This window comes from Achromobacter sp. RTa, assembly GCF_000757485.1.
GTDB lineage: Bacteria > Pseudomonadota > Gammaproteobacteria > Burkholderiales > Burkholderiaceae_B > Achromobacter.
In genome coordinates this window covers 56,236-168,727 of the sequence record NZ_JPYO01000027.1, presented here as the reverse complement: position 1 = coordinate 168,727, position 112,492 = coordinate 56,236, and the positions used below count along the sequence as shown (strand labels likewise).

At 66.2% G+C, this 112,492-nt stretch carries 105 protein-coding genes (2 of these 105 running past the window's edge); 68 read left to right on the top strand and 37 right to left on the bottom strand.

Features of this window, described 5'->3' with window-relative positions; all coding sequences use genetic code 11:
- The 15 genes from JL37_RS08870 to JL37_RS08800 all read left to right on the top strand — a co-directional run.
- Positions 1-268, top strand: the 3' portion of a protein-coding gene (locus tag JL37_RS08870) for an NADH-quinone oxidoreductase subunit B family protein (protein ID WP_006217960.1). The gene continues 209 nt to the left of window position 1, outside the view; 268 of the gene's 477 nt are visible here — the last part of the coding sequence; the start codon falls outside the window, past its left edge; its stop codon occupies positions 266-268.
- A 75-nt stretch (positions 269-343) separates the two neighbouring features.
- Entirely contained in the window at positions 344-970 is a 627-nt protein-coding gene (locus tag JL37_RS08865; RefSeq protein WP_043543416.1) for an NADH-quinone oxidoreductase subunit C, read from the top strand.
- A gap of 3 nt (positions 971-973) precedes the next feature.
- Positions 974-2,230, top strand: a complete 1,257-nt coding sequence (locus JL37_RS08860) for an NADH-quinone oxidoreductase subunit D (RefSeq protein ID WP_043543415.1) — start codon at positions 974-976, stop codon at positions 2,228-2,230.
- Between the two features lie 47 nt (positions 2,231-2,277).
- Positions 2,278-2,772: an NADH-quinone oxidoreductase subunit NuoE gene (gene nuoE, locus JL37_RS08855; protein WP_043543414.1), complete on the top strand. Its 495-nt coding sequence runs from the start codon at positions 2,278-2,280 to the stop codon at positions 2,770-2,772.
- Positions 2,769-4,136 (top strand): NADH-quinone oxidoreductase subunit NuoF, encoded by a 1,368-nt coding sequence (gene nuoF, locus JL37_RS08850; RefSeq protein WP_043543413.1) that lies wholly within the window; start codon positions 2,769-2,771, stop codon positions 4,134-4,136. The genes nuoE and nuoF overlap by 4 nt, the downstream gene beginning before the upstream one ends.
- Positions 4,137-4,151: 15 nt before the next feature.
- Positions 4,152-6,479: an NADH-quinone oxidoreductase subunit NuoG gene (gene nuoG / locus JL37_RS08845; RefSeq protein WP_043543412.1), complete on the top strand. Its 2,328-nt coding sequence runs from the start codon at positions 4,152-4,154 to the stop codon at positions 6,477-6,479.
- Complete coding sequence (gene nuoH / locus JL37_RS08840; protein WP_043543410.1) at positions 6,479-7,552, top strand: NADH-quinone oxidoreductase subunit NuoH; 1,074 nt, start codon at positions 6,479-6,481, stop codon at positions 7,550-7,552. The genes nuoG and nuoH overlap by 1 nt, the downstream gene beginning before the upstream one ends.
- A gap of 21 nt (positions 7,553-7,573) precedes the next feature.
- Entirely contained in the window at positions 7,574-8,062 is a 489-nt protein-coding gene (nuoI, locus tag JL37_RS08835) for an NADH-quinone oxidoreductase subunit NuoI (protein ID WP_043543405.1), read from the top strand.
- 17 nt (positions 8,063-8,079) lie between these two features.
- Complete coding sequence (locus JL37_RS08830) at positions 8,080-8,718, top strand: NADH-quinone oxidoreductase subunit J (RefSeq protein ID WP_043543403.1); 639 nt, start codon at positions 8,080-8,082, stop codon at positions 8,716-8,718.
- A complete protein-coding gene (nuoK, locus tag JL37_RS08825) occupies positions 8,715-9,023 on the top strand; it encodes an NADH-quinone oxidoreductase subunit NuoK (RefSeq protein WP_025137065.1) in 309 nt (102 codons plus the stop codon). Before JL37_RS08830 ends, nuoK begins: the two co-directional genes overlap by 4 nt.
- A gap of 17 nt (positions 9,024-9,040) precedes the next feature.
- Complete coding sequence (gene nuoL / locus JL37_RS08820) at positions 9,041-11,056, top strand: NADH-quinone oxidoreductase subunit L (protein WP_043543401.1); 2,016 nt, start codon at positions 9,041-9,043, stop codon at positions 11,054-11,056.
- Positions 11,053-12,555 carry an NADH-quinone oxidoreductase subunit M gene (locus JL37_RS08815; protein WP_043543398.1) on the top strand — a complete coding sequence of 501 codons (1,503 nt, stop codon included), beginning with the start codon at positions 11,053-11,055 and terminating at the stop codon, positions 12,553-12,555. Before nuoL ends, JL37_RS08815 begins: the two co-directional genes overlap by 4 nt.
- A 9-nt stretch (positions 12,556-12,564) precedes the next feature.
- Positions 12,565-14,049, top strand: a complete 1,485-nt coding sequence (gene nuoN / locus JL37_RS08810; protein WP_043543397.1) for an NADH-quinone oxidoreductase subunit NuoN — start codon at positions 12,565-12,567, stop codon at positions 14,047-14,049.
- A gap of 15 nt (positions 14,050-14,064) precedes the next feature.
- On the top strand, positions 14,065-14,394 hold the full coding sequence (locus tag JL37_RS08805) for a DUF2818 family protein (protein ID WP_043543396.1): 330 nt from the start codon (positions 14,065-14,067) through the stop codon (positions 14,392-14,394).
- A 426-nt stretch (positions 14,395-14,820) separates the two neighbouring features.
- Complete coding sequence (locus JL37_RS08800) at positions 14,821-17,061, top strand: TonB-dependent siderophore receptor (RefSeq protein ID WP_043543395.1); 2,241 nt, start codon at positions 14,821-14,823, stop codon at positions 17,059-17,061.
- Between the two features lie 540 nt (positions 17,062-17,601).
- Here JL37_RS08800 and serB read toward each other — a convergent pair.
- A complete protein-coding gene (gene serB / locus JL37_RS08795; protein ID WP_043543394.1) occupies positions 17,602-18,459 on the bottom strand; it encodes a phosphoserine phosphatase SerB in 858 nt (285 codons plus the stop codon).
- A gap of 23 nt (positions 18,460-18,482) precedes the next feature.
- On the bottom strand, positions 18,483-21,965 hold the full coding sequence (gene mfd / locus JL37_RS08790; protein ID WP_197064586.1) for a transcription-repair coupling factor: 3,483 nt from the start codon (positions 21,963-21,965) through the stop codon (positions 18,483-18,485).
- Between the two features lie 29 nt (positions 21,966-21,994).
- On the opposite strand from mfd, the gene ispD reads away from it, so the two are divergent.
- Together ispD and ispF are read left to right on the top strand one after the other, a co-directional pair.
- Positions 21,995-22,678 (top strand): 2-C-methyl-D-erythritol 4-phosphate cytidylyltransferase, encoded by a 684-nt coding sequence (gene ispD, locus JL37_RS08785; RefSeq protein WP_043543391.1) that lies wholly within the window; start codon positions 21,995-21,997, stop codon positions 22,676-22,678.
- On the top strand, positions 22,675-23,163 hold the full coding sequence (ispF, locus tag JL37_RS08780; RefSeq protein ID WP_043543389.1) for a 2-C-methyl-D-erythritol 2,4-cyclodiphosphate synthase: 489 nt from the start codon (positions 22,675-22,677) through the stop codon (positions 23,161-23,163). Before ispD ends, ispF begins: the two co-directional genes overlap by 4 nt.
- A gap of 102 nt (positions 23,164-23,265) precedes the next feature.
- Here ispF and JL37_RS08775 read toward each other — a convergent pair whose 3' ends face one another.
- The 4 genes from JL37_RS08775 to ompR form a co-directional block, all read right to left on the bottom strand.
- A complete protein-coding gene (locus tag JL37_RS08775) occupies positions 23,266-23,787 on the bottom strand; it encodes a carboxymuconolactone decarboxylase family protein (RefSeq protein WP_043543388.1) in 522 nt (173 codons plus the stop codon).
- 75 nt (positions 23,788-23,862) lie between these two features.
- Positions 23,863-24,411, bottom strand: a complete 549-nt coding sequence (locus JL37_RS08770) for a peroxiredoxin (protein ID WP_006389231.1) — start codon at positions 24,409-24,411, stop codon at positions 23,863-23,865.
- A gap of 56 nt (positions 24,412-24,467) precedes the next feature.
- Positions 24,468-25,892, bottom strand: coding sequence for an ATP-binding protein (locus JL37_RS08765; protein WP_156124267.1), 1,425 nt, complete (start codon positions 25,890-25,892; stop codon positions 24,468-24,470).
- Positions 25,893-25,896: 4 nt separating this feature from the next.
- Positions 25,897-26,631: a two-component system response regulator OmpR gene (ompR, locus tag JL37_RS08760; RefSeq protein ID WP_003813882.1), complete on the bottom strand. Its 735-nt coding sequence runs from the start codon at positions 26,629-26,631 to the stop codon at positions 25,897-25,899.
- A 131-nt stretch (positions 26,632-26,762) separates the two neighbouring features.
- Here ompR and JL37_RS08755 point away from each other — a divergent pair, with 131 nt between their 5' ends.
- Both JL37_RS08755 and JL37_RS08750 read left to right on the top strand, forming a co-directional pair.
- On the top strand, positions 26,763-28,019 hold the full coding sequence (locus JL37_RS08755; protein WP_043543386.1) for a bifunctional tRNA (adenosine(37)-N6)-threonylcarbamoyltransferase complex dimerization subunit type 1 TsaB/ribosomal protein alanine acetyltransferase RimI: 1,257 nt from the start codon (positions 26,763-26,765) through the stop codon (positions 28,017-28,019).
- The gene (locus JL37_RS08750) at positions 28,019-28,951 is read left to right on the top strand and encodes a uracil-DNA glycosylase (RefSeq protein ID WP_043543836.1); all 933 of its coding nucleotides are present in this window, start codon (positions 28,019-28,021) and stop codon (positions 28,949-28,951) included. Before JL37_RS08755 ends, JL37_RS08750 begins: the two co-directional genes overlap by 1 nt.
- Positions 28,952-29,012: 61 nt before the next feature.
- Here the strand turns inward: JL37_RS08750 and lplT are convergent, their stop codons facing one another.
- On the bottom strand, positions 29,013-30,326 hold the full coding sequence (gene lplT / locus JL37_RS08745) for a lysophospholipid transporter LplT (protein ID WP_043543384.1): 1,314 nt from the start codon (positions 30,324-30,326) through the stop codon (positions 29,013-29,015).
- Between the two features lie 266 nt (positions 30,327-30,592).
- Between lplT and smc the strand changes: the two genes are divergently transcribed.
- From smc to ligA, 3 genes are all read left to right on the top strand, one after another.
- On the top strand, positions 30,593-34,126 hold the full coding sequence (smc, locus tag JL37_RS08740; protein WP_043543382.1) for a chromosome segregation protein SMC: 3,534 nt from the start codon (positions 30,593-30,595) through the stop codon (positions 34,124-34,126).
- 46 nt (positions 34,127-34,172) lie between these two features.
- The gene (locus JL37_RS08735) at positions 34,173-35,252 is read left to right on the top strand and encodes a cell division protein ZipA C-terminal FtsZ-binding domain-containing protein (RefSeq protein WP_043543381.1); all 1,080 of its coding nucleotides are present in this window, start codon (positions 34,173-34,175) and stop codon (positions 35,250-35,252) included.
- Between the two features lie 150 nt (positions 35,253-35,402).
- Positions 35,403-37,508, top strand: a complete 2,106-nt coding sequence (ligA, locus tag JL37_RS08730) for an NAD-dependent DNA ligase LigA (RefSeq protein ID WP_043543380.1) — start codon at positions 35,403-35,405, stop codon at positions 37,506-37,508.
- An 82-nt stretch (positions 37,509-37,590) separates the two neighbouring features.
- Here the strand turns inward: ligA and JL37_RS08725 are convergent, their stop codons facing one another.
- From JL37_RS08725 to msrB, 4 genes are read right to left on the bottom strand one after another with little or no spacing between them, the layout of a single operon-like run.
- Positions 37,591-38,367, bottom strand: a complete 777-nt coding sequence (locus tag JL37_RS08725) for a peptidylprolyl isomerase (protein WP_043543379.1) — start codon at positions 38,365-38,367, stop codon at positions 37,591-37,593.
- 17 nt (positions 38,368-38,384) lie between these two features.
- A complete protein-coding gene (locus JL37_RS08720; RefSeq protein ID WP_043543378.1) occupies positions 38,385-38,654 on the bottom strand; it encodes a BolA family transcriptional regulator in 270 nt (89 codons plus the stop codon).
- A gap of 58 nt (positions 38,655-38,712) precedes the next feature.
- Entirely contained in the window at positions 38,713-39,294 is a 582-nt protein-coding gene (locus JL37_RS08715; RefSeq protein WP_043543377.1) for a septation protein A, read from the bottom strand.
- The gene (gene msrB, locus JL37_RS08710) at positions 39,295-39,693 is read right to left on the bottom strand and encodes a peptide-methionine (R)-S-oxide reductase MsrB (protein WP_043543375.1); all 399 of its coding nucleotides are present in this window, start codon (positions 39,691-39,693) and stop codon (positions 39,295-39,297) included.
- Positions 39,694-39,745: 52 nt separating this feature from the next.
- Here msrB and JL37_RS08705 point away from each other — a divergent pair, with 52 nt between their 5' ends.
- The 7 genes from JL37_RS08705 to JL37_RS08675 all read left to right on the top strand — a co-directional run bounded on the left by JL37_RS08705 (position 39,746) and on the right by JL37_RS08675 (position 46,818).
- On the top strand, positions 39,746-40,423 hold the full coding sequence (locus JL37_RS08705; protein WP_043543374.1) for an energy-coupling factor ABC transporter ATP-binding protein: 678 nt from the start codon (positions 39,746-39,748) through the stop codon (positions 40,421-40,423).
- Positions 40,420-41,016 (top strand): energy-coupling factor transporter transmembrane protein EcfT, encoded by a 597-nt coding sequence (locus tag JL37_RS08700; protein ID WP_043543373.1) that lies wholly within the window; start codon positions 40,420-40,422, stop codon positions 41,014-41,016. Before JL37_RS08705 ends, JL37_RS08700 begins: the two co-directional genes overlap by 4 nt.
- Positions 41,017-41,045: 29 nt before the next feature.
- Positions 41,046-41,600, top strand: coding sequence for a biotin transporter BioY (locus tag JL37_RS08695; RefSeq protein WP_043543372.1), 555 nt, complete (start codon positions 41,046-41,048; stop codon positions 41,598-41,600).
- A gap of 242 nt (positions 41,601-41,842) precedes the next feature.
- On the top strand, positions 41,843-43,006 hold the full coding sequence (locus JL37_RS08690; protein ID WP_043543370.1) for an ABC transporter substrate-binding protein: 1,164 nt from the start codon (positions 41,843-41,845) through the stop codon (positions 43,004-43,006).
- A gap of 163 nt (positions 43,007-43,169) precedes the next feature.
- The gene (locus JL37_RS08685) at positions 43,170-44,207 is read left to right on the top strand and encodes a branched-chain amino acid ABC transporter permease (protein ID WP_043543369.1); all 1,038 of its coding nucleotides are present in this window, start codon (positions 43,170-43,172) and stop codon (positions 44,205-44,207) included.
- 5 nt (positions 44,208-44,212) lie between these two features.
- Positions 44,213-46,048, top strand: a complete 1,836-nt coding sequence (locus JL37_RS08680) for an ATP-binding cassette domain-containing protein (RefSeq protein WP_052096996.1) — start codon at positions 44,213-44,215, stop codon at positions 46,046-46,048.
- Positions 46,048-46,818 carry an ABC transporter ATP-binding protein gene (locus tag JL37_RS08675; protein ID WP_043543367.1) on the top strand — a complete coding sequence of 257 codons (771 nt, stop codon included), beginning with the start codon at positions 46,048-46,050 and terminating at the stop codon, positions 46,816-46,818. Before JL37_RS08680 ends, JL37_RS08675 begins: the two co-directional genes overlap by 1 nt.
- Positions 46,819-46,876: 58 nt before the next feature.
- On the opposite strand, the gene JL37_RS08670 is transcribed toward JL37_RS08675, so the two are convergent.
- The 4 genes from JL37_RS08670 to JL37_RS08655 form a co-directional block, all read right to left on the bottom strand.
- Positions 46,877-49,024 carry a phosphocholine-specific phospholipase C gene (locus JL37_RS08670; RefSeq protein ID WP_043543366.1) on the bottom strand — a complete coding sequence of 716 codons (2,148 nt, stop codon included), beginning with the start codon at positions 49,022-49,024 and terminating at the stop codon, positions 46,877-46,879.
- A 38-nt stretch (positions 49,025-49,062) separates the two neighbouring features.
- Positions 49,063-49,779: an IclR family transcriptional regulator gene (locus JL37_RS08665; RefSeq protein ID WP_043543364.1), complete on the bottom strand. Its 717-nt coding sequence runs from the start codon at positions 49,777-49,779 to the stop codon at positions 49,063-49,065.
- Between the two features lie 33 nt (positions 49,780-49,812).
- A complete protein-coding gene (locus JL37_RS08660; protein ID WP_043543363.1) occupies positions 49,813-50,694 on the bottom strand; it encodes an NAD(P)-dependent oxidoreductase in 882 nt (293 codons plus the stop codon).
- Positions 50,695-50,764: 70 nt separating this feature from the next.
- Positions 50,765-52,219 (bottom strand): aldehyde dehydrogenase, encoded by a 1,455-nt coding sequence (locus JL37_RS08655; protein WP_052096994.1) that lies wholly within the window; start codon positions 52,217-52,219, stop codon positions 50,765-50,767.
- 166 nt (positions 52,220-52,385) lie between these two features.
- Here JL37_RS08655 and JL37_RS08650 point away from each other — a divergent pair, with 166 nt between their 5' ends.
- The 9 genes from JL37_RS08650 (at position 52,386) to JL37_RS08610 (ending at position 60,113) form a co-directional block, all read left to right on the top strand.
- Positions 52,386-53,354: a tripartite tricarboxylate transporter substrate binding protein gene (locus JL37_RS08650; RefSeq protein ID WP_043543362.1), complete on the top strand. Its 969-nt coding sequence runs from the start codon at positions 52,386-52,388 to the stop codon at positions 53,352-53,354.
- A gap of 144 nt (positions 53,355-53,498) precedes the next feature.
- Positions 53,499-53,894 (top strand): hypothetical protein, encoded by a 396-nt coding sequence (locus JL37_RS08645; protein ID WP_043543361.1) that lies wholly within the window; start codon positions 53,499-53,501, stop codon positions 53,892-53,894.
- Entirely contained in the window at positions 53,891-54,739 is an 849-nt protein-coding gene (locus JL37_RS08640; RefSeq protein WP_043543360.1) for an alpha/beta fold hydrolase, read from the top strand. Before JL37_RS08645 ends, JL37_RS08640 begins: the two co-directional genes overlap by 4 nt.
- Before the next feature lie 51 nt (positions 54,740-54,790).
- A complete protein-coding gene (locus tag JL37_RS08635) occupies positions 54,791-55,954 on the top strand; it encodes an ABC transporter substrate-binding protein (RefSeq protein ID WP_052096992.1) in 1,164 nt (387 codons plus the stop codon).
- Between the two features lie 17 nt (positions 55,955-55,971).
- Positions 55,972-56,841, top strand: a complete 870-nt coding sequence (locus JL37_RS08630; RefSeq protein WP_043543359.1) for a branched-chain amino acid ABC transporter permease — start codon at positions 55,972-55,974, stop codon at positions 56,839-56,841.
- Positions 56,842-56,844: 3 nt separating this feature from the next.
- Positions 56,845-57,819: a branched-chain amino acid ABC transporter permease gene (locus tag JL37_RS08625; protein ID WP_043543358.1), complete on the top strand. Its 975-nt coding sequence runs from the start codon at positions 56,845-56,847 to the stop codon at positions 57,817-57,819.
- Positions 57,816-58,598: an ABC transporter ATP-binding protein gene (locus tag JL37_RS08620; protein ID WP_043543357.1), complete on the top strand. Its 783-nt coding sequence runs from the start codon at positions 57,816-57,818 to the stop codon at positions 58,596-58,598. Before JL37_RS08625 ends, JL37_RS08620 begins: the two co-directional genes overlap by 4 nt.
- Positions 58,585-59,298, top strand: a complete 714-nt coding sequence (locus JL37_RS08615; protein WP_043543356.1) for an ABC transporter ATP-binding protein — start codon at positions 58,585-58,587, stop codon at positions 59,296-59,298. The genes JL37_RS08620 and JL37_RS08615 overlap by 14 nt, the downstream gene beginning before the upstream one ends.
- A gap of 65 nt (positions 59,299-59,363) precedes the next feature.
- A complete protein-coding gene (locus tag JL37_RS08610; RefSeq protein ID WP_052096990.1) occupies positions 59,364-60,113 on the top strand; it encodes an N-acyl homoserine lactonase family protein in 750 nt (249 codons plus the stop codon).
- Positions 60,114-60,136: 23 nt separating this feature from the next.
- Here JL37_RS08610 and JL37_RS08605 read toward each other — a convergent pair whose 3' ends face one another.
- The 12 genes from JL37_RS08605 to fdxA form a co-directional block, all read right to left on the bottom strand.
- Positions 60,137-60,982: a branched-chain amino acid aminotransferase gene (locus tag JL37_RS08605; protein WP_043543354.1), complete on the bottom strand. Its 846-nt coding sequence runs from the start codon at positions 60,980-60,982 to the stop codon at positions 60,137-60,139.
- A 92-nt stretch (positions 60,983-61,074) separates the two neighbouring features.
- Positions 61,075-62,100, bottom strand: a complete 1,026-nt coding sequence (locus tag JL37_RS08600) for an ABC transporter substrate-binding protein (RefSeq protein ID WP_043543352.1) — start codon at positions 62,098-62,100, stop codon at positions 61,075-61,077.
- 113 nt (positions 62,101-62,213) lie between these two features.
- Positions 62,214-63,197: a branched-chain amino acid ABC transporter permease gene (locus JL37_RS08595; RefSeq protein WP_043543351.1), complete on the bottom strand. Its 984-nt coding sequence runs from the start codon at positions 63,195-63,197 to the stop codon at positions 62,214-62,216.
- Complete coding sequence (locus JL37_RS08590) at positions 63,194-64,081, bottom strand: branched-chain amino acid ABC transporter permease (RefSeq protein WP_043543349.1); 888 nt, start codon at positions 64,079-64,081, stop codon at positions 63,194-63,196. The genes JL37_RS08595 and JL37_RS08590 overlap by 4 nt, the downstream gene beginning before the upstream one ends.
- A 92-nt stretch (positions 64,082-64,173) precedes the next feature.
- A complete protein-coding gene (locus tag JL37_RS08585) occupies positions 64,174-65,388 on the bottom strand; it encodes an ABC transporter substrate-binding protein (protein ID WP_043543348.1) in 1,215 nt (404 codons plus the stop codon).
- A 59-nt stretch (positions 65,389-65,447) separates the two neighbouring features.
- The gene (locus tag JL37_RS08580) at positions 65,448-66,158 is read right to left on the bottom strand and encodes an ABC transporter ATP-binding protein (protein WP_043543347.1); all 711 of its coding nucleotides are present in this window, start codon (positions 66,156-66,158) and stop codon (positions 65,448-65,450) included.
- A complete protein-coding gene (locus JL37_RS08575) occupies positions 66,155-66,928 on the bottom strand; it encodes an ABC transporter ATP-binding protein (RefSeq protein ID WP_043543345.1) in 774 nt (257 codons plus the stop codon). The genes JL37_RS08580 and JL37_RS08575 overlap by 4 nt, the downstream gene beginning before the upstream one ends.
- Positions 66,929-67,278: 350 nt before the next feature.
- Positions 67,279-67,914: an endonuclease III gene (gene nth, locus JL37_RS08570; RefSeq protein WP_043543343.1), complete on the bottom strand. Its 636-nt coding sequence runs from the start codon at positions 67,912-67,914 to the stop codon at positions 67,279-67,281.
- Positions 67,911-68,555, bottom strand: a complete 645-nt coding sequence (gene rsxB, locus JL37_RS08565) for an electron transport complex subunit RsxB (RefSeq protein ID WP_043543342.1) — start codon at positions 68,553-68,555, stop codon at positions 67,911-67,913. The genes nth and rsxB overlap by 4 nt, the downstream gene beginning before the upstream one ends.
- Before the next feature lie 247 nt (positions 68,556-68,802).
- The gene (locus JL37_RS08560) at positions 68,803-70,029 is read right to left on the bottom strand and encodes a polyhydroxyalkanoate depolymerase (RefSeq protein WP_043543341.1); all 1,227 of its coding nucleotides are present in this window, start codon (positions 70,027-70,029) and stop codon (positions 68,803-68,805) included.
- A gap of 213 nt (positions 70,030-70,242) precedes the next feature.
- Positions 70,243-71,043, bottom strand: coding sequence for a ferredoxin--NADP reductase (locus tag JL37_RS08555; protein WP_043543339.1), 801 nt, complete (start codon positions 71,041-71,043; stop codon positions 70,243-70,245).
- Positions 71,044-71,092: 49 nt separating this feature from the next.
- Complete coding sequence (gene fdxA / locus JL37_RS08550; RefSeq protein WP_043543338.1) at positions 71,093-71,416, bottom strand: ferredoxin FdxA; 324 nt, start codon at positions 71,414-71,416, stop codon at positions 71,093-71,095.
- Positions 71,417-71,571: 155 nt separating this feature from the next.
- Here fdxA and pncB point away from each other — a divergent pair, with 155 nt between their 5' ends.
- Complete coding sequence (pncB, locus tag JL37_RS08545; RefSeq protein ID WP_043543336.1) at positions 71,572-72,747, top strand: nicotinate phosphoribosyltransferase; 1,176 nt, start codon at positions 71,572-71,574, stop codon at positions 72,745-72,747.
- Between the two features lie 71 nt (positions 72,748-72,818).
- A complete protein-coding gene (locus tag JL37_RS08540; RefSeq protein WP_043543334.1) occupies positions 72,819-73,169 on the top strand; it encodes a RidA family protein in 351 nt (116 codons plus the stop codon).
- Positions 73,170-73,469: 300 nt separating this feature from the next.
- Here the strand turns inward: JL37_RS08540 and JL37_RS08535 are convergent, their stop codons facing one another.
- Positions 73,470-73,979, bottom strand: a complete 510-nt coding sequence (locus tag JL37_RS08535; protein ID WP_043543333.1) for a flavodoxin — start codon at positions 73,977-73,979, stop codon at positions 73,470-73,472.
- Complete coding sequence (locus JL37_RS08530; RefSeq protein WP_043543330.1) at positions 73,976-74,809, bottom strand: zinc-dependent peptidase; 834 nt, start codon at positions 74,807-74,809, stop codon at positions 73,976-73,978. Before JL37_RS08530 ends, JL37_RS08535 begins: the two co-directional genes overlap by 4 nt.
- A gap of 142 nt (positions 74,810-74,951) precedes the next feature.
- Between JL37_RS08530 and JL37_RS08525 the strand changes: the two genes are divergently transcribed.
- Positions 74,952-77,216 carry a bifunctional (p)ppGpp synthetase/guanosine-3',5'-bis(diphosphate) 3'-pyrophosphohydrolase gene (locus JL37_RS08525; RefSeq protein ID WP_043543329.1) on the top strand — a complete coding sequence of 755 codons (2,265 nt, stop codon included), beginning with the start codon at positions 74,952-74,954 and terminating at the stop codon, positions 77,214-77,216.
- Between the two features lie 40 nt (positions 77,217-77,256).
- On the opposite strand, the gene JL37_RS08520 is transcribed toward JL37_RS08525, so the two are convergent.
- A complete protein-coding gene (locus JL37_RS08520) occupies positions 77,257-78,570 on the bottom strand; it encodes an MFS transporter (RefSeq protein WP_043543831.1) in 1,314 nt (437 codons plus the stop codon).
- A 135-nt stretch (positions 78,571-78,705) separates the two neighbouring features.
- Here JL37_RS08520 and argE point away from each other — a divergent pair, with 135 nt between their 5' ends.
- The 5 genes from argE (at position 78,706) to JL37_RS08495 (ending at position 83,791) form a co-directional block, all read left to right on the top strand.
- Positions 78,706-79,857, top strand: a complete 1,152-nt coding sequence (gene argE, locus JL37_RS08515) for an acetylornithine deacetylase (RefSeq protein WP_043543328.1) — start codon at positions 78,706-78,708, stop codon at positions 79,855-79,857.
- A gap of 136 nt (positions 79,858-79,993) precedes the next feature.
- Entirely contained in the window at positions 79,994-81,193 is a 1,200-nt protein-coding gene (gene trpB, locus JL37_RS08510) for a tryptophan synthase subunit beta (RefSeq protein ID WP_043543829.1), read from the top strand.
- A gap of 10 nt (positions 81,194-81,203) precedes the next feature.
- Positions 81,204-82,067 (top strand): tryptophan synthase subunit alpha, encoded by an 864-nt coding sequence (gene trpA / locus JL37_RS08505; protein ID WP_043543327.1) that lies wholly within the window; start codon positions 81,204-81,206, stop codon positions 82,065-82,067.
- Positions 82,068-82,102: 35 nt separating this feature from the next.
- Complete coding sequence (gene accD / locus JL37_RS08500) at positions 82,103-82,978, top strand: acetyl-CoA carboxylase, carboxyltransferase subunit beta (protein WP_043543325.1); 876 nt, start codon at positions 82,103-82,105, stop codon at positions 82,976-82,978.
- Between the two features lie 264 nt (positions 82,979-83,242).
- Positions 83,243-83,791, top strand: coding sequence for an acyloxyacyl hydrolase (locus tag JL37_RS08495; protein WP_043543324.1), 549 nt, complete (start codon positions 83,243-83,245; stop codon positions 83,789-83,791).
- A gap of 157 nt (positions 83,792-83,948) precedes the next feature.
- Here JL37_RS08495 and JL37_RS08490 read toward each other — a convergent pair whose 3' ends face one another.
- Positions 83,949-86,996: an Rne/Rng family ribonuclease gene (locus tag JL37_RS08490; RefSeq protein WP_043543323.1), complete on the bottom strand. Its 3,048-nt coding sequence runs from the start codon at positions 86,994-86,996 to the stop codon at positions 83,949-83,951.
- A 528-nt stretch (positions 86,997-87,524) separates the two neighbouring features.
- Between JL37_RS08490 and JL37_RS08485 the strand changes: the two genes are divergently transcribed.
- The 4 genes from JL37_RS08485 (at position 87,525) to msrQ (ending at position 90,919) form a co-directional block, all read left to right on the top strand.
- Entirely contained in the window at positions 87,525-88,487 is a 963-nt protein-coding gene (locus JL37_RS08485) for an RluA family pseudouridine synthase (protein ID WP_231570317.1), read from the top strand.
- Position 88,488: 1 nt separating this feature from the next.
- Complete coding sequence (locus tag JL37_RS08480; RefSeq protein WP_043543321.1) at positions 88,489-89,157, top strand: HAD family hydrolase; 669 nt, start codon at positions 88,489-88,491, stop codon at positions 89,155-89,157.
- Positions 89,158-89,310: 153 nt separating this feature from the next.
- A complete protein-coding gene (gene msrP, locus JL37_RS08475; RefSeq protein WP_043543320.1) occupies positions 89,311-90,273 on the top strand; it encodes a protein-methionine-sulfoxide reductase catalytic subunit MsrP in 963 nt (320 codons plus the stop codon).
- A gap of 7 nt (positions 90,274-90,280) precedes the next feature.
- Positions 90,281-90,919, top strand: a complete 639-nt coding sequence (msrQ, locus tag JL37_RS08470) for a protein-methionine-sulfoxide reductase heme-binding subunit MsrQ (RefSeq protein ID WP_043543319.1) — start codon at positions 90,281-90,283, stop codon at positions 90,917-90,919.
- Positions 90,920-90,930: 11 nt separating this feature from the next.
- Here the strand turns inward: msrQ and JL37_RS08465 are convergent, their stop codons facing one another.
- From JL37_RS08465 to JL37_RS08455, 3 genes are read right to left on the bottom strand one after another with little or no spacing between them, the layout of a single operon-like run.
- Positions 90,931-91,716, bottom strand: a complete 786-nt coding sequence (locus tag JL37_RS08465) for an N-acetylmuramoyl-L-alanine amidase (protein WP_043543318.1) — start codon at positions 91,714-91,716, stop codon at positions 90,931-90,933.
- Positions 91,717-91,719: 3 nt separating this feature from the next.
- Positions 91,720-92,430, bottom strand: a complete 711-nt coding sequence (locus tag JL37_RS08460; RefSeq protein WP_043543317.1) for an SAM-dependent methyltransferase — start codon at positions 92,428-92,430, stop codon at positions 91,720-91,722.
- Between the two features lie 59 nt (positions 92,431-92,489).
- Positions 92,490-93,092: a Maf-like protein gene (locus JL37_RS08455; protein ID WP_043543316.1), complete on the bottom strand. Its 603-nt coding sequence runs from the start codon at positions 93,090-93,092 to the stop codon at positions 92,490-92,492.
- Between the two features lie 72 nt (positions 93,093-93,164).
- On the opposite strand from JL37_RS08455, the gene JL37_RS08450 reads away from it, so the two are divergent.
- The 18 genes from JL37_RS08450 to JL37_RS08360 all read left to right on the top strand — a co-directional run bounded on the left by JL37_RS08450 (position 93,165) and on the right by JL37_RS08360 (position 110,160).
- Positions 93,165-93,857 carry a DUF177 domain-containing protein gene (locus JL37_RS08450; RefSeq protein WP_081955007.1) on the top strand — a complete coding sequence of 231 codons (693 nt, stop codon included), beginning with the start codon at positions 93,165-93,167 and terminating at the stop codon, positions 93,855-93,857.
- A 52-nt stretch (positions 93,858-93,909) separates the two neighbouring features.
- Complete coding sequence (rpmF, locus tag JL37_RS08445) at positions 93,910-94,092, top strand: 50S ribosomal protein L32 (protein WP_043543314.1); 183 nt, start codon at positions 93,910-93,912, stop codon at positions 94,090-94,092.
- Between the two features lie 59 nt (positions 94,093-94,151).
- Positions 94,152-95,219 carry a phosphate acyltransferase PlsX gene (plsX, locus tag JL37_RS08440; protein WP_043543313.1) on the top strand — a complete coding sequence of 356 codons (1,068 nt, stop codon included), beginning with the start codon at positions 94,152-94,154 and terminating at the stop codon, positions 95,217-95,219.
- Positions 95,219-96,205: a beta-ketoacyl-ACP synthase III gene (locus JL37_RS08435; protein ID WP_043543312.1), complete on the top strand. Its 987-nt coding sequence runs from the start codon at positions 95,219-95,221 to the stop codon at positions 96,203-96,205. Before plsX ends, JL37_RS08435 begins: the two co-directional genes overlap by 1 nt.
- 96 nt (positions 96,206-96,301) lie before the next feature.
- Positions 96,302-97,237, top strand: coding sequence for an ACP S-malonyltransferase (gene fabD, locus JL37_RS08430; protein ID WP_043543311.1), 936 nt, complete (start codon positions 96,302-96,304; stop codon positions 97,235-97,237).
- 5 nt (positions 97,238-97,242) lie between these two features.
- A complete protein-coding gene (gene fabG / locus JL37_RS08425; protein ID WP_043543310.1) occupies positions 97,243-97,995 on the top strand; it encodes a 3-oxoacyl-ACP reductase FabG in 753 nt (250 codons plus the stop codon).
- 213 nt (positions 97,996-98,208) lie between these two features.
- Entirely contained in the window at positions 98,209-98,448 is a 240-nt protein-coding gene (gene acpP / locus JL37_RS08420; RefSeq protein WP_003813816.1) for an acyl carrier protein, read from the top strand.
- 192 nt (positions 98,449-98,640) lie between these two features.
- Positions 98,641-99,870 carry a beta-ketoacyl-ACP synthase II gene (fabF, locus tag JL37_RS08415; RefSeq protein WP_043543308.1) on the top strand — a complete coding sequence of 410 codons (1,230 nt, stop codon included), beginning with the start codon at positions 98,641-98,643 and terminating at the stop codon, positions 99,868-99,870.
- Positions 99,871-100,359: 489 nt separating this feature from the next.
- On the top strand, positions 100,360-100,959 hold the full coding sequence (gene rpoE, locus JL37_RS08405; protein ID WP_043543305.1) for an RNA polymerase sigma factor RpoE: 600 nt from the start codon (positions 100,360-100,362) through the stop codon (positions 100,957-100,959).
- Positions 100,960-100,971: 12 nt separating this feature from the next.
- The gene (locus JL37_RS08400; protein ID WP_043543304.1) at positions 100,972-101,484 is read left to right on the top strand and encodes a sigma-E factor negative regulatory protein; all 513 of its coding nucleotides are present in this window, start codon (positions 100,972-100,974) and stop codon (positions 101,482-101,484) included.
- Positions 101,484-102,548, top strand: coding sequence for a MucB/RseB C-terminal domain-containing protein (locus JL37_RS08395; protein WP_043543303.1), 1,065 nt, complete (start codon positions 101,484-101,486; stop codon positions 102,546-102,548). Before JL37_RS08400 ends, JL37_RS08395 begins: the two co-directional genes overlap by 1 nt.
- Positions 102,549-102,587: 39 nt before the next feature.
- On the top strand, positions 102,588-104,066 hold the full coding sequence (locus JL37_RS08390; RefSeq protein WP_043543302.1) for a DegQ family serine endoprotease: 1,479 nt from the start codon (positions 102,588-102,590) through the stop codon (positions 104,064-104,066).
- 233 nt (positions 104,067-104,299) lie between these two features.
- A complete protein-coding gene (gene lepA / locus JL37_RS08385) occupies positions 104,300-106,093 on the top strand; it encodes a translation elongation factor 4 (RefSeq protein ID WP_043543301.1) in 1,794 nt (597 codons plus the stop codon).
- Between the two features lie 24 nt (positions 106,094-106,117).
- The gene (gene lepB, locus JL37_RS08380; protein WP_043543300.1) at positions 106,118-107,002 is read left to right on the top strand and encodes a signal peptidase I; all 885 of its coding nucleotides are present in this window, start codon (positions 106,118-106,120) and stop codon (positions 107,000-107,002) included.
- Between the two features lie 2 nt (positions 107,003-107,004).
- Positions 107,005-107,766, top strand: coding sequence for a ribonuclease III (gene rnc / locus JL37_RS08375; RefSeq protein WP_043543299.1), 762 nt, complete (start codon positions 107,005-107,007; stop codon positions 107,764-107,766).
- A complete protein-coding gene (gene era / locus JL37_RS08370) occupies positions 107,763-108,653 on the top strand; it encodes a GTPase Era (protein WP_043543297.1) in 891 nt (296 codons plus the stop codon). Before rnc ends, era begins: the two co-directional genes overlap by 4 nt.
- Entirely contained in the window at positions 108,646-109,233 is a 588-nt protein-coding gene (gene recO / locus JL37_RS08365; RefSeq protein ID WP_043543295.1) for a DNA repair protein RecO, read from the top strand. The genes era and recO overlap by 8 nt, the downstream gene beginning before the upstream one ends.
- Positions 109,234-109,251: 18 nt before the next feature.
- The gene (locus JL37_RS08360; RefSeq protein ID WP_043543293.1) at positions 109,252-110,160 is read left to right on the top strand and encodes a LysR family transcriptional regulator; all 909 of its coding nucleotides are present in this window, start codon (positions 109,252-109,254) and stop codon (positions 110,158-110,160) included.
- Here JL37_RS08360 and JL37_RS08355 read toward each other — a convergent pair.
- The 3 genes in view from JL37_RS08355 to JL37_RS08345 are tightly spaced (at most 31 nt apart) and all read right to left on the bottom strand, a layout consistent with a single transcriptional unit that may run on beyond the window.
- The gene (locus tag JL37_RS08355) at positions 110,157-111,254 is read right to left on the bottom strand and encodes a pyridoxal-phosphate dependent enzyme (RefSeq protein ID WP_043543292.1); all 1,098 of its coding nucleotides are present in this window, start codon (positions 111,252-111,254) and stop codon (positions 110,157-110,159) included. The two genes, JL37_RS08360 and JL37_RS08355, sit on opposite strands and share 4 nt — an antisense overlap.
- A 6-nt stretch (positions 111,255-111,260) precedes the next feature.
- Positions 111,261-112,241: a succinylglutamate desuccinylase/aspartoacylase family protein gene (locus tag JL37_RS08350; protein ID WP_043543290.1), complete on the bottom strand. Its 981-nt coding sequence runs from the start codon at positions 112,239-112,241 to the stop codon at positions 111,261-111,263.
- A gap of 31 nt (positions 112,242-112,272) precedes the next feature.
- Positions 112,273-112,492: the 3' end of a tripartite tricarboxylate transporter substrate binding protein gene (locus tag JL37_RS08345; protein ID WP_043543288.1), read on the bottom strand. The gene runs 749 nt beyond the window's last position; 220 of the gene's 969 nt are visible here — the last part of the coding sequence; the start codon falls outside the window, past its right edge; its stop codon occupies positions 112,273-112,275.

The following is a 112,492-nucleotide window of genomic DNA, read 5'->3' as shown; positions in this document are numbered from 1 at the left end:
CGTCGCCGGCACGCTGTGCAACAAGATGGCGCCGGCGCTGCGCAAGGTCTACGACCAGATGCCCGAGCCGCGCTGGGTTGTGTCCATGGGCTCCTGTGCCAACGGCGGCGGCTACTACCACTACTCGTATTCGGTGGTCCGCGGCTGCGATCGCATCGTACCGGTAGACGTCTACGTGCCGGGCTGCCCGCCCACGGCCGAGGCGCTGGTCTACGGCTTGCTGCAAATGCAGAACAAGATCCGTCTGACCAACACGATTGCGCGCTGACCCTTCGCCCCGCCCGCGGCGTACTCCGCCGCCGGCCCAGCGAAACCAGCGTATCGGTTCACCTAAGCGTACAAGATGATGACCAGGCTCGAAATCCTGAAAAACAATTTGCAGACCACCCTCGGCGCGGATATTGCGCTGACCGAGGCGCTGGGCGAGCTGACGCTCGAAGTGCCCGCGCAACAGTGGTTCTCGGTCTGCAACAAGCTGCGCACCGAAGCCGGCCTGCGCTTTGAAACCTGTATCGACCTCTGCGGCGTCGACTACCTGACGTGGGGCAACGGCACCCGCCAGATGCCCGAGGAAACGAACGCCAGGATCCACCGCGCGCGTTTCGCCGTGGTCGTGCACCTGCTCTCCATCGAGAACAACTGGCGCCTGCGCGTGCGTACCTGGGCCGACGACGACGAGTTCCCCGTGGTTGCCTCGCTGATGGAATGCTGGCCCGCCGTGGGTTGGTTCGAGCGCGAAGCCTTCGACCTGTACGGCATCGTCTTCGAAGGCCACCCGGACCTGCGCCGCATCCTGACCGACTACGGCTTCATCGGCCACCCGTTCCGCAAGGACTTCCCGTTGTCCGGCACCGTCGAAATGCGCTACGACCCCGAACAACGCCGCGTCATCTACCAGCCGGTCACGATCGATCCGCGCGAGATCACCCCCCGCGTGGTCCGCGAAGACTCCTACGGCTTGGGGCGTTAAATCATGGCAGAAATCAAGAACTACACGCTCAACTTCGGTCCCCAGCACCCGGCCGCGCACGGTGTGCTGCGCCTGGTGCTCGAGCTCGACGGCGAAGTGATCCAACGCGCCGACCCGCACATCGGCCTCCTGCACCGCGCCACGGAAAAGCTGGCCGAGCACAAGACCTACATCCAGGCGCTGCCCTACATGGACCGCCTGGACTACGTGTCCATGATGTGCAACGAGCACGCCTACGTCATGGCCATCGAGAAGCTGCTGGGCGTCGAAGCCCCGCTGCGCGCGCAGTACATCCGCGTGATGTTCGACGAGATCACCCGTCTGCTGAACCACCTGATGTCGCTGGGTTCGCACGCGCTGGACGTGGGCGCCATGGCGGTGTTCCTGTACGCCTTCCGCGAGCGCGAAGACCTGATGGACTGCTACGAGGCGGTTTCGGGCGCGCGCATGCACGCGGCCTACTACCGTCCGGGCGGCGTCTACCGCGACCTGCCTGATTCGATGCCGCAATACGGCGCCACCAGCAAGTACCGCGGCGACAAGGAAGTGCGCGCCATGAACGACGCGCGTTCGGGTTCGCTGCTGGACTTCATCGAAGACTTCACCAACCGCTTCCCCGGCTGCGTGGACGAGTACGAAACGCTGCTGACCGACAACCGGATCTGGAAGCAGCGCCTGGTGGGCATCGGCGTGGTCGATCCCGAGCGCGCGAAGGCGCTGGGCTTCACCGGCCCGATGCTGCGCGGCTCCGGCGTGGCCTGGGACCTGCGCAAGATGCAGCCCTACGAAGTCTACGACCTGCTCGATTTCGACATCCCCGTTGGTGTCAACGGCGATTGCTATGACCGCTACCTGGTCCGTGTCGCCGAAATGCGTGAAAGCAACCGCATCATCCGCCAGTGCGTGGAGTGGCTGCGCAACAACCCGGGCCCGGTCATGATCGAGAACCACAAGATCGCCCCGCCCAAGCGCACCGCCATGAAGACCAACATGGAAGAGCTGATCCATCACTTCAAGCTCTTCACCGAAGGCTTCCACGTTCCTCCCGGTGAAGCGTACGCCTCGGTGGAACACCCCAAGGGCGAATTCGGCATCTACGCGGTGTCCGACGGCGCCAACAAGCCTTACCGCCTGAAGATTCGGGCGCCCGGTTTTGTCCACCTGCAATCGCTGGATGAAATGTCGCGCGGTCACATGATCGCCGACGCCGTCACCATCATTGGCACGCAGGACATCGTTTTCGGCGAGATCGATCGCTGATCCGCCCAGACAGTCACGAGCACGCCCGCATAACCCGGATTCAAACTATGCTGCTTTCCGAACAGGCCTACCAGAAAATCGACCGAGAACTCGCGAAGTTCCCGGCCGACCAGCGGCAGTCCGCCATCATGGCCTCGCTTGCCATCGCGCAAGAAGAGAAGGGCTGGTTGGCTACCGAAATCATCGAAGATGTGGCCAACTACATCGGCGTTCCGCCCATCGCGGTCCAGGAAGTCGCCACTTTCTACAACATGTTCGACGTCAAGCCCGTCGGCAAGAACAAGATCGCCGTCTGCACGAACTTGCCCTGTGCCTTGCGCGACGGCGAGCGCGCCGGCGACTACCTCAAGCGCAAGCTGGGGGTCGATTACCGCGAAACCACCGCCGACGGCCAGTTCACCCTGGTGGAAGGCGAGTGCATGGGCGCTTGCGGCGATTCGCCCGTGCTGATCGTGAACAACAAGCATATGTGCGTGCGCATGACCGAAGAAAAGCTGGACGCGCTGGTCGCGGCCCTCAAGGCGCAAGGAGAGTCGGCATGAACGCGCCCGACCTGTACAAGCAGTTCGCGCAGGGGCTTGATCCCAACCCGCTGAACGATCTCTCCAATTCGATGTGCCTGCATGGCCGGCACATCCAGCCGCAGATCATGGCCGACGTCGACGGCGCCAACTGGCGCCTGGCCGACTACGTCAAGCGCGGCGGCTACGAAGCCCTGAAGAAGATCCTGACCACCGGCATGAAGCCGGAAGACGTGATCGCCGAAGTCAAGGCGTCGGGCCTGCGCGGCCGCGGCGGCGCGGGCTTCCCGACCGGCCTGAAGTGGAGCTTCATGCCGCGCGCCTTCCCCGGCCAGAAATACCTGGTCTGCAATTCCGACGAAGGCGAGCCGGGCACGTTCAAGGACCGCGACATCCTGCGCTTCAATCCGCACATCGTGATTGAAGGCATGGCGATCGCGGCCTACGCCATGGGCATCAGCGCCGGCTACAACTACATCCACGGCGAAATCTTCGAAGTCTACGAGCGCTTCGAGGAAGCGCTGGAAGAGGCGCGCGCCGCCGGCTTCCTGGGCGACAAGATCCTGGGTTCGGACTTCAGCTTCCAGCTGCACGCGTTCCATGGCTATGGCGCGTACATCTGCGGCGAGGAAACCGCGCTGCTGGAATCGCTGGAAGGCAAGAAGGGCCAGCCGCGCTTCAAGCCGCCGTTCCCGGCCAGCTTCGGCCTGTACGGCAAGCCCACCACGATCAACAACACCGAAACGTTCGCGGCGGTGCCGTGGATCATCCGCAACAGCGGCCAGGCCTATCTGGAAGTCGGCAAGCCGAACAACGGCGGCACAAAGCTGTTCTCGATCACCGGCGACGTCGAGCGCCCCGGCAACTACGAGATCCCGCTGGGCACCCCGTTCTCGACCCTGCTGGAACTGGCGGGCGGCATGCGCGGCGGCAAGAAGCTCAAGGCGGTCATTCCCGGCGGCTCCAGCGCCCCGGTGCTACCGGCCGACATCATGATGGAAACGACGATGGACTATGACTCCATCGCCAAGGCGGGCTCCATGCTGGGCTCCGGCGCCGTGATCGTCATGGACGAGACGCGCTGCATGGTGAAGTCGCTCTTGCGCCTGTCGTATTTCTATTTCGAGGAAAGCTGCGGCCAGTGCACGCCGTGCCGCGAAGGCACCGGCTGGCTCTACCGCATGGTGCATCGCATCGAGAACGGCCAGGGCCGCCCGGAGGACCTGGATCTGCTCGACAACGTGGCGGGCAACATCATGGGCCGCACCATCTGCGCCCTGGGTGATGCCGCCGCCATGCCCGTCCGTGGCTTCCTCAAGCATTTTCGCGACGAATTCGCGCACCACATCGAGCACAAGTCTTGTGTGGTCCCGCAATATCTGTAGGTCTCAGGAACAGCAATGGTTGAACTAACCGTCGACGGCAACAAGGTCGAAGTGCCCGAAGGCAGCATGGTCATGCATGCCGCCCAGAAAGTCGGGCTTTACGTGCCGCATTTCTGCTACCACAAGAAACTGTCCATCGCGGCCAACTGCCGCATGTGCCTGGTTGAAGTGGAAAAGGCGCCCAAGGCGCTGCCCGCCTGCGCCACGCCCGTGACCAATGGCATGGTCGTCCACACCTGCTCCGAGAAGGCGCGCGCCGCCCAGAAGTCGGTGATGGAATTCTTGCTCATCAATCACCCGCTCGACTGCCCGATCTGCGATCAGGGCGGCGAATGCCAGCTGCAGGACCTGGCGGTGGGCTACGGCGGCTCCTCCTCTCGCTACCAAGAGGAAAAGCGCGTGGTCTTCCACAAGGACCTGGGTCCGCTGGTTTCCGCCGAGGAAATGAGCCGCTGCATCCACTGCACCCGCTGCGTGCGCTTCGGCCAGGAAATCGCCGGCGTCATGGAACTGGGCATGCTGGGCCGTGGCGAACACTCCGAGATCACGACCTTCGTCGGCCGCTCGATCGAGTCCGAACTGTCGGGCAACATGATCGATATCTGTCCGGTGGGCGCGCTGACCTCCAAGCCCTTCCGCTACAGCGCGCGTACCTGGGAACTGGCCCGTCGCCGTTCGGTCAGTCCGCACGACAGCCTGGGCGCCAACCTGGTGGTCCAGGTCAAGGGCGACCGCGTCATGCGCGTGGTGCCGTTCGAAGACGAAGCCGTCAACGAATGCTGGATCAGCGACCGCGACCGTTTCTCGTACGAAGGCCTGAACAGCGAAGACCGCCTGTCCGCCCCGATGATCAAGGGCACCGACGGCAAGTGGCAGGAAGCCTCCTGGGCCGACGCGCTGCAAGCCGTGGCCCAGGGCCTGTCCCGTGTCCGCGACAGCTTCGGCGCCGGCCAGATCGGCGCGCTGGCGTCCGAATACGCCACCACCGAGGAATATGCGCTGCTGGGCCGCCTGGTCCGCTCGCTGGGTTCCGAGAACATCGATTTCCGCCTGCGCCAGACGGATCCGTCCTTCGACGCCGCCCTGACCGGCGCGCCGTGGCTGGGCATGCCGATCGCCGAGCTCGACAACCTGGACCGCGTCCTGGTCGTGGGTTCGTTCCTGCGCAAGGATCATCCCCTGATGGCGCAACGCCTGCGCCAGGCCGCCAAGCGCGGCACGCAGATCCTGATGGTCGACAGCGCAGCGGACGATCCCCTGATGCCCGTGGCCGCTCGCATCACCGTGGCTCCGTCCGAACTGGCGCGCGCGCTGGCCGAAGTGGCCGTCGCGCTGGCCCAGGCCAAGGAACAGGCCGTGCCGGCCGAGTTCGCTTCGGTCGTCCCGGGCGATAACGCCAAGAAGATTGCGGCCAGCCTGGTTTCCGGCGCCAACACCGCCGTGCTGATGGGCAACCTGGCCGTGGCCAGCGCCCAGGCCTCGACCCTGGCCGCCAACGGCCGCGCCGTGGCCGACCTGGCCGGCGGCAAGTTCGGCTTCCTGACCTCCGGCGGCAACACCGTCGGCGGTTACCTGGCCGGCGCCATCCCGGGCAAGGGCGGCAAGAATGCCGCCGCCATGCTCGCCGAGCCGCTGAAGGCCTACGTGGTCCTGCACGCCGAGCCCCTGCTGGATGCCGACAACGGCCAGCAGGCCATCGCCGCGCTGCGCGGCGCGCAATTCGCCGTGGCCCTGACGCCTTACCGTTCGGCCGCGGCCGAGTGGGCCGACGTCATGCTGCCGGTGTCGCCGTTCACCGAGACCTCGGGCACCTTCGTGAACGCGCAAGGCCTGGCCCAGAGCTTCAAGGGCACGGTTGCGCCGTTCGGCCAGACCCGTCCGGCCTGGAAGGTCCTGCGCGTGCTGGGCAACGTCCTGCACCTGGCCGGCTTCGACGACGAAACCTCCGAGTCCGTGCGCGATGCAGCGCTGGCCGGCGGCGTCGAAAACCGCCTGTCCAACGACATCAAGGCTCCTCTGGGCCTGGGCCAAGCCGGCACCGGCCTGGAGCGCGTCGCCGACGTGCCGATCTACCGCACCGACGCCATGGTCCGCCGCTCGGAACCGCTGCAAGCGGCTCCGGCCTCGAAGAAACCGGCTGCCGCCATGAACGGCCGCACGCTCACCAGCCTGGGCCTGACGGCGGGCGTCAAGGTGCGCGTGACGGGCGGGCAGGGCGCCGTCGAACTCGAAACCGTGCAGGATGACGCCGTGGCCGATCGCGCCGTGCGCATTTCGGCAGCCTTTGAAAACACCGCAGCCCTGGGTGGCGCATTCGGTCAAATCAGCGTGGAGCGTGCCTGATGGAATGGCTTAATGTTCTTGAGAGCCAGGGTACGGCATTGCTGGGCCCGACGGTCTGGATGGTCCTCTGGACCCTCATCAAGATTGTGATCATCGCCGTGCCCATCATCCTGTGCGTGGCTTACCTGACGTACTGGGAACGCAAGATGATCGGCGCCATGCACGTGCGCATGGGTCCGAACCGCGTCGGTTTCAAGGGGCTGCTGCAGCCTTTCGCGGACGTGTTCAAGCTGCTGACCAAGGAAGTGGTGGTCCCGTCGCAGGCCAACAAGGTGCTGTTCGTCGTGGCCCCGGTGGTCACGCTGATGCCGGCCCTGGCCGCCTGGGCGGTCGTGCCCTTCGGCCCGGACGTGGTCCTGGCCAACGTCAACGCCGGCCTGCTGTACATCATGGCCATCACGTCGATCGGCGTGTACGGCGTGATCGTCGCTGGCTGGGCGTCCAACTCCAAGTACGCCTTCCTGGGCGCGCTGCGGGCGTCGGCACAGATGCTGTCCTACGAACTGGCCATCGGCTTCGTGCTCGTGACGGTGCTGCTGGTCTCCGGCAGCCTGAACATGTCCGAGATCGTGCATGTCCAGAACCGCGGCTGGTTCGCCGACAAGGGCCTGACGTTCCTCTCCTGGAACTGGCTGCCGCTCTTGCCGCTGTTCGTCATCTACGTGATCTCGGCCGTGGCCGAAACCAACCGCCACCCGTTCGACGTGGTCGAAGGCGAATCCGAAATCGTCGCCGGCCACATGGTCGAATACTCGGGCATGGCGTTCGCGCTGTTCTTCCTGGGCGAATACGCCAACATGATCCTGCTGTCCTGCATGGCTTCGATCATGTTCCTGGGCGGCTGGGCGTCCCCGATCGACATCGCGCCGCTGACCTGGATTCCGGGTTGGATCTGGCTGGGTCTCAAGACGTTCGTCGTGGTCTCGTTGTTCGTGTGGTTCCGCGCGTCGTTCCCGCGCTACCGCTATGACCAGATCATGCGCTTGGGTTGGAAAATCTTCATCCCGCTGACCGGCGTTTGGCTGGTCGTGGTGGCGATCTGGATGCAGACGCCCTGGAACATTTGGCGCTAAGCCGCCAGGCAGAGGCAGGATATGGAAGCGATCAAGGATTTCTTCGGCAGCCTGATGCTGACCGAGTTGCTCAAGGGCATGCGCCTGACGGGCAAGTATTTCTTCAAGCGCAAGGTCACCTTGCGCTACCCCCAGGAAAAGACGCCCGCGTCGGCGCGTTTCCGTGGCCTGCACGCGCTGCGCCGCTACCCCAACGGGGAAGAGCGCTGCATTGCGTGCAAGCTGTGCGAAGCGGTGTGCCCGGCATTGGCGATCACCATCGAGTCGGACCAGCGCGACGACGGCACCCGCCGCACCACGCGCTACGACATCGACCTCACCAAGTGCATTTTCTGCGGCTTCTGTGAGGAAAGCTGCCCCGTGGACTCCATCGTGGAAACGCATATCCACGAATACCACGGCGAAAAGCGCGGCGACCTGTATTTCACCAAAGACATGCTGCTCGCCGTGGGCGACCGCTACGAAGCCGAAATCGCCCAGCGCCGGGCTGAAGACGCTCCCTACCGTTGAAGCCCAGGGTCTGATCCATGACTTTTACCACTGTCCTGTTTTACATACTGGCCGCCGTGCTGGTGATCGCGGCATTCCGCGTGATCACCGCGCGCAGTCCGGTCACCGCCGTCCTGCACCTGATCCTGGCATTCGCCAATGCGGCCATGCTGTGGATGCTGCTCGGCGCCGAGTTCCTCGCGCTGCTGCTCGTGCTGGTGTACGTGGGCGCCGTGATGGTGCTCTTCCTCTTCGTGGTCATGATGCTCGACATCCGCATGGATACGCTGCGCCAGGGCATGAAGACCTACCTGCCGCTGGGCCTGGTGATCGGCCTGGTCATGGTGCTGGAAATGGCCTTCGTGCTGGGTTCGACCTGGTACGGCGCGGGCCCGCAGGCTCCGGTCGCCGGCGACTACAACAATGCCCGCGCGCTGGGCGAAGCCATGTACACCCAGTACATCTACGCCGTTGAAGTGGGCGCCGCGCTGCTGCTGGTCGGCATGGTCGCCGCCATTGCGCTGACCCTGCGCCGCCGCCGCGACGTCAAGTACAACGACCCGGTCGCCGCCGTGCGCGTGCGTGCCAAGGACCGTTTCCGCCTGGTGAGCATGACCGCCCAGAGCGAGCGCGCCCAGTCGCAGATCGGTGCCTCGTCCCATGGAGAACAAAAATGACGCTGACGCTGGCCCATTACCTGATTCTGGGGGCGATCCTGTTCGCCATCGGGATCTTCGGCATCTTCCTGAACCGCCGCAACCTGATCATTCTCCTGATGTCCATCGAGCTCGTGCTCCTGGCCGTCAACATGAACTTCGTGGCGTTTTCCAGCTGGTTCGGCGACACCGCCGGCCAGGTGTTCGTGTTCTTCATCCTGACCGTGGCCGCCGCCGAAGCGGCGATCGGCCTGGCCATCCTGGTGCTGCTGTTCCGCAACCTGAACACGATCAACGTCGATGATCTCGATCGCCTGAAGGGCTGACGGGGTATTGGAAGAAAATGTCTAGCTCACCCAATCTCTACTTGCTCATCGCGCTGGCACCGCTGGCCGGAGCGATTCTCGCGGGCCTTTTCGGCACCGGGTTCCTGGGCCGTCCGATCGGCCGCCGCGCCTCGCACATGATCACCATCCTGGGCGTGCTCATCTCCACCATCGGTTCGGTGGTGGTGCTGAACGACGTGCTCAACGGCCTGCGCTTCGACGGCGCGGTCTACACCTGGAGCCTGATCGGCCAGACCAAGCTGGAAATCGGCTTCCTGATCGATCCGCTGTCGGCCATGATGATGGTCGTGGTCACGTCCGTGTCGCTGATGGTGCACATCTACACCATCGGCTACATGGCCGACGATCCCGGCTACCAGCGCTTCTTCTCGTACATCTCGCTGTTCACGTTCTCCATGCTGATGCTGGTGATGTCGAACAACATGGTGCAGCTGTTCTTCGGCTGGGAAGCGGTGGGCCTGGTGTCGTACCTGCTGATCGGCTTCTGGTACACGCGTCCCACGGCGATCTTTGCCAACATGAAGGCGTTCCTGATCAACCGCGTCGGCGACTTCGGTTTCGTGCTGGGCATCGGCCTGCTGTTCGCCTATGCCGGCACCATGCACTACGGCGAAGTCTTCGCACAGGCCGACAAGCTGGCCGCCCTGACGCTGCCCGGTTCCGACTGGATGCTGCTGACGGTCGCCTGCATCTGCCTGTTCATCGGCGCCATGGGCAAATCGGCCCAGGTTCCGCTGCACGCCTGGCTGCCCGACTCGATGGAAGGCCCGACCCCGATCTCCGCGCTGATCCACGCCGCCACCATGGTGACGGCCGGCATCTTCATGGTCGCGCGCTTCTCGCCGCTGTTCGAGCTGTCCAACACCGCGTTGTCGTTCATCATCGTGATCGGCGCCATCGGCGCGCTGTTCCTGGGCATCCTGGGCATCATCCAGAACGACATCAAGCGCGTGGTCGCGTACTCCACGCTGTCGCAGCTGGGCTACATGACCGTCGCGCTCGGCGCTTCGGCCTACTCGGTGGCGATCTTCCACCTGATGACCCACGCCTTCTTCAAGGCGCTGCTGTTCCTGGGCGCGGGCTCGGTCATCATCGGCATGCACCACGACCAGGACATCCGCAACATGGGCGGCCTGCGCAAGTACATGCCCATCACCTGGATCACCTTCCTGCTGGGCACGCTGGCGCTTGTCGGCACGCCGTTCTTCTCGGGCTTCTACTCGAAGGAACACATCATCGAGGCTGCCGGCGCCGCGAACGTCTGGGGCGCGAACTTCGCGTACTACGCCACCCTGATCGGCGTGTTCGTGACCTCGCTGTACTCGTTCCGCGTGTACTTCCTGGTCTTCCACGGCAAGGAACGCTTCGACACCAGCGACCACGGCCATGGCCATGACGCTCACGGCCACGACGACCACGGCCATCATGGCGGCAAGCCGCATGAGTCGCCCTGGGTGGTCACGCTGCCGCTGGTGCTTCTGGCTATCCCGTCGGTCCTCATCGGCGCCTGGGTGGTCGATCCGATGCTGTTCGGCAAGTTCTTCGACGGCGCCATCAAGGTCCTGCCGCAGCATCCCGCTATGCACGAGCTGCATGAAGAGTGGCACGGCTGGGTGGCCTTCGGCCTGCACGCCTTCCAGACTGTTCCGTTCTGGCTGGTCGTGGCCGGCGCGGTCATCGCCTGGTACTGCTACCTGATCAACCCCAAGGTTCCGGCCAAGATCCAGTCCAGCCTGTCGGGCATCAACAAGGTGCTCGAGAACAAGTACTACGTGGATTGGGTCAACGAGCAGATCATCGCCCGCGGCATGCGCTGCCTGGGCCGTGGCCTGTGGCAGACCGGTGACCGCGGCATCATCGACGGCCTGCTGATCAACGGCAGCGCCCGTGTGGTGGGCTGGGTGGCAGCGGTCAGCCGCCACCTGCAGTCCGGCTTCATCTATCACTACGCGTTCGCGATGATCATCGGCATCATGGCGCTGGTGACTTTCTTTGTGCTGATTCCCCAATGATGGCAAGCGAGATGGCATCCAACACTTTCCCCTGGCTCACGCTTGCGATCTTTGTCCCGATCGTATTCGGCCTGCTGGTGCTGGCGGTGGGCCGTGACGACCGTCCCGGTCTGACCCGCGGCCTGTCGCTGATCGGCGCTATCGCCGGTTTCCTGGTCACGATTCCGCTGTACACGGGTTTCGACTCCACCACGGCCGCCATGCAGTTCGTGGAGAAGGCCTCCTGGATCGAGGCGTTCAACGTCAACTACCACCTCGGTATCGACGGCATCTCGATGTGGTTCGTGCTCCTGACCGCCTTCATCACGATCATCGTGGTGCTGGCGGGCTGGGAAGTCATCACCAGCCGCGTCGCCCAGTACATGGCAGCCTTCCTGATCCTGTCGGGTCTTATGGTGGGCGTGTTCTGCGCGCTGGACGGCATGCTGTTCTACGTGTTCTTCGAAGCCACGCTGATCCCGATGTACATCATCATCGGCGTCTGGGGCGGCCCGAACCGCGTGTATGCAGCGTTCAAGTTCTTCCTGTACACCCTGATGGGCTCGCTGCTGACGCTGGTCGCGTTCATCTACCTGTGGAACGCGTCGGGCGGTTCGTTCGACATCCTGACCTGGCAGCAGACCAAGCTGGGCTACACCCCGCAGATCCTGATCTTCGTGGCCCTGTTGGCGGCGTTCGCCGTGAAGGTCCCGATGTGGCCGGTCCATACGTGGTTGCCGGATGCCCACGTCGAGGCGCCCACGGGCGGCTCCATCGTGCTGGCCGCGATCATGCTGAAGCTGGGCGCCTATGGCTTCCTGCGCTTCTCGCTGCCGATCGCCCCCGACGCTTCGCACAGCCTGGCCGGACTGATGATCACGCTGTCGCTGATCGCCGTGATCTACATCGGCCTGGTCGCGATCGTCCAGGACGACATGAAGAAGCTGGTGGCCTATTCGTCGGTGGCCCACATGGGCTTCGTCACCCTGGGCTTCTTCATCTTCAACACGGCCGGCGTCGAAGGCGCCATCGTCCAGATGATCTCCCACGGTTTCGTGTCGGGCGCCATGTTCATGTGTATCGGCGTGCTCTATGACCGCATGCACTCGCGTCGCATCGCCGACTACGGCGGCGTGGTCAACGTGATGCCGCGCTTCGCCACGTTCTTCATCCTGTTCTCGATGGCCAACAGCGGCCTGCCGGCCACCAGCGGTTTCGTCGGCGAGTTCATGGTGATCATGGGCGCGGTCGAGCATAATTTCTGGATCGGCCTGCTGGCGGCCACCGCCCTGATCCTGGGTGCTTCGTATTCGTTGTGGATGGTCAAGCGCGTGGTCCTGGGCGACGTCGCCAATGACCACGTCCGCGAGCTGACCGATATCAACCGCCGCGAATTCGTGATTCTTGGCGCGATGGCGATCGCCGTGCTGTACATGGGGATCTATCCCAAGCCCTTTACCGACGTGATGCACGTTTCGGTGGAGGCCCTGCTGCAACACGTTGCCGTCTCGAAACTGTAAGACAAGACAATGATGCAATCCCAAATCGATTTCGCCCTGGCGACGCCGGAAATCCTCTTGCTGGTTTTCGGCCTGGCTATCCTGCTCGTCGACGCGGTCAGCAATCACCCCGAGCGCAAGCCGACGTTCCTGCTGACCATGCTCACATTGGGCGTGCTGACCGTCGTGTCGGCGCTGCAATGGAAGAACGGCGTCACGGGTTCGACCTTCAATGGCCTGTACGTCGCCGACGAGCTGTCGCACCTGCTGAAGATCGCGTCCTACATCGCCGTCGCCGCGACCCTGGTGTACGGCCGCGTCTACGCCCAGGTGCGCGACATGCTCAAGGGCGGCGAGCTCTATGTGCTGACGCTGTTCGCCCTGCTGGGCCAGATGGTGATGATTTCCTCCGGAAACCTGATCTCCATCTACCTGGGCCTGGAACTGATGTCGCTGGCGCTCTACGCGCTGATCGCGCTGCGCCGCGACAACGTCGTGGCCACCGAAGCCGCCATGAAGTACTTCGTGCTGGGCGCGCTGGCCTCGGGGTTCCTGCTGTACGGCATGTCCATGGTCTACGGCGCCACCGGCCATCTGGACCTGGCCGAAGTCGCCAAGGTCATCGCCGCGGGCAAGGCCGAGAAGCTGGCCCTGGTGTTCGGCATCGTGTTCCTGGTTTCCGGCCTGGCGTTCAAGCTCGGCGCCGTGCCGTTCCACATGTGGGTTCCGGACGTCTACCAGGGTTCGCCCACCGCCGTGACCCTGATCCTGGGCGCCGCGCCCAAGCTGGCCGCCTTCGCCATCACGCTGCGCCTGCTGGTTGACGGCCTGCACGGCCTGGCTGCCGACTGGCAGCCGATGCTGATGATCCTGGCGGTGCTGTCGCTGGCGATCGGCAACCTGACCGCCATCGCGCAGACCAACTTCAAGCGCATGCTGGCCTATTCGACCATCTCGCACATGGGCTTCGTGCTGCTGGGCCTGATGTCGGGTTCGGTCGCGGGCAAGCCTGAACTGTCGTCCGCCGCCTACGGCGCTTCGCTGTTCTACATGCTGACCTATGTGCTGACCACGCTGGCGAGCTTCGGCATCGTGCTGCTGCTGTCGCGCCAGGGTTTCGAGTGCGAGCAGATCGACGACCTGAAGGGCCTGAACCGCCGCAGCCCGTGGCACGCCGCCATCGTGCTGCTGCTGATGTTCTCGCTGGCCGGTATTCCGCCGCTGGTGGGCTTCTACGCCAAGCTGGCCGTGCTGCAAGCCCTGGTCAGCGCGGGCCACGTGACGCTGGCGGTGATCGCGGTGCTGTTCTCGCTGATCGGCGCGTTCTACTACCTGCGCGTGGTCAAGGTCGTGTACTTCGACGAACCGGCGGCAGACGCCGCGCCGATGGTGGCCACTAGCGGCCAGCGAGGCATCCTGTCGATCAACGGCGCCCTGATCCTGGTGCTGGGCTTGCTGCCCGGCGGCCTGATGGCGCTGTGCGTGCAAGCCATCCGCAGCTCGCTGAGCCTGTAAGCGGAAAACGGGGCCATGAACCAGACCCTGGCGGTATGGCTGCTGATCGCGCTGGCCCTGGTCAGCGCGAATCTGCCGTTCCTGACCGAGCGGGTTTTCGCGGTCATGCCCTGGAAGCGGGGCGGGGCGCCGGCTGTCAAGCCGTTCTGGGTCCGCCTGCTCGAGGTGCTGGTGTTCTACGCAATCGTGGGCGCGCTGGGCTTCGCATTCGAGTCCGCGCTGGGCAACCGGTTTTCCCAGACCTGGGAGTTCTACGCGATTACGCTGAGCCTGTACCTGGTGCTGGCCTATCCCGGGTTCGTGTACCGGTATCTGTTCAAGCGGCATCCGCGCCTGCGGACCTGAGCCGTATCCGTCCCCGAAGAAAACGCCCTGTGGGGCGTTTTTTTTTGCGGATAGGCAAGTGCACCGGCCCGGCGGGCGGCGCCGCCTGAGGCCGTTCCTGCACGGCCCGTGCCGGCTCCCTCGGGCTGCGGGAGCCCGGCGGGGAGGGCAGCGGATCCTCGCATTCCGGGCGCGGCTTCGGGCTGCAGCGCTTTACCGAAACGATCGAAGAGTTCAGATTCTCGTCAGAATATAAAGAGCGTTAAAGGGTCCGACCCCAACAGCCCGCGAGCGGTGTGCAAGCCGCTAAATCCCGGGCCAGGTGTTGTTTTTTGATCTTTTGGATGGGTTTGGATACTTCGTTCAGGTTTCATTCAGCGACCGGGTTCAGAATCGCAAACGTTAAAAAAACAAGAATCGTTGCTATTCACAATTGGAGAAGCTGGTTTGAAGCCCCAAGATTCGTATTCGCTGAATACGCTCACTACCTCGCTGGCCGCCGCCATCGCAGTTCCCGCCCTGTTCATCAGCCCTTGCGCCGCCGCCCAGTCCGCGGATGGGGTGACGCAGCTTGCGCCCGTGCGCGTGGAAGGCGAGGGGTCTTCCTACCAGACGACGACCGTGCCGTCGCCGAAGATGACCGCGCCCCTGCTGGATACCCCGCGCACCGTGCAGGTGGTGCCCAAGCAGGTGATCCAGGATCAGTCGGCCTCCACGCTGCAGGACGTGCTGCGCAATTCGCCGGGCATTACCTTCGGCGCGGGCGAAGGCGGCCGCCCGGGTGGCGACCTGCCCATCATCCGCGGCCAGAACTCCGCGGGCAGCATCTTCCTGGACGGCATCCGCGATTCCAGCACGCAGGTGCGCGACACCTTCAACCTGGAAGAGGTGGAAATCATCAAGGGTCCGGACTCCGTGTATTCGGGCCGGGGCGGGGCGGGCGGCAGCATCAACATGATCAGCAAAACGCCCAAGACCACGGACTTCACGGAAGGCACCATCCAGGTCGGCACGGACAATAACTACCGCGCAACGATCGATAGCAACTGGCGCCTGGACGAAAAGGCGGCCTTCCGCCTGAACGTGATGGGCAACAAGGGCGACGTGCCGGGCCGCGACAGCGCTGTGGATTTCGAGCGTTGGGGCGTCGCGCCTTCGCTGACGCTGGGCGTGGGTACGCCGACGCGCATCACGCTGAGCTATTACCACTACCAAGACGACAGCATGCCCGACTACTCCATTCCGTATGACCCGAAGACGGGCCAGCCGGTGACGGAGACCATGGGCGTGAGCCGCAAGAGTTTCTACGGCCTGACCGGCCGCGACTTCATGAAGACGCGCGACGACGTCGCCACGGTCGACTTCCAGCACGACTTTTCCGACAAGCTGCAGTTGCGCAACGTCTTGCGCTATGGCCGCGGCACGACCGACTTCGCCGCGACGAACCCCGACGACAGCAAGGGCAACGTCCCCAACGGCCTGGTGTACCGCGCGCTCAAATCGGGCTATTACGTCACCAAGAGCTTCGCCAACCAGACGGACCTGACCGGGGAATTCGAGACGGGCAGCCTGAAGCACTCGTTCGACCTGGGCTTCGAGTACAGCAACATCAAGCAGGACAAGGACGGCTACACCCAGTCGGGCGTGCCGACCAGCACGACTTGCACGACCGTTTCGGCCATGTGCGCTTCGCTGTGGGATCCCGATCCGGGCACGGACTATCCCGGCCATCTGCAGCGCAACGGCAACCCCGCGCGCTACAACACCGACACCGTCGCGCTCTACGGTTTCGATACGATCAAGTTCAACGAGCAGTGGCAAGCCAGCCTGGGCCTGCGCTGGGACAACTACCGCACCAGCGGCAGCAACATTGCGAAGGGCCGCAACGATCCGGCAGGCACGCCGGCTTTCTACAGCACCAGCCGCGAAGACAATCTCTTCAACTACCAGGTCGGCGTGGCGTACAAGCCCATGCCCAACGGCACGATCTACGCCACCTATGGCACGTCGTCGACGCCGTCGGCCGTCGCCGCCAGCGCGGTCAGCGATGCCGCGTCGATGACGAGCCAGTCGCTCGAGCCGGAAAAGAGCCGCACGGTCGAAGTGGGCACGAAATGGCAGGTGTTCGATGACCGCCTGACGCTGTCGGCGGCCGCGTTCCAGGACATCCGCAAGAACACCAGCGTGGCGGTGTCGGCCACCGAGACCGAGCAGGTCGGCGAGGCCAAGGTGCGCGGCATCGAACTGGGCTTCTCGGGCAGCATCACGCCCAAGTGGAACGTGTTCGGCGGCTACACCTTCATGGACAGCGAGATGACCAAGGGCGCGTTCAACAGCGGCGCCGTGGGCCAGGACCTGCCCAACACGCCGCGCAACGCCTTCAGCCTGTGGACCACCTACAAGGTGCTGCCGAAGCTGACGGTCGGCGGCGGCGCCTACTACGTGGACAAGGTGTACGGCAATTCGGATTCGTCGAAGAACACCGACGGCACGCCCAAGGCGCGCTGGGTGCCCTCGTACTGGCGCTTCGACGCCATGGCGGCCTACGAGTTCAACGAACACGTGTCGGCCCAGCTGAACGTGATGAACATCTTCGACGAGACCTACTACACCAAGGCCTATGCGGCGCACTATGCCGCGCTGGGCACGGGCCGCGCCGCGCTGCTGTCGCTGCGCATGCGCTACTGATCCCGACAGCGGGAACGGAAAAAACCAGCCAGGAATTTCCTGGTTGGTTTTTTTTTGGCGGTGAAGATGGGTTGCGCGCGTTGGGTGTTGTGATTCTTGTGCGGACTGTCGCGCGCTGCACCCATCCTACGGGGGGGCGGTGATGATGGGTTGCGCGCGTTGGGTGTTGTGGTTCTTGCGCGGGCTGCCGCGCGCTGCACCCATCCTACGGGGTGCGGTGATGATGGGTTGCGCGCGTTGGGTGTTGTGGTTCTTGTGCGGACTGTCGCGCGCTGCACCCATCCTACGGGGGGCGGTGATGATGGGTTGCGCGCGTTGGGTGTTGTCGTTCTTGCGCGGGCTGTCGCGCGCTGCACCCATCCTACGGAATGGTGAGGCGGGCAAACGACGTAGGATGGGTGTAGCGCGCCTTGACCGCCGCCAATGCGCCGGCGCTCAACGCGCGCAACCCATCGCCCGCGCAACGCATCTCCCGGGGCGGGCAGCGCCGGTCCAAGCCGCTCAGCTTTCGGACCAGTTCAGCACGCCGCTCCCCGTCTATCAGCTTTCGAACCAGTTCAGCACGCCGTCCAGGCCGGACACGTTGAGCGCGTAACGGGTCTGTTGGCGCACCAGCGGCTTTGCGTGGTAGGCCACGGGGAAGCCCGCGGCGCCCAGCATCTTCAGGTCGTTGGCGCCGTCGCCCATCGCGATGATCTGTTCCCGGGCCGCGCCGTGCCGGCGGGCGAAATCCCGCAGGTGCGCCTCCTTGGCGTCGGCGTCCAGGATGTCTCCCAACACCTTGCCCGTCAGCACGCCGTTGGAAATCTCCAGGGTGTTGGCATGCGCGCTGTCCAGGTTCAGCCGTTCGCGCAGGCGCTCCGTGAAGAAGGTGAAGCCCCCGGAGACCAGGAGCACCTTGATGCCGGCAGCCTGGGCCGTGGAGATCAGGCGCTCGGCGCCCGGGTTCAGGCGCAGCTTTTCCGCGTACACCTGTTCCAGCGCATCGGCCGGCGCGCCTTCGAGCAGGGCGACGCGGCGGCGCAGGCTTTCCGAGAAGTCCTTGATTTCGCCGCGCATCGCGGCCTCGGTGATCTCGGACACCTTGTCCTTCACGCCGACCACGCCCGCGATCTCGTCGATGCACTCGATGTTGATCAGCGTGGAGTCCATGTCCATGGCCAGCACCTTGCAGCTCGAAAGCTTCAGGCCCGCGGGCAGGAACGCGGCGTCGACGTCATGGCGTTCGGCCCAGTCCACGACCTCGGCGCGGGTTTCGTCGTCGTGCTGCACGTCGAGCAGGCGGGCGGCGGTGGCGCTGATGCGGGCGATGCCCTGCGCCTGGGCCAGGGCCGCCAGCTGTTCAGCATGCTCGACGCTCAAGGCGGGGGATTGGACGACAAGGTGATGGGTAGTCATAGAAATTCGAGTGTAGGGTGCGGTTACTTCAAGGCGCGCAATACGGCGCGCACGGCGTCGGCGCGGGCCGGAACCTGCGGGGCCTTGATCTCAACCCGCAATTTATCCTGTCCCGCCAGTTTGATGTGGCGCTGGCGCTGGACGAGTTCGATGATCCTGGCGGGATCCACCGAGGTCTTGGCGCCGAACTGCAGCAGCGCCTGCGTTTCGCTGGCGTCGATCTTGACGATGCCCAGCGGCTGCGCCGCCAGGCGCAGGCGGTGCGTGGCGAGCAGCGTCTGGGCGGCTTCCGGCAGCTTCCCGAAACGGTCGATCAGCTCTTCCTGGATGCGGATCAGGTCGTCCTCGTCGGCGGCATGCGCCAGGCGCTTGTAGATGCCCAGGCGGGCGTGCACGTCGGCGCAATAGTCCGAGGGCAGCAACGCCGGCGCATGCAGGTTGACCTCGCAAGCCAAGTTGAAGGGGGCGTCGAGGTCGGGCTCTTCGCCGGCGCGCAGCGCCCGGACGGCCTCGTTGAGCATCTCGTTGTACATCGAGAAACCCACTTCCTGGATGTTGCCCGACTGCGAGTCTCCCAGCACCTCGCCGGTGCCCCGGATTTCGAGGTCGTGCATCGCGAGGTAGAAGCCGGATCCCAGTTCTTCCATCGCCTGGATCGCCTCAAGGCGCTTCTTGGCGTTGTTGGTGATCGCGTCTTCGCCGGGGGTCAGCAGGTAGGCGTAGGCCTGGTGGTGCGACCGGCCGACGCGTCCGCGCAGCTGATGCAGCTGGGCCAGGCCGAAGCGGTCCGCCCGGTGGATCACGATGGTGTTGGCGCTGGGAACGTCGATGCCGGTTTCGATGATGGTGGTGCACAGCAGCACGTTGTAGCGCTGCTGGTAGAAGCCTTTCATCACCTGTTCCAGCTCGCGCTCGGGCATCTGGCCGTGGGCCACGGCGATGCGGGCCTCGGGCACCAGTTCCTCGAGGCGGGCGCGGCGATTGTGGATGGTCTCGACCTCGTTGTGCAGGAAATAGCACTGGCCGCCGCGCTTGAGTTCGCGCAGCAGGGCTTCGCGCAGGGTGCTGCCATCTTCGCGCCGGACGAAGGTCTTGATGGCCAGGCGCTTCTGCGGCGCGGTGGCGATGACGGAGAAGTCGCGGATGCCCTCCAGCGACATGCCCAGGGTGCGGGGAATCGGCGTGGCGGTCAGTGTCAGCACGTCGACCTCGGCGCGCAGCGCCTTCAGCGCTTCTTTCTGGCGCACCCCGAAACGATGCTCTTCGTCGATGATGACCAGGCCCAGACGTTTGAACTTGACGTCCTTGGACAGGATCTTGTGGGTGCCGATGACGATGTCGACGCGGCCGTCGTTGATGCCCTCGATGGCGGCCGACACTTCCTTGGCCGAGCGGAAACGCGACAGTTCCACCACGCGCACCGGCCAGTCGGCGAAGCGGTCGGAGAAGGTCTGCGCGTGCTGCTCGGCCAGCAGCGTGGTGGGGCAGAGCAGGGCGACCTGCTTGCCGTTGGCCACCGCCAGGAAGGCGGCTCGCAGGGCGACCTCGGTCTTGCCGAAACCCACGTCGCCGCAGACCAGGCGGTCCATGGGGCGGCCGGAGGTCATGTCGGCTATCACGGCCTCGATGGCGGCGGCCTGGTCGGCCGTTTCCTCGAAGCCGAAGCCCTCGGCGAACGCCTGGTAGTCATTCAGCGGCAGATTGAAGGCATAACCTTCGCGCGCGGCGCGCTGGGCATACAGCGCCAGCAGTTCCGCAGCCGTGTCGCGCACCTGCTTGGCGGCCTTGCGGCGGGCCTTGTCCCATTGGCCCGAGCCCAGCTGGTGCAGGGGCGCGGCTTCCGGATCGGCGCCGCTGTAGCGGGCGATTACGTGCAGCTGGGATACCGGCACGTAGAGCGTGCTGCCGCTGGCGTATTCGAGATGCAGGAACTCCATCTCGCCTTCGCCCATGTCCATGTTGACCAGGCCGTGGTAGCGGCCGATGCCGTGCTGCGCGTGGACGACGGGATCGCCGGCGCGCAGCTCGGACAGGTCGCGCACCATGGCTTCGACGTTGCTGGCGCGCTCCTGGTCGCGTTTGCCGCGGCGGCCGGTCGTCGCGAGGCCTGGGTACAGATCGTTCTCGGTCAGGAAGACCAGTTCGGCCTGAGGCAGCTGGAAGCCGGTGGACAGAGGCGCGGCAACGATGCCGAAATGCGCGTCCGAGGCCAGGAAGGTTTCGATGGCGTCCGGCTGCGCGTCGGGCGTGATGCCGAATTCATTCAGCATCTGCACCAGCGTCTCGCGCCGGCCCGCGGAATCCGCGCACAGCAGCACGCGCGTCTGGCTCGTCTGCACCAGCGCGCGGAGCTTGGCGATGGGGTCGTCGGACCGCCGGGCCACGCTGACGTCGGGCGCGGCCCGGAAGTCGGGATGCGGCTGCCCGGCGGCCAGCGACAGGCGACGGAAGGCCTTCAGGTGGGAATGGAGCGCCTCGCTGTCCAGGAACAGCGCGGACGGCGGCAGCACCGGACGCTCGCGGTCGCTTTTCAGGAAGCCGTAGCGGCTGGCGGTGTCCTGGTTGAAGCGCTGGATCGCATCGTCGATGTCGCCCACGGTGACGGTGACCGTGCCTTCCGTCAGGTAGTCGAAGAGGGTGGCCGTTTCTTCGAAGAAGAGGGGCAGGTAGTACTCGACCCCCGCGAACGGGATGCCGTTGCCGATGTCCTTGTAGGGCAGGGCGCGCGACGGGTCGCCTTCGAAGACTTCTCGGAAGCGGGCGCGGAAACGGGTGCGCGAGTCCTCGTCCATGGGGAACTCGCGGCCGGGCAGCAGTTGCACTTCGCGCACCGGGTACAGGCTGCGCTGCGTATCCACGTCGAAACTACGGATGGTCTCGATTTCGTCGTCGAACAGGTCCAGGCGGTAGGGCACGACCGAACCCATGGGGAACAGGTCTATCAGCCCGCCGCGCAGGCAGAATTCACCCGGCGCGGTCACCTGGGTGACGTGGTTGTAATTGGCCAGCGTCAGCTGGGCGCGCAGCGCCGCCTCGTTCAGCTTGTCCTTTTGCCTGAAGGAAAAGGTGTAGGCCGCCAGGAACGAGGGCGGCGCCAGCCGGTAGAGCGCCGTCGTGACCGGCACAGTCAGCACGTCCACCGATTTCGTCATCAGCGAATGCAGCGTGTGCAGGCGTTCAGAAATCAGGTCCTGGTGCGGCGAGAACGCGTCGTAGGGCAGCGTTTCCCAGTCGGGGAGCTGGCGCACGCGCAGGTGGGGGGCGAACAGCTGGATCTCCTCCGCCAGGCGCTGGGCTTCGAGCGGCTCGGCCGTAAGGATGACCAGGGGAGCGGAGGCCTGGCGCGCCAGGTCCGCCAGCAGCCAGGCGTCGCCCGAGCCCGGAGGCCGCGGCTGCGCATAGCGCGCACCGGGTTTGAGCGCGGACAGGGTGGGGGCCGTCGCGGGGACGGAGGGCGCGGCTGTGGCGGGGAGAGTTGGGGCAGGCATCAGGCTGGCAGCAGGCATCAAGCGGAAGATTATAAAATCACCGCACCATGTCTGCCTCCATCATTGCGATCGTGCCCGCAGCGGGCGTCGGCGCCCGCGCCAGCCGGCCCGGGCACGAGACCGTTCCCAAACAATATCGTCCCCTGTCCGGAGAGCCCATGCTGCGCCACGCGGTACGGGCGCTGCTGGCCGATGAAAGGGTGTCCCAGGTGCGCGTGGCGGTGACCCCGGGCGATGGCTGGGTGGACGCGGCGCTGGCGGGGCTGCCCCGCACGGTGTGGCGGGCCTGCGGCGGCGCGACGCGCGCCGATACCGTGGCTGGCGCGCTGGCGGACAGCGGCGCCACTGACGATACCTGGGTGCTGGTGCACGACGCCGCGCGCCCCGGCCTGCCCGCAGATGCCCTGGGCCGTCTCATCGACGCCTGCCTGGCGGATCCCGTGGGCGGCCTGCTGGCCCTGCCGGTGGCCGATACCGTCAAGTCGGGCCATGGGCGCGTCGAGCGCACGCTCGACCGCAATGGCTTGTGGCAGGCCCAGACCCCGCAGATGTTCCGGGCCGGCGTGCTGCGCGATGCGCTGACGGCGGCCTCCGTAAGCGGCGTTACCGTCACCGACGAGGCGTCGGCCATCGAGGCGGCCGGCTATGCGCCGCTGCTCGTGTCCGGCGCCATGCGCAACTTCAAGGTGACGTGGCCGGATGATTTCGAACTGATGGAAAAATGGCTATGAGCATTCCCTTTCGCGTCGGACAGGGCTTCGATGTGCACGCGCTGGTCGAGGGCCGGCCGCTGATCATCGGCGGTGTCACGATCCCCCATACGCACGGCCTGCTGGGCCACTCCGATGCGGACGTGCTGCTGCACGCGATCACCGACGCCCTGCTGGGCGCCGCGGGCCTGGGCGATATCGGGCGCCATTTCCCGGACACGGACCCGGCCTTCAAAGGGGCCGACAGCCGCGTGCTGCTGCGCGAGGCGATGGCCCGCGTGCGCAAGGCCGGCTGGACGCCGGTCAACATCGACGCCACCCTGCATGCACAGGCGCCCAAGATCGGCCCGCACGCGCCGGCCATGGTGAAGAACATCGCCGCGGACACGGGCCTGGCCGAGACCGAGGTCAACGTCAAGGCGAAGACGAACGAAGGCCTGGGATACCTGGGAAGAAAGGAAGGGATAGCGGCGACGGTGGTCGTGCTGTTGGCGAAGGCTGGATAGGGGAGGTAAATACGGGCGGTGTCAGACACCAAAGGTGTCAGACACACGCGGAAAGAGAATACGGGCGGTGTCAGACACCGAAGGTGTCAGACACACGCAGTATTAGGCTTTGCCCTGGGCGGCCAGCGCCAGCGCGGCGGCATTGACGACCGCGGCGATGCGGCCGGCGTCGCGCAGCTGTTCGGTCGACAGGCCGTCGTTCTTCAGGTTCTCGTAGTGAGAGGCCACGCAGAAGTGGCATTTGCCGATGATGGACGCCACCAGCGCGAACAGTTCGAAGCGCTTCTTTTCCACGCCGCCGTGGGTAGCGTAGGCGTTCATGCGCAGTTGCGCGGGCAGGCTCTTCAGCTGGGGGTCGCCGGTCATTTCCACGTAGGGATACCAGGTGTTGTTCATGCCCATGAGGGCCGAGGCGGTCAATGCGGCGTTGGCGTCGGCTTCCGACAGGCCGCTCTTGAAGGCTTCGACCAGCGCCGGGCTGCGCGCGGCGTAGGCGGCGGACAGGGCGGCGCCCACCGCGTCTTCGGGTGCCAGCGTGGAGCGGGCGATCACGGCGTCCAGATTCAGGCGGATGTCCTTGGCCCAATCCGGCAGCTGTTCCTTAATGGTCGTAAGAAATTCCATAGTTTTTACCTATAATCTAGAGCAGTTAAAGCCCAGCGCGGGACCTGCTGGGCAGATCCCTGGCCGGGCTGGAAATTACAGCGTGGCGCCGCCAACCGTACGGTTGCACGGGCACAGCTCGTCGGTTTGCAGGCCGTCGAGCAGACGCAGGACTTCTTCCGGGTTACGGCCGACGTTCAGGTTGTTCACCGAAACGTGCTGGATCGTGTTGTCCGGGTCGACGATGAAGGTGGCGCGCAGGGCCACGCCAGCGCCCTTTTCACGGACGCCCAGTTGGTCGATCAGGGCGCCGGTGGTGTCGCCGAACTGGTAGTGACCCAGCTTGTTCAGGTCCGGGTGCTCACGGCGCCAGGCCAGCTTGACGAATTCGTTGTCGCTCGAACCGCCCAGCAGGACTGCGTCGCGGTCTTCGAAATCCTTGGCCAGCTTGTTGAAGCCGACGATTTCGGTCGGGCAAACAAACGTGAAGTCTTTCGGGTAGAAGTAGATCACCTTCCACTTGCCGGGGAACGAGCTTTCGGTGATGTCTTCAAACGCCGACACGCCATTTTCTTCGTGCTGGTTGAAGCCGGGCTTGACGCCGGTGACCTTGAAGGGCTCGAGTTTGTCGCCAACAGTTTTCATGTTTACTCCCAGTTGTTGGTGGAATTAAGGCTGTGCCTCAAACCATAAATTCTACGCTATGGATTATCGTTGTCTAATTGATAATTCCTAAACTTGGCTTTGGGCAGCTCTATCCTGGCGGTCAGCCCGCCTCCTTCGCGGGGAAGCATGCGCAGGGAACCGCCCACGTGCTTGAGGAGCCGCTCGACGATCGCCAGGCCCAGGCCCGCGCCGCTGACGCCGGTGCGGGCGGCTTCGCCGCGGGAGAAGGGCCGCAGCAGGCGGTCGACATCCTCGGGGGCGATGCCCGGGCCGCGATCGGACACCTCGATCGCGATCATGGCGCCGTCAGCTTGCAATGTCATGACCAGATGGGCCATTCCATCGGACGAGCGGCCATAGCGGCGGGCGTTCTCGATCAGGTTGCTGACGATGCGCTTGAGGTCCAGCGCCGTGATGCGGGCGCGCAGGCCGGGCTCCAGCGACGCTTCCAGCTCGCCGCCCAGCGACGCGGTATGGCTGCGTTCGCGTTCGTAGAGCTCGGCCAGCACGGCGGAAATATCCGTGGCCAGCTGCGGCAGCGTGCCGGCCGGACGCGCGTACTCCATCAATTGGCCGATACTGTGGTCGATCTGGCCCAGGTCTTCGTCGATGGCCTGGCGGGCGTCTTCGGAAACGCCGCTCAGTTCGATCTCGAGCCGCATGCGAGCGAGCGGCGTGCGCAGGTCGTGCGAGATCCCCGCCAGCATCAGCTCGCGGTCCGCCTCTGCCTGCCTCAGGTCCTTGGCCATCCGGTTGAACGAGGCGTTCAGGTCGCGGATCTCGAGCGGGCCCTGTTCGGGCAGGGCGGCGGGCGTCTCGCCGCGCGATAGCACCTGCGCCGCCCGGGCCAGCCGCGATAGCGGCCGGTTGACGAAGCCCACGCTGACCGCGGCCCCCACCAGGGATAGCAGCAATGCCGTTGCGCCCCAGCCCAGCCATTCGATCCCGCCGGTCAACCCTATCTGCTCCCGTTCGAACACGAGCCAGTACAGGTCCTTTTCTATCTGGAAGCTGACCCAGAAGCCGGGCACCTGGTTCACGCCCCAGGCGATCTGCGTCTCCGGGCCGAAGCGCGTGCGGATGTGCTGGGCAACGCGTTGCCAGTAGTCGTCGTCGGGAAGGGCCTCGGCGAAGTCGGTGACTTCGCGCGGGTAGACCTGGATGCCTTCGTTGGTGGCCAGGTCCAGCAGGAGCTTGCTGCGTTCGTCGTTATGGGAATAGATCAGCGCGGTGCGCGTGATATTGACGGCCGTGATCACCCGCTGCGCCATTTGATTGGCGCGCGGTCCCAGCTCCATGCTGAAGAAAACTTGTAGCCACGCGCCCAGGCTGACGAGCATCAGCGCGGCGAGCAACAGGAACGTGCGGCCGAACAAGCCGAGCCGCAATCGAGATGTCAGGTTCCTGAAGGTTCTGCGCAAGCGGGGCACGAGGCTGCGCTCCTGCCCGGGGCGGGCCAGCCGGTCAGCTGCCACCATCCGGCACGAACACGTACCCCAGGCCCCAGACGGTCTGGATGAATACGGGCTTGGACGGATTGGGCTCGATCAGCTTGCGCAAACGCGAGATCTGGACGTCGAGGCTGCGATCGAAGGCCTCGTATTCGCGGCCGCGCGCCAGTTCCATGAGCTTGTCGCGCGAGAGCGGGATCTTCGGGTGGCGCGCAAACACCTTGAGCACCGAGAATTCGCCCGTGGTGATGGGTACCTGTTCGCCGTTGCGCGTGAGCGTGCGGGTGGACAGGTTCAGCACGTAGGGGCCGAAGGCGATGGATTCGTTCTCCTGGCTGGGGGCGCCGGGGTGTTCCTCGGTGCCGCGGCGGCGCAGGATGGCGTTGATCCGCGCCAGCAGTTCCCGGGGGTTGAACGGCTTGGACAGGTAGTCGTCCGCGCCCATCTCCAGGCCGACGATGCGGTCGATTTCTTCCGCCTTGGCCGTCAGCATGATGATGGGAGTATTGTCATGGCCACCGCGCAGCCGGCGGCAGATGGACAGGCCATCTTCGCCGGGCAGCATCAGATCCAGCACGAGCAGGTCGAAATGCTCGCGTTGCCAGAGTTTGCCCATCTCTTTCGCGTCTTCGGCGACGAAAACGTTGAATCCCTGCTCGGACAGATACCGGCGCAGCAGATCGCGCAAGCGCGGATCATCGTCGACGACGAGGATTTTTCGGGTGGGGGTGGTGTTTTGCGTATTCATGGCCGGAAATGTAACAGTGACAAGAACCAGCGGCTAGTGGGCGTTCACAAGATATTACACATTGCGATCCATCGTTGAAATCCCCCTTACAACCGGGGGCGGAGCCTCGGTATTTCGTACAATCTGCATCTATGGAACTAAACCTGCTGGCCTTGGAAACTTCTTCGTCCCGTTGCGGCGTGGCTCTCTTGCGCGCGGCCGGCGGCCGGCTGGAGGTCAGCGTCAGGGAACACGAGGGCTCCCAGGAGCACGCGGAACGGCTTTTGCCCATGGCCAACGAGCTGCTGGCGGCCTCCGGGCTGACGCCAGGCTCCCTGCATGCGGTGGCCTTCGGCCAGGGGCCGGGCGGCTTCACGGGCCTGCGGGTGGCTTGCGGGGTAGCTCAGGGCATGGGCCTCGGGCTGGGCATTCCTGTATTGCCCATTGTCTCTCATCAGGCGGTCGCCGCCCAGGTGCAAGCCTCGCCCGAGGACGCGATAGTCGTGGCGCTGGACGCCCGCATGAATGAAGTCTATCTGGCGGTCTACCGCCAGACGGGCATGGCCGAAGGCGAAATCGCCTGGGAAACGCTGCAGCCGCCGATGCTGATCGCGGCGGCCGAAGTCGTGCCCTGGGCCGCGCATCACCTGCAGGGCTGGTCGGCCGGCGCGGGCCGGCCGCTTGGGGTGTTGCTGGCGGGCGATGCGTGGGATGCGTACGCCGCGGAAATGGCCTATCCCGGGCAATGGCGCCGCGCCGCGGGCGCGCAGCGGCCGGAAGCGGCCAGCGTCGCCCGCCTTGCGCGGCAAGGCTGGCTGCGCGGCGAGGCTCTGGCTCCCGAGCTGGCCGCGCCGCTCTATGTGCGGGACAAGGTGGCTTTCACCACGGCCGAGCGCATGCTCGGGCAGGGCGGCAATCCCAAGGCCCAGCCGTCGCTGGCGCCCTCGGTTCCGCAGCCGATGACTGATGCGGACCTGGACGAGGTGGTGGCGCTGGAGGCGCACGTGCAGTCCTTCCCCTGGACCCGCGGCAATTTCGCCGATGCCCTGGCGGCCGGCTACGGCGCCTGGGTATTGCGGCGCGACGGCAAGCTGGCGGGGTTCTGTATCGTCATGTTCGCCCCGGACGTGGCCCATCTGCTGGTGATCGCCGTGGCCAGAAAGCTGCACCGCCAGGGGCTGGGCGGCATCCTGCTCGACTGGTGCGAACAGCAGGCGCGCGAGCGCGGCCTGGAGGGCGTGCTGCTGGAAGTGCGCCCGTCCAACGCGTCGGCCATCAGTTTCTATAAGCGGCACGGCTACCTGCAGATCGGCGTGCGCCGCGGCTACTATCCCGCCGAAAAGGGCGGCCGGGAAGATGCGCTGGTCATGCAGAAGCGCTTTGCCGCCGCAACCGGAGAGGCTGCATGATGACGCCCGTCTCCACGCCTGCGCCGGCCGCTCCCCGGGTCAATCCTCTCCAGAGGATCTGGCTGCGCGAGATCGGGATGGAACGGCTGTGGCTGCGGCCGGCGCCGGCGGCAAGCCGCCCGGCCGCCGAGCCGCAAGTCCCTGTTTCAAAACCTGTTTTTCCGGTATCCGCGCCCGCGGCCGAAGCGCCGGCCGTCGAGGTTGCGGCCCGGCCCGCCGCGCCTGCGACGCCTGCCGCGGAACCCGTGCCGGGCCGCCCGGGCATTCCCGCTTCCATCCTGAACCGCAAGGGCCCGCCGCCGCCGCCTCCCCCCAAGGTGGTGGCCGAAGCGGAGGCGCCCGCGCCGATCCCGGTGGCCGAGGCCATCAGGAATTCCACCCTGGACGAGATGCGCGAGCAGGTCGTGTCGTGCGAGGCTTGCGGCCTGTGCAAGGGCCGCCGCAATGCGGTGTTCGGCCATGGCGGCCAGCCGACGCGCTGGCTGGTGGTGGGCGAGGCTCCCGGCGAGCAAGAGGACCGGCAGGGCCAGCCTTTCGTGGGCCGGTCCGGCCAGTTGCTGGACGCCATGCTGTCGGCCGTGTCCATGAGCCGCGAGCGCGATGTTTTCATTACCAACGTCATCAAGTGCCGGCCGCCGGGCAACCGCAACCCCAAGCCCGAGGAGATCGCGGCCTGCAGCCCGTACCTGATGCGGCAGATCGCCCTGCTCAAGCCGGAGCGGATCCTGGTCCTGGGCCGTTTTGCCGCCCAGACGCTGCTGGGCACCGACGCCACGATCGGCAGCCTGCGCGGCCGCATCCATCAATTGAAGACGGACGAGGGCGTGCAGATTCCGGTGGTGGTCAGCTATCACCCGGCCTATCTGCTGCGCAGCCCCGGCGAAAAGGCGCGCGCCTGGCAGGACCTGAAGCTGGCGGCCCGCATGGGCTGAGTTTCCTCCTGACGAAAAAAAACCGGGCGCCAGCCCGGTTTTTCTTTGGAAGATCAATTGCTTAGTGCGAGGAGTCCAGCGCGCGGCCGTGGCCTTCCTGGCCGATTTGCTCATGAAGCTCGGGGTTGGCCTGCAGGTTGCGCTTGCTCCAGCGCATGAAGACCACCATCAGCACGGCGACCACGGTGCCGAAGATCACGATGATCACATTGATCGGCAGCTGCAGCCACAGCAGCAGCGTGTACATGGCCACCATCAGCAGGATGTTGAGCTGTTCGTTGAAGTTCTGCACGGCGATGGAGTGGCCGGCCGACAGCAGGACGTGGCCGCGGTGCTGCAGAAGGGCGTTCATGGGAACCACGAAGAAACCCGCCAGGCCGCCCGTGATCAGCAGCAGCAGGTAGACGCTCCAAGGCGAATAGACCAGCGGCATCAGCAGCACGACCAGGCCCATGGCCGCGCCGACCGGAAGGACGGAGAGCGCGCGGCGCAGCGGGATACGGCCCGCCAGGATGGAACCGACCACCGTGCCCAGCGCGGCCACGCCCATCAGCATCGAGGCCTTGTCCAGCTGGTACCCCAGGTGGCTGCGGCCCCACTCGATGACGATCAGCTGCAGCGTGGCGCCCGCGCCCCAGAAGAGCGTGGTGACGGCCAGCGAGATCTGGCCCAGCTTGTCCTTCCAGAGCACACGGACATAGCCCCAGAAGGTGCGGACGAGGCGCACGGGATTTTTCTGTTGCGGGGGGTAACGCACGTGGGTGTGCGGAATCATCAGGTTGCACAGCGCCGCCAGCAGATAGACGAACGCGATGACCAGGATCGCGGCCTCGGCCGGCGTGTGGACCAGTTTGCCGATGAACGAATGGCTGAGCAGGGCGGCGGAAACGGACGACGAAATCAGCACGCCGCCCAACACGGTGCCCAGGATGATGGAGAAGACCGTGAGGCCCTCGATCCAGCTATTGCCCTTGACCAGCATGGCCGGAGGCAGCATTTCGGTCACGATGCCGTACTTGGCGGGGGAGTAGGCCGCGGCGCCGATGCCCACGATGCCGTAGGCCATGCAGACCAGGTAGGTTTGGTATTGCTCGGGGATGCCGATGTTGGCGTAGGAGAACATCAGCATGCAGCCGCCGACCTTCAGCGCGTTGGTCGAGAACATCACGCGCCCCTTGGGGAAGGAGTCGGCCAGCGCTCCGACGAAGGCGGCCAGCACGACATAGGCCAGCGCGAACGACCATTTCATCATGGGGGCCAACCAGTCGGGGCCGTGCAGTTCCTGTATCAAGGCGATGGCTGCGATGAACAGCGCATTGTCCGCCAATGACGAGAAGGCCTGCGCGGCCATGACCAGATAGAAACCACGTTTCAAGAATGTCCCCGTTCTTCGGCCGGAGCCCGGCCAGTCCGCGTGAAAATTTATGTGTCGTGCCAAAAAGTGTCAGGGAGTATAGCCGGAGCCCAAACGGCGGCCATTGAGCGTTTGCCCGCGGGTTGACGCTTGCTAACGTTTGGGGGCGGACCGGCTGCGGTATCATACGAGCCATATGAGAGCCGGCCCTCGATGGGCCGGTTTGCAATCTGCGCGGCAGGTCCGTTAACGCCTTTCGTTCAACCCACCCCGTCGTCCATCGTACTGTGCGTCTTACTCAGCTCAAACTCGCCGGCTTCAAGTCCTTCGTCGATCCCACCGTGATTCCCGTGCCCAGCCAACTGGTGGGCGTGGTGGGTCCCAATGGCTGCGGAAAGTCGAACATCATCGACGCCGTGCGCTGGGTCCTGGGCGAAGCCAAGGCCTCGGAACTGCGCGGCGAGTCCATGCAGGACGTCATTTTCAACGGTTCCGGCAATCGCAAGCCTGCCGCCCGGGCCTCGGTCGAAATGGTGTTCGACAACAGCGAGGGGCGCGCCGCCGGCCAATGGAGCAGCTACGCGGAAATCGCCGTGCGCCGCGTCCTGACCCGCGACGGCACCAGCAGCTACTTCGTCAATAACCAGCAGGTCCGCCGCCGCGACATCCACGACATCTTCCTGGGCACCGGCCTGGGCGCCCGGGGCTACGCCATCATCGGGCAGGGCATGATCAACCGCCTGATCGAGGCGCGCCCGGAAGAGCTGCGGGTATTCCTCGAGGAAGCGGCCGGCGTGTCGCGCTATAAGGAACGGCGCCGGGAAACCGAGAACCGCCTGTCCGACACCCGCGAAAACCTTACCCGGGTCGAAGACATCCTGCGCGAACTGAACACCCAGCTCGAAAAGCTGGAGGCGCAGGCCGAGGTGGCCACGCGCTACCGCGAGCTCCAGGCGGACGGCGAAAAGAAGCAGCACGCGCTGTGGTTCCTGAAGGAAACCGGGGCGCGCGAAGAGCGGGCCAAGAAGGCCCAGGAAATGGCGCAGGCCCAGAACGAGCTGGAAGCCGCCATCGCCGGCCTGCGGGCGGGCGAAGCGGCGCTGGAATCCCGGCGCCAGGCCCACTATGCCGCCAGCGACGCCGCCCATACGGCCCAGGGCGCGCTGTACGAAGCCAACGCCCAGGTGAGCCGCCTGGAAGCCGAAATTCGCCACGTGGTGGACTCCCGCAACCGCCTGCAGGCGCGCCGCGAACAGCTGCAGCAGCAGATCGGTGAATGGACCGCCCAGCGGGAGCACTGCACCGAGCAGATCGCCCAGGCCGAGGAAGACCTGGCGACCGGCGCCGCCCGCACCGAAGAGGCGCGCGCCAAGGCCGAAGACGCCCAGGCCGCCTTGCCGGCGGTGGAGCAGCGCGTGCGCGAAGCCGCCTCCGGGCGCGACGAGATGCGCGCCGCCCTGGCCCGCGTGGAACAGAACCTGGCCCTGGTCGCGCAGACGCAGCGCGACGCGGACCGCCAGATGCAGGCCCTGGAGCAGCGCCGCGAGCGCCTGCAGCAGGAACTGCGCGAATTGCACAGCCCCGATCCGGTCCGCCTCGAGCAACTGGCCGGCGACCGCGTGGCGGGCGAAGACCAGCTCGAGGAAGCCCAGGAAGAACTCGCCACGCTGGAGGGCCGCGTGCCGGAAGCGGATGCCGAGCGCAGCCGCGCCCAGGCCGCCGCCCAGACCGACGCGCAGAACCTTGCGCGCCTGGAAGCCCGCCTGTCCGCGCTGGTGAAGCTGCAGGAAGACGTGCAGAAGCAGGGGGCGCTGGAGCCCTGGCTCGCCAAGCATGAACTTACCGGGCTGACCCGGCTGTGGCAGAAGCTGCACGTCGAGCCAGGCTGGGAAACCGCCCTGGAAGCCGCCATGCGCGAACGCATGGCCTCCATGGAAGTGCGCAGCCTGGACTGGGCCCGCGCCTTCGCCGAAGACGCGCCGCCCGCCCGCTTGGCTTTCTACCAGCTGCCGGCCGCCGCGCCCACGCCTCCGGCCCCGGCCGGGCTGACCCCGCTGGCCAGCTTGTTGCGCATCACCGATCCGGACCTGCGCACGCTGCTCAATGAATGGCTGGACGGCGTTTATACCGCCACCGACCTGACCGAGGCCCTGTCCATGCGCGCCAGCCTGCCCGCCGGCAGCGCCTGCGTGGTCAAGGCCGGGCATTTGGTGGATGCGCACAGCGTGCGCTTCTACGCGCCCGATTCCGAGCAGGCCGGGCTGCTGGCCCGCCAGCAGGAAATCGAGAACCTGCAGCGCGAGATCAAGGCCCAGCAACTGATCGCCGACCAGGCGCGCGCCGCGGTGGCCCGAGCCGAGGCCGCCTGGCAGCAGGTGTCCCAGGCCATCGCCCCGGCGCGCCAGCGCGTGGCGGAAGTCACGCGCCGGGTGCACGACATCCAGCTGGAACACTCGCGCCTGCAGCAGCAGGCCGAACAGTCGGGCGAGCGCGCTTCCCGCCTGCGGCAGGACCTGGAGGAAATCAAGGTCCAGGAAGAAGACTTGCGCGCCACTCGCGAGGAGGCCGAGGCCCGCTTCGAGGCGCTGGACGAAGAGCTGGCCGAACACCAGTCCCGCTTCGCCGACGCCGAGATCGACGGCGAGACGCTCGCCGCCCAGGCCGAGGCCGCCCGCGCCGGGTTGCGCGAACTGGAGCGCGCCGCCCAGGAAGCCGAATTCGCCGAACGCAGTATCCAGGTCCGGATCACCGATCTGCAGCGCAACCAGCAATTGGCCGCCGACCAGAGCCAGCGCGCCAGCGTCGAACTGGAGCAATTGCAGGAGGACCTGGCCGAGCTGGACGCGTCGGCTTCCCAGGCCGGCTTGCAGGACGCCCTGGAGGTGCGCGCCGAGCGCGAGGAAGCGCTGTCGCGCGCGCGCCAGGAAATGGACAATCTGGCGGCCTTGCTGCGCGGCGCCGACGAAGACCGCCTGCAGCAGGAACAGACGCTGGAGCCGCGGCGCGCCCGCATCATGGAATTGCAGTTGCAGGAGCAGGCCGCACGCCTGGCCGAAGAGCAATTCACGGAACAGCTGAACGCGCGCGAGGTTGACCGGGAGGCCCTGGCGCAGGAACTGGCCAACCAGTCCGATGAATGGCGCCGGGCAAGCTGGCTGCAATCGGAAGTGGGCCGAATTTCGCGCCAGATCGAATCCCTGGGCTCGGTCAACCTGGCCGCGCTGGACGAGCTGAACAGTTCGCGCGAGCGCAAGGGCTTCCTGGATTCGCAGCACCAGGACCTGATGACCGCCATCGAGACCCTCGAAGACGCGATCCGCAAGATCGACCGGGAAACGCGCGAGCTGCTCCAGGAGACCTTCAACGTGGTGAACGGCCACTTTGGCGAGCTCTTCCCCAAGCTGTTCGGCGGCGGGGAGGCCCGGCTGAGCATGACGGGCGAGGAAATTCTCGACGCCGGCGTGCAGGTCATGGCCCAACCGCCCGGCAAGCGCAACAGCACCATCCACCTGCTGTCGGGCGGCGAAAAGGCGCTGACGGCGACCGCGCTGGTGTTCGCGCTGTTCAAGCTCAACCCCGCCCCGTTCTGCTTGCTGGACGAGGTGGACGCGCCGCTGGACGACGCCAATACGGAACGCTACGCCAATCTGGTCGCCAACATGAGCGAGCAGACCCAGTTCCTGTTCATCTCGCACAACAAGATCGCGATGCAGATGGCCAAGCAATTGGTCGGTGTAACCATGCAAGAGCAAGGGGTTTCGCGTATCGTTGCGGTAGACATAGATTCGGCCGTGCAGATGATGGCCTCCGAAGCGGCATAAACCAATATTCAGAAGGGCGCCGGGCGTTTCGGCGCGGGATTGACACATGAGTGATTTGCAGATCGGGCTGATTGCCCTCGGCGTCCTGCTGATACTGCTGGTGCTGGGATTCAACTGGTGGCAGGACCGCCGCGTCCGGCGCAAGATGCAGACCCATTTCCCAGCGTCCGAGCAGGATCCTCTGCTGGGGGCGGGCGCAGTTGCCGGCGCCGCCAGCGCCGGTTCGGGTCCGGCGCCGCGCCGCGAGCCCGGCATGGTCGGCGACGCCCCGCGCGCGCCAGCCGGCCAGGCGGCCCCGGTCGATCCGGGCACGGATGCCGACGATGCCGCCGAGCCCGATCCCGCTTGCGAAGTGGTCATCGAGATCAACTTCGCCGAACCCGTGCGCGGCGCCGAGCTGCTGCCCTATATGCAGAGCCTGCGTCACGTGGGCCGCAAGCCCATGCGCGTGTTCGCCGAAACCGACCAGCGCCGCCACCGCGCCCACATCCACGCGGACGAGTCCTACGCCTCGATGCAACTGGCGGTGCTGCTTGCCAACCGCAGCGGCCCGCTGACCGCTATCGAATGGTCGCAGGCCTGGGCCCGGGCCCAGGATATGGCCGAGCGTTTCGACGCCACCATCGAAGGGCCGGATCAGCAGGCCGTGCTTGAGCAGGGCGCCCGCCTGGACGACACCTGCGCCGCCCTGGACACCCAGGTCGGCCTGACCCTGTTGCTGGGCACGGCCCAGCCCGCCGCCGAAGTGCTGGGCATTGCGCGCGATACCGGCTTCGTCCCCGATGGCAACCGCCTGGCCTGGCCGGCGGATAACGGCGTCGCCCGCTTCACGCTGGCCCGCGCCGATGGCGCGGCGTTCGATGCCGGCATGGGCGGAATCGAACGGCTTTACCTGTTGCTCGACGTGCCGTGCAGCCCCGCGGACAGCCGCGCCTTCGGCCGCATGGTCGACGTGGGCCGCGACCTGGCCGCCCGCCTGCGCGCGGAACTGGTCGACGATCAGGGCAAGCCGCTGGCCGACGGCTCTGAAACGGTTATCGACGAACGGCTGCAGGTGCTGTTCGGCCAGCTGGAGCAGGCAGGCCTGCCCGCCGGCAGCGAGCGCGCTCAACGGGTGTTCGCCTGATGGGGGTTCCCCCCGCAGCGCCGCGCGTCTCCGCCAAGGGGGCGCCGCGGCGGACCGGCAAGGCCGGCTCTGCGCGGCCCCGCGTCCACTCCCAAGCATTGCGCTTGAGTCGTGAGGTCCGGGCGGTCCGCGGTGTTATGGATAACTGATATGAAAGGCACTTCCGGCGGTGAAAGCGCGGCCCAGGCCGCGGCGCGCTTGCGCGCTGAAATCGAACAGCACAACGTCCGCTACTACGTCTACGACGATCCTTCCGTCTCGGATGCGGAGTACGACGCCCTGATGCGGGAGCTGCAGGCCCTGGAGGCCGAGCACCCGGAACTCGTGACGCCCGAATCGCCCACGCAGCGGGTCGGCGCGGCGCCCGTGTCGGCCTTCGGCGCGGTGCGCCACGCGGTGCCCATGCTTTCGCTGGGCAATGCCTTCGACGAGGAAGACGTGGTTGCCTTCGACCGCCGCGTGACCGACACGCTGCGCGGCGCTGGCCTGCTCGGCCCGGCGCAGCAGGCGGATTATTTCTGCGAACTCAAGCTGGACGGCCTGGCCATCAGCCTGCGCTACGAGGACGGCCGCCTGGTGCAGGCCGCCACGCGCGGAGACGGCCAGACCGGCGAAGACGTCACCTCCAATATCCGCACCATCAAGGCGATCCCACTGCAGCTCAACGGGGCCGCGCCGAAGGTGCTGGAGGTGCGGGGCGAGGTGCTGATGAACCGCGCCGACTTCGAAAAACTGAACCAGGCCCAGGCCAAGCGCGACGAAAAGGTGTTCGTCAATCCGCGCAATGCGGCCGCCGGCAGCCTGCGCCAGCTGGATCCGCGCATTACCGCCAAGCGGCCGTTGCGGTTTTTCGCCTATGGCTGGGGCGAGGTCCACGGCTTGCCGGGCTCGCAGGGCGGGCTGTTTGCGGAGGCCTCGGCGGGCGCGGCCGAAGCCTCGCAACTGCCGGAGAAATCCCATGGCGCCATGCTGGACTGGCTGGCCTCGCTGGGCCTGCCGGTCAACGTAAGGCACAACCACCGGGCCACGGGCGCCGAAGGCCTTATGGCCTTCTACGTCAAGGTCGGCGCGATGCGCGCAGAATTGCCCTATGACATCGACGGCGTGGTCTACAAGGTGGATTCGCTGCCGGCCCAGAAAGTGCTGGGCTTCGTGGCGCGCGCGCCGCGCTTTGCCCTGGCGCACAAGTTTGCCGCCGAAGAGGCCACCACCACGCTGCTGGACATCGAGGTGCAAGTCGGCCGCACCGGCGCCATCACCCCCGTGGCTCGCCTGAAGCCGGTGTTCGTCGGGGGCGTGACCGTCACCAATGCCACGCTGCACAACGAGGATGAGATCCGCCGCAAGGATGTGCGCATCGGCGATACGGTAATCGTGCGCCGCGCGGGCGACGTGATTCCCGAGGTATTGGGGCCTGTGCTGGAAAAACGGCCCGACGACGCCCGGGAGTTCGTCATGCCCACCGCGTGTCCGGTGTGCGGTTCCGCCATCGAGCGCCTGGAAGGCGAGACCATCGCGCGCTGCACGGGCGGCCTGTTCTGCGGCGCCCAGCGCAAGCAGACGCTCTGGCACGCGGCCAGCCGCAAGGCGCTGGACATTGAAGGCCTGGGCGAGAAACTCGTGGATCAACTGGTCGACAGCGGCCGCGTCAAGACGCTGGCCGATCTGTACAGCCTGCGTCCGCTCGAACTGGTGGGGCTGGACCGCATGGGCCAGAAGTCTGCCGACAATCTGGTGGCGGCCATCGAAAAGGCGCGCACGCCGGGGCTGGCCCGCCTGCTGTTCGCCTTGGGCATCCGCCATGTGGGCGAAACCACCGCGCGCGACGTGGCGCGCCATTTCGGCAGTATCGAAGCCATCATGGACGCCGACGAAGACATGTTGTCGTCCGTGCCCGACGTGGGGCCGGTGGTGGCCGCGTCCATTCGCCACTTTTTCGCCGAACAGCACAATCGCGACGTGATCGGGCAGTTGAAGGAGCAGGGCGTGAGTCCGGTGCCCGAAGCGGCCCCGCAAGGCACCACCCTGGCGGGCAAGACCTTCGTGCTGACGGGCACCTTGCCCAACTGGACGCGCGAAGAAGCCTCCATGCACATCCAGGCGGCCGGCGGCAAGGTCAGCGGCTCGGTATCCAAGAAGACGGCCTACCTGGTGGCGGGCGAGGACGCCGGGAGCAAGCTCACCAAGGCCCAGGAACTGGGCGTGGCGGTGCTGGACGAGGATGGGCTGAAGGCCTTGCTGGGAATGGCCGGCTGAGGCCGGTTCTCCCGGAAAACATTCCTTCCCCCCCAAAAAAAACTGCCCGCGATGCGGGCAGTTTTCGTTTGAGCGGCAAGGCTTACTGGATCTTGGCCTTTTCGCGCAGTTCCTTCTGGTAGTCGGCCAGGGTTTGCTGGCGCAGCATTTCTTCCAGTTGCGTGCGCACCTGGTCGAGCGGCGGGAATTCCACCGGACGGGTGTCGTCGACCATGATGATGTGCCAGCCGAACTGGGTTTGCACCGGCTTGTCGACCAGCTCGCCCTTCTTCAGCTGCGTCACGGCCTGCGCGAACGGCTGGACGTAGTTGGTCGGGGGCGCCCAACCCAGGTCGCCGCCCTTTTCGGCGCTGCCGGGGTCCTTCGAGTTCTTCTTGGCCAGGTCGTTGAACTTGCTCTTGTTGCTCTTGATCTGGGCCAGCAGGTCATTGGCCGTCTTCTCGTCTTCGACGAGGATGTGACGAACCTTGTATTCCATCTTGCCGGCCTGTTCCTTCTTGATCTTCTCGTATTCCGCCGTGACCTTGGCGTCCGAGACGGGGTGCTTGGCCAGGTAGTCGGCCATCAGGGCGCGGACCAGGATGCCTTGGCGGGCCAGTTCGATTTCGGTCTGGACGTCGGCCTGCTTGGCGATGCCGCTGGCTTCGGCGGCCTGCACGAAGATCTGGCGGTTGATCATTTCCTGCTTGACCTGTTCGCGCAATTGCGGCGAATCGGTGGCGCCCTGGCTCACCAGCAGCTTGACGAATTGATCCAGGCTCTTCTGCGGGATGGCCTTGCCGTTGACGGTGGCCACGTTCTGGGCAAAAGCCGGCACGGCGATGACGCAGGCCGCAGCCAGCATGACGATGCGTTTCATGAATATCCTTTTACTTTCTATTTGGGAGCCTGGGCGTCAAGCGCAAGCGCATGAATCGGATAGGGGATCAAATCTTGCAAATGATGATACACCAGCCGATGCCGCGCGACGGGGGAGAGCCCGGCAAAGCAAGACGCAACGATGATCACGCGATAGTGGCCGGCGCCGTTTTTACTGCCTTCGTGCCCGGCGTGCAAATGCGAGTCGTCCAGGATGTCCAGGCTGACGGGTTCCAGGACGGCGAGCCGTTCCCGGATCAGGGAGATTCGGTCGGTGGTGTCTGACATGGCGGTCGATATGAAAGTTCCGGCGCGCTGGCGCCGGACGGAAGAGGGAGGGGGAGGCTCAGGGCTTGCCGGGCGGGGTGTCGGAGCCAGAGGGCGTCTGCTCCTCGGCCTGGATGTGCTTGCCCAGCCACAGCGACTGCCCGATCACGAAGACCACCATCAGGCCCATCAGGCCGAAGGCCTTGAAGCTGACCCATTGCGACTCGGTGAAGTGGCCGGAAAACGCCACGTAGAGATTGAGGGCGCCCGCGATCAGGAAAAATGCGGCCCATACCAGGTTCAGCCGTTCCCAGGCGGCATCCGGCAGCTGGATCTGCTTTTCCATCAGGCGGCGGATCAGGTTGCGGCCGAACAGCAGGCGCGCGAAGACCAGCGCGCCGCCGAACAGCCAGTACAGCACCGTGGGCTTCCATTTGATGAAGACGTCGCTGTGCAGCCAGATCGTCGCGCCGCCGAACACCAGGATGACCGTGAGGTTGATCCAGTGCATGGCCTCGGTGGCGCGGCCCGTGGCCTTCAGCCAGATGATCTGCGCGACGGCCGCGGCCATGGCGACGCCCGTGGCGATGAAAATGTCCGTGTACCGATAGGCGATGAAGAAAAGGAACAGCGGAAACAGGTCGAACAGAAACTTCTTCATTCAGTCTTCTACGGGTTCAAACGTCATCGACAGGGAGTTGATGCAGTAGCGCAGGCCGGTGGGCTCGGGGCCGTCGGGGAAGACGTGGCCCAGGTGCGAGTCGCAGACGTTGCACAGCACTTCGGTGCGGACCATGCCGTGGCTGGTATCCCGCTCTTCGCGAACGTTGTCCGGGTCCAGCGGCTGGAAATAGCTGGGCCAGCCGCAGCCGGCGTCGAACTTGGTGTCGGAGGCGAACAGCGCCGTGCCACAGCCCACGCAGCGGTAGATGCCATGCGAGAACGTATCCCAGTAGCGCCCGGTGAATGCGCGTTCCGTACCCTTTTCTCGGGCGACGACGTATTCTTCGGGGGAAAGCTGGGCGCGCCATTCGGCGTCGGATTTGCGTACTTTGTCCATATGAGCTCTTGGAGTCCCGATGCCCGAAATGGTTCGGGCATAATCCCGCCCCATGTTAATCGAGTTTGACCAGGCGGTTGTATCGACGCCCCAGGCGGAAGTGTTGCGCGGGGTGAGCGCGACGCTGGCCGAGCGCCGCGTCGGCATCGTCGGCCCCAATGGCGCCGGCAAGAGCACGCTGGCGCGCCTGGTCAACGGGCTGGTGCTGCCTTCCTCGGGCAGCGTGCGGGTGGGCGGGCTGGATACCCGGCAAGACCTGAAGGCGGTGCGCCGTCAGGTCGGCTTCGTTTTCCAGAACCCCGAGAACCAGATCGTATTTCCCATTGTGCGCGAAGACCTGGCGTTCGGCCTGAAGCACCTGGCGCCGGACCGACGGCAGCGCGAGGCCCGCATCGAGGCGCAGCTGGGCAGCCTGGGGGTAGGGCATCTGGCCGACCGGACCAGCCATACCCTGTCGGGCGGCGAGCGCCAGCTGGTGGCGCTGGCGGCGGTGCTGGTCATGGAACCCGCGCTCATCGTGTTCGACGAGCCTACCACCCAGCTGGACCTGCGCAACCGCAACCGGGTGCGCGATGCCATCGCCGGGCTGCCCCACGACGCCATCGTCGTCAGCCACGACCTGGAACTGCTGGAGGACTTCGACCGGGTGCTCGTCGTGCGGGACGGCAATATCGCGGCGGACGATGCCCCGGGCGCCGCCCTGCGCTGGTACCGGGAGCACTGCGCATGATGGAGCCCCTGTATGTGCCGGGCGGCACGCCGCTGCACCGTCTGCCGGCCTGGCTGAAACTGCTGGCGCTGATGGCGGCGGGGGCGGGGCTCTTCCTGCTGCGCGACCCGCGCTGGCTGGCGCTGGCCTTCCTGGCCGCCAGTGTCCTGGTCTGGTCCACGGGCGTGGCCGCGGCTGCCGTCTGGAGGCAGTTGCGAGGGCTGGCCTGGGTGCTGCTGGCCGTGGGCGCCTTCACCGCCTGGTTCCAGGGCGGGATGGCGGCGCTGGCCGTGCTGCTGCGCGTGGGAGCCCTGGTGGGGCTGGCGCTGGCCGTCACCCTGGCCACCCGCACTTCCGACTTGATCGCGGTCTGCGAAAAGGCGTTGATGCCTCTGCAGCGCGCCGGGCTGGTCGATGCCGGCAAGGTGGCGCTGGCGCTGGCCCTGGCCCTGCGTTTCGTGCCCGAGATCTGGCGCAACTTCCAGGAAATCCGCGAGGCGCAGGCCGCCCGCGGGCTGGGCGCCAATCCTGTGGCGCTCATCGTGCCATTGATCGTGCTGACCCTGAAAAGGGCCCAGGAAGTCGCCGAAGCCATCGACGCGCGCAGCGCCTGAACACCATCCACCTGCAAGGGGAAAATCCCATGAAATCCAGCAACACCGTGCTGATCGCGTTGTTCGCGGCGCTGATCGTCGTCCTGAGCCTGATCCCGCCCATCCCGCTGCCCGCCATTCCGGTGCCCATCACGCTGCAGACCCTGGGGGCCATGCTGGCGGGCGCCATGCTGGGGCCCGCGCGGGGCGCGCTGGCCTGCCTGCTGTATCTGGCGCTGGCTGCCATCGGCCTGCCCGTGCTGCCGGGCGGGAGGGGCGGCCTGGGCGCGTTTCTCGGCCCGACGGGCGGCTTCCTCGTAGGCTTGGTGGCCGGCGCCTTCGTGACGGGCTGGCTGGCCCGCCGGCTGGCCGCCAGGGCCGCGGGTGCGGCGCAGGTCGCGGGCTACGTGGCCGCGTGCGTCATCGGCGGCATCGCCGTGGTGTACGCCTTCGGCGTGCCCTGGCTGGCCACGGTCGCGAAGATGGATCTTGCGAAGGCCGCGCTGGCGGTGGCCGTGTTCGTGCCTGGCGATCTGATCAAGGCGGTGGTCGCCGCCTGGGTGGCGTCCAGGGTGGAACGCGTGTGGCCGATGCTGGGGCGCTGAGGCGGACGCTTCGGGCCAAGGGAATCCCCCAACTGACGCGCGGTGGTCTTTTCTAGTACAAGTTCGCCATTAACGAATGCGTTTGCTGAAACGTGTTTCTGTAGCACATCAGGGATTTACCGGAGTTGCGCGTAGTCATCTGATACTGTTTTAACCCTATAATATTTTTTTCTGTATAACTTTAACTAGGCTCGCCCTAGCCTCTATCGAGGCGCCTCTGAGCCACCACAGGAGACAAAAATATGCGCAAGCACTTCGGCTTGTCCGCGGCGGCTGCCGCTGTTGCCCTGACCCTGCCGCTTCTGGCAAGCGCGCAGGTCAAGGTCGGCGTGACGGTGGCCAGCACCGGCCCCGCCGCGTCGCTGGGTATCCCCGAGCGCAACACCGTGGCTCTCCTGCCCAAGGAAGTGGCCGGCCAGAAGATCGAGTGGATCGTCCTGGACGACGCCACCGATACCACGCAAGCCGTCAAGAACTCGCGCAAGCTGGCTTCCGACGACAAGGTCGACGTCCTGATCGGCACCTCGGTCACGCCGGGCTCGCTGGCGATGGTCGACGTGGCCGCGGAAGCCAAGGTCCCCATGATCAGCGTGGCCGCCAGCGCCAAGATCGTCGAACCCGTCGACGACAAGCGCCGCTGGGTCTTCAAGACCCCGCAGAACGACGCGCTGATGGCGGGCGCCCTGGCTGACGCCATGGCCAAGTCCAAGGTCAAGACCCTGGGCTTCATCGGCTTTGCCGACGCCTACGGCGACGGCTGGCTCGACGTGATGCAGAAGGCCGCCAAGGCCAAGGGCATCGAGATCGTCGCGGTCGAAAAATACAGCCGCACCGACACCAGCGTCACCGGCCAGGTGCTCAAGCTGGTCGGCGCGAAGCCCGACGCCATCCTGATCGCCGGCGCCGGCACGCCCTCGGCCCTGCCGCAGAAGGAACTGAAGGCCCGCAACTACGGCGGCACCATCTACCAGACGCACGGCGCCGCCAACAACGACGTCCTGCGCGTCTGCGGCAAGGATTGCGACGGCATGCTCCTGCCGGCCGGCCCGCTGCTGGTCGCGGCACAGCTCCCGGACAGCAACCCGGTCAAGAAGTCGGCCCTGGCCTACGTGGAAGCCTACGAAAAGGTCAACGGCGCGGGCTCCACCAACACGTTTGGCGGCCATATGTGGGACGCCGGCCAGCTGGTCGTGGCCGCGCTGCCGGTGGCCCTGAAGTCGGGCGCCAAGCCGGGCACGCCGGAATTCCGCGCCGCCATGCGCGACGCCCTGGAAGGCGTGAAGGATCTCGCCGCCTCGCAAGGCGTGTTCAATATGTCGCCGACCGACCACGCCGGCTTTGACGAACGCTCGCGCGTCATCGTCAAGGTGGAAGGCGGCAAGTGGGTCTACCAGCCCAATCTGTAAATCCACCGGATCGCCCGATCCACGGGTGCACAATGCGGCGGCGCCGGCAAGGCGCGCGTCCGCGGCACCCGGGCAATGCTTCGCACCGGCCTCTCCGGCCGGTGTGTCGTATCAGTGCCCCGGACGCGGCCGGGGCACCAAGAAACCACAAGGTAGTTGTTAGATGGATTCCTCAATTGCGCTGATCCTGCTGCAAGACGGTGTCGTCAACGGTGCCATCTATGCCCTCCTGGGCATGGCTCTGGTGCTGGTATTCGCCGTCACGCGCGTCATTTTCATTCCCCAGGGCGAGTTCGTGGCGTTCGGCGCCCTGACCTTGGCCATGCTGGTGGATGGCAAGGTGCCCGGCACCGCCTACCTCCTGCCGCTGCTGGGCGTCGTGTGCCTGGCGCTTGAATTGCTGCGCGCGCTGCGCGCCCGCAGCGCCGCCGGCCTGCCCAAGGCCCTGGTGACCTGCGTGGCCCTGCCGCTGGCGCTGCTCTGGCTTACCATCACCTATACCGCGCCCGGCAATTCGCTGTGGCTGAACATGCTCTTGACGCTGTTGCTGGTGATCCCGATGGGCCCGATGGTCTATCGCATCGTCTATCAGCCGCTGGCCGAGGCCACCGTGCTGGTCCTGCTGATCGTTTCCGTGGCGGTGCACTTCGCGCTGACCGGCCTGGCCCTGGTGTTCTTTGGGGCCGAAGGCTGGCGCACGCCGGCGTTCGTCAGCGGGCAAGTCGACCTGGGCTTCACCACCTGGTCCGCGCAAAGCCTGTTCGTGGTCGCCACCTGCGCCATCCTGATCGTGGCCCTGTGGCTGTTCTTCGGCAAGACGCTCTACGGCCGCGCGCTGCGCGCCACGGCGGTCAACCGCCGCGGCGCGCGCCTGGTGGGCATCAGCACCACTATGTCCGGCAGCCTGACCTTCACGCTGGCGGTCGCCATCGGCGCCATGTCCGGCATGCTGATCGCGCCCATCACCACCGTCTACTACGACACCGGCTTCCTGATCGGCCTGAAGGGCTTCGTGGGCGCCATCATCGGCGGCCTGGCGAGCTACCCCGTGGCGGCCGCGGGCTCGCTGCTGGTGGGCGTGCTGGAAGCGTTCTCGTCCTTCTGGGCCAGCGCGTACAAGGAAGTCATCGTCTTCACACTGATTATCCCGGTTCTGGTCTGGCGTTCGTTCAGCACCCATCACGTGGACGAAGAGGAATAAACGTCATGAACCGCATTCTGCTTGCCGTCTTCATCGTCGTCCTGGCGGGCCTGCCGATGCTGTCGGCCACGCCCGAGTTCTGGGTGACGCAACTCAACTACATCGGGCTGGCCAGCCTGGTCGTGCTCGGGCTGGTGCTGCTGACCGGCGTGGGCGGCCTGACCTCGTTCGGCCAGGCGGCATTCGTGGGCCTGGGCGCCTACACCACCGCCTACCTGACCACGCAGTACGACGTGTCGCCCTGGCTGGCCCTGCCGGCCGGCCTGGTCCTGACCGCCGTGGTGGCCTACCTGCTGGGCGCCATCACGCTGCGTCTGTCGGGCCACTACCTGCCGCTGGGCACCATCGCGTGGGGCTTGTCGCTGTATTTCCTGTTCGGCAATATCGATTGGCTGGGCAAGCACGACGGCATCGCCGGCATCGAGCCCATCAGCATCTTTGGCATTTCCCTGGCCAGCGGCCGCCACATCTACTACCTGATCTGGGTATTCGTGCTGCTGGCGCTGTGGGCGACTCGCAACCTGCTGAACTCGCGTCCCGGCCGCGCCATCCGCGCGCTCAAGAGCGGAGCCGGCATGGCCGAGTCCATGGGCGTGAACACGGCTGCCTACAAGATCGTGATCTTCGTCTGGGCGGCGTTGCTGGCCTGCGTGTCGGGCTGGCTGTACGCGCACATGCAGCGCGCCGTCAGCCCCAGCCCCTTCGGCATCAATTACGGCATCGAATACCTGTTCATGGCCGTGGTGGGCGGAGCGGGCTACGTCTGGGGCGCATTGCTGGGCTCCAGCGTCATCCTGGTGCTGAAAGACCAGTTGCAGAACCTCCTGCCCAAGCTGCTGGATACCAATGCCAACTTCGAGATGATCGTCTTCGGCGTGTTGCTGATCCTGATGCTGCAATACGCCCGCAACGGCCTGTGGCCCATCCTGGCCGGCTGGTGGGAGAGCATGACGGGCGCCGATGGTTCGCGCCGCAACCTGGCGCCGCCCGCGCAAGCGCCGGCGCTGCCGACGCGCGCGCGTCCGCAAGCCGGGCAGGTGGTGCTGGAAGTCGACGCCATCCGCAAGGAATTCGGCGGCCTGGTCGCCGTCAACGACATCTCCTTCAAGGTGAGTTCCGGCGAAATCATGGGCCTGATCGGCCCGAACGGCGCCGGCAAGAGCACCACCTTCAACCTGATCAGCGGCGTGCTGCCGGTCACGCGGGGCAAGGTCACCTTCATGGGAGAGCGCATCGACAACCGCTCGGCGCGCGAGATCGCCAAGCTGGGCGTCGGCCGCACCTTCCAGCACGTGCAATTGCTGCCCAGCATGACGGTGCTGGAGAACGTGGCGCTGGGCGCGCACCTGCGCTCCGACGTCGGCGTCCTGGCGGGCGCCCTGCATTCGGACCGGGCCCGCGAAGCGCAATTGCTGCACGAGGCCGCCGAACAGCTCAAGCGCGTGGGCCTGGGCGAATACCTGTACGAGCAGGCGGGCAACCTGGCGCTGGGCCAGCAGCGCATCCTCGAAATCGCGCGCGCGCTGGCCGCCGACCCGGTGCTGCTGTTGCTGGACGAACCGGCCGCCGGCCTGCGCTACAAGGAAAAGCAAGACCTGGCCCGCGTGCTGGAGCAACTGCGCGCCGAGGGTATGAGCATTCTGCTCGTCGAACACGATATGGATTTTGTGATGCGCCTGACCAACCACCTGGTGGTGATGGATTTCGGCACCAAGCTCGCGGAAGGCGTGCCGGCCGATGTGCAAAAGAACCCGGCGGTGCTGGAAGCCTATCTGGGCGGCATCGACGACGACCTGCCCGAAGCGGACCAGGCCAAGCCCGTGTCGGCAGGAGGCGTGTGATGAGCGCGACGCAACCCCCCGTTCTTGAAGTCAGCAAGCTGTCGGCCCGCTACGGCAAGGTCGGCGCGCTGGTGGGCGCCACGCTCACCGTCCCCGCCGGCAGCATCGTCACGGTGATCGGCGCCAACGGCGCCGGCAAATCCACCATGCTGAACGCGATCATGGGCTCCTTGCCCCATACCGGCCATGCGGCGGGCGCCGTGCAGTACGCCGGCGCCGACGTGTCGGGCTGGCAGGTGGAGCGCCGCGTCGCGGCCGGCGTGTCGCTGGTGCCCGAACGCCGCGAGCTGTTCGGCACCATGTCGGTGGAAGACAATCTGCTGCTGGGCGGCTTCCGCCGCTACCGCGCCCGCGAAAGCGGCTGGCGTGACACGCTGAACGAAGTGTTCGATCTGTTCCCGCGCCTGCGCGAGCGGCGCGGCCAGCAGGCCGGCACGCTCTCCGGAGGCGAGCGCCAGATGCTGGCCGTCGGCCGCGCGCTGATGGCCAAGCCCAACCTGCTGATGCTGGACGAGCCCAGCCTGGGGCTGGCTCCGCGCATCGTGCGCGAGATCTTCCACATCATCGCCCGCCTGCGCGAAACCGGCGTGGCGATCCTGCTGGTCGAGCAGAACGCGCGCGCGGCGCTGCAAGTGGCGGACTACGGCTATGTGCTGGAAACCGGCGAGGTCATCCTGCATGGCCCGGCGCGCGAACTGGCCGGCGATCCGAAGGTCATCGAAAGCTACCTGGGCCTGGGCAAGGGCGGCGAACAAGCCGAGCAGGCCTGAGGTGTCGCGGACGCTGTCGCGGCGTCCCCGGCGGCGCTTCCTTCAAGCGCGGGCCCGTTCAGGCCCGCGCAGTCCATTCCATGATCGTTTCCTGTCCCATCGCGGGATCGGAGGTGGACGGCCTGCCGGTTTCCACCCGGCCCGCGAACCGGCGCAGGAAAGCGGGATCCTCTGCCACGGTCACCCCGAAGTCATACCAGCCGCCATTGTCGTCCAGCGGCCAGGCGAAGCCGGCCTCGAGGCCGGCTTCGAGGGTCTGGGTCGCCGCCGGCCGCCCGTAGGCCTGGTCTTCGATCGTGAACGTACAGGCCTGCGCGCCGCCATTGCGGACGGACAGGTGCAATAGCGCGCCGCTGGCGTCATGGCGGGCATGGACCTCCAGGCCATGTTGCGCGCGCGCGTTCAGGCGGCCTGCGCAATGGCGGTGAAAGCCGTTGGGGCCCAGCATCCAAAGATCGTAACGGCCTGCGTCCTCGCGGGCGTCCCAGGCCCCTGACAGCTGCTTGCCCGCTTCCACCGTATAACGGCGAGGCCCGCGCTCGAGATGCAGCCGGTCATAGACATGCAGCACCGCGCCGGCGGCGCCGGCGTTGTCGAAATGCAGGGTGACGCTCTGGCCGGAGGCAGTGGCGTTCGCGTGCAGCGCGTAGGGCAGGGCCCGCGACGGCCGCGTGCCGGCCCCCTGCCGCGCGGCGTCCGGCCTGGCGGGCGCGGGCGGAGTGACCGTGCCGGGCAGGGCGGCAGCCCGTGCGGCGGCGCGCGCCGTGGGCGGCAGGCCGCGCAGCATGTCTTCGTCGTTGGGCGTGGCGAAGTTGAAAATCGAGGTCAGGTCGCCGCAGACCGCCCGGCGCCACGGTGAAATGTTGGGCTCGGCCACGCCGAAGCGCCGCTCGATGAAGCGCAGCACCGACGTGTGGTCGAAGACTTCCGAATTGACCCAGCCGCCACGAGTCCAGGGCGACAGCACGTACATGGGCACGCGCGGCCCCAGCCCGTAGACGCCATGCCGGTGCGCCGGGGTATCGTCCTTTTCGGCGCCGGTGACGATCTCGTGGTATTCACCGGCCGTATCGACGGTGGAGGCGCCGGCCAGCGCGCCGGAGGCATCGCGCGAAGGCGGCGCGGGCGGCGGCATATGATCGAAGAACCCGTCGTTCTCGTCGAACATCAGCAGCAGGACCGTCTTGCTCCATACCTCGGGGTTGGCGGTCAGCGCGTCCAGCACGCGAGCGGTGTAGTCCGCGCCCTGCGCGGGGCTGGAGGGGCTGGGATGCTCGGAGCCTGCCTTGGTGGCGCAGATCCAGGACACCTGAGGCAGCTTGCCGTCCAGCACGTCCTGGCGCAGCAGATCCAGGCCGCGCGTGGTCAGAGCCTTTTCCTTCAGCGCGGCCAGCGAGCCGGGCACGCCGCGGTAGGCGTCGCGGTAGGCCTTGAAGCCCGCCGTGGGATTGAGCGAATAGTTGTCCGCCATGTCCTGGTAGATGCGCCAGCTGACGCCGGCAGCTTCCAGCCGTTCCGGGAACGTGATCCAGGTGTAGCCGCCCGCCGGGTCGCCGCCCGACAGCTTGTTGTAAAGGTTGCCCAGCGCGGGGCCGTTGCCCCGGCCCAGGCCGTCATTGGTGCCGGTCCACAGGAACAGCCGGTTGGTGTTGGTGCCGCCGGTGAACGAGCAGTGATAGGCGTCGCATACGGTGAAGGCGCGGGCCATGGCGTACTGGAAGGGCATGTCGCCTTCCGTGAAGTAGGCCATGGAATGGTTCTTCTTGGCTGCGGGCCACCTGCCCATGCGGCCCGCGTCCCAGGCCGCCTGCGCGTTCGACCAGGTATGCGGCGTGCTGGCGATGCGCATGTATTCCGCCACCTTGCGGGTATCCGCGTGGAAGGGCAGGACGGTGCGCGGCCCTTCGCCGGCTTGGTCGTTGTATTGCGCCCAGACCGTCCGGCGCGCGCGCTCGGGGCTGTCTGGCACAGGGATGGGGAAGCGGTCGCCGAAGCCGCGCACCCCCGCCAGCCCGCCGAAATAATGGTCGAACGAGCGGTTCTCCTGCATGAAGATCACGATGTGCTCCACATCGCGGATCGTGCCCGTGCGGCGGGCTGCCGGAATCGCGAAAGCGCGGCGCAGCGGCGCCGGCAGCATGGCCAGGGCGCTGCCCGCGGCGGCGAGCGTAGCGCTGTTTCGGAGGAAGTCGCGGCGGGTGGGCATGGATTTCCTCCGAGTGGATTGGGGCGGTTTGCGGCAGCCTACCTGCCGGATGGCCAGCGGCCGCCCAGCGCCTGCGTGGCCGAAGCGGCGGCCTCCTGCGCCAGCTTCGACATTTTCTTCACGGCGGCGGGGGAGAAGCGCTCTTTGGGTCCGGACAGGGAAATCGCGCCGCAGATGTCATCGTCGGGGCCGAACACCGGGCTGGCCACGGCCGCGCAATTGGGGTCGCGCTCGCCCATGGAAGTCAGGACCAGGCCGGCCTGGGCGGGGGCCTGCCCATCGACCAGATAGGCGGTGATCAGCTTGCCCGCGGCGCCCTTGTCCAGCGGCAGCAGGTCGCCCACGCGAATGCGGTCCAGCGTGGAATGATGGGAGTCCACGCGCAGCAGGCACACGCGCGATTGCGCGTCGTGGTAGACGTGGAACGACGCGCTTTCCGTTCCCTTGTCCACCAGCCCCTGCAGCAGGGGAAGAATGGTTTCGGTCAAACGGTAGGTGGCTTCATAGGCCCGGCCCAATTGATGGGCATACGGGCCCAGCGCGTAGCGCCCGTCGGCGCGGCGCACCACCAGGGCGGCTTTTTCCAGCGATGCGATAAGCCGCAAGAGCGTGCTCTTGTAAAACCCCGTGGCCCGGGAAAGGTCGGCAAGCGTGATGGGATCGGTGCGTTGCGCGATGGCCCCGATGATTGCCAGGGCGCGTTCGACGGCGGCGACGCCGTCGGTGGAATTGTCCTGAGTGGGGGTACGGCTCATTGGAATGATAAGGGGTGATTTTGCGGGGGTTCCCTACTCCGCGTCGATCACCCGGCTGATGACCGGGAAATAACGGTTGCCATGTCCCTGGGCCAGCGCCGCATCGAACCAGACATCCACGTTGCGGGCGCCAAGCGCTTGCACGCCGGTCTGTTCCGCCAGGGCCAATGCATAGCGCAGGTCTTTGCGGGCGTAGTCCACCGGGAAGGCTTTTTCGGGAAAATTCCCAGGCAGAATAGCCTTTAAGCCGTGGTTGCGCAACGCGAAGCTATCGGCCGATCCGCGGGTGAACGTCTCCAGCACGACCTGCGGATCCACTCCGGAACGGCGCGCGATGGCGCGGGCCTCGGACAGGGCCACCACCGTTTCGAACAGCACCATGTTGTTCAGGATCTTCACCACCTGGCCGCTGCCGACGGGGCCGCAATGGGTGATTTCGTTGGCAAACGTGGAGACCAGAGGCTTGACCGCCTCGAAGCTCCTTTCCTCGCCGCCGATCATGACGGACAGGGTGCCGGCTTCCGCCGCGGCGCGGGTGCGGGCCACGGGCGCGTCGATGAAGGTCGCGCCCTTGACCTCGAACTCGCGCGCCAGTTCGCGGGTCACGTCCACCGGCGACGTGCTCAGGTCCACGATCAACTGGCCCGCGCGCGCATTCGCCAGCAGGCCGTCGGCGGCGCGCGACAGCTGGGCGACGATTTCTCCGGACGGCAGCGACAGGAACACCACTTCGCACTGCTGCATGATCTGCGCGCTTGTCGCCGCCGTTACGCCATGCGGCGCAAGCCGCTGCAAGGGAGCGGAGTCGGTGTCGCAACCCAGCACCGGCAATCCGCCTTTGACGGCGAGGTTGCGGCAGATCGGTTCGCCCATGACGCCCAGGCCGATGAAGCCGGCGCGTTGAAATTCAGCCATTTAAGTAGTCTCCGAGAGGAAGATGGGGGCCGCAGCCGCGGCCGGGAATGGAATAGGGCGGCCGCCGCGGCTACATGCCGAAGTAGACGCCTTTGGATTGCTGGTAGAGCCGCAGTCCGTTCACGCCTTTCTCGCGGCCGATTCCGCTTTGTTTGAAACCGCCGAAGGGGGTGGAGATCGACAGCTGCTTGTAGGTGTTGATCCACACGCTGCCCGCTTCGAGGCGTCCCGCCACGCGCCAGGCGCGGCGGTAGTCGGCGGTCCAGATGCCGGAGGCCAGCCCGTAGGCGCTGTCGTTCGCCTGTTCGATCAGATCTTCCTCATCGTCGAACGTCAGCGCGCACAGCACCGGCCCGAAGATTTCCTCGCGCACGGCTTGCGCATCGCGCGAGAGCCCGCCCAGCACGGTGGGCCGGTAGAACGCGCCCGCCGACAGCCCGGCGCCGTCGGGCCGTTCGCCGCCGGTCAGCACCTGCGCGCCTTCGCGCCGGGCGGATTCCACCATGCTCTCGATCTTGCCGCGATGGGCGAAAGACGCGATCGGTCCCATCTGCGCGCCCTCCGCGTCGGGCAGGTCGACTTTCAGCTGGCCCGCGCGGGCCACCAGTTTCGCGATGAACGATTCGGCGATGCCGCGTTGCACGTAGAGTCGCGAACCGGCCACGCACGATTGACCGCTGCCTTCGAAAATGCCGCCGATTACGCCTTCGATGGCTGCGTCCTGGTCCGCGTCCGCGAACACGATGTGCGGCGACTTTCCGCCCAGCTCCAGGGCGACCGGCATGAGCTTTTCCGCGGCGGCATGCGCGATGGCGCGGCCGCTGCCGGTCCCGCCGGTGAACGACACCATGCGCACGCCCGGGTGCTCGACGAGGCGGCGGCCCACCGTCGATCCGAGCCCGGTAAGAACGTTGAGTATGCCGGGGGGCAGGCCTGCCTCGAGCGCGATGCGGCCCAGCACCAGGGCGGGGGACGACGTGACTTCGGAAGGCTTGAGGATCACGGCATTGCCCGCGGCCAGGGCGGGCGCGACCTTCTGCGCCTCCATCGTAAGCGGCGAATTCCATGGCGTGATGGCGACGACCACGCCATACGGTTCGTAGCGCGTCATCGAAAGATAGTTGCCGCGCGGGGGCGTCACTTCCGCTTCCAGCGTTTCGCAGACGCCGGCGTAGTAGCGGAAGGTGGCGGCGGCGCTGGCGACCTGGGCCTTGCACTCCGCCCACACCTTGCCGTTTTCGATCATCTGCAAGCGCGCCAGAACGGACGCATTGGCGTCCATGCCGTCCGCGATGCGGCGCAGGATAGCCGCGCGCTGGTGCGGCAGCATGTTGCGCCAGGCCGGTTGGCGCTGGGCCTGCCACGCCGCCTCGACGGCCTGGTCCACCTGGGCGTCGGACGCCGCGCTGATGAGGTAGTTGCGCGCACCGGTGGCGGGGTTGATGGATTCGAACGCGTTGGCGTCCTGCGCGATCCATTGCCCGCCTATCAGCATGGATTTCAGGGTGTCCGGTGTGTCGGCCATGATGCTTTGCTCCTCTCTTGGTGGCGTTTCCCGGACGGATCGCGGATTCCCGGAAAACACCTGGTCATTGACATGTCTGGTTTGAAAAAATATAAAATAGAATGAGCGTTCTGTCTACAGGAACGATAAAAGCAGGTCCAAACCGAACACAAGAGGAGACATTCCGATGCGATGCAATTGGTTGCGCGCCCTGGCTTGCGCCGCGGTGCTGTTATCCGGAGCGGCACAGGCCGGCCGGTATCCCGAAAAGCCGGTGACGATGATCGTGCCCTATCCGGCCGGTGGCGCCACCGACGTGGTGGCGCGCGCCGTGGCCGAGAAATTGACGCAGTCATGGGGGCAGACGGTGATCGTCGAAAACCGCGCCGGCGCGGGAACGACGATCGGGGCAAGCGCGGTGGCGCGCGCGCAGGGCGACGGCTACACGCTGTTCATGACCACGTCGGCGCACACCATCAGCGGCCACCTCTACACCAAGCTCAACTACGACCCCGTCAAGGATTTTGCGCCCATCTCGCTGGTCACCAAGGTGCCGCTGGTGCTGGTCGTCAATCCATCGATTCCCGCCAAGAATCTGCAGGAGTTCCTGGCCTATCTGAAGAAGGACGGCGCGGCGGTCAACTTCGCTTCGCCCGGCAACGGCACGGCCCAGCACCTGAGCGGCGAGCTGTTCAAGATCGCCACGCAGTCCGCCATTACCCACGTGCCGTACCGCGGCGACGCGCCGGCCTTTACCGATCTGGCCGGCGGCCAGGTGCAGATGATGCTGGCGACGATCACATCGGCGCTGCCCCTGATCCAGTCCGGCAAGCTGCGCGCGCTCGCCGTCGCCAATGGCAAGCGTGTGCAGGCGCTGCGGGATGTGCCCACGTTCGCCGAAGCCGGCATGCCCGGCTTTGAGGCGGCAACCTGGTTCGGGCTGCTGGCGCCGTCGTCGCTGCCGCCGGAGCGGGCGCGGCGCATCTACGAGGATGTCTCGAAGATCGTGGCCACGCCGGACATGCAGGCGCGGATCGAAGGGCTGGGAGGAGAGGTCGTCAACAGCACGCCCGAGGCCTTCGCCACCTTCATGGCGCAAGAGCAGGAGAAGTGGGGGAAGGCCGTCAAGGCTTCGGGCGCCGTCGCGGCGCAATGACCAAGACCGGCCCGTAGTTCTAGCGCCTATATGCCAGATCCTTGACGCGCCGTGTTGACACGGAAAGTTTTCGATCGATAGAATGTTCTTTCAGAAAGAATTATCGTTCTGCTGAAAAGAACAATCAAAAATAGGGAGACAAAAATGGAAGTCCCATCCCTTCCCGGCACGGAGGACCGCGGCGCGCAACTGGCCGCGCGTTTCCGCCGCCTGGCGCCGTCGTTTTCCCGAGCCAGGGGCGTCCACCTGGACATGCTGGTGCGGTTCGGCGAGCATCCCGTGCTGGTGCGCATCCGGGACGGGCGCGTGGATTCGGCGGAAACGCCGTCCACGCCGCTTCCGTCCTGCGATTTTTCGCTACGCGCCTCGGAGGAAGCCTGGTCGCGGTTCTGGCAGGCCGTGCCGGCCGCCGGCTGGCACGATATCTTCGCGCTCGGCAAGCGGCGGGAACTCTCCATCGACGGCAATCTTCAGCCGCTGATGGCGCACCTGCAATTCATCAAGGATCTGTTGGCGGTGGGCCGGGAGGCGCAAGCATGACGGCCGCCCTGGAACCCATCGTCGGGCGCTACGTGTCGTTCGATATCGCCGGCAGGACCTGCCGCGTCTATTTCGAAGAGGCCGGCAGCGGCATTCCGCTGGTCTGCCTGCACACCGCGGGCGCTGACAGCAGGCAGTACCGGCACATGATGTGCGACCCCGACATCACGTCGCGGTACCGCGTCATCGCCTTCGATCTGCCCTGGCACGGCAAGTCCTACCCTCCGGAAGGCTGGCAGGACGAGGAATACCGCTTGTCGACCGAGCGCTACGTCGAGACCATCCTGGCCTTCTGCGACGCCCTGGCCCTGGACCGTCCGGCGCTGATCGGCTGCTCGATCGGAGGGCGCATCGTGCTGCAGCTCGCGCATCAGCACGGCGCGCGCTTCCGGGCCCTGATCGGCGTGGAAGCGGCCGATTTCCAGGAGCCCTGGTACGACACAAGCTGGCTGCATCGCGGCGACGTGCACGGAGGCGAGGTCTGCGCCGCCCTGGTCTCGGGCCTCGTCGCGCCGCAATCACCGGCCGCGCACCGCTACGAGACGCTGTGGCAGTACATGCAGGGCGGGCCTGGCGTGTTCCGCGGCGATTTGTACTTCTATCGCGTGGACGGCGATCTGCGCGGCCGCCTGGATGGCATCCGCGCGGAACAGTGCCCGCTGTACCTGCTGACGGGCGAATACGACTTTTCCTGCACCCCCGAAGACACATTGAGGACGGCTGCCGGCATCCCCGGCGCGCAGGTCACGATCATGCGCGAATTGGGTCATTTCCCGATGAGCGAGAACCCGCGGCAGTTCCGCGGCTATGTGCTGCCGGTCCTGGACGCCATCGCCCGCCTATAGGGCGGTCACAACAGACGGGCAGCCATTGCCCGCGTACCCACAGGAGACATCATGCGTTATCCGATCATTCTGGCCGGCCTCCTGGCCACGGCCGCCCTGCCCACGGCCCAGGCGCAGGAAACCTTGAAGCTGGGCGCGCTGGTCACCCTGTCCGGCGCCGGAGCCGCCTGGGGGCAGGGCATGAAGAACGCCGCTGAAGTGGCGGCCGACCAGGTCAACGAGGCCGGCGGGCTGGACGTCGGCGGCAAGAAGTACCGCGTCCAGGTCGTCGCCTACGACGACAAGTATCAGGCCAACGAGGCGGTCACGGTCGCCAACCGCCTGGTGTTCGAGGACAAGGTCCGGTACATCATCGGGCCGGTCGGTTCCGCGCCGGTGCTGGCCATTCAGCCCATGACCGAAAAGAACAAGGTCATCCTGCTGACGCTCGGATTCACCGCCAAGGCGCTGTCGGCCGAAAAGCCCTATACGTTCCGCCCCAACGTGACCACCGCCGAGGTCTCGCAGCCGCAGATCGACTGGCTTGTGAAGGCGCAGGGCTTGAAGAAGGTGGGGGCGCTGTTCCCCAACGACGAGACCGGCCAGCAGATTGCGCTGGACCTGGAAGCCGCCTACAAGAAGGCGGGCGCCGCGCTGTCGACGAAGGAATTCTTCGAGCGCGATCGCGTGGACTTCGTGCCCCTTCTGACCCGCATGATGGCGCGCGGCATCGACGCGATCGAACTGGACGGAAACTCGCCCACCACGGCGGGCCTGATCGTCAAACAGGCGCGCGAACTCGGATTCGAAGGGCGCATTGTCCGCACCGGCGGACCGGCGACGCAGGAGATCGTGAACGTGGCCGGGAAGCAGGCGACCGAAGGCATGTTCGTCCATACGCCGATCGACCCGGACCTGCCCGCGACCAAGGCCTACGCCGAGCGGTATGCGGCCAAGTACAAGCATTCGATGAACGGATTCAGCCCGGCGTTCTACGACGGCACGCTCATGCTGTTCGAGGCGATGCGGCGCGCCGGCACCGTCGACGATACCGAGCGCGTGCGCGCCGAGATGGAGAAGCTCGACGGTTTCGAGGGATCGATGGGCAAGCTCAGCTGGACTGGCCGCGCCATGTACGGCATCGATCATCAGCTCAATGCGCCGTTCTACGTGGCCGAGGTCAAGGACGGCCGCGAGGTGATCCGCGCGCGCTGCACCGTCGAGGGGTGCCGCTGAGGCGGCGAGGGGGCGACGTGGATTGGAGCATTCTGACAGCGCAGGCCACGATCAACGGCTTGATCGTGGGCCTGTTGTACCTGCTGATGGCGGTGGGGTTCACGCTGGTCTTCGGCGTGATGAGGATGGTGAACTTCGCGCATGGCGAGTTCTACATGCTCGGGGCCTTCGGCGCCTATTTCCTGACGACCCAGGCCGGCCTGTCCTTTCTGCCGGCGGTGGCCTTGACCTTCGCGCTGGCCGTGGCCGGCGGCGCCGTCCTGGAATGGGGAGTGCTCAAGCCATTCCGGCGGGACGAACTCAACGGAATGATCGCGACCATCGGTCTGGCGATGATCCTGCAGAACGTCGCCCTGATGTTCTTCGGCCCCGATCCGCTGTCCATGCCGGCGGTGGCCCAGGGCACCGCGCGGTTGGGGAAGGTCGTCATTCCCCTGTCGCGTATCTACGTGGTGGTGTTCGCCTTGCTGGCCTTGGCCCTGCTTTACGGATTCCTGCGCTTTTCCCGCCCCGGCCGCGCGCTGAGGGCGGTGGTGGAGGATTTCGAGATCGCGGCCATACAGGGAATCCGTTCCCGCATCTACTACCCGCTGGGATTCGGCTTGGGCGTCGGGCTCGCCGCCGTCGCCGGCGCCTTGATGGCGCCGCTGTTCTCCGTATCTCCGTTCGTGGGCGCCACGCCGCTGCTCAAGGCATTCATCGTCGTGATCCTGGGCGGGCTGGGCAGCATTCCCGGCGCGGCCGTAGCGGGACTGGCGCTCGGGCTGGCCGAGAGCTACGGCAGCCTGATGTTTGAAAGCAGCACGGCGGACATGCTGATTTTCGCCATTGTGATCGTGATGCTGGTCGTGCGGCCCAAGGGCTTGCTGGGCCGGGGGGAGGCCTAGGCCATGACCGTACTTTCGCTTGAATCCAGCCCGGCGCGAACCGCGCCGTTGCGCTGGCTGCTCTGGGCCTTGCTTGCCGCGACCGCGGCGGCGCCCTGGTTCGCCGGGCCCTTCGTCCAGCACCTGGCGGTGCTCACCTGCCTCAACGTGCTGATCGTCAATGGCCTGGCGCTGATCGCGCGTTGCGGCCAGCTGTCGCTGGGGCACGCCGCCTTCGTCGCCGTGGGCGCCTATGGTTCGGTGCTGGCGGGACGGCATCTGGGCTTGGAGTTCCTGCCAGCGGCGCTGGTAGGCATCGTGTTGACGGCGTTGGTCGCGCTGGCGCTGGGCGCGGTGATCCTGCGCTTGAAAGGCGTGTACTTCGTGCTGGTCACGTTCGCGTTCGGCGAGCTTCTCAGGCTGATTCTCCTCGACGGCGCGTCCTGGTCCGGCGGAGCCAATGGCATCGCGGGAATCGAACCCGCCTCGCTGGCTGGGTGGGTATTCGACTCGCGGGCCAGTTTTTATGGACTGGCGCTGGCCGTCGCGCTGGGTTCCGTCGCGTTGCTGTCCGCGCTGGCGCGGCGGCCCTTCGGCCACGCGATCGATGCGGTGGCCGAGAATCCGGCGCTGGCGGAATCGACCGGGCTGAGCGTGCGCCGCATCCAGCTGTGCGCGTTCGTGGCCGGCTGCGCGCTGGCCGCGGCGGGAGGCGCGCTGCAGGCGCGCTACGTGGGCTATGTGTCGCCGGAGTCGTTCAACGCCAGCATTTCCATCGGTTTCATCATCATGCTCGTCATCGGCGGACGGCGTTCGGTGTGGGGAGGGCTGGTCGGCGCGATGGTGCTCACGCCGCTGCCGGAGCTGTTCCGGGGCGCGGTGCAGACCCAGCACATTTTCTACGGCGCCGCGCTGATCCTCATCCTGCGCTTCCTGCCGGCGGGCCTGGCGGGCCTCCCGGGTCCCTGGCAAGCCCGCCGCGGCAAGGAGTCCCTATGAATCAGTCCCTATTGCAGGTCGAGGGCCTGTCCCGCAGTTTCGGCGGCCTGGCAGCCTTGCGCGGCTTGAGCTTCTCGGTCGCCGAAGGCGAGATCGTCGGGCTGATCGGCCCGAACGGAGCGGGCAAGACCACGGCGTTCAACGTCATCAGCGGCACCATGCCGCCCAGCGCCGGCCGGGTGCGCTTCGACGGCCACGATATCTCGGGAGGCCCCCCCAGCCGCGTGGTGGTGCGGGGCCTGGCGCGCACGTTCCAGTCCACCTCGACCTATCCGGAGGCCACGGTCGCCGAAAACATCCGGCGCGGCATGCTGTCGCGCATCCGGCATTCGTGGCTGCGCCGGCTTGCCGGGCGCAGCCACGATCTGCTCGGCGACGCGCAGGTCTCGCAGGAGGTGGATCGCCTGTTGGGCCTGCTGGACCTCCAGGCCTGGCGCGACTCGCCGGCGGGGTCCCTGGCCTATGGCCTGCAGAAAAAGCTGGGAATCGCGGTGGCGCTTGCCTGCCGTCCCCGGATGCTGCTGCTGGACGAACCGGCCGCCGGGCTGAACCACGAGGAATGCAACGAGCTGGGCCGGCTGCTGCGCAGATTGCAATCGGAGGAGGGCCTGACGATGCTGCTGGTGGAGCACCACATGGCGCTGGTCATGGAGTTGTGTCATCGCATCGTCGTCCTGGTGCAGGGGGAGAAAATCGCCGAGGGCGAGCCGCAGGCCATACGCGAAAACCCCGCGGTCATCGAAGCCTATCTGGGAGCGCCCGACTATGCCCATGCTTGACGTCCAGGACCTGAATGTGCGCTATGGCCGGCTGGAGGCCGTCCGTGGCGTCAGCTTCTCCGTGGAGCAGGGCCAGATCGTGGCCCTGGTCGGCTCCAACGGCGCGGGCAAGAGTTCCACCTTGAAGGCGCTGATCGGGCTGGCGCCGGTGGCGGCCGGCAGGATACTGCTGGACGGGCGGGATATCGCCAGCCAGGGATCCGCCGCCCGCGTGGCCGGCGGATTGTCGCTCTCTCCCGAGGGGCGCCGGCTGTTCGGCCGCATGACGGTGCGGGACAACCTGCTGGCCGGGGCGCATGCGGTGCGTTCGCGTTCGGGCGTGCGCAGCCGGCTGGACGAGATCTATGCGCTGTTTCCGCGGGTCCACGAACGCCGGGCCCAGCTGGCGGGGTCGCTGTCGGGAGGCGAGCAGCAGATGGTCGCCATCGGGCGCGCGATGATGGCGCAGCCGCGCCTGCTGATGCTCGATGAACCCTCGCTCGGCATTGCGCCGAAGATCGTCGCCGAGATCGCCGGGGCGATCGAACGCATCAACCGCGACAGTGGGATCGCCATCGTGCTGGTGGAGCAGAATGCGCGGCTTGCTCTGCGTCTGGCCCACCAGGCATACGCGTTCGAGCATGGCGAGGTGGTGCGCAGCGGCACCGGGGCCGATCTGCTGGCGGATCCCTTCGTGCAGAAAGCCTATCTGGGAGTTTGACTTTGACTGATGGAAAACCGGGGGCAGCGCCCGGATACGAGGTCTATGCCATCCGCTATGCGCGGATGCCGCGGCGGCGGCGCGACAACTTTCTCGGCGGAGATCCGCATGACGGCGATATGCCGATGGACTTCTTCGTATGGCTGTTGCGCGGCGCAGAAGGCATTGTCCTGGTCGATACCGGGTTCAATGCCGACATGGCGCGCAGGCGCAGCCGCGAGCTGATCCAATGCCCGATCGAAGCGCTGGCGCCTTTGGGCGTGCGCCCCGAGGACGTGCAGCACGTGGTGCTGACGCATCTGCACTACGACCATGCGGGCAATCTCGATCGCCTGCCGCGGGCGCGCTTTCACGTGCAGGATGCCGAGATGGAGTACGCCACGGGGCGCTGCATGTGCTTCGAACCGCTGCGGCATGCCTATGCGGTCGAGGACGTGGTTACGCTGGTCACCCGGGTCTACGAAGACCGGGTCGTGTTCCACGATGGGGATTCAGTGCTTTTGCCGGGCATCGAATTGCTGAAGATCGGCGGCCACACCAAGGGCCTGCAGGCCGTGCGCGTGCTGACGGCGAGAGGATGGGTGGTGCTGGCCTCGGACGCCAGCCACTATTACGAGAACATGGGGGCGGGCCGTCCGTTTCCCATCGTATACAACACGGCCGAGATGATTTCCGGATACGCCCGGCTGGTCGGCGCGGCGCAATCCGAGGAGCACGTCGTGCCCGGGCACGATCCGGAAGTGCTGGCGCGCTATCCGCTCTGGCGCGATTCTGCGCATGTGGCGATGCTGCACCTGCCGCCCCGGGAAACCTGATCCCGGAGCGGCAGCGGGCCGGATCAGCGGCGGCCGGTGCTTTCCGCGTAATCCATGTACAGCTTGTGCGCGCGGCGCGCCATCGGGCCGTATTCCAGCGCGCGGTCCTCGACGCGGTTCACGTGCACGACCTTGCCATAGTTGCCGGACGAGAAGACTTCGTCCGCGGCCTCGATGTCGGCGCGGGTAAGGCTGCGTTCCTGCACGTCGACGCCGTCGGCCTTCAGCAGGGCCAGCACGCGGCGGCGGGTGATCCCGTTCAGGAAGGTGCCGTTGTCGGCGGGCGTGGACACCACACCGTCCTTGGCTATCCAGAGGTTGCTGGTGGCGAATTCGGCGATGTTGCCGGCGCCGTCCAGCATGATGGCGTTGTCGAAGCCTTTCTCGGCCGCTTCGCGGATGGCCCGCTGGCCGTTGGGATACAGGCAGGAAGCCTTGGCGTCGGTCGGCGCCATGTTGGGCCAGGACCGCGCGAAGCTGGAGAAGCAGGCCGAAAAGCCCTGGTCGCCGGGCATCGGGACCTTGAACACGTGCAGCACGAATTGCGTCTTGTCGGCGTCGGGCAGCAGGAAGCCGTCGGCGCAGTAGAACATGGGCTTGATGTAGAGCTCGGTGCCCGGCGGGAATTTGGCGACGGCCTGCAGGCACAGCGACTGGATCTCCTCCCAGCCGATCTGGGGCTTCATCAGCATCTTCTCGGCGGAGCGCACCACACGCTGGCAGTGCAGGTCCAGGTCGGGCGTCAGCCCACGGAAGGCGCGGGCGCCGTCGAAGACCATGCTGGCCATCCAGAAGGCGTGGTCGGCGGGGCCGAGCAGTTTGGGGTTTTCAGTGGTCCAGCGACCGTCGTGCCAGTACAGGGCGTCCATGGTTGTCTTCCTTCGCTTGTATGGGGTGGCGCGTCAGCCGCGCCGAAACGCCAGGATACATGAGCCAGGGGCGGGCAGCGGCCGCGCCCGCCTCATTCCTTGGCAAGCGCCGCCTGTACGCGGGCCGCGGTATCGGCGGGCATCCACTGCCGCCAGACTTCGCCGTACTGCCTGAGGAAATAGCGGGCGGCGTCCTCGGGCTCCTTGCCTTCGTTCTCCAGCCAGCCCAGTGTCGCGTCGATGGCGTCCTCCGGCACGGCCAGCTTGGTGAAGAACTCGGCCAACCGCGGCGCGTCCTTGGCGAAACCGGCGTTCAGGCCGGTCACCACCGGGTTGGGCTTGAACTCGGTAGCCACGGGGTGGGCGCACTTAGGGTCTGTCATGCAGGTGTAGGCCTGCTGGTCGAAGGGGGGCAGCTCCAGCTTGACCAGGTCCAGCGCGCCCACGAGCGAGGTGGGGGTCCAGTAATAGAAGACGATGTCGCGCTTGCGTTTGTACGCGGAGACGATGGCGGCTTTCTGCGCGGCGCCCGAACCGGGCGCGAACAGCGAGTAGTCCCGGTCCAGGCCCAGGGCGCGCAGCAGGTTCTCGTTCAGAGTGCCGCAGGCCCATCCGGCGGGGCAGCCGTAGATGCGGCCTCGGCCAGGATCCTCGGGGTCGGCGAATACGTCCTTGAAGCGCGCCAGGTCGGATGCGGCCTTCAGGCCGGGATGGCGCTCCGCGGTGTAGCGGGGCACGTACCAGCCTTCGCCGGCGTCGTAGACGTGGCCCACGCCCAGCACCCGGCCGCTGGCCAGCGCCTTCTTCCATGCGCCTTCGATCTGTCCGGGCCAGACTTCGGGAGTGACGTCCACGTCTCCGCGCTGCAGCGCGGCCAGCATGGGCAGCGTCTCGCCGATCTCGACCGAGGTCTTGCAGCCATAGCCATGCTCGAGCACGTAGCGTTCGATGCCGGCCAGCACCAGGTTGGATTCCCAGTTCAGCCCGCTGAATCGGACGGGGCGGTCGATTTCGCAGACGGGAGGAGAGGAGGGGGAGGTTTGCGCGGTCGCGGCGGACGGCATTGCCGCGGCCAACGCCAGGGCGCAAAAGGCGGAGGCGATGTGCAAGTTGCGCATGGTCAGGCACCTGTCTGGTTGGGTCGTTCCATTGTACGGGGCCGGCGAAGCGGGGCGGAAATGCAAACGGGGCCGCAAGCTGCGGCCCCGTCGGGCATTGCGCGCGGGCCTTCCTAGGCGCGCGCCGCGCGCCTGCGGTTCATGAACGCACCGATTTCGCCTACGATGCCGCGGCGGAACGCCAGCACGCAGATCACGAAGATCAGGCCGATGACGATCGTGACGGATTCGCCCAGGCGCAGGAACCAGTCCACGCCCGTCACGCTGGCCAGCATCTGGCCGAAGTCGCCCACCTTGTTTTCGAGCAGCACCACGATGAAGGCGCCCAGGATGGGGCCGGTCAAGGTGCCCAGGCCGCCGATCAACGTCATGAGGATCACCAGGCCCGACATTTGCCACGTGGCGTCCGACAGCGTGGCGGAAACGAAGACCAGCGTCTTGGTGGCGCCGGCCAGCCCGGCGATGGCGGCTGACAGCACGAAGGCGAGCAGCTTGAAGCGCTCGACGTCATAGCCCAGCGAGATGGCGCGCGGTTCGTTCTCGCGCAGGGCCTGCAGCACCTGTCCGAAGGGCGAGTGCACCGTGCGCCAGATGATGAAATAGCCCAGGATGAAAATGCCCATCACCACGTAGTAGAGATTCAGGTCCTTGGACAGATCGACCAGGCCCAGCAGGGAGCCGCGCGGCACGCTTTGCAGCCCGTCTTCGCCGCCCGTGAAATGGGCCTGCAGGAAGAAGAAGAACACCATCTGCGCCAGCGCCAGGGTGATCATGGCGAAGTAGATGCCGCTGCGGCGGATGGCGAGCGCGCCCATGGCCAGGCCCAGCAAGGCCGCCACGGCCACCCCGAACAGCAGGCCGATCTCGGTGGGGAAGCCCCAGACCTTCATGGCGTGCCCGGCCGCATACGCCGCGCTGCCCAGGAAGGCCGCATGGCCGAACGACAGGAGCCCGGTGAAGCCCAGCAGCAGGTTGAACGCGCAGGCGAACAGGGCATAACACATGACCTTCATGGCGAAGATCGGATACACCCCGACGAAGGGAAGAATGGCCACCACGATGGCCAGCGCCGCATAGCCCAGGAATTGACGATTCATTTTTCTTTTCCGAACAGCCCGGCCGGGCGGATCAACAGAACGATGGCCATGATGATGAAGACAACCGTGCTGGAGGCTTCGGGCCAGAACACCTTGGTCAGGCCTTCGATGACGCCCAGGCCCAGCCCGGTGACGATGGCGCCCAGGATGGAGCCCATGCCTCCGATCACGACGACCGCGAACACGACGATGATGAGGTTGGAGCCCATCAACGGGGAAATCTGCAGAACGGGCGCGGCAAGCACGCCCGCGAAGCCCGCCAGCGCCACGCCGAAACCATAGGTCAGGGTGATCATGCGGGGCACGTTCACGCCGAAGGCCTCGACCAGTTTCGGATTTTCGGTGCCGGCGCGCAGCAGAGCGCCAAGCCGGGTGCGTTCAATGACGAACCAGGTGGCCAGGCACACCACGATGGAGGCCGCCACGACCCAGCCGCGGTAGTTCGGCAGGATCATGAAACCCAGGTTGGTCGCGCCGCGCAGGGCATCGGGCGTGGGATAGGGCTGGCCCGACACGCCGTAGAAGCTGCGGAACAGCCCCTCGATGAGCAGCGTAAGGCCGAAGGTCAGCAGCAGGCCATACAGATGGTCGAGCTTGTACAGGTGCTTGAGCAGGAGCTTCTCGATGATGATGCCGAACAGCCCGACGACCAGCGGCGCCAGGATCAGCATGATCCAGTAATTCAACCCGAGGTACGACAGGCCCATCCATGCGATGAACGCGCCCAGCATGTAGAGCGCGCCGTGCGCGAAGTTGATAACGTTCAGCAGCCCGAAGATGACGGCCAGCCCGAGCGACAGCATGGCGTAGAAGGAGCCGTTGACCAGGCCTAGCAATAGCTGGCCGAACAAGGCCTGTATGGGGATGCCGAAAAAGTCAGTCATCTTGTGAAAATCCTGCGCTTACGGATAGGGGCGGGCGATTCGGGATGCTGCCCGGCGGGTGGCCGGGCAGCATCGGGGACACGGGGGCTGGATTACTTTTTGACCAGCTTGCAGGTGGACTCGGACAACTTGGTGTAGACCTCGTCGCCGGGCAGCGTCGCCACGACCTTGTAGTAGTCCCACGGAGCCTTGGACTCGGCGGGCGTCTTCACTTGCATCAGGTACATGTCATGGATCATGCGGCCGTCTTCGCGCACATAGCCGCCCTGGGCGAAGAAGTCGTTGACCTTGTTCGACTTCATCCACTTCATCACGGCGTCGCCGTCGTCCGTGCCGGTGGCCTTGATGGCGTTCAGATAGAAGGCCGTGGCGGAGTAGTCGCCCGCCTGCAGCATGGAGGGCTTGCGGCCGACCTTGGCCTCGAACTTCTTGGACCAGGCGCGCGAAGCGTCGGATTGATCCCAGTACCAGCCGTCGGTCAGGTACATGCCCTGCGTGGCCTGCAGGCCCAGCGCGTGCACATCGTTGATGAAGACCAGCAGGCCGGCCATTTTCATCGTCTTGGTCACGCCGAATTCGTTGGCGGCCTTGATCGAGTTGATGGTGTCGCCGCCCGCATTGGCCAGGCCCAGGATCTGCGCCTTGGAGGCTTGCGCCTGCAGCAGGAAGGAGGAGAAGTCCGACGCGCCCAGCGGCGCCCGAACCTGGCCCTTGACTTCGCCGCCGGCGGCCTTGACCACGGCTATCGTGTCGCGCTCCAGCGCGTGGCCGAAGGCGTAGTCCGCGGTCAGGAAGAACCAGCTCTTGCCACCGTCCTTCACCACGGCGGATCCGGTGCCGCGCGCCAGCGCCACGGTGTCGTAGGCGTAGTGCACGGTGTAGGGTGAGCATTGGGCGTTGGTCAGGTCGGACGCGCCCGCGCCGATGGCCATGAAGGGCTTCTTCTTCGCCGCGGCCACGCCGGCCATGGCCAGGCTGGTCGACGAGTTCGTGCCGGCGATGATGACGTCCACCTTCTGCTCGTCGAACCATTCGCGCACGCGCGCCGATGCCACGTCGGCCTTGTTCTGGTGGTCCGCTGAAACGATTTCGATCTTCTTGCCGTTGATCGAACCGCCGGCGTCTTCGATTGCCATGCGCACGGCTTCCAGACCGGCCTTGCCATCGATGTCGGAATACACGCCCGACATGTCAGTGATGAAGCCGATGCGGATGACATCGTCGGAGATACCTTGCGCGTGGGCGGTTGCCCCAGCAAATCCCAGGCCCGCCAAGGCCAGTGCAGCAGTGATGGTGTGCAGCTTCATGGGATGACTCCTCTTCCCTACGTGTAGTGTTGCCGGGATCCCGGCGGATGACAGGTCTATTACACGCCCAGCAATTCGTTGAGCGTGTCCTGTTTTTCTGAAAGTTCTGCAGCTTCGAAGTGCTCGACGATCTGGCCGTGCTCCATGACGTAGAAGCGATCGGCCAGGGGCGCGGCGAAGCGGAAGTTCTGTTCCACCATGACGATGGTGTAGCCGCGCTGCTTGAGCGCCGTGATCATGCGCGCAAGCGCTTGCACGATAACGGGCGCGAGGCCTTCTGAAATCTCGTCGAGCAGCAGCAGGTTGGCGCCGGTGCGCAGGATGCGCGCGACGGCCAGCATCTGCTGCTCGCCTCCCGACAGGCGCGTGCCGGGCGAGTTACGGCGCTCCTGGAGGTTGGGGAACATGTCGTAGATCTCGGCCAGCGACATGCCGCCGCCCAGCGAGCCGACGACCGGAGGCAGCAGCAGGTTTTCCTCGCAGGACAGGCTGGCGAAGATGCCGCGTTCCTCGGGGCAGTAGCCCACGCCCAGGTGGGCGATCTTGTAGGTGGGCAGGTCGATGGCTTCGGTGCCGTGGATGCGTACCGAGCCCTTGCGCGATCCCGTCAGGCCCAGGATGGCCCGCAGCGTGGTGGTGCGCCCGGCGCCGTTGCGCCCTAGCAGCGTGACCACTTCTCCCTGCCCGACGCGCATGTCCACGCCGTGCAGGATATGCGATTCCCCGTACCAGGCCTCCAGGCCCGAAATTTCCAGCGCGGGGGTGCTCATGCGTGTGCTCCTTGAAGTTCGCCCTCGGTGGTGCCCATGTAGGCCTGCATCACTGCCGGATGGCGGGAGACTTCGGCGTAGGATCCTTCGGCCAGCACCGAACCGCGCGCCAGCACGGTGATGGTGTCGGCGATGGAGGACACGACATTCATGTTGTGTTCGACCATGAGGATGGTCCGCCCGGCGCTGACCCGCTTGATCAGCTGCGTGACGCGATCCACATCTTCGTGGCCCATGCCCTGGGTGGGTTCGTCCAGCAGCATCAGCTCGGGCTCCATCGCCAGCGTGGTGGCGATCTCGAGCGCGCGCTTGCGGCCGTACGGCAGGTTGACGGTGGTCTCGTTGGCGAAGGCGCCAAGGTCCACCTGGTCGAGCAGGGCGCGCGCCGGCTCGTTCAGCGAGGCGAGCTGTTTGTCGCTGCTCCAGAACTTGAACGACAGGCCCGTCTTGCGCTGCAGGCCGATGCGCACGTTCTCGAGCACGGAAAGATGGGGAAACACCGCCGAGATCTGGAACGAACGGATGATGCCGCGCCGCGCGATCTGCGCGGGCCGTTCGCCGGTGATGTCGATGCCGTTGAACTTGATGCTTCCCGACGTGGGGGATAGAAACTTGGTAAGGAGGTTGAAGCATGTGGTCTTGCCCGCGCCGTTAGGCCCGATCAAGGCATGAATCTCGCCTCGCTTGATACGCAAATCGACCCCATTGACCGCGACGAAACCGCGGAATTCCTTCGTGAGGCCTTTTGTCTCCAGGATCGTGTCGTCCATGTTCGCTGCACCAGCGTTGTATTTATTGGTCTGCACCTGCCGTTATTGCGCCAGGCCCCGCGGGGTTCGGAAAGCCTGCGGGATATCGCAGTTTTCCGAAGAGTTGCCGGCGAGTATGCGCACCTATTTATCAAAATTCCATGAGGGTTTGTCATAGGTTTTGCAGTGCGGAAAGGCCAATTGTCGGCAGGCCGACAATGCTGTCGCGGCAGGGGGAGAATGCACTTCCAGAATGGAAATGCAACGCAGCAATTAGGCGTTGATCGTCATCAACGCGTCACAACTTTTTGCGGGAGGGAAAACCCGGTTTTCCCTGCGCCGATGCAGGGGCGCGCCATGGCGCGCGCAAGTCAGGCGGGAGTTTTCTGCTTGAATTCGCAGAGATCGGAAATGCCGCACTGGGGGCATTTCGGCTTGCGGGCCACGCAGACATAGCGGCCCAGCAGGATCAGCCAGTGATGCGCGTCCTGCATGTATTCGCGAGGCACGAACTTTTCGAGTTTCCGTTCGACTTCCAGCACGTTCTTGCCCGGCGCGATCCCGGTGCGGTTGGAGACGCGGAAGATGTGCGTGTCCACGGCCATGGTGGGTTGGCCGAATGCGGTGTTGAGCACCACGTTGGCCGTCTTGCGGCCCACGCCGGGCAAGGCTTCCAGCGCCTCGCGGGTCTGCGGCACTTCGCCGCCGTGCTGCTCGAGCAGGATCTTGCAGGTGGCGATGGTGTTCTTCGCCTTGGTGCGGTAGAGCCCGATGGTCTTGATGTAGTCCGCCAGGCCTTCCTCGCCCAGCGCCAGCAGGCCCTGCGGCGTGCCATGGTCCGGGAAGAACTTGCGCGTGGCGATGTTGACGGACTTGTCGGTGGCCTGGGCCGAAAGCAGCACCGCGATCAGCAGCTGGAACGGGGTGTCATATTCCAGTTCCGTGGTCGGGTGGGGATTGGCGGCTTGCAGGCGGGCGAAGATTTCTTGGCGTTTGGCGGCGTTCATGGCTGCGTGGCGTTGCGACGGGCCCGGGCGCGAGCCAGCGCGGATTCGATGGCGGAGCGCTTGCGCTCCTCGTTGCCGGAGTCGGCGGCGGGAGCGGCGGGTTCCGCGGGCGCTTCGGGCGCCTCGGGCGCCATCAGCCGCGCGTTGTCGGCGGCCAGGCGCGCCGCCCGCGCCAGGTGGGCGCGATGGCGTTCGCGGCTGATGGCGGCGTCCTGCGCGGCCCAGGCTCGTCCCGCCGGCACCATCTCGATGCAATCCACTGGACAGGGCGCCACGCAAAGGTCGCAGCCGGTGCACCAGTCGTCCAGCACGGTGTGCATATGCTTGTTGGCGCCAACGATGGCGTCCACCGGACAGGCCTGGATGCACAGCGTACAGCCGATGCAATGCGACTCGTCGATGCGGGCGACCAGCAGCGGGCCGGGCTCGCCGCGGGCCCTGTCCAACGGCAGGGCGGGAACGCCGAGCAGCGCCGCCAATGCGGCGATGCCTTCCTCGCCGCCGGGCGGGCAGCGGTTGATCGGGGCGGCGGAGCCGGCGATGGCGTCGGCGTAAGGCCGGCAGCCGTCGTATCCGCACTTGGTGCATTGCGTCTGGGGCAGCAAGGCATCGATGCGGTCGGCAAGGGTGCGACAGGACATGATAGGAAAACAGAAAGCCGTAGGATGGGTGTAGCGCGGGATCCTGCAAGCAAGAACCCGGATGCCCTACGCGCGCAACCCATGCGGCGGCAAGCATACAGTGCCCTGCCGGCCGGACCACAAGCCTATTGCGGCAGTGGCGCGCGGCCTAGGCACACAGTGCCGGGCACCAGCCTGCTATGGCAGCATGGGTTACGCGCGGTGGACGCTTGAGTTCTTGCTTAAGAACTCAAGCGCTACACCCATCCTACGCGGATTGCCGGATGAATTCGGCAATTTTAGGACAGATCATTTCGCGCCAGCGGCGGCCCGAAAAAATCCCGTAGTGGCCGCAGTTGGGCGCCGTGTAATGCATCTTGCGCTCGGCCGGAATGTTCTTGCACAGCTTGATGGCGGCGCGCGTCTGGCCCTGGCCCGAAATATCGTCCAGTTCGCCCTCGATGGTGAAGAGGGCGACCTTCTTGATGTCGGCGGGACGCACCAGCTTGCCTTCGACTTCCCAGGTGCCGTTGGGCAGCTGGAACTCCTGGAACACCATGCGGATCGTGTCCAGGTAGAACTCGGCCGGCATGTCCAGCACGGCGTTGTATTCGTCGTAGAAGCGGCGATGCGCCTCGGCGTCGCTGTCGTCCCCGCGCAGCAGGTCCAGGTAGAAGTCATAGTGCGACTTCATGTGGCGGTCCGGATTCATGGCCATGAACCCGGCGTGCTGCAGGAAGCCCGGGTAGACCTTGCGGCCCGAGCCCGGATAGCGCGGCGGAACCGGATGGATGACCTGGTTTTCGAACCACGAATAGGGCTTGGTCGTGGCCAGGCGGTTCACCTGCGTGGGCGACTGGCGCGGATCGATGGGGCCGCCCATCATCACCATGCTGCGCGGCTGGCAGGGATCGTTCGCCGAGGCCATCAGGGATACGGCGGCCAGCACCGGCACCGTGGGCTGGCAGACGGACATGACGTGGACGTCCGGGCCCAGGTGGCGGATGAAGTCCTGCACGTAGCGCACGTAGTCGTTCAGGTGGAACGGGCCGGCGGACAGCGGCACCATGCGGGCGTCGATCCAGTCGGTGACGTAGACGTCATGGGCGGGCAGCAGGGCGCGCACCGTGTCGCGCAGCAAGGTGGCGTGGTGGCCTGACAAGGGGGCGACCAGCAGGATCTTGGGATCGTCGCCGCGCGCGTGGCGGATGTCGCGATGGAAGTGCACCAGGCGGCAGAACGGCTTGTCCATCACCAGGGCTTCGGTGACGCGGACGGCCTTGCCGTCGATCTGGGTGGTGGGGAGATTCCAGGCCGGCTTCTGGTATTCCTTGCCGATGCGCGTCATCAGCTCGTACCCCGCCGCCATCTGGCGTGAGATCGGAGTGTAGGCGAGAGGGCTGTAGGGGCTGGAAAACAGCTGAGAGCCGGCGTCCGTAAATGCAGCGAACGGAGTCAGGAAGGCGCGCTGCATTTCGTGCAATTGATACAGCATTTGGGAAAAGTCCTTCTGGGTCGTGCGTGTGTCCCGATTATTGCCCCCGGGACTAACGATATTTCTAAATAACCTGAAGAAACGCCGTCAAAAAAGGCAAATATGTTGCTAAAAAACGACCCAATATCCGTTTAGGCACCAGTTTAGGGCGCTTCTTATGCCTTGCAGCGATGCCAAATGGGGGATTTATGCACTACGCCGGAAGGCGCAGGATCACCAGTAGTTTTCGACCGCCAGATTGCCCGGGATGCCCCGGCGTCCCGGCTTGAATCCGCGCTCGCCCAGCAGCTTGCGGGCGTCCGCCAGCATCGCCGGGTTGCCGCAGAGCATGACCTTGGCATGTTCCGGGTCCAGGGGCTGCCCGGCGAGTTGCTCCAGCCGGCCATCGGCGATCAGCGTGGTCAGGCGCTCTTGTGGCATGCCGGGCAGAGGTTCGCGCGTGGCGATGGGCAGGTAGACGAGCTTTTGCGGATCCGCGGCGAACAGTTCGGCCAGGTCGGGCCGTGCGCGCCACGATTCGATCTCTTCGCGGTAGGCCAGTTCCGCCGCGGTGCGCACGCCGTGCACCAGCACGATGCGGCGGTAGGCGCGCCAGACCGCCGGATCGCGCAGGATGGAAAGGTAGGCCGACAGGCCCGTGCCGGACGCCAGCAGCCACAGGTCGCCGCCCGGGGCGAAACGCTCCAGGGTCAGGAAGCCGTAGGGCGCTTTCTCCACGTACAGCGAGTCGCCGGGCTGCAGTCGGGCCATGCGCGGGCTGAACAGCCCTTCGGGGACCACGATGGAATAGAACTCCAGCCAGGGTTCATGCGGGGCCGAAACCATGGAGTAGGCGCGCCACAGCGTGGGGTCGGCGTCGGGGGAGCCGGCTTCCGGCAGGCCGACACGCGCGAACTGGCCAGGCAGGAAGGTAAACGCGTCGTCGCGGGTCACGCGCACGGAGAACAGCTTGTCCGGCACCCAGGTGCGGACGTGGGTTACGGTTTGGCGCGTGTATTTGGAGTCGTCGGTCATCGGGGCATCGCGCGATGCCGGCCGCCAGGCGGGGCCGGCGCTCGCCGATTTATTTTTCCAGGTATTGCAGCTTGTCCTGCTTGCCGTTCCAGTCGTCGGCGTCAGGCAGCGGCTTCTTGGCACGGCTGATGCTGGCGAACTCCGGCGAGAGTTCCGCGTTCAGGGCGATGAAGTTCATTTGGTCCTGAGGAACGTCTTCCTCGGCGTAGATCGCATTGGCCGGGCATTCCGGGATGCAGACCGCGCAATCGATGCATTCGTCGGGATCGATCACGAGGAAGTTCGGACCCTCACGAAAACAGTCCACCGGGCACACGTCTACGCAGTCGGTGTACTTGCACTTAATACAGTTTTCAGTGACAACGTGGGTCATTCAGGAACTCCGGGATTCGGCGGCTTTAGTCTTGTTGCATCGATTTTACCCAATGCCGCGCCGATGTGCCGGTAATACCCGTATTGACATCGTGGCCCTTCGCCCCTAGCGGCGTACGCTCTGTGCTATGGTGTCGCGAAACGAAACGCGCAATCATGATAATCACCTCGCTGCTCGACACCGATCTGTATAAATTCAGCATGATGCAGGTGGTTTTGCATCAGTTTCCCGCTGCCCAGGTCGAGTACCGTTACAAATGCCGTACCCCCGGAGTGGACCTGCGTCCCTATCTGGACGAAATCCGCGAGGAAGTGCACCAGCTGTGCCAACTGCGGTTCACCGAAGACGAACTTAAATATCTCGGTGGCTTGCGTTTTATCAAGAGCGACTTCGTCGATTTCCTCGAGCTGTTCCATATGCCCGAGCGCTGCATCCATATCGGCGAGGGCGAGGCGCCCGGAGAAATCAGCATCGAGGTCAAGGGCCCGTGGCTGCACACGATCCTGTTCGAGATTCCGGTGCTGGCCATCGTCAACGAGGTCTATTTCCGCAATACGCGCAAGAGCCCCGACTGGGAAGAGGGCCGCAAGCGGCTGCAGTCCAAGATGCACCTGGTGCTGGACGATCCCGCGCTGGCGGACTTCCGCGTGGCCGAATACGGCACCCGCCGCCGCTTCTCCAAGGTCTGGCACGAAGAGATCGTGTCCACCATGAAGGCGCAGATGGGCCCGCATTTCGCGGGCACCAGCAACGTGCTGCTCGCCAAGCAGCATGAGGTGCTGCCGCTGGGCACGATGGGCCACGAGTATCTGCAGGCCTGCCAGGCGCTGGGCCCGCGCCTGCGCGATTCGCAGGTGTACGCGCTGGAGGTCTGGGCCAAGGAATACCGCGGCGACCTGGGCATCGCGCTGTCCGACGTCTATGGCATGGACGCCTTCCTGCGCGATTTCGACATGTATTTCTGCAAGCTGTTCGACGGCGCGCGGCACGACTCCGGCGATCCCTTCGTCTGGGGCGAGCGCCTGCTCGAACACTATCGCAAGAACCGCGTGGATCCGCGCGCCAAGACGCTGGTGTTCTCGGATTCGCTTACGTTCCCGCGCGCCATCGAGCTGGCCCGCCAGTTTTCCGGCCGCTGCAAGGTATCCTTCGGCATCGGCACCAACCTGACCAACGACCTGGGCCACGAGCCCCTGCAGATCGTCATGAAGATGGTCCGCTGCAACGGGCAGCCCGTGGCCAAGGTTTCGGATGCGCCTGAAAAGACCATGTGCGACGATCCCGCGTACCTGGCCTACCTGCGCCAGGTCTTCCAGTTGCCCCCCGCCTGAGGCCGGCTCGGGGTAAATTGCGGCTTTCCTGCATTGTTTCACCCAACCCACTCGATCCTAGGGGAATATTCATGAGCAGCATCAAGCGCTTCCACGTCGACAAGCGCCTGTCGGACATGGCCGTGTACAACGGCGTCGCGTACCTGGCGGGCCAGGTGCCGGACGATGCCACGCTGGACATCACCGGCCAGACCGAGCAAGTGCTCGCGACGATCGACCGCCTGCTGGCCGAAGCCGGCACCGACAAGACCAAGATCCTGATGGCCCAGATCTATGTGGCCAACATGAAGGAATTCGACGGCATGAACAAGGCATGGGACGCCTGGGTCGCCGCAGGCAATTCGCCTCCGCGCGCCACGGTCGAAGCCCGCCTCGCCAATCCCGACTACAAGGTCGAGATCGTCGTCACGGCGGCAATCTGATACTCCGTGTGCCTGACACAAGCCGATCCCTCCGTGTGTCTGACACAAGCCAATCCTTTCCGTGTGTCTGACACAAGCCGATCCTTCCGTGTGTCTGACACAAGCCGATCTTTCCGTGTGTCTGACACCTAGCGTGTCAGACACCGGCTGAACGGAGTCGCCGTTTGATTAGTGTCTGACACCCGCGAGACGACGGCGCGAGGCGAAGTCCGTCTCCTAGGGTGTCAGACACTTGCCGAAAGCACCTGTCGAAGACACTTGCAGAGCCCCTGCCGCTCTCTCTCGCGTCGCCGCTCCCGCTCACTGCCCCAGCAGCAGAGTCCCCGCCAGCAGTCCCCCCAGTTCCTCGCATTTTTCCAGGTCCGCTTGCGCCACCGTCTTGGCCGCCAGGATCTGCTGCGCCGTCTGCGCGCCCATGTTGACGATGAGGGGCGGGGACACGGCGTTCAGGCGCCATCCGGTGCATATGCGTTCCGCCTGCCGGGCCGCGCCTGTGCCGTCGCTGCCGGCGCTGATCGCGCAGGCGTAGGGCAGCCCCTGTATGCGGTCGAGCACCGCGTAGTAGTTGCGGTCGAAGAACTCCTTCATTTCGCCGCTTAGCCCCGCCAGGTTTTCGGGGGCGCAGAACAGATAGCCGTGGCTGGCCAGCAACTCGCCGGCTTCCACGTCCGAGGCACGGCGCAGCACGACCCGCAGGTCGCTTTCCTGCTCGAGTTGGGCGGCGGCGGACCGCGCGCCGCGGGCCGCGGCTTCGGCCATCTGGCGCGCGGCGCCGGTGCGGGAATGCCAGACGATCAGCAGCTGTTTCATGCGTAGCGTTCCAGTGGGTCCTGCCGATAGTAGGCTTTCAGCAGTTCATACCATTCGGGCAGCGCCTGCTGCATGGGGTAGGGATCCACGAAGAAGTGCTCCGAGCTGACCGCGAAGAATTCGGCTTCGTCGGTGGCGGCGTACGGGTCCATCGGCAGCTGGCCATACCAGGCGTCGGCGTCTTCGCTTTCGGGATCGACGTGCGGCGGGATGGCGGCCTCCACCGCGTCCAGGGCGGCGATGAAGCGGTCCAGGCTGTCGTCCAGCACGCGGCGCCAGGTCCGGGCATTCAATGCGGGGTGGGCCGCCAGCGACGGCATCCCATCCGCGAACCCCGAGCGCAGGTCCAGCTTGTGGGCGAATTCGTGGATGACCACGTTGAAGCCGCCGCCGGAGAGTTGCGCGTCCTCCCAGGACAGGACCAGCGGGCCTCCGTCCCAGGCTTCGCCGGCGGCGTCCTCGATGTATTCGTGCACCACGCCGTCCTCGTCCTGGCGGGAGCGCGGGATGCGGAAGCTCGCCGGATACACGATGATCTCGTCCCAGCCCTCGTACAGTTCCGGCGCCAGGTTCAGGATGGGCAGGCTGGCCTGGGCCGCGATGGACAGGCGCATGAAGTCGGACACCTCCAGCCCTTGCGCGCCGTTAATGTTCTTGCTTGCAAGCAGCCAGGCCGAACGGGCCAGCAGCTGGGCGGCCTCGTCGGCGCCCAGCACCGCCAGGAACGGGTGGGCGTCCAGCACCTGCCGCCACAGTTCGGGCGCGATGCGGGACTGCATATCTGCCACCGCGGACGGGCGGGCGCCACGCCCTTTCAGCCAGCGCAACATAAGCTCGGGTTCCTTCCATATGCCGCGGTCCGCGGCGTCTTTCGGTGTCAACTGACGCTAGGGCCTGTGCAAGGCTCGATTTAGGGTGAACAGGCCCTAGTGTAGAGTGTCGGAATCTCAACCGAAATCGCTTACGTCCGTCATGTCCGCCCCGCCTGTTCTCGACGCGCCTTCGCCCTTCGACGCCGCCTGGCGCCAAGAGGTAGGAGCTGGCCTGGATGCCGACGGCCTGGCGTTGATCGATCAGGCCGTCGCCTGGGCCGAACCCCGGTTCGAGGGGCAGCACGCGCTGACCGGCGAGCCCCTGGCCGAGCACGGCGCAGGCGTGGTCCGGGTGCTGGCGGCCCTGCATACCGATGCCGCGACGCGGGCTGCCGCCTTGCTGGCGGCCCTGCCGACCGATCTGATGGCGCCCGCGCCGTCCCTGCGCAACGATCCGGTCGCGGCCGCCTTCGGCGCCGAGGTCGCGCGGCTGGTGCAAGGCACCCGGGCCCTGCTGCGGCTGGGCGTGGTGGCCCGGCAGGCCAGCGACGCCGAGGCCGAAACCGGTTCGCAGAAGGAAATGCAGCGCAAGATGCTGCTGGCCATGGCGGCCGATCTGCGCATCGTGCTGATGCGGCTGGCGTCGCGCTTGCGCAGCCTGCGCTGGCACGCCGAGAGCAAGGCGCCGTGCTCCACCGCCTTCGCCCGGGAAACCCTGGATCTCTACGCGCCCCTGGCCAACCGGCTGGGCATCTGGCAGATCAAATGGGAAATGGAAGACCTGGCCTTCCGGTTCCTGGAGCCGGAAAAGTACAAGCAGATCGCCCGCCTGCTCGAGGAAAAGCGGGTCGAGCGCGAGGCCTTCATCGCCGGCGCCATCGAGCGCCTGCAGGCGGCGCTCGCCAAGAGCGGAGTCGAGGCCGAGGTCAGCGGCCGGCCCAAGCACATCTACAGCATCTGGAACAAGATGCGCGTGAAAGGCCTGGACTTCTCCCAGATGTACGACCTGCGCGCGCTGCGGGTCATCGTGGACGACGTGCGCGCCTGCTACACCGCGCTGGGCATGGTGCACGAGATGTGGACGCCGATCTCCGAGGAATTCGACGACTACATCTCCCGGCCCAAGCCCAACGGCTACCGTTCCTTGCACACCGTCGTGACCGACGACGACGGGCGCCCGTTCGAGGTGCAGATCCGCACCCGCGAGATGCACCAGTTCGCCGAGTACGGCATGGCCGCGCACTGGCGCTACAAGGAAGCGGGGGCCAAGGGCGGCCAGGTGGCGGCTTCCAGCGAATATGACCGCCAACTGGCGTGGATGCGCCAGCTGCTGGCCTGGAACACCGATGTCGAGGGCGGCGGCGAGCCCGCCAAGCCGGCTTCCGGCAAGCCTGCGGGCAAGGGCCGCAATGCGGCCGCGGCGCCCGCGCATACGGACGAGCGCATCTATGTGCTGACGCCGCAGGCGCGCGTGATCGAATTGCCCGCCGGCGCCACGCCCGTCGACTTCGCCTATCACCTGCATACCGACCTGGGCCACCGCTGCCGCGGCGCCCGCGTCGACGGGCAGATGGTGCCGCTGCAGACCCGGCTGTCCACCGGCCAGACTGTGGAAATCATCTCCGCCAAGTCCGGCGGGCCATCGCGCGACTGGCTCAATCCTCAGCTCGGCTTTCTCGCCAGCCCCCGCGCCCGCGCCAAGGTGCGCATGTGGTTCAACGCGATCGAACTCCAGCAGCGCATCACGCAGGGCCAGGCGTTGGTGGAAAAGGAATTGCAGCGCCTGGGCAAAACCGCCGTCAATCTGGAGCAGTTGGCGCAAAGCCTGGGTTTCGCGCGCGCCGACGACCTGTACGTGGCGGCCGCAAAGGAAGAGTTCAGCCTGCGGCAGATCGATACGCTGTTCCAGCAGCCGGCGCCCGCCGCCGAGCCGCAGCCGGCGGCGCTGCGCAACGCCAGCGCCGGCAGCGCCGAAAAGAGCGGCAAGAGCGGCGTGCTGGTGGTCGGCGTGGGTTCTCTCCTGACCCAGCTGGCCCGCTGCTGCCGTCCCGCGCCGCCGGACGCCATCGCGGGCTTCGTCACGCGGGGGCGTGGGGTGTCGATACACCGCAGCGACTGCCACAGCTATCTGGCCCTGGCCGCGCGCGAGCCCGAACGCGTCATCGAAGTGGCGTGGGGCGAGACTTCCGACACCTTCTATCCGGTGGATATCAGCGTGCGCGCGCATGACCGTTCCGGCCTGCTGCGCGACCTGTCCGAAGTCTTTGCCCGGCTGCGCCTGAACGTGGTGGGGGTGAACACGCAGAGCAAGCAGTCGCTCGCCCATATGGTGTTCACTGTGGAGGTGAGGGGCGGCGAATCCCTGTCGCGCGCCCTGGACGCGCTGGCCGAGGTGCCGGGCGTATCGTCGGCGGCGCGCCGCTGATCCCCGCGGCGCACGGCGCCGGGGGGAGGGCGGTCCGGACTCAGCCGTCCAGCTTGTCGTGCGCGCGCTCGCGCATGTAGAACGAGGCGACCAGGCCCAGGACCACGCCGAACATGACGTAGTAGGCGGGCGCCATCGGCGAGCCGGTCGTCTTGATCAGCCAGGTCACGATGAACTGGGCGAAGCCGCCGAAGATCATCACGGCCACGTTGTAGGCCAGGGACAGGCCCACCGAGCGTACACGCGCCGGGAATAGTTCCGCCATCACGGTGCTGAACACGCCGAAGAAGGCCGAGACGAACAGGCACACCACGACCTGCACGGTCAGCAGGCGCGCAATGGAAGGCGCGTCCGACAGCCAGTTGTACAGGGGGTACAGCACCAACAGGTAACCGATCAGCGAGCCGATCACGATAGGGCGGCGGCCCACGCGGTCCGACCAGGCGCCCATGAAGGGCGTCAGCAGCACCATCAGCGCCGCGCCCGCCATCTGCACCAGGAAGGTCTGGTTCAGCGGCAGTTTCAGGATCTGCGTGGAGTAGGTCACCAGATACGTGAAGGTGATGTAGATGGAGACGGTCGCGGTCACGACCAGGCCCACTCCGATCAGCGTTTCGCGCGTATGCGTCTTCAGCATCTGCCCCAGGCTCAGGCGCTGCACTTCGCCGCGCGCGGCCGCCTGGCGCTCTTCTTCCTTGATCTGCTTGAAGGCGTCGGTTTCGTCGATGTTGCGGCGGATGTAGATGGCGATCGGCACGATGACCAGGCCGAAGGCGAAGGGCAGGCGCCATGCCCAGTCGGTGATCTGCTGCTGGGTGAAGAATTCGGTGATGAGCGTGCCGCAGGCGGCGCCGATCAGCAGGGCCAGCATCTGCCCGGCCATTTGCCACGAACCGTAAAATCCGCGCTTGCCGTCGGGCGCCATTTCGATCAGCAGGGCCGTGGAGGTGCCGAATTCGCCGCCCGCCGAAAAGCCCTGTAGCAGGCGGGCGATCAGGATGAAGATCGGCGCCAGGATGCCGGCGGCGTGATAGGTGGGGGCGACGGTGATCAGCGCGATGGACACGGCCATGAGCGAAGTGACCATCACCATGGCGGCCTTGCGGCCCTTTTTGTCGCCGTACAGGCCCAGGATGATGCCGCCGACCGGGCGCATGAAGAAGCCGACGCCGAAGATGGCGGTGGTCATCAGGATGGCGTTCAGCTCGCTGCCGGGCACGCTGGGGTCGGTGGGAAAGAACAGCTTCGAGATGATCGGCGTCATGAACGCGAACACCAGGAAGTCATACCATTCGAGGGCATTGCCGATTACTGCCGCCACGATGTTGCGCGTGGGAACTGCCTTGTGCTGCACGGTTTCTCCTTGGGGGTGTTTGCTCGATTCGGCCGACATTCTAGGCGCTTCGCCGGACCGGACGCCTGTCCGGCCGTCCGAGACGCGGACGCCGCCTGGCTTTACACTTCTCTTTTTCCCCAAGAGAGTAGTGACATGAACGCGCGCACCTGGCTGGAAACGCTGGTTGGTTTCGACACCACCAGCCGCAATTCCAATCTTGCCCTGATCGAAACCGTCCGCGATTGGCTCAAGGGCCAGGGCGTCGACGCATGGCTGGCGCACAATCCGGAGCGCACCAAGGCCAATCTGTTCGCCACGCTGCCGGCGCAAGACGGCGGCCTGCAGGGCGGTATCGTCCTGTCGGGCCATACCGACGTGGTGCCCGTGGACGGCCAGGACTGGAGCACGGACCCGTTCAAGCTCGTCGAAAAGGACGGCCTGCTCTACGGCCGGGGAAGCTGCGACATGAAGGGCTTCATCGCCGGCTCGCTCGCGATGGTGCCGGAATTCCTGGCCATGCCCCGCAAGAAGCCGATCCACCTGGCGTTCTCCTATGACGAGGAAGTGGGCTGCGCCGGCGCGCCCTACATGCTGGCCGACCTGCACGACCGCGGCATCCGGCCGGAAGGCTGCGTGGTGGGCGAGCCCACGGGCATGCAGGTGGTGGTCGCGCACAAGGGCATCAACCTGTTCCGCTGCAAGGTGCATGGCAAGGCGGCGCACTCGTCGCTGACGCCGCGCGGCTGCAATGCCATCGAGTACGCGGCCCGCCTGATCTGCCGCATCCGCGACCTGGCGGACAGCTTCAAGGCCCAGGGCCCGTACGACCAGTTCTACGACGTCCCGTTCTCCACGATGACCACCAACCAGATCCACGGCGGCATCGCGGTCAACACCATTCCGGAATCCTGCGAATTCAGCTATGAATTCCGCAACCTGCCGGGCATGCAGCCCGACGCGATCCAGGCCGAAGTCGAGAAATACGTGCGCGAAGAGCTCTTGCCGCGCATGAAGGCCGAATTCGACGGCGCCAGCATCGAGATCGAAACTGGGGCGGCGGCGCCGGCGCTGGAAGCTTCCGAGGAAGCCGCCATCACTCAACTGGTGCGCGCGCTGACCGAGGACCGCACGACCCGCAAGGTGGCGTACGGCACCGAGGCCGGCCTGTTCCAGGGCATCGGCATCCCCACGGTCGTCTGCGGCCCTGGTTCCATCGAACAGGCCCACAAGCCGGACGAATACGTCGCGCTGGACCAGCTGGCCTCGTGCGAGACCTTCCTGCGCCGCCTCGGGCAGTCGCTCTGACGCCGCTTCAGCCGTTTCCGGGGCGGGTGCGCGCCCGCGCCCGTGCCCGGCCGTGGCCGGCGTCAGGTAAAATGCTGGGTTGCAAACCGGATTTGCGGACGGCAGAGGCCTGCCGCGATGCCGGGGGAGATGCTTGGTGAAACCTTACGACTTTCCGGATGCCAAGGGCCATTTCGGCCCTTATGGTGGCGTTTTCGTGGCGGAAACGCTGATGCACGCGCTCGACGAGCTGCGCGCGGCCTACGACCGATATCGTGTCGACCCCGCCTTCCTGGAAGAGTTCAATTACGAACTCAAGCATTTCGTGGGCCGGCCCAGCCCGGTCTACCATGCCCGCCGCTGGTCTGACCAGCTGGGCGGCGCCCAGATCTGGTTCAAGCGCGAAGACCTGAACCACACCGGCGCCCACAAGGTGAACAACTGCATCGGCCAGGCCTTGCTGGCCAAGCGCATGGGCAAGCCGCGCGTCATCGCCGAGACCGGCGCCGGCCAGCACGGCGTGGCCACCGCCACCGTGGCGGCCCGCTATGGCATGGAATGCGTGGTCTACATGGGCAGCGAAGACGTCCGCCGCCAGGCGTCGAACGTCTATCGCATGAAGCTGCTGGGCGCCACGGTCGTTCCGGTCACCTCGGGCTCGTGCACCCTGAAGGACGCGCTGAACGAAGCCATGCGCGACTGGGTCACCAATATCGAGAACACGTTCTACATCATCGGCACGGTGGCGGGCCCCGACCCTTACCCCCGCATGGTGCGCGATTTCCAGACCGTGATCGGCAACGAATGCCTGACGCAGATGCCCGAAGCCGCCGGCCGCCAGCCCGACTACGTCGTGGCGGCAGTGGGCGGCGGCTCCAACGCCATGGGCATCTTCCATCCCTATATTCCGTACGAAAACGTGCGCCTCATCGGTGTCGAGGCGGCGGGCGAGGGCATGGATACCGGGCGCCACGCCGCATCGCTGGCCGCGGGCCAGGTGGGCGTGCTGCACGGCAACCGCACCTACGTCATGCAAGACGCCGACGGCCAGGTTATCGAAACGCATTCCGTGTCCGCGGGCCTGGACTATCCCGGCGTCGGCCCGGAGCATGCCTGGCTGAAGGATTCCGGCCGTGCCGAATACGTCGGCATCACCGACGAAGAAGCGCTGAAGGCCTTCCACGACTGCTGCCGCATCGAAGGCATCATGCCGGCGCTTGAATCGTCGCATGCCATCGCCCAGGCCGTGAAAATGGCGCCCACGCTCCCCAGCGACGCCATCATCCTGGTCAATTTGTCGGGCCGTGGCGACAAAGATATGCATACCGTCGCCGAAAAGGCCGGTATCGAGCTTTAAGGGCCTGACCATGGCAACTCGCATCGACCGCATCGCCGCCGCTTTCGCGCGCACCGCCGAATCCGGCCGCGCCGCGGCGCTGATTCCCTACATCGCCGCGGGCGATCCCTCGCCCGCGACCACCGTTCCCCTGATGCATGCGCTGGTCGAGGCCGGCGCCGACGTCATCGAGCTCGGCGTGCCGTTTTCCGACCCTATGGCCGATGGCCCCGTCATCCAGCGGGCCGCCGAACGCGCCATCGCGCAGGGCGTGGGCCTGGCCCGCGTGCTGGAAATGGTGGCCGAGTTCCGTCAGCGCGACACCGCCACGCCGGTGGTGCTGATGGGATACGCCAATCCGATCGAACGCATGGGCCAGGACCAGTTCGCGCGCGACGCCGAGAAGGCGGGCGTGGACGGCGTGCTGGTGGTGGACTATCCACCCGAAGAAGTCGTCGAATTCGCCGCGACGCTGGGCGAGCACGGCATTGCCCCCATTTTCCTGCTAGCTCCCACTTCCACGGAAGAACGCATCAAGGCGGTTGCCGGGGTCGCCCGCGGCTACGTGTATTACGTGTCGCTCAAGGGCGTGACGGGCTCGGGCTCGCTGAACACCGATGACGTGGCCGAGCGCGTGGCCGTGATCCGCCGCCACGTGCGCGACATTCCGGTCGGCGTCGGCTTCGGCATCCGCGACGCCGAGAGCGCCCAGCGCGTGGCGCGCGCGGCCGACGCGGTCGTCATCGGCAGCAAACTGATTGAAACCATGGAGCAGGCGGTGACGGATGTCCCCGCTGCCCAGAAAACCGATGCCGCAGTCGCCGCCGCCAGCGGCTGGCTGCGCACCATCCGGCAGGCGCTGGATCTAGTGAAACGAGAAAACGCGTCGGCCTGAATGGCGGGCGCGACCTCATACGGGATGAAAAAACAATGAGCTGGATCGAAAAACTCCTGCCTCCTCGCATCAACAAAACCAGCGACAGCGGCGCCCGCCGCGTTCCCGAAGGCCTATGGGTGAAATGCCCGTCGTGCGAATCGGTGCTGTACAGCGAAGACCTGGCCGCCAACCTGCATGTCTGCCCCAAGTGCGACCATCACATGCGCATCGGCGCCCGCGCCCGCATCGATTCGCTGCTCGACATGGAAGGCCGCGTTGAAATCGGCCAGACCACGCGCTCGGTCGACTCCCTGAAGTTCAAGGACACGCGCAAGTATCCCGAGCGCCTCCAGGAAGCGGTCAAGCAGACCGGCGAAACCGACGCCCTGGTGGTCATGAGCGGCTCGATCCGCGGCGTGCCGGCGACGCTGGCCTGCTTCGAGTTCGAATTCATGGGCGGCTCCATGGGCTCGGTGGTCGGCGAGCGCTTCGCGCGCGGCGCCCAGGCCGCCCTGGACAACAAGACTTCCTTCATCTGCGTGGCCGCCTCGGGCGGCGCGCGCATGCAGGAAAGCCTGCTGTCGCTGATGCAGATGGCCAAGACGAACGCCATGTTGACCCGCCTCTCGGCGGCCGGCCTGCCGTTCATCAGCGTGCTGACCGATCCCACCATGGGCGGCGTGTCGGCCAGCTTCGCCTTCATGGGCGATGTGGTCATCGCCGAACCCAAGGCGCTGATCGGCTTCGCCGGCCCGCGCGTGATCGAGCAGACCGTGCGCGAAAAACTGCCGGAAGGCTTCCAGCGCGCCGAGTTCCTGCTGCAGAAGGGAGCGATCGACATGGTGGTGGACCGCCGCCAGCTGCGCGAGGAGATCGCCCGCCTGCTGGCCTTGCTGACCAACCAGCCGGCGGACGTGGTCACGGCCTGACGAATCCCTTCCGATTCCCGGACCAATCGCCACTAGGCGGCGGGGGCTGGCAGTAGCAAAATGCCGTCGGCGGGCCGAGCCCTCCGGCGGCATTTTCGTGGGGGCGCGCGCAGTACCCCCGGCATGCCTGGCGGGTTTGTGGCGGCTGTTTTACGGAACAGTGTTTTCCATCCGTGATGTTGCCTGCGTGCGACACAAATCAAGTCGCGTGGCCCGTATTTTGCTATGTTGCGATCTAGAGTTGAAATCTACGGAGTAATTCCAATGCAGTCGACCAAGAAGAAAATGCTTACACGCCTTGCCGGGCTGGCCCTGGCCGCAACCGCCACGCTCGCAAGCGCCCAGTCGTCCGATGGCACCCAAGGCGGCGTGAGCCTGCACTACGGCATTGGAGACCACTACCAGCGCCTGACGCTGAACTACGAAACGCCTTCGGTCTGGACCCACCATTTCGGCGGCAACTGGGGCCGGCTGGACCTGACCCCGGAATTCGGCGCTTCGTACTGGCAGGCGAACGGTTCGCGCTCGCCCGGGCACGTCTGGCAATTCAGCGCCATCCCCATGTTCCGCTGGTGGACGGGCGAACGCTTCTACATCGAGGCCGGCATCGGCGCCACGCTCTTCTCCAGCACGCGCTTCGCCGACGAGAACATCAGCACGGCCTTCCAGTTCGGCGATCACATCGGCCTGGGCTTCCTGGTGACGCCGAACAACCGTATCGGGCTGCGTTATTCGCACTTCTCGAACGCCAGCATCAAGCGTCCCAATCCCGGCCTGGACGTGGTGCAGCTTACCTACACCTACCAGTTCTGAATACCCGCAGTCCAAATTGAAAAGCCCTCGAGACCGAGGGCTTTTTTTGTTACCGGGCCGCAGGGCGGGCTCTGGCTGCAAATCTCCTCCACCGCTTTTCCGGCAGCGAAAAAAAGCCCCCGCATGGCGGGGGCTTCTTGTGCGGCCTGGGGCCGGCTTAGTGGCGCGTCTCGACCTGAACCAGGGGTTCGTTGGAGACCGGCGCGACCGGCTTGCGCTCGCGGCCCAGACGGGCCGGCTTGTGCGAGGCGGCGATGCGCAACTGCGTCTGGGCGTGGCGGTCCGGATCGGTTTCGACCCACTGCAGGCCGGCGGCGTTCACCACGTCGTGCAGGGCCTGGGCCTTGGCCGACGGGGCGGCGGCGGGCACCACGATAGGCTGCTGCGCGCTGACCGGAGCCGGTTCGGTGGGGGCCGGGGCAGGCGCTGCGGCTGGGGCGGGAGCTTCCGGCTGGGCCGGCGCGACGGGAGGCGTAGCCACGGGTTCGACTGCGGCAGCTTCCACGGGGGCGGCGGGAGCCACAGGCGCGGAGACTTCGCTGGCGGGCTGCACGACGACCGGCTGCGTCGCCTCGACGGCGGGAGCGGGCTGCTCGGCTTCGGCGGCGGGCTCTTCGGCGGCCTGCGCCTGCACGGGCTCGGCTTCGGCCTGTTGTGCCCGCGGGGCTTCGACCGGAGCAGCTTCGGCCTGCTCGACCGGGGCCGGCGCGGCGTCTGCCGGCTGGATGGGGCTCGCGTGCTCAGCCTGCGCGGGCGCTTCTGCGGGCTGGGCTGCCGTGGCTTCCTGCTGCTCGCCGGCTTCCTCGTCGGCACTTTCCTCGAGCTGCTCGTCGCCAGCGGCCAGGCTGCCTTCTTCCTGGCTGCGGCGGCCGCGGCGGCTGCGGCGGCGGCGGCGCTTGCGTTCCGGATCGGCGGCGTTTTCCGCGCCTTCGGCGCCCGGAACGGCATCCGCGGTCTGCTCGATGGCGTCAGCGGCTTCCTGGGGGGCTTCCGAGGTGGGCTGGGCGGCGTCGGGCAGGGCGGTGGCGACCGTCTGGGCCAGCGCGGCGACCATGCTTTCCTGCACGCTCATCGGCGCATCGGACTGGCCCTCTTCGCGGCGGTTGCGGCCACGGCCGCGGCGGCGGTTGCGGCCAGCGCCGGTGTCTTCCCCGGCGGATTGCTCGGCTTGCTCGGGGCGGTTGGACGCCAGGGCCGACTGGGTGGCCTGGGTGTCGCGCTCGCTGCGGGCTTCGTTGCGGTTGTGGCGCTCGCCGCGTTCCTGGCGTTCGCCTTCGGCGCGACGGCCGCCGCGCACGTGATGGCGGCCGCTTTCGCTGCCTTCCGCGCCTTCGCCGCGCGATTCGCCGCGGCGGTTGCGGTTGCGGTCCGAACCGTGGCGCTCGCCACGGCGTTCCTGGCCGTCATGGCCTGCGCGGCCCTTGCCGCGGCCGGACGTGGCGCGCTTGGCGCTGTCTTCCTGGGCGGCGGGGGCGGGCTTGGCCGTTTCGGGGCTGCCGGTCAGCCAGCCGACCAGGCGCTTGAACAGGCCGCCCAAGCCGCCGGAGGCTGCCGGGACGGGCGCTGCGGCGGCTGCGGGAGCCGGCGTCGAAACGGGGGCGGGTTGCGAGGGGGTGATGCCCTTGACCAGCGCTTCCGGACGGGACTTGACCTCGTGCTCGCGCGGCTGCCAGGGAGCGTCCGTGGCGGGAGCCTCGACCAGTTCGAAGCTGGTCTTCAGTTCTTCCAGGCGGGGATCGTCGTGGCGCAGGCGCTCGATGTGGTGGTGCGGGGTCTCCAGGTGCTTGTTGGGGATCAGCAGCAGGTTGACCTTCAGGCGGGCTTCCATCTTGGTGATGTCGGCGCGCTTTTCGTTCAGCAGGTAGGTGGCGACGTCGACCGGCACCTGGGCATGCACGGCGGCGGTGTTTTCCTTCATCGCCTCTTCCTGGAGCAGGCGCAGGACGTGCAGCGCGCTGGACTCGGCGTCGCGGATCACGCCGGTGCCGTTGCAGCGCGGGCACGTGATGTGCGAGCCTTCATTCAGGGCGGGGCGCAGGCGCTGGCGCGACAGCTCCATCAGGCCGAAACGCGAAATCTTGCCCATCTGGACGCGGGCGCGGTCGAAATGGAGGGCATCGCGCAGGCGCTGTTCGACGGCGCGCTGGTTCTTGCTGTCCTCCATGTCGATGAAGTCGATGACGATCAGGCCGCCCAGGTCGCGCAGGCGCAGCTGGCGGGCCACTTCGTCCGCCGCTTCCGAGTTGGTGCGCAGCGCGGTTTCCTCGATGTCGGCGCCGCGCGTGGAGCGGGCCGAGTTGACGTCCACGGACACCAGCGCTTCGGTGTGGTCGATCACGATGGCGCCGCCCGAAGGCAGCTGCACCGTGCGCGAGTACGCCGTTTCGATCTGGTGTTCGATCTGGAAGCGGGAGAAGAGGGGGATGTCGTCGCGGTAGCGTTTGACGCGCTGGACGTTGTCAGGCATCACCACGCTCATGAAGGCGGTGGCCTGGTCGGCGATCTCGTCGGTATCGATGAGGATTTCGCCGATTTCGGGGGAGAAGTAGTCCCGGATGGCCCGGATGACCAGGCTGGATTCCAGGTAGATCAGGATGGGCGCGGAGTTGTCGCGCGCGGCGCCGTCGATGGCCGTCCAGAGCTGCAACAGGTAGGACAAGTCCCACTGGAGCTCTTCGACGTTGCGGCCGATGCCGGCGGTGCGGGCGATGATGCTCATGCCCTGGGGCAGATCGAGCTGCTCCATGGTGTCGCGCAGTTCCTGGCGGTCCTCGCCCTCGACGCGGCGCGAAACGCCGCCGCCGCGGGGGTTGTTGGGCATCAGGACCAGGTAGCGGCCGGCGAGCGAGATGAACGTGGTCAGGGCGGCGCCCTTGTTGCCGCGTTCTTCCTTTTCGACCTGGACGATCAGTTCCTGGCCTTCGCGCAGGGCGTCCTGGATGCGGGCGCTGCGGACGTCCACGCCTTCCTTGAAGTAGCTGCGGGCCACTTCCTTGAAGGGCAGGAAGCCGTGACGGTCTTCACCGTAGTTGACGAAGCAAGCTTCGAGGCCGGGTTCGATCCGGGTGATGACACCTTTGTAGATGTTGCCTTTGCGTTGTTCGCGGCCGGCAGTCTCGATGTCGAGGTCGATGAGTTTCTGCCCATCGACGATAGCGACGCGTAATTCTTCCTGATGCGTCGCATTGAACAGCATGCGCTTCATGAGAGGGGTTCTCCGTTGTCATGACGCGCCGATATCGGCGCGTGACCTCGGGTCACTCGGGCTGCGGGCTGAAGCGGGCAAGAAAGAATGCGGACCGTACCTGGGCGGCGCCCAGGCGTATCCGCCGCGGGTCAGGCGGGCACGTCGTGCCGTGGGGCACGGGGTTCTGTCAGCAGGAGGGTCAGCTTCACTGAATGTGGTTTGACGGAAAGATTGCTGTGAACGGCAGTTGCGGTCGGAATGGTTGCCCACGCGCAGCTGGTGCTTTAAATATATGCGACGATTCTTGCAGTGCTTCAGAGCCGCTTGCGGCATGCAACGGACCTGCTGGGACAGCGGGCAAAATGAATGCCACACCACTATCCGGCAGGGCGCGGTTGCGCCGGCGACCAAGAGACCCAGGGACTGAATGAGCAGGCAGTACAATGGCGGCCCACGCGCTCGACGGAGTTGCGTACAGTTGCATCTCTACGTCAGGCGGCTAGTTCAGCCCCTTTAGGCTGTCCCGATTATATGTCGCTTTCCGCAATGCGCAAAGAAACTTCCTCCCCTTCATCTCCCTCTAAAGCCGCTCCCGCCGTCCGCATGGTCGAGGTGGGCGCCGAGCATGCCGGCCAGCGCCTGGACAACTACCTTGTCAGGCTGTGCAAGGGCGTCCCCAAAACCCATATCTACAAGGCCATCCGCGGCGGCGAGGTGCGGGTAAACAAGGGACGTATCTCGGCCGACTATCGCATCGCCGAAGGCGATATCGTGCGCATCCCGCCGTTGCGGCTGCCCGATCCGGGCGCACCCCGGCCGGTGCCCGGGGCGGAGTTCCCCATCGTGTTCGAAGACGACGCGCTGCTGGTGGTGGACAAGCCCGCCGGCGTGGCCGTGCACGGGGGCAGCGGCGTCTCCTTCGGCGTGATCGAGCAGCTGCGCGCCGCCCGGCCCAACGCCAAGTTCCTTGAACTGGTGCACCGGCTGGACCGGGAGACCTCGGGCCTGCTGATGGTGGCAAAGAAGCGCAGCGCGCTGCTGGCGCTGCACGCCATGCTGCGCGAGGGAAAAGGGGACAAGCACTATCTGGCGCTGGTGGAAGGCGATTGGGTCAACGACCGCCAGCACATCAAGCTGGGCCTGTCCAAATGGACCACGCAATCCGGAGAGCGCCGGGTCAAGGTGGATCCGGACGGGCAGTCGGCGCATACCATCGTCACGCTCAAGCGCCGCTTCGGCGGTTACAGTCTGGTCGACGCCGAGCTGCGCACCGGCCGCACCCACCAGATCCGGGTGCACCTGGCCGCCAGCGGCTTTCCCATCGTGGGCGACGACAAGTACGGCCATGACGAGGTGCGGGCGCACTTCGCGCGCATGGGTTTTGGCCGGATGTTCCTGCATGCCCACCAATTGACCCTGGCCCACCCCCTTACGGGCGAGCCCCTGACGCTTACCGCCGAGCTGCCCCCGGCATGCGTGAAAATACTGAAACAACTGGAGTCGGTCTGATATGTCGTATTCGCTGGTCGTTTTTGACTGGGATGGCACCCTGATGGATTCCACGCACAGCATCGTGGCCGCCATCCAGGGGGCCTGCCGTGACCTGGACCTGGCGGTGCCATCGGCGTCCGATGCCAGCTGGGTGATTGGTCTGTCCCTGGAAAGCGCCCTGCGGCGGGCCGTTCCCGAACTGACGCAAGCCATGCTGCCGCGTTTCCTGGAGCGCTACCGCACGCATTACCTGCTGCGCGACCCCGAGCTGCGCCTCTTCGAGGGCGTGCAGGAACTGCTGACCGAACTGGCCGGGCAGAACGTGCGCCTGGCCGTCGCCACCGGCAAGAGCCGCGTCGGCCTGACCCGCGCCTTGGCGGCGACCGGCCTGGGGCCGCTTTTCGACGCCACTCGTACCGCCGACGAGACCTTCAGCAAGCCGCATCCCGCGATGCTGCACGAACTGATGCAGGAGCTGGACGTTGCGCCGGATCGCGTCGTGATGATCGGCGACACCTCGCACGACCTGCAGATGGCGGCCAACGCGGGCGTGCACGGGCTGGGCGTGACCTACGGCGCGCACACCTTGAAGGAACTTGAGGGGTGCGCGCCCCAGGCCGTGCTCGACAGCGTGCCTGGCGTGCGCCAGTGGCTGCTGCCCAGGGTGGTGGCGGGCGCCGAACTGTAGGCCCGGATCCGCCGGGCGCGGAACGTCCGGCTTGCGGGCGGGTCTATAAGAGATACCCGCAATCTCCGCGCGCGCCGCGGAATATCATGGAGCCCCGCGTCGTCCATGGGTTGCGCGGGGCGTGATTCCGCAGGCGCCACACCGGAGACCATGATGCTGATACGCAAGCCCGACGATATTCTTCCCTCCGAGATCACCTCCGAGGCCGTCTGGCGCTCGCGCCGCGAACTGATGCTGCGGGCGGGGCTGGTCGCGGCCGCCGCCGGCCTGCCCGGTTGGGCCGCGCGCAGCGCATTCGCGCAGGATGCCGGCGCTTTTCCGGGCAAGGCCAATCCGGCGTTGAGCGTCATGGACAAGCAGACCTCGTTCGCCGACGTCACGTCCTACAACAATTACTACGAGTTCGGGGTCGATAAGGGCGATCCGGCAGCCAACGCGGGCAAGTTGCAGACGCGTCCCTGGGCCGTGAGCGTGGAGGGCGAGGTCGGCAAGCCACGCACCTTTTCCATCGAGGAGCTGCTCAAGCTGGCCCCCATGGAAGAGCGCGTATACCGGCTGCGATGTGTCGAGGGCTGGTCCATGGTCATACCTTGGGTGGGCTATTCGCTTTCGGCGCTGCTCAAGCAGGTCGAGCCCACGGGCAATGCCAAATACGTGGAGTTCGTGACCGCGGTGCAGCGCGAGAACATGCCAGGCGTGCGCGCCGCGATCCTGGAATGGCCTTATGTCGAGGGGCTGCGCATCGACGAAGCGATGAACCCGCTGGCCATGCTGGTTTTTGGCGTCTATGGCAAGGTGCTGCCCAACCAGAATGGGGCCCCGCTCCGGTTGGCCGTGCCCTGGAAATACGGTTTCAAGTCGGCCAAGTCGCTGGTGAAGATCCGCCTGGTGGAAAAGGCGCCCGTTTCGTCATGGATGCAGGCCGCGTCCCAGGAATATGGCTTTTACGCCAATGTGAACCCCAACGTGCCCCATCCGCGCTGGAGCCAGGCCACGGAACGCCGCATCGGCGAGGATGGCCTGTTCTCGCCCAAGCGCAAGACGCTGATGTTCAACGGCTACGGCGAACAGGTCGCTTCGCTCTATCAGGGCATGGACCTGAAGGCCAACTACTGAGGCGCCCATGCCCGATGGCATTTCGCAGGCGCCGCCGCGCAAGGCCCAGCTGTCGGCAAAGGCGGTCGGACGTTTCAAGCCTGTCCTGTTCCTGCTGGGGCTGGCGCCGTTCGCGCGCTGGTTCTGGCTGGGGGCGAACGACGGCCTGACCGCGAACCCCGTTGAGTTCCTGACCCGTTCGTCCGGCACCTGGACGCTGGTCTGCCTGCTGGTCACGCTGGCCATTACGCCGCTGCGCCGGCTGACCGCCCAGCCAGCCCTGGTGCGGCTGCGGCGCATGTGCGGCTTGTTCGCCTTTTTCTACGGGGCCATGCATTTCATGGCCTGGGTCTGGTGGGACCGCGGCCTGGATCCGGCGGCGATGTTGCGCGATATCGGCGAACGCCCCTTCATTACGGCGGGATTCGCGGCATTCGTGCTGATGGCCGCGCTGGCGGCCACATCCACGCAATGGGCCATGCGCAAGCTGGGCAAGCGCTGGCAAAGCCTGCATCGAGCCGTCTATGCCATAGGCCTGCTGGCCGTGCTGCATTACTGGTGGCACAAGGCGGGCAAGAACGATTATGCGCAGCCCTTGGCCTACGCCTCCGTCCTGGCCCTGCTGCTGGGCTGGCGCGTGGTGGCGTGGTTGCGCCGCCGCTCCTAGCGGAAGGCGCGCTACAGCATCGCCAGCATGATGGCGGCGGTCTCCGCGTCCGGCTGGCCGTCGTGCAGGGCGGGGCGGTAATGCATCTGGAACGCCGCCAGGGCATTGATCGTGGCCTTGTCCAGCACGCCGTCCTGGGGGCAGGCGTAGCCCAGCCGCTGCAATTGCTGCTGGAACCAGGCGATGTCCGGTATGCCCTGCGACTGCAAGCGGGCCAGGTGTGCGGCCGCGCCGGTCTCGTCGTACCAGCGTCCGATCCCGGCATCCGCCAGGGCCTTCCAGGGGAAAAGAGGGCCGGGGTCCACTTTGCGCTGGGGCGCGATGTCGCTGTGGCCCACCACATTCTCGGGCGCGACGCCTTGGCGCTGGATGATGTCGCGCAGCAGGATGGTCAGCGCGCGCAACTGGCGATCGTTGTAGGGGTGCCACAGAGGCTTGCCGTCGGGGCCGTCCGTCCAGCCGGGATTGACGACTTCGATGCCGATGGACGTGCTGTTCATGGCGATGTTGCCGTACCAGGAGCTGGCACCGGCGTGCCAGGCAGCGCGGTTTTCGTCGACCAGCCGGTAGGTTCGCCCGGAGTCTGTCACCAGATAGTGGGCGCTGACCTTGCCTTTGGAGAGCAGGTGCAACGAGCTGGCGTCGTCGACCGTGGTGTAGTGCAGCACGATGGAGCGGACCCGGCTGGACTGGCTGACGGCGGTGACCGAGGTGTTCAGGTCCAGGCCGGCCGGGCCGCGCGCCGCGCATCCCGCCAGGGCTGCCGCGGCCAGCAGCGCGGTGGTCGGGCGGAACATGGTTCAGCGGGCCAGGTAGAGAAACAGCGTGGGCAGCTTGTCGAGCTGGGGCGCCGGCTGCTGCTTCCAATCGGACACGCTGCGGGTGACGATCCATTCGTCGGCGGTCGTTACCGAGCGGGCCACGCAGAGCCTGGTGTCGCCTTTCAGGCTGGCCAGCAGCGTCGCGAACATTGCGGCGTTGCGATAGGGCGTTTCGATCAGCATCTGCGTCTGGTTGTGCCGGGCCGAGTGCTGCTCCCAGGCGCGCAACTGCTTGGCGCGCTCCGCGGCGTCCACGGGCGCATAGCCGTGGAACGCGAAGCGCTGGCCGTCCAGCCCGCTCGCCATCAGCGCCAGCAGGATGGAAGAGGGGCCGACCCAGGGTTTGACGGTCATGCCCAGCTTGTGGGCGGCATCCACGACCTTGGCGCCCGGATCGGCGACGGCGGGGCAGCCCGCTTCGGAAACCAGTCCGATTTCGGCCCCGGCCTTGATGGGGGCGAGCCACGCCTTGATCTGGGCCGCGTCGACCTTGTCGCTCAAGGTGTGGATGGTGATTTCCTGGAGCGGCCGGACCGTGCCGATCAATTTGAGGAACGCGCGGGCGGTCTTGGCGTTTTCCGCGATATAGGTGTCCAGGCGGCCGGCCAGGGCGCGCGCCTCGGCGGGCAGCCAGCGCTCGGGCGGAGCGTCGCCCAGGCCGACGGGGATCAGGTGCAGGGCGCCGTTCATTGGAGCGCCTGCGCGTTGGCGCGCTTCGGCGCCATGAGCCTGCGGGGCGGCCGGGCTGTTCATGCGGGGGCTCCCGGGGCGTCCAGGGGATCCAGCCCGAATCGCGCCAGCATGCCCGTCAGGGCGATCAGGGGGAGGCCGATGATGGCGGTCGGGTCGTCGCTCTGGATGCTTTCCATCAGTGCGATTCCCAGGCTTTCCGCCTTGGCGCTGCCTGCGGTATCGTAGGGTTCCTCGGCGCGCAAATAGGCTTCGATCGCCTGGTCCGTCAGGCGCCGGAAACGGCAGCGCGTGATGATGTCGGCTTTTTCCACGCGCTGGCCGTCAGTGACCGCCAGGGCGCTATGGAATTCCACTACCTGGCCCGACAATGCCTGCAACTGGGCCAGGGCGCGCGGAAAATCCCCTGGCTTGCCGATGGGCTGCCCGTCCACCGTGGCCACCTGGTCCGAGCCGATCACGATGCTGCCCCGGTGGTTCGCCGCCACCGCCATGGCCTTGGCCACGGACAGGCGCAGGGCCAGGGCCTCGGGTATTTCGCCGGGTTGTGGCGTTTCGTCCACGTCCGGGGAAATGGCGGTAAACGGCAGGCGCAGGCGGGACAGCAATTCTTTGCGGTAGCGTGAGCTGGAGGCGAGGATGAGGCTGGGCTTCAAGGGCATGCGATATTTGACGTTGATACGTAAGTCACAGTATTATCTAACGTTTTGCGGCATTTTTGCAGGAACATCATCATGAACACCAAGGGCTTGGCAGGCGGGAAGCTTGGCAAAAGCGCGGGTGGCCAGGGTGAGGGCGGGGTCGCCCGTGCCGCGGGTGCAACGCCGGTAGATGCAAGGCGCATCGACGCGTTCGCTTTTGCCCGGTTGGGCAAGGAAGCGCAGGGTAGCGTGCCGCTCGTGCGGCTTACCAGGTTCGTCGACGGGCTGCCCGAGCAGCCCGCGGGCGAAGCCGGCCTTGCGCACTGGTCCGTACGCGGGGAAGAAGGCAAGTCCGGGCTCCTCGCGGGCCAGCCGCTGCTGCATCTACACGTGCGCGCGAATCCGGTGGTCGTGTGCCAGCGGTGCAACGCGCCGTTCGCGTACCCGGTCGACAGCGAAGTCCTGCTGCAGCTGGTCAAGTCCGAAGACGATCTCGATGACGGCTTTGCTTCCGGAGAACATTCCGGCGGCATCGAAGACGAGGACGGCGAAGACGAAGAAGGAAAAGGTTTTGTGTCCAACCTGCCTGAAAAGGTGGTGGGTTCACATCATTTCGATCTGCTGGCCCAGGTCGAAGATGAGCTCATTCTGAGCGTTCCGTATGTGCCCAAGCATGATGTATGCCCGGGCGCGCAGGCCAATGTCGGCGAAGCTCCTCCCGAGGAGCCCGTTGTCAAGCGTCCGTCGCCGTTTGCGGTGCTGGAACAACTGAAGCACAAAGATTGAGATCAACATCGGGCCGCATCGCGTACAATGCGCCCCGTTTCTAGGAGTCATCATGGCCGTTCAACAAAACAAGAAGTCCCCGTCCAAGCGCGGTATGCACCGCTCGCACGATTTTCTGGTGAACCCGCCGACCGCGATCGAGCCCACCACGGGCGAAGCGCATCTGCGCCACCACATCAGCCCCAACGGCTTCTACCGTGGCCGCAAGGTCCTGAAGACCAAGGCCGACGAATAAGGCCCCCGGGCCGAACTCGTACTCGGACCAACTCGGCTGAGCGCTGATACCTGGCACCCGTGATACGCATCGCCATAGACTGTATGGGCGGAGACTTCGGTCTGCCCGTCACGATTCCGGCTGCGATCGAGTTCGCCCGGCAATTTCCGGATACCCGGCTATTGCTGGTCGGGCTTCCCGACGCTATCGAAGCGGCGCTCTCCGAGCACCGCAACGTGGCGCGCGATCGCATTGAGATCGTGGCGGCTTCCGAGGTCGTCACCATGGACGACCCGGTCGAGGTCGCCCTGCGCCGCAAAAAAGACTCCTCCATGCGCCTGGCCGCCCAGTCCGTCAAGGACGGGCGCGCCGACGCCTGCGTTTCCGCGGGCAACACCGGCGCCTGGATGGCCATTTCACGCTACGTGCTCAAGACGCTGGACGGCATAGACCGCCCCGCGATCGCCACGTCCATTCCGAACCAGACGGGCCGCGCCACCACGGTGCTGGACCTGGGTGCGAATGTGGACTGCACGGCCGAGCACCTTCTGCAATTCGCCATCATGGGCGCCGCGCTGTCGCAGGCGGTGGACCATCGCGAGAACCCCTCCGTGGGCCTGCTCAATATCGGCGAAGAAGTCATCAAGGGCAACGAAGTCGTCAAGGAAGCGGCTGAACTGCTGCGCAGCAGTCCGCTCAATTTCTACGGCAACGTGGAAGGCAACGATATTTTCAAGGGCACGGTCGACGTCGTCGTTTGCGACGGTTTCGTCGGCAATGTCGTGCTCAAGTCCGTCGAGGGGCTGGCGAAGATGCTCTCCAGCGTCATTCGCGAAGAGTTCAAACGCAACCTGATCACGCTGCTTGCCGGCGCGGTGGCCAAGCCGGTGCTCAACCGCCTGCGCACCCGCGTCGACAACCGGCGCTACAACGGCGCCGCGCTGCTGGGCTTGCGCGGCGTGGTCATCAAGAGCCACGGCTCCGCGGACGTCTACGCGTACGGGTTCGCTCTGCAGCGCGCCCGTGAGGCCGTAGTGAGTAAACTGCTGGAGCGCACCGCTCAGACGGTCGCTCAGATTACCAAGCGCGTTCAATCCGGCGGCGTCTCCTCGGCGCCGACGCAAAACGTGGCTGGGGACACCGCTTGATGGATACCGCAATGAAATACTCCGTGATCGCGGGCACCGGCAGCTTCCTGCCGGAACGCGTGGTTTCGAACGACGATCTGGCAGCGGAACTGGCGACGCGCGACATCGCCACCTCCGACGAGTGGATTGTCGAGCGCACTGGCATCCGGCAGCGCCATCTGGCCGAGCGCGGCGTGACGACCAGCCAGCTGGCGACCGAGGCTTCGCGCCGCGCGCTGGCCGACGCGGGCGTGGACGCGTCCGAGGTCGACCTGATCGTCCTGGCCACCTCGACGCCCGACTTCGTTTTCCCGAGCACCGCCTGCATCGTGCAGGCCAACCTGGGCGCCAAGGGCTCCGCGGCGTTCGACGTGCAGGCCGTGTGCAGCGGTTTCGTCTACGCGATGACCACCGCCGACAGCTTCATCCGCGCCGGCCGCGCCCGCTGCGCGCTGGTCATCGGCGCCGAAGTCTTTTCCCGCATCCTGGACTGGAACGACCGCAGCACCTGCGTGCTGTTCGGCGACGGCGCGGGCGCCGTGGTGCTGAAGGCTTCCGACAAGCCGGGCATCCTGGCCGCGCAATTGCATGCCGACGGCAGCCAGGGCAAGATCCTGAACGCCGCGGGCAACGTGGCCTACGGCGACGTCACCGGCGATCCGTTCCTGCGCATGGATGGCCAGGCCGTGTTCAAGCAGGCCGTTACCGTACTGGACCGTTCCGCGCGCGACACCTGCGCCGAGGCCGGCGTCGACCTCGCCGAGGTCGATTGGCTGATTCCGCACCAGGCCAACGTGCGCATCCTGAATTTCCTGGCGCGCAAGCTGTCCGTGCCGGTCGAGAAAGTCGTCATCACCGTCGACAGCCACGCCAACACTTCCGCGGCAAGCGTGCCGCTGGCCCTGGACGCCGCGCGCCGCGATGGCCGCGTCAAGCCCGGCCAACTGGTCCTGATGCAAGGCGTGGGCGGCGGCTTTACCTGGGGCTCGGTCCTGGCTCGCATGTAAGGGCGTGCCCGGCCGGAGGCGGCGCCAGCGCCGCAACCGCCGCGCAAGCGCGCCCGACATTCCACACAGACACTGAATCAATCCATACGGTCAACCATGAAAATTGCTTTTGTCTTTCCTGGCCAAGGTTCTCAAGCTGTCGGCATGCTGGACGCCTGGTCTGGCGTCGCGGCCGTCTCGGATGCCGTGGCGCGGGCGTCCCAAGCCCTGGGGCAGGACCTGGGCGCGCTGATCGCGCAGGGCCCCGCCGAGCAGCTCAACCTGACCACCAACACCCAGCCCGCCATGCTGACGGCCGGCGTCGCGCTGTACGCGGCCTGGTGCGCGGCCGGCGGCCGCAAGCCGGACGTCGTGGCCGGCCATAGTCTGGGCGAATATGCCGCGCTGACCGCCGCCGGTTCGCTTACGCTCGAAGACGCCGTGCGCCTGGTGCGCGTGCGCGCCGATGCCATGCAGGCGGCCGTGCCGGTCGGCACCGGCGCCATGGCCGCCATCCTGGGCCTGGACGATGACGCCGTGCGCGCGGCCTGCGCCGCCGCCGCCCAGGGCGAGGTCGTCGAGGCCGTGAACTTCAACGCGCCCGCCCAGGTCGTGATCGCCGGCCATAAGGCCGCAGTCGAGCGCGCCTGCGAAGCAGCCAAGGCGGCGGGCGCCAAGCGCGCGCTGCTGCTGCCGGTGTCTGCGCCGTTCCACTCCAGCCTGCTCAAGCCCGCGGCCGACGTGCTCGCCAGCGCGCTGGCCGGCGTGGCGGTGTCCGCGCCGCAGTTGCAGGTCATCAACAACGTCGATGTCGCCTCGCCCGCTGAACCTGGGGCAATCCGGGATGCGTTGGTGCGGCAGGCATGGCATCCTGTGCGCTGGGTCGAAACCCTGCGCGCGATGAAGGCGCAAGGCGTCACCCACGTCATCGAGTGCGGCCCCGGCAAGGTGCTGGCCGGCCTGACCAAGCGCATCGATCCCGAACTCACGGGCATGGCCATTACCGATCCGGCTTCGCTCGAAGCCGCGCTGGCCGCCGTCAACGGAAATTAACGAACATGGACAACACCTCGATCGAACTGCAAGGCAAGATCGCGCTGGTGACCGGCGCCACGCGCGGCATCGGCCGCGCCATCGCCCAGGAACTGGCTGCGCGAGGCGCCACCGTCGTCGGCACCGCCACGTCCGAGTCGGGCGCGGCGGCCATCACCGAAGCGCTGGCCCCGTTCGGCGGCCGCGGCGTGGTGCTGGACGTGACCGACGCGGCGGCCTGCGACGCCTTGATCGATGCGCTGGGCAAGGAAGGCGGCGGCCCGCACATCCTCGTCAATAACGCCGGCATCACGCGTGATACGCTGGCGATGCGCATGAAGGACGAAGACTGGTCGGCCGTCATCGATACCAACCTGGCATCGGTGTTCCGCCTGTCGCGCGCGGTGTTGCGCAGCATGATGAAGGCTCGTTGGGGACGCATCATCAACGTGACCTCGGTGGTGGGCTCCAGCGGCAATCCCGGCCAGGCCAATTACGCGGCCGCCAAGGCCGGCGTGGCCGGCATGTCGCGCGCGCTGGCGCGCGAGTTGGGCAGCCGCAACATCACCGTGAACTGCGTGGCCCCCGGATTCATCGATACCGACATGACGCGGGCCCTGGGCGAAAGCCAGACTGCGGCCCTGTTGCAGCAGATTCCGCTGGGCCGCCTTGGTTCGCCGACGGACATTGCGCACGCGGTGGCATTTTTGTCCGGGCCGCAGGCGGGTTACATTACCGGCACCACCCTGCACGTCAACGGCGGGATGTACATGCAATAAATCAAGAATCGCGCGAAGGCGGCCCAGGCCGCCGCGCCGCAGCCGGGCAGCCGGCAAGGCAAAGCGCGGTTCAACCGGAAACGCCGCACACGTGTTTCCTGCGCCATTTCCGGCGACAGATCAAGTGCGCGGTGTTATTTTTGTCACGGCCAGGCGTCGCAATACTCCGCGCTTGGCTATAATTCGCGGGATTTTTCCCAATTGGAGATCTGCATGGAAAGCATCGAACAGCGCGTCAAGAAGATCGTCGCTGAACAACTTGGCGTCAACGAAGCCGAGATCAAGAACGAATCCTCCTTCCTTGACGACCTCGGTGCCGATTCGCTCGACATGGTCGAACTGGTCATGGCGCTCGAAGACGAATTCGAGACCGAGATCCCCGACGAAGAGGCCGAAAAGATCACGACCGTGCAACAAGCGATTGACTACATCAATTCGCACGGCAAGCAGTAAGCTAGGCTTATACCCTTCTGGTGGCCCGGGGACGGACTTCGGAGCCAGCTGGAAAATCGGGGCGGTTTCAGGAATTTGCCGTGTGGTCCGCATGCGGGAAGGGCGTGGTAAAGCCCGACCCGCTTTTGCGTGGGCCGCACGTGCAGCGCATCCCGAAAGCCGCCTTTCTTTTGTCTGTTTGAGGAGTCATCCGTGAAGCGACGTGTCGTCATCACCGGCCTGGGTATCGTTTCTCCCGTGGGGAACGACCTGACCACCGCTTGGGACAATATCGTCAACGGACGTTCTGGCATCAGCCGCATCACCCGTTTCGATCCCTCGGCCATCACCACGCACATTGCCGGCGAAGTCAAAGACTTCGACATCAGCGCCTATATTTCGGCCAAGGAAGCCCGCCAGATGGATACGTTCATCCATTACGGGCTGGCTGCCGGGATGCAGGCATGGCGCGATAGCGGCCTGGAAGTCACCGAAGCCAATGCCGAGCGCATTGGCGTGATCGTGGGTTCCGGCATCGGCGGCTTGCCGCGCATCGAAGAAACCCAGGTCGAATACCTGTCCAAGGGTCCGCGGCGCATTTCGCCGTTCTTCGTGCCGGGTTCGCTGATCAACCTGATCTCCGGTCACCTGTCCATCGCTTATGGCATGAAGGGCCCGAGCTACGCGGTCGTGTCGGCTTGCACCACGGGCCTGCATTGCATCGGCGATGCCGCCCGCCTGATCGAGTACGGCGATGCCGACGTCATGGTGGCTGGCGGCGCCGAGTCGACCGTGTCGCCGCTGGGCATCGGCGGTTTCGCCGCCATGCGCGCCCTGTCGACCCGCAACGATGATCCTCAGACGGCTTCGCGTCCCTGGGATCGCGACCGCGACGGTTTCGTCCTGGGCGAGGGCGCGGGCGTTCTGGTGCTGGAAGAGTACGAGCACGCCAAGAAGCGCGGAGCGCGCATCTATGGCGAGTTCGCGGGCTACGGCATGAGCTCCGACGCGCACCACATCACCGCTCCGGACAAGGACGGCCCGCGCCGCGGCGTCGTGAACGCGCTGCGCAACGGCGGCCTGAACATCGATGACGTCCAGTACGTCAACGCGCACGGCACGTCGACGCCCCTGGGCGACAAGAACGAGACCGATGCGTTGAAGCTGGCCTTCGGCGACCACGCCAAGAAGCTGGTGGTCAACTCGACCAAGTCCATGACCGGGCACCTGCTTGGCGCTGCGGGCGGCATCGAGGCGGTGTTCACCACGCTGGCCGTGTACAACCAGGTCTCGCCTCCGACGATCAACATCTTCAACCAGGATCCGGAATGCGATCTGGATTACTGCGCCAATGAGGCGCGGCAGATGAAGATCGACGTGGGTCTGTCCAACTCGTTCGGTTTCGGCGGCACCAACGGCTCCATGGCCGTTCGCCGGATCTGATTTGGAAGGCCCGGTCGGGGGGCGTTGGTCGTTTCGCGTGCCTGTCTCGCGTCCACGGGGCGCCAAGGCGATCTACAGCCTTGCGCTGGCCCTGGCCGCGGGCAGCGCGCTGACGGCCGCTTCCTGGCACGGCATGGCCGGGCCGGCGTGCGCGGCGGCGTTGCTGCTCGCGCTGGCCGGGCTGTTACACTCCGCACGGAGCGGCCCGTCCCCGGTATCCGCGCTGCGCACGGCAGCCGGGGCAGGGCGCTGGCAGTTGCGGCTGCCGCAAGGCTGGCAGGACGCAAGTCTTCTGGACCAGCAGCGCGGCCCTCGCTGGCTCACGCTCACTTTGCAGCCCTTGCCCACCGGGAGTACGGCCTTTACCCCTAGCAAAATCACCCTCACCGTCTGGCAGCGGACGTTGCGACCCGAGTCCTGGCGGCGCCTTTGCCTGCTGACGGGCACGGCGCGGCGCGCCCAGCCGGCGGCCCGCCCGCGGGAGGCGTCATGAGCGAGCGCGAAGTCGACGCCGAGCTTGTCGCGCGCGTCCAGCGAGGCGACAAGAAAGCCTTCGACCTGCTGGTGCTCAAGTACCAGCGCAAGATTCTCCGTCTGCTGGCCCGGATGATCCGCGACCCGGCGGAAATCGAGGACGTGGCCCAGGAGGCGTTCATCAAGGCCTACCGGGCCCTGCCCCAGTTCCGGGGCGAGAGCGCCTTCTACACCTGGCTGTATCGTATCGCCATCAATACGGCGCGCAACTGGCTGGCCTCTCAGGGCCGGCGTCCCAGCGCGCCCAACGCGATAGAAACGGAAGACGGTGAAACTTTTAACGAAACCGACAACCTAACCGATATAAGCACGCCGGAATCCATGGTCGCCAGCCGCGAAATCGCCGAAACGGTGAACGCGGCCATTGAGGAATTGCCTGAAGAATTGCGCACTGCAATCGTCCTGCGTGAAATCGAAGGTATGAGTTACGAAGACATCGCCCAGAGCATGGACTGCCCGATCGGTACGGTGCGCTCCCGCATTTTTCGTGCGCGTGAAGCCATCGCCACCAAATTGCGCCCATTGCTAGGCACCGATGACGAGCGTCGCTGGTAAGGAGTGGCAGTCATGCAAACAGCAGCCAAATCCGTCGTGATCTCCGAGTCCTCCTGGGAGGAGTCGGTCTCCGCCTGGATGGACGGAGAGGAATCCGACGATATTTTTCCCGGCTTGTTGTCCCGCGAGGGACGCGAGACCTGGGACACCTATCACTTGATCGGTGATTCCCTGCGCAACGCCGACCTGGCGCTGACCCCCAGTGCGGCCTTCCAGGCCCGCCTGGCACGGGCCCTGGACGCGGAATTGCCTATCGTTGCGGCGCCTCGGCGCCGTTCGCCTTTGCGGGTAGGCCTGTCCGGCCTGGCCGTGGCCGCCGCCGTGGCGACCGTCGCGTGGGTGGCCCAACCCTACCTGACCGGCGAGTCGGGCGGGGAAGTTCGCGTGCTGGCCGACGCCAGCGCGCCGGTATCGGCGTCCGCCGCGGATGATTCCGGCCTGCGCGACTACCTGGAAGCCCACCGCCAGATGGCCGGCCCCAGCGCCGTCCGGCAGGTGTCGTTCGACGTGGGAGCGGGGCGTTGATGGCGCTGGTGCTTCCATCACGCTGGCCGGTGCTGAATCTGGGACGCGCTGCATCACTGCAGGCCCACCGCGCCGGCTGGCTCGCCGCAACGCTCCTGACCGCTTTCCTGGCCGCGCACGAACCGGCGCGCGCCGCCGACGCCGCGCCGGCCGCCACCGACGACGTGGTCCAGCTCCTGACCCGCATCCAGCAGGCGGCCCGCAAGCAGGACTACGCCGGCGTCTTCATGTACCAGCAAGGCGAGACGATCCAATCCTCGCGCCTCGTGCACGTCCTGGACGGCACCGGCGAGCGCGAGCGCCTGGAGATCCTCGACGGCCAGCCCCGGGAATACCTGCGCCACAACGATGACGTGCAGTGCCTGATCCCCGAGCGCAAGACGGTGCTGATCGAGCGCCGCCGGGGAGACCGCTTTCCCGGCCTGCTCCTCGGAGACGCCGCGGACCTGACCGAAAACTACAAGATCCGCACCGAATCGGCCCTGCATCGCGTGGCCGGCCGGGAATGCCGCCTGATCACGATAGAGCCGCTGGACAAGCTGCGTTACGGCTACCGCCTCTGCGCGGACGTCGAAACCAATCTGCTGCTCAAGGCCCAGACCCTGAACGCCGCCCGCGGTGTGGTGGAGCAGGTGTCCTTCACCTCGCTGCGCCTGGGCTCGGAGGTCGATCCCCAGCTGCTGGCATCGCGCTGGAGCACGCGCGACTGGAAGGTGCTCGAAGCCTCCATGAAGCCGGTGGACCTGGCCGCCCAGGGCTGGCGCATCCCGGCCCCCAAGGGCTTCAAGCCGGTCATGCAGGTGGCGCGCGCCATGGGCCGCGGCGCCACGGTCAGCCAAATGGTGCTGTCCGACGGGCTGGCGGCCATTTCGGTATTCATCGAACCGTACGACAGCCAGCGCGGCCACCGTCCGCCCCATGGCGCGGCGCAGCGGGGCTCGATTACCGTATATGGCACGCGCATCGCGGATTTCTGGCTGACGGCTGTGGGTGAGGTGCCCGTGGCGACGCTGGAGCAGCTGGCAGAGTCCACAGAATACGTGCCCGCCGCCGGGTCCAACTGATCCGTCGGGCGCGGCAAGCAGCAATTTCGGAGTATGTCTATGAAAGCAATGACCGTGTCGAATGTGTTTTTCCGGCGCTTTCTGGCGGCGGCGGCGCTGGGCGTGGCGATGTCCGTCGCCCAGGCGCCCGCGGCGTTTGCCCAGTCGCCCGGCGTGGTACTGCCTGACTTCACGAGCATTGTCGAAAAGGCCGATCCCGCGGTCGTGAACATCCGCACCACGGCGACCGTGCCGGTGCGCGGAATGGGCCCTGGCGGCGGCAACGATCCATACGAACTGTTCCGCTGGTTCTTCGGCCCTGAATTCCAGCCGCCGGGCGGCGGCGCGCCTACGCCGCGCCAGCGCCCGCAGCAGCCCCAGCCCGAAGAGCGCACCGTGCCGCGCGGCGTAGGGTCCGGCTTCTTCATTTCCGACGACGGCTACATCCTGACCAATAACCACGTGGTCGTGGACGCGACGGACATCTACGTCACCCTGACCGACGGCCGCGAGTTCAAGGCCAAGGTCATCGGCACCGACGAGCGCACCGACGTGGCGCTCATCAAGATCGAAGCCAAGGACATGACCCCGCTGGTCATCGGCGATCCGAAGAAGCTCAAGAAGGGCCAATGGGTGCTGGCCATCGGTTCGCCGTTCGGCCTGGATTCCACCGTAACGTCGGGCATCGTCAGCGCCATCGGCCGCGACACCGGCGAATACCTGCCGTTCATCCAGACGGACGTGGCGGTCAACCCGGGTAATTCGGGCGGCCCGCTGATCAACCTGGACGGCGAAGTGGTGGGCATCAATTCCCAGATCATTTCGCGCAGCGGCGGCTTCATGGGCATTTCGCTGGCGATCCCCATCGACGAGGCCATGCGCGTCGTGGACCAGCTGCGCGCCACCGGCAAGGTGACGCGCGGCCGCGTCGGCGTGCAGATCGGCGAAGTGGGCAAGGACGTGGCCGAAGCCATCGGCCTGCCCAAGGCCGAGGGCGCGCTGGTGAGCAGCGTGGAAGCCGACGGCCCCGCTGAACAGGCGGGCGTGCAGCCGGGCGACGTGATCCTGAAGTTCAACAACGAGCCGATCAAGCGCTGGTCGGACCTGCCGCGCATCGTGGGCGAAACCAAGCCCGGCACCCGCGCCGACATGCAGGTGTGGCGCAAGGGCAAGACCCTGACGCTGACGGTCAAGGTCGGGGAGATCCCAACCGAGAAGACGCCAGCCGCGGGCAAGCCGGGCGCGGCGCCCGTGCCGGAAGCCACCAATGCGCTGGGCCTGGGCGTGACCGACGTGCCCGCCGACGTGCAGAAGAAGCTGCGCATCAAGGGCGGCGTCCAGGTGAAGATCGCCGAAGGCGCGGCCGCCAAGGCCGGCCTGCAGGAAGGCGATATTGTGTTGGCCCTGAACGACACCGACGTGACCAGCGCCAAGCAATTCGGCGAACTCGTCTCCAAGCTGGACAAGGGACGGGCCGCGGGCCTGCTGGTGCGCCGCGGCGACCAGACGCAATGGGTGGCCGTTCCCGCTTTGAAGTAGATTGAACTTGTCGCGCCCTCTGGGGCGCGCCTTTTTGCCTTAGGAACGGCCCTTCGGCAAAAACGGCTCAAGAACGGCTAAAATGCCTGGTTGCCGCAAGAGGGGGCGCATGGCGCCCCCTCGTTTTGCCCGGGTTACCTGCCCACAGGCACTCCTCTCGTCAGCCGTGCGTACTCCGGCGGCGGTGTCTTCCGGCCCTGTGCCGAGTGTTCCGTCCCCTTATAATTTCAAGCATGCAGCATATCCGCAACTTCTCCATCATTGCCCACATCGATCACGGCAAATCGACCCTGGCCGATCGCCTGATCCAGCGCTGCGGCGGATTGGCGGACCGCGAAATGTCGGCTCAGGTCCTCGATTCGATGGAAATCGAGCGCGAGCGCGGCATCACCATCAAGGCGCAGACGGCCGCCCTGCATTACAAGGCGCAGGACGGCAAGGTCTACAACCTGAACCTGATCGACACCCCGGGGCACGTGGACTTTTCATATGAAGTCAGCCGCTCGCTGTCGGCATGCGAGGGCGCGCTGCTGGTGGTCGACGCCTCGCAGGGGGTCGAAGCGCAGACCGTGGCCAACTGCTACACCGCCATCGAACTGGGCGTGGAAGTCCTGCCCGTGCTGAACAAGATGGACCTGCCGCAGGCCGATCCCGAGGGCGCGCGCCAGGAAGTCGAGGACGTGATCGGCATCGACGCCTCGCAGGCCGTGCTGGCCAGCGCCAAGACCGGCATGGGCATCGACGAGATCCTCGAGGCCATCGTCGCCCGCGTGCCGCATCCCGAGGGGGATCCCGAGGCGCCGCTGCAGGCGCTGATCATCGATTCGTGGTTCGACAACTACGTGGGCGTGGTCATGCTGGTGCGCATCATCAACGGCGTGCTCAAGCCCAAGGACAAGATCCTGCTGATGGCCTCCGGCGCCACCCACCTGTGCGAGCAGACCGGGGTGTTCACGCCCAAGTCGCAGCAGCGCCCGCATCTGTCCGCAGGCGAAGTGGGCTTCATCATCGCCGGCATCAAGCAGTTGGCGGACGCCAAGGTCGGCGATACGGTCACGCTGGCCAACAAGCCGGCCGCGACCCCGCTGCCGGGCTTCAAGGAAGTGAAGCCGCAGGTGTTCGCGGGCCTGTACCCGGTGGAAAGCTCCGAATACGACCAGCTGCGCGATTCGCTGGAAAAGCTGAAGCTGAACGATTCCGCGCTGATGTTCGAACCGGAAGTGTCGCAGGCGCTGGGCTTCGGCTTCCGTTGCGGCTTCCTGGGCCTGTTGCACATGGAAATCGTGCAGGAGCGGCTGGAGCGCGAGTTCGACATGGACATCATCACCACGGCGCCGTCCGTGGTGTATGAGGTCGAGCAGCGCGATGGCTCCGTGATCACCGTGGAAAGCCCGTCGCGCATGCCGGAAGTGGGCAAGATCCAGGAAATCCGCGAGCCCATCGTGAAGGTCACGCTCTTCATGCCGCAGGACTACGTGGGCCCGGTCATGACGCTGTGCAACAACAAGCGCGGCGTCCAGATCAACATGAGCTACCACGGCCGCCAGGTCCACCTGGTGTACGAGATCCCGCTGGCCGAGATCGTGCTGGACTTCTTCGACAAGCTGAAGTCGGTGTCGCGCGGCTACGCGTCCATGGACTACGAGTTCCTGGAGTACCGCTCCGCCGACGTGGTGCGCGTGGACTTGCTGATCAACAACGACCGCGTCGACGCGCTGGCCGTGATCGTCCACCGCAGCAATGCGCGCCACCGCGCCCGCGACGTGGTCTCCCGCATGCGCGGCCTGATTCCGCGGCAGATGTTCGACGTGGCCATCCAGGCCGCGATCGGCGCCGAGATCATCGCGCGCGAGAACGTGAAAGCCCTGCGCAAGAACGTGCTGGCCAAGTGCTACGGCGGCGACATCTCGCGCAAGAAGAAGCTGCTTGAAAAGCAGAAGGCCGGCAAGAAGCGCATGAAGCAGGTGGGAAGCGTGGAAATCCCGCAGGAGGCGTTCCTCGCCATCCTGCAAGTGGAAGACAAATAGAACCAAAAAGAAGGCGGTTAGCTGATGAGTTGGAACTTTGCCCTGATCCTGTTTGTGTTGCTGGTGCTGACCGGCATTATCTGGGTGCTTGATCTGGCAGTGTTGCGCCGAGGCCGCGAGCGCCGGGCCCAGGCCGCAATGGCGCAATACGATGCGGCGCTGGTCGGAGACGCCCAGGAGGCCGAACGGCTGCGCCGCGAGGCGGGCGATGCAGCACGCCGCGTGCCTTGGTGGATCGAATACGCGGTCAGCTTCTTCCCCGTGATTCTTTTCGTGTTCCTGCTGCGTTCGTTCGTGGTGGAGCCCTTCCGCATCCCGTCGGGCTCCATGCTGCCGACCCTGCAATCGGGCGACCTGATCCTGGTGAACAAGTTCAGCTACGGCCTGCGCCTGCCGGTCATCGACAAGAAGATCATCGAGGTGGGCCAGCCCCAGCGCGGCGATGTTTTCGTCTTCCGCTACCCCGTGGATCCGGACGTCGACTACATCAAGCGGGTGGTCGGCCTGCCCGGGGACGAGATCGCCTACCTGGACAAAAAACTGTACGTCAACGGCGAATTGGTGCCGCATGTGCGCGACGGCGACTATTTCGAACCCGATCGTGTCTCTTATATTGCGCAATATAAGGAGAAATTGGGTGAAGTTGAGCACAAAATCCTGCTGGATGAGAACAAACCTCAGGAATACGCGCCGATGTGGCAATTTCCCAACCGCGGGAACTGCCAATACAGCCGCAATGGGGTACGCTGCAAAGTACCCGAAGGCCAATTCTTCGCAATGGGCGATAATCGGGACAACAGCGCGGACAGCCGGTACTGGGGCTTTGTTCCGGAATCCAATATCGTCGGGCGCGCCTTCTTCATCTGGATGAACTTCAGCGATCTCAGCCGCATCGGCCGGTTCAACTGATTATGTCGCTAGCCACGCTAGAAAACCGCCTGGAGCACCACTTCGGTGATCCGGCCCTGCTCGAACAGGCGCTGACGCATCGCAGTCACGGTTCGCGCCACAACGAGCGATTGGAATTCCTTGGGGATTCCGTGCTGAACTTCGTCGTCGCGGCGATGCTGTTCGAGCGCTATTCCAAGATCGATGAAGGCGACCTGTCGCGCCTGCGCGCCAATCTGGTCAAGCAGGCCTCGTTGGCGGACATCGCCCAGCGCCTGGAGCTGTCGCAGTACCTGCGCCTGGGCGAAGGCGAATTGAAGAGCGGCGGCTTTCGCCGCCCCTCCATCCTGGCGGACACGGTCGAGGCGTTGTTCGGCGCCGTCTTCCTGGACGCAGGCTTCGATGCCGCCCGCCGCGTGATCGTGCGCCAGTACCAGCCGGTGCTGGCGTCCGTCGATCCCAAAACCCTCGGCAAGGATGCCAAGACGCTGCTGCAGGAATTCCTGCAGGGCCGCAAGATGGCGCTGCCGCAATACACGGTGGTGGCCACGCACGGCGCGGCTCACAGCCAGCAGTTCGAAGTCGAATGCGCCATTCCGGCGCTCGAAATCAAGGTAATGGCCGCTGGCGCCAGCCGCCGCGCCGCCGAGCAATCGGCGGCCAAGCTGGCGCTGGAGGCCGCTTTGGCCGTCAGCCCGGCCACCAAGGCCGCCCGCAAGTCGGGCAAAGCGCGCAAGACCGCGCAATTGTCGCTGCCCGTGGCAGTGGCCCAAGAGACTAAATGAGCGATACCCCTTTCCGCACCGGCTTCGTTGCCATCGTAGGCCGTCCCAACGTGGGCAAGTCCACGCTGACCAACGCCCTGATCGGTTCCAAGATTTCCATCGTGTCGCGCAAGGCGCAGACCACGCGCCATCGCATCCATGGCGTGCTGACGCGCGAGCACGAGCAGTTCGTATTCGTCGACACCCCCGGGTTCCAGACGCGCCATGGCGGCGCCATGAACCGCATGATGAACCGCGTGGTCACGCAGGCCCTGGCCGACGTGGACGTGGTGGTGCACGTGGTCGAGGCGGGCAAATGGTCCGAAGGCGACGCCAAGCTGCTGCCGCTGCTGCCGTCGGCCGAGCGCACCATCCTGGCCATTTCCAAGATCGACGCCCTCAAGAACCGAGACGACCTGTTCGCTTTCGTGTCCAAGATCATGGCGCTGCACCCATTCGGCGCCGTCGTGCCCGTCAGCGCCACCAAGAACCAGCAACTGGATCAGCTGTTGGAAGAAATCGCGTCCCGCTTGTCGGAAGGCGAGCCGATGTTCGAGGAAGATACGCTGACCGACCGCCCCATGCGCTTCATCGCGGCCGAGCTGGTGCGCGAGAAGATCTTCCGCCTGGTCGGCGACGAGCTGCCCTACGGTTGCACCGTGGTCATCGAGCAATGGGAAGAGACCAACAAGGGCGCCAGCATCAATGCCTGCGTGGTGGTTGAACGCGACAGCCACAAGCCGATCCTATTGGGCACGGGCGGCATGCACATGAAGCGCATCGCCACGGAGGCGCGGCAGGACATTGCCAAGCTGCTGGACAAGCCGGTGCACCTGGAGGTCTACATCAAGGTGCGCAAGGGCTGGTCCGACCGCGAGGGTGCGCTCCGCGATCTGGGCTATGAGTAGACGGGCGCCCCGCGTCCAGGATCGCCCGGGATACATGCTGCACGCCACTGCGTGGCGTGAGACTTCCCTTATCGTTCAGACTTTCTCCCGCGACCACGGCTGTGTAGCCATGGTCGCCAAGGGCGCCAAGCGCCCGTACTCCGTGCTGCGGCCCGTGCTGTCCGCCTTCCAGCCCCTGCTGCTGTCCTGGACGGGCAATGGCGAAGTCAAGACGCTGACGCGGGCCGAAATCGCGGGCATCCGCCCGCTGACCGGCACCGCGCTGATGTCGGCCTGGTACATGAACGAGCTGCTGCTGCGGCTGCTGCCTCGCGAAGACGCCCACCCGCTGCTGTTCGACGCCTACGACTTCGCCTTGCAACAGCTGTCGGGCGGCACCCGCGCGGCCGGCGCGCTGCGCCGATTCGAATGGACGCTGCTGCGCGAGACCGGCTACGGCGTGGACGAGGAGCCGCCCGATTTCGACGATCCGGCCATCGAGCCGGCCCTGCGCCGCGATCTGCGTGAACGGCTGGCCGAAATCCTGGCGGGCCGCCCCTTGTCGACCCGGCGCGTGTTGCTGGATCTGCAACGCATCTGAGCGCATTGCGCCCCGGCCATGACCTTCACGCTAAAGCAGGTCGAGACCTTCCGCACCGTCTACGAGACGGAAAGCGTCACCGCGGCGGCCCGGCGGCTGGACGTTTCGCCTGCCACCGTCAGCGCAACGCTGGCCGCGCTGGAGGCCAGCATCGAGTTGCGGCTGTTCGAGCGCGTGCGCCAGCGCATGCAGCGCACGCCGGAGGCGACGCTGCTTTACGAGGAAATCCGCCGGCTGAATGTCGGGTTGGAAAGCCTGGGGCGCAAGATCCGGGCGATCCGCGGCGCCGCGCAGCCGAGGCTGCGCATCGGCTGCATCCACGCCTATAGCGGCGCGGTCATCAGCGACGCCATCTCCCGTTTCCGCGAGCGTTATCCCGATACGGCGCTGTATCTGCAGATCCGGGATTCCAATACCCTGCGCGACATGGTGGTGTCGGGCGAGCTGGACCTGGCCGCGGTCGCCGACGAATCGGAGCTGGAAGGGCTGCGCGGCCATCGGCTCGCCAGCCTGCGGGCGGTGGCGGTTTTTCCCAAGAACCATCCGCTGGCGCGCCTGGAATGCGTGGAGTTCTCTCATCTGGCCGAGGCCGATGTGATCGCGCTCAATGCCGAGGACGGCTCGCGCAAGCGCCTGGACGCCTTGTTGGCCCAGGCGGGACAGCGCCTGAAGATAGCCATCGAGACGCCGTACTCTAGCACCGTGTGCCAGTTGGCGTTGGCGGGCCATGGGGTGGGCATCGCCAACCCCGCGACCGCGGTCGGCATGGAGGCGGTGGGGTTGCGTTACCGGCCGCTGGCCGCGTCCGTGCATTTCGAATGCCACATGATCCTGCATGGCAGCCGCCCCTTGTCCGAGGCGGGGAAATTCTGGGCCACCTGCCTGCGCGGCGCCCTGGCGCCGCTCGTGGAACGCTTTGGCGTCTAGCCGCGGCGCCCATCCGAGGTAAGCAGCAGTACGACGGACGATTCGGCATCCACAAGGCCCGAGCGCCGGAGCCGGGACACGGCGGCCAGCGCGGCGGCGGAAGAGAGCTCGGTGGCGAGCCCGACGCGCTCCAGGCGCTGCTGAGCCTGGGCGGCGGCGGCGTCGGATATCTCCACAGGCGAGCCGCCCGAGCGCGACAGGACCTCCAGCGATTGCAGCGTGCAGGTGCTGCCCGCGATCGAATACTGATCCGTCACGCCCTCCCAGGTCTTGCGAGCGTCGCCTGTCGCGCGGGCGCGCGACAGGCGGGCATAGGGCTCCACCGCATGCATGCGGGGCAGGCGATCGATGAGCCCGGCTTGCAGCAGGTGCTGCCAGCCCAGGAAAATTCCCCAGAACAGGTCGCCGCGCGCCACGGGCACGACGATGTCGGTCGGAACGCCGCAGGCATCGAGGATTTCCTGGGCGATGGGCTTGTAGCCTTCCACGCCATAGGCGTGCGTGCCCACGGGAGGATTCAGATAGTTGGTGCCGGCGAACGCGCCATGGTTGCGGCACAGGTCCGCGACGTAGGGCCAGCGGCTGAGGCTGTCCTCGAAGGCGCGCAGCCTGGCGCCGAAGCGTTGCATGGCCTCGCGCTGGAGAGGCGGGCAATCGCGCATGATCGCGATGTCGGCGTCCAGGCGGGCGGCCGCGCAATACGCGGCCAGCGATACGCCCGCATTGCCGCTCGATGCCGCGGCTAGGCGCGTGGCGCCGGCAAGGCGCGCGCGCGATACCAGCTGGGCCGCCATGCGGTCCTTGTGGCTGCCCGTGGGATTGGCGCCTTCGCACTTGAGCCAGAGCTGGCCGACGCCTTCCGCCTGCGCCAGAGCGGGCGCGGCGAGGCAGGGAGTGGCGCCTTCGCCCAGCGTCACGGGATCCAGCACCGGCAGCGGGATGGAGGGGGCCGCGGACGGCTCGTAGCAGCACTCCAGGGAAGCGGGATGGCCGGCCTCCAGGCAGCTGGGGCAGCCCTCGGGATAGTCGGCGGGGGGCCAAAGGCTGTCGCAGCGGATGCAACGAAGGCCGGACAATCTCGGGTTCATCTGCATGGTTCTTCAATACCTTGACGAAAGGGAATCCAGGGGGAGGGCGGGCGCGATCTGGATCAGGCAGTCGCCGTCGCCGCTGCGGGCGATGGCGCGCAGGCACACCACGGTGCCGGCTTGCGGACTGACCAGGGCGCGGACGGGCATGTCGGGGCGGGCGGGTTCGATCATCTGGCCGATGCGCTGATGGGCCGTGACCGACTGTCCCAGTTCAACGCCCGGGATGAATACGCCGGGCTCGCGGGCGCGCAGGGTGGCGGCCGGCGCGTCGAGATCGTAGAGCCGGATCTCGGGATTGCGCGGCAAGGGCCGGCCCGGCAGCAGCCCCAGTTCGCCGAGGCAGCCCAGCAGGCCATCGCGGCAGCGTTCGACCAGGCTGCCGCTCGTCTCCCGGCCGCCGCCGATTTCCGCGCTCAGGCGCAGTACGCCATGGCGGCTGGCGGCGGCAGGCATGGAGCCCGCCTCGCTGCCGCGGAAGTAGATGCATTGCGGCAGCCCGAAGGCGCGGGCCAAGCCGGGCAGCCGCGCGTCGTAGGGATCGTCGCCATAGCGGGTGATCACGGAGGAGGGAAGGTAGCGCAGCGAGGCGCCGCCGCTGTGCACATCCACCAGCGCCTGTATGCGCGGCAGCAGGCGGGCTTCCAGCGCGGCCGCGACGCTTTCCGTATAGCCGCGCGCAGGCTGGCCCAGGAAGGCGCGATTGAGATTGCCGCCGTCGGAAGGGGATAGCCGCGTGCCGGCGAGCGAGGCTTCGGCATTGACAGCCGGCAGCAGGTATACCGTGCCGCGCTGCAGGATGCCCGGCAAATGATGCCAAAGCGCCAGGATGGCGGCCTGGCCTTCCCATTCGTCGCCGTGCACGCCCGCCATCAGGGCGACGGCCGGTCCCGGCCCCGCTTCTATCTTCAATACCGGCACGGTGACGCGCCGGTAGGCCGACTCATTGGTGGCGGCGGCGCAGCTGAAGTCCTCGCGGCTTACCGTGGCCATGCCGCCGCTCCTTGGCGTGTTCGGGCTGAGGTCAATCCAGCGTCGTGCCGGCGGCCTTGATGATGCCTTCCCATTTGGGCAGCTCCTTGCGAATCTGGGTCTGTACGTCTTGCGGCGTGCCGCCCAAGGGCTCCTGGGAACGGCTGCGCAGTTCCTTGGCCACACCGTCCGAGCGCAAGGCCTGGTTCATGGCCGAGTTCAGCCGCGCGATGACGGCGGGCGGCGTGCCGGCGGGCGCGACCAGCGCGCTC

What these genes read in the sequence shown, in the direction of transcription:
- JL37_RS08680 (WP_052096996.1), top strand. Translation starts at nt 44,213, where the DNA reads ATGAACCGCATTCTGCTTGCCGTCTTCATCGTCGTCCTGGCGGGCCTG.
- JL37_RS08355 (WP_043543292.1), bottom strand. Translation starts at nt 111,254, where the DNA reads ATGCAGATGAACCCGAGATTGTCCGGCCTTCGTTGCATCCGCTGCGAC.
- nuoF (WP_043543413.1), top strand. Translation starts at nt 2,769, where the DNA reads ATGAACGCGCCCGACCTGTACAAGCAGTTCGCGCAGGGGCTTGATCCC.
- JL37_RS08720 (WP_043543378.1), bottom strand. Translation starts at nt 38,654, where the DNA reads ATGTCAGACACCACCGACCGAATCTCCCTGATCCGGGAACGGCTCGCC.
- JL37_RS08350 (WP_043543290.1), bottom strand. Translation starts at nt 112,241, where the DNA reads ATGGCCACGGTAAGCCGCGAGGACTTCAGCTGCGCCGCCGCCACCAAT.
- JL37_RS08700 (WP_043543373.1), top strand. Translation starts at nt 40,420, where the DNA reads ATGATGGAGCCCCTGTATGTGCCGGGCGGCACGCCGCTGCACCGTCTG.
- ispD (WP_043543391.1), top strand. Translation starts at nt 21,995, where the DNA reads ATGTCTGCCTCCATCATTGCGATCGTGCCCGCAGCGGGCGTCGGCGCC.
- JL37_RS08590 (WP_043543349.1), bottom strand. Translation starts at nt 64,081, where the DNA reads ATGACTGACTTTTTCGGCATCCCCATACAGGCCTTGTTCGGCCAGCTA.
- JL37_RS08650 (WP_043543362.1), top strand. Translation starts at nt 52,386, where the DNA reads ATGCGATGCAATTGGTTGCGCGCCCTGGCTTGCGCCGCGGTGCTGTTA.
- mfd (WP_197064586.1), bottom strand. Translation starts at nt 21,965, where the DNA reads ATGCCTGCTGCCAGCCTGATGCCTGCCCCAACTCTCCCCGCCACAGCC.
- ispF (WP_043543389.1), top strand. Translation starts at nt 22,675, where the DNA reads ATGAGCATTCCCTTTCGCGTCGGACAGGGCTTCGATGTGCACGCGCTG.
- JL37_RS08605 (WP_043543354.1), bottom strand. Translation starts at nt 60,982, where the DNA reads ATGGACGCCCTGTACTGGCACGACGGTCGCTGGACCACTGAAAACCCC.
- JL37_RS08465 (WP_043543318.1), bottom strand. Translation starts at nt 91,716, where the DNA reads ATGTTCCGCCCGACCACCGCGCTGCTGGCCGCGGCAGCCCTGGCGGGA.
- rpmF (WP_043543314.1), top strand. Translation starts at nt 93,910, where the DNA reads ATGGCCGTTCAACAAAACAAGAAGTCCCCGTCCAAGCGCGGTATGCAC.
- JL37_RS08715 (WP_043543377.1), bottom strand. Translation starts at nt 39,294, where the DNA reads ATGAAGAAGTTTCTGTTCGACCTGTTTCCGCTGTTCCTTTTCTTCATC.
- recO (WP_043543295.1), top strand. Translation starts at nt 108,646, where the DNA reads ATGAGTAGACGGGCGCCCCGCGTCCAGGATCGCCCGGGATACATGCTG.
- JL37_RS08480 (WP_043543321.1), top strand. Translation starts at nt 88,489, where the DNA reads ATGTCGTATTCGCTGGTCGTTTTTGACTGGGATGGCACCCTGATGGAT.
- trpA (WP_043543327.1), top strand. Translation starts at nt 81,204, where the DNA reads ATGGCAACTCGCATCGACCGCATCGCCGCCGCTTTCGCGCGCACCGCC.
- fabD (WP_043543311.1), top strand. Translation starts at nt 96,302, where the DNA reads ATGAAAATTGCTTTTGTCTTTCCTGGCCAAGGTTCTCAAGCTGTCGGC.
- JL37_RS08865 (WP_043543416.1), top strand. Translation starts at nt 344, where the DNA reads ATGATGACCAGGCTCGAAATCCTGAAAAACAATTTGCAGACCACCCTC.
- msrP (WP_043543320.1), top strand. Translation starts at nt 89,311, where the DNA reads ATGCTGATACGCAAGCCCGACGATATTCTTCCCTCCGAGATCACCTCC.
- JL37_RS08695 (WP_043543372.1), top strand. Translation starts at nt 41,046, where the DNA reads ATGAAATCCAGCAACACCGTGCTGATCGCGTTGTTCGCGGCGCTGATC.
- msrB (WP_043543375.1), bottom strand. Translation starts at nt 39,693, where the DNA reads ATGGACAAAGTACGCAAATCCGACGCCGAATGGCGCGCCCAGCTTTCC.
- ligA (WP_043543380.1), top strand. Translation starts at nt 35,403, where the DNA reads ATGAAAGGCACTTCCGGCGGTGAAAGCGCGGCCCAGGCCGCGGCGCGC.
- JL37_RS08535 (WP_043543333.1), bottom strand. Translation starts at nt 73,979, where the DNA reads ATGAAACAGCTGCTGATCGTCTGGCATTCCCGCACCGGCGCCGCGCGC.
- JL37_RS08690 (WP_043543370.1), top strand. Translation starts at nt 41,843, where the DNA reads ATGCGCAAGCACTTCGGCTTGTCCGCGGCGGCTGCCGCTGTTGCCCTG.
- rsxB (WP_043543342.1), bottom strand. Translation starts at nt 68,555, where the DNA reads ATGTCCTGTCGCACCCTTGCCGACCGCATCGATGCCTTGCTGCCCCAG.
- JL37_RS08755 (WP_043543386.1), top strand. Translation starts at nt 26,763, where the DNA reads ATGGAACTAAACCTGCTGGCCTTGGAAACTTCTTCGTCCCGTTGCGGC.
- JL37_RS08805 (WP_043543396.1), top strand. Translation starts at nt 14,065, where the DNA reads ATGAACCAGACCCTGGCGGTATGGCTGCTGATCGCGCTGGCCCTGGTC.
- nuoI (WP_043543405.1), top strand. Translation starts at nt 7,574, where the DNA reads ATGGAAGCGATCAAGGATTTCTTCGGCAGCCTGATGCTGACCGAGTTG.
- argE (WP_043543328.1), top strand. Translation starts at nt 78,706, where the DNA reads ATGAACGCGCGCACCTGGCTGGAAACGCTGGTTGGTTTCGACACCACC.
- fdxA (WP_043543338.1), bottom strand. Translation starts at nt 71,416, where the DNA reads ATGACCCACGTTGTCACTGAAAACTGTATTAAGTGCAAGTACACCGAC.
- JL37_RS08670 (WP_043543366.1), bottom strand. Translation starts at nt 49,024, where the DNA reads ATGCCCACCCGCCGCGACTTCCTCCGAAACAGCGCTACGCTCGCCGCC.
- JL37_RS08815 (WP_043543398.1), top strand. Translation starts at nt 11,053, where the DNA reads ATGATGGCAAGCGAGATGGCATCCAACACTTTCCCCTGGCTCACGCTT.
- lepA (WP_043543301.1), top strand. Translation starts at nt 104,300, where the DNA reads ATGCAGCATATCCGCAACTTCTCCATCATTGCCCACATCGATCACGGC.
- nuoE (WP_043543414.1), top strand. Translation starts at nt 2,278, where the DNA reads ATGCTGCTTTCCGAACAGGCCTACCAGAAAATCGACCGAGAACTCGCG.
- rpoE (WP_043543305.1), top strand. Translation starts at nt 100,360, where the DNA reads ATGAGCGAGCGCGAAGTCGACGCCGAGCTTGTCGCGCGCGTCCAGCGA.
- JL37_RS08725 (WP_043543379.1), bottom strand. Translation starts at nt 38,367, where the DNA reads ATGAAACGCATCGTCATGCTGGCTGCGGCCTGCGTCATCGCCGTGCCG.
- JL37_RS08495 (WP_043543324.1), top strand. Translation starts at nt 83,243, where the DNA reads ATGCAGTCGACCAAGAAGAAAATGCTTACACGCCTTGCCGGGCTGGCC.
- pncB (WP_043543336.1), top strand. Translation starts at nt 71,572, where the DNA reads ATGATAATCACCTCGCTGCTCGACACCGATCTGTATAAATTCAGCATG.
- JL37_RS08640 (WP_043543360.1), top strand. Translation starts at nt 53,891, where the DNA reads ATGACGGCCGCCCTGGAACCCATCGTCGGGCGCTACGTGTCGTTCGAT.
- JL37_RS08585 (WP_043543348.1), bottom strand. Translation starts at nt 65,388, where the DNA reads ATGAAGCTGCACACCATCACTGCTGCACTGGCCTTGGCGGGCCTGGGA.
- JL37_RS08450 (WP_081955007.1), top strand. Translation starts at nt 93,165, where the DNA reads ATGAACACCAAGGGCTTGGCAGGCGGGAAGCTTGGCAAAAGCGCGGGT.
- JL37_RS08525 (WP_043543329.1), top strand. Translation starts at nt 74,952, where the DNA reads ATGTCCGCCCCGCCTGTTCTCGACGCGCCTTCGCCCTTCGACGCCGCC.
- nuoL (WP_043543401.1), top strand. Translation starts at nt 9,041, where the DNA reads ATGTCTAGCTCACCCAATCTCTACTTGCTCATCGCGCTGGCACCGCTG.
- JL37_RS08435 (WP_043543312.1), top strand. Translation starts at nt 95,219, where the DNA reads ATGGATACCGCAATGAAATACTCCGTGATCGCGGGCACCGGCAGCTTC.
- lepB (WP_043543300.1), top strand. Translation starts at nt 106,118, where the DNA reads ATGAGTTGGAACTTTGCCCTGATCCTGTTTGTGTTGCTGGTGCTGACC.
- JL37_RS08530 (WP_043543330.1), bottom strand. Translation starts at nt 74,809, where the DNA reads ATGTTGCGCTGGCTGAAAGGGCGTGGCGCCCGCCCGTCCGCGGTGGCA.
- JL37_RS08665 (WP_043543364.1), bottom strand. Translation starts at nt 49,779, where the DNA reads ATGAGCCGTACCCCCACTCAGGACAATTCCACCGACGGCGTCGCCGCC.
- JL37_RS08635 (WP_052096992.1), top strand. Translation starts at nt 54,791, where the DNA reads ATGCGTTATCCGATCATTCTGGCCGGCCTCCTGGCCACGGCCGCCCTG.
- JL37_RS08560 (WP_043543341.1), bottom strand. Translation starts at nt 70,029, where the DNA reads ATGCTGTATCAATTGCACGAAATGCAGCGCGCCTTCCTGACTCCGTTC.
- JL37_RS08455 (WP_043543316.1), bottom strand. Translation starts at nt 93,092, where the DNA reads ATGCCCTTGAAGCCCAGCCTCATCCTCGCCTCCAGCTCACGCTACCGC.
- JL37_RS08675 (WP_043543367.1), top strand. Translation starts at nt 46,048, where the DNA reads ATGAGCGCGACGCAACCCCCCGTTCTTGAAGTCAGCAAGCTGTCGGCC.
- JL37_RS08615 (WP_043543356.1), top strand. Translation starts at nt 58,585, where the DNA reads ATGCCCATGCTTGACGTCCAGGACCTGAATGTGCGCTATGGCCGGCTG.
- JL37_RS08575 (WP_043543345.1), bottom strand. Translation starts at nt 66,928, where the DNA reads ATGGACGACACGATCCTGGAGACAAAAGGCCTCACGAAGGAATTCCGC.
- JL37_RS08620 (WP_043543357.1), top strand. Translation starts at nt 57,816, where the DNA reads ATGAATCAGTCCCTATTGCAGGTCGAGGGCCTGTCCCGCAGTTTCGGC.
- msrQ (WP_043543319.1), top strand. Translation starts at nt 90,281, where the DNA reads ATGCCCGATGGCATTTCGCAGGCGCCGCCGCGCAAGGCCCAGCTGTCG.
- JL37_RS08540 (WP_043543334.1), top strand. Translation starts at nt 72,819, where the DNA reads ATGAGCAGCATCAAGCGCTTCCACGTCGACAAGCGCCTGTCGGACATG.
- nth (WP_043543343.1), bottom strand. Translation starts at nt 67,914, where the DNA reads ATGAACGCCGCCAAACGCCAAGAAATCTTCGCCCGCCTGCAAGCCGCC.
- JL37_RS08395 (WP_043543303.1), top strand. Translation starts at nt 101,484, where the DNA reads ATGGCGCTGGTGCTTCCATCACGCTGGCCGGTGCTGAATCTGGGACGC.
- acpP (WP_003813816.1), top strand. Translation starts at nt 98,209, where the DNA reads ATGGAAAGCATCGAACAGCGCGTCAAGAAGATCGTCGCTGAACAACTT.
- ompR (WP_003813882.1), bottom strand. Translation starts at nt 26,631, where the DNA reads ATGAATACGCAAAACACCACCCCCACCCGAAAAATCCTCGTCGTCGAC.
- JL37_RS08580 (WP_043543347.1), bottom strand. Translation starts at nt 66,158, where the DNA reads ATGAGCACCCCCGCGCTGGAAATTTCGGGCCTGGAGGCCTGGTACGGG.
- JL37_RS08360 (WP_043543293.1), top strand. Translation starts at nt 109,252, where the DNA reads ATGACCTTCACGCTAAAGCAGGTCGAGACCTTCCGCACCGTCTACGAG.
- JL37_RS08660 (WP_043543363.1), bottom strand. Translation starts at nt 50,694, where the DNA reads ATGGCTGAATTTCAACGCGCCGGCTTCATCGGCCTGGGCGTCATGGGC.
- JL37_RS08625 (WP_043543358.1), top strand. Translation starts at nt 56,845, where the DNA reads ATGACCGTACTTTCGCTTGAATCCAGCCCGGCGCGAACCGCGCCGTTG.
- rnc (WP_043543299.1), top strand. Translation starts at nt 107,005, where the DNA reads ATGTCGCTAGCCACGCTAGAAAACCGCCTGGAGCACCACTTCGGTGAT.
- JL37_RS08555 (WP_043543339.1), bottom strand. Translation starts at nt 71,043, where the DNA reads ATGACCGACGACTCCAAATACACGCGCCAAACCGTAACCCACGTCCGC.
- JL37_RS08460 (WP_043543317.1), bottom strand. Translation starts at nt 92,430, where the DNA reads ATGAACGGCGCCCTGCACCTGATCCCCGTCGGCCTGGGCGACGCTCCG.
- JL37_RS08655 (WP_052096994.1), bottom strand. Translation starts at nt 52,219, where the DNA reads ATGGCCGACACACCGGACACCCTGAAATCCATGCTGATAGGCGGGCAA.
- JL37_RS08595 (WP_043543351.1), bottom strand. Translation starts at nt 63,197, where the DNA reads ATGAATCGTCAATTCCTGGGCTATGCGGCGCTGGCCATCGTGGTGGCC.
- era (WP_043543297.1), top strand. Translation starts at nt 107,763, where the DNA reads ATGAGCGATACCCCTTTCCGCACCGGCTTCGTTGCCATCGTAGGCCGT.
- JL37_RS08400 (WP_043543304.1), top strand. Translation starts at nt 100,972, where the DNA reads ATGCAAACAGCAGCCAAATCCGTCGTGATCTCCGAGTCCTCCTGGGAG.
- JL37_RS08490 (WP_043543323.1), bottom strand. Translation starts at nt 86,996, where the DNA reads ATGAAGCGCATGCTGTTCAATGCGACGCATCAGGAAGAATTACGCGTC.
- JL37_RS08485 (WP_231570317.1), top strand. Translation starts at nt 87,525, where the DNA reads ATGCGCAAAGAAACTTCCTCCCCTTCATCTCCCTCTAAAGCCGCTCCC.
- JL37_RS08610 (WP_052096990.1), top strand. Translation starts at nt 59,364, where the DNA reads ATGCCGCGGCGGCGGCGCGACAACTTTCTCGGCGGAGATCCGCATGAC.
- JL37_RS08600 (WP_043543352.1), bottom strand. Translation starts at nt 62,100, where the DNA reads ATGCGCAACTTGCACATCGCCTCCGCCTTTTGCGCCCTGGCGTTGGCC.
- nuoG (WP_043543412.1), top strand. Translation starts at nt 4,152, where the DNA reads ATGGTTGAACTAACCGTCGACGGCAACAAGGTCGAAGTGCCCGAAGGC.
- JL37_RS08390 (WP_043543302.1), top strand. Translation starts at nt 102,588, where the DNA reads ATGAAAGCAATGACCGTGTCGAATGTGTTTTTCCGGCGCTTTCTGGCG.
- JL37_RS08750 (WP_043543836.1), top strand. Translation starts at nt 28,019, where the DNA reads ATGACGCCCGTCTCCACGCCTGCGCCGGCCGCTCCCCGGGTCAATCCT.
- nuoH (WP_043543410.1), top strand. Translation starts at nt 6,479, where the DNA reads ATGGAATGGCTTAATGTTCTTGAGAGCCAGGGTACGGCATTGCTGGGC.
- nuoN (WP_043543397.1), top strand. Translation starts at nt 12,565, where the DNA reads ATGATGCAATCCCAAATCGATTTCGCCCTGGCGACGCCGGAAATCCTC.
- JL37_RS08770 (WP_006389231.1), bottom strand. Translation starts at nt 24,411, where the DNA reads ATGAAAACTGTTGGCGACAAACTCGAGCCCTTCAAGGTCACCGGCGTC.
- JL37_RS08860 (WP_043543415.1), top strand. Translation starts at nt 974, where the DNA reads ATGGCAGAAATCAAGAACTACACGCTCAACTTCGGTCCCCAGCACCCG.
- JL37_RS08735 (WP_043543381.1), top strand. Translation starts at nt 34,173, where the DNA reads ATGAGTGATTTGCAGATCGGGCTGATTGCCCTCGGCGTCCTGCTGATA.
- nuoK (WP_025137065.1), top strand. Translation starts at nt 8,715, where the DNA reads ATGACGCTGACGCTGGCCCATTACCTGATTCTGGGGGCGATCCTGTTC.
- JL37_RS08645 (WP_043543361.1), top strand. Translation starts at nt 53,499, where the DNA reads ATGGAAGTCCCATCCCTTCCCGGCACGGAGGACCGCGGCGCGCAACTG.
- JL37_RS08705 (WP_043543374.1), top strand. Translation starts at nt 39,746, where the DNA reads ATGTTAATCGAGTTTGACCAGGCGGTTGTATCGACGCCCCAGGCGGAA.
- JL37_RS08685 (WP_043543369.1), top strand. Translation starts at nt 43,170, where the DNA reads ATGGATTCCTCAATTGCGCTGATCCTGCTGCAAGACGGTGTCGTCAAC.
- accD (WP_043543325.1), top strand. Translation starts at nt 82,103, where the DNA reads ATGAGCTGGATCGAAAAACTCCTGCCTCCTCGCATCAACAAAACCAGC.
- serB (WP_043543394.1), bottom strand. Translation starts at nt 18,459, where the DNA reads ATGACTACCCATCACCTTGTCGTCCAATCCCCCGCCTTGAGCGTCGAG.
- JL37_RS08775 (WP_043543388.1), bottom strand. Translation starts at nt 23,787, where the DNA reads ATGGAATTTCTTACGACCATTAAGGAACAGCTGCCGGATTGGGCCAAG.
- fabG (WP_043543310.1), top strand. Translation starts at nt 97,243, where the DNA reads ATGGACAACACCTCGATCGAACTGCAAGGCAAGATCGCGCTGGTGACC.
- JL37_RS08830 (WP_043543403.1), top strand. Translation starts at nt 8,080, where the DNA reads ATGACTTTTACCACTGTCCTGTTTTACATACTGGCCGCCGTGCTGGTG.